The sequence below is a fragment of the Neisseria subflava genome, from assembly GCF_003044645.1.
GTDB lineage: Bacteria > Pseudomonadota > Gammaproteobacteria > Burkholderiales > Neisseriaceae > Neisseria > Neisseria subflava_B.
In genome coordinates, this window is sequence record NZ_POXL01000007.1 from 57672 (window position 1) to 147831 (window position 90160).

General features: G+C 48.9%; 76 protein-coding genes and 1 pseudogene. 35 read left to right on the forward strand and 42 right to left on the reverse strand.

Going from position 1 to position 90160, the window contains the following annotated elements; all coding sequences use genetic code 11:
* Window positions 1-120 precede the first annotated feature (120 nt).
* The 10 genes from xerD to hisS form a co-directional block, all read right to left on the reverse strand.
* A complete protein-coding gene (xerD, locus tag DBY97_RS08645; RefSeq protein WP_107858084.1) occupies window positions 121-999 on the reverse strand; it encodes a site-specific tyrosine recombinase XerD in 879 nt (292 codons plus the stop codon).
* Window positions 1000-1076: 77 nt separating this feature from the next.
* Window positions 1077-1520, reverse strand: a complete 444-nt coding sequence (locus tag DBY97_RS08650; RefSeq protein ID WP_107858085.1) for a peroxiredoxin — start codon at window positions 1518-1520, stop codon at window positions 1077-1079.
* Window positions 1521-1556: 36 nt separating this feature from the next.
* Window positions 1557-2192 (reverse strand): deoxynucleoside kinase, encoded by a 636-nt coding sequence (locus tag DBY97_RS08655; protein WP_070590983.1) that lies wholly within the window; start codon window positions 2190-2192, stop codon window positions 1557-1559.
* 97 nt (window positions 2193-2289) lie between these two features.
* Entirely contained in the window at window positions 2290-2778 is a 489-nt protein-coding gene (gene folK / locus DBY97_RS08660; protein ID WP_107858086.1) for a 2-amino-4-hydroxy-6-hydroxymethyldihydropteridine diphosphokinase, read from the reverse strand.
* Window positions 2779-2793: 15 nt separating this feature from the next.
* Window positions 2794-3168 (reverse strand): SirB2 family protein, encoded by a 375-nt coding sequence (locus DBY97_RS08665; protein WP_036491806.1) that lies wholly within the window; start codon window positions 3166-3168, stop codon window positions 2794-2796.
* A gap of 52 nt (window positions 3169-3220) precedes the next feature.
* Complete coding sequence (locus DBY97_RS08670; protein WP_107858087.1) at window positions 3221-3790, reverse strand: class I SAM-dependent methyltransferase; 570 nt, start codon at window positions 3788-3790, stop codon at window positions 3221-3223.
* A gap of 78 nt (window positions 3791-3868) precedes the next feature.
* Window positions 3869-4165, reverse strand: coding sequence for an RNA chaperone Hfq (gene hfq / locus DBY97_RS08675; RefSeq protein ID WP_036493792.1), 297 nt, complete (start codon window positions 4163-4165; stop codon window positions 3869-3871).
* Window positions 4166-4459: 294 nt separating this feature from the next.
* On the reverse strand, window positions 4460-5917 hold the full coding sequence (der, locus tag DBY97_RS08680; RefSeq protein ID WP_107858088.1) for a ribosome biogenesis GTPase Der: 1458 nt from the start codon (window positions 5915-5917) through the stop codon (window positions 4460-4462).
* A gap of 141 nt (window positions 5918-6058) precedes the next feature.
* Entirely contained in the window at window positions 6059-6688 is a 630-nt protein-coding gene (locus DBY97_RS08685) for a YfgM family protein (protein ID WP_049322720.1), read from the reverse strand.
* On the reverse strand, window positions 6689-7984 hold the full coding sequence (hisS, locus tag DBY97_RS08690) for a histidine--tRNA ligase (RefSeq protein ID WP_107858089.1): 1296 nt from the start codon (window positions 7982-7984) through the stop codon (window positions 6689-6691).
* A 257-nt stretch (window positions 7985-8241) separates the two neighbouring features.
* Here hisS and DBY97_RS08695 point away from each other — a divergent pair, with 257 nt between their 5' ends.
* Window positions 8242-8748, forward strand: coding sequence for a hypothetical protein (locus tag DBY97_RS08695; RefSeq protein ID WP_234394549.1), 507 nt, complete (start codon window positions 8242-8244; stop codon window positions 8746-8748).
* A gap of 55 nt (window positions 8749-8803) precedes the next feature.
* Here the strand turns inward: DBY97_RS08695 and DBY97_RS08700 are convergent, their stop codons facing one another.
* Window positions 8804-9106: a hypothetical protein gene (locus DBY97_RS08700; protein WP_107858091.1), complete on the reverse strand. Its 303-nt coding sequence runs from the start codon at window positions 9104-9106 to the stop codon at window positions 8804-8806.
* A gap of 209 nt (window positions 9107-9315) precedes the next feature.
* On the opposite strand from DBY97_RS08700, the gene DBY97_RS08705 reads away from it, so the two are divergent.
* On the forward strand, window positions 9316-10239 hold the full coding sequence (locus DBY97_RS08705; protein ID WP_107858092.1) for an RluA family pseudouridine synthase: 924 nt from the start codon (window positions 9316-9318) through the stop codon (window positions 10237-10239).
* Between the two features lie 68 nt (window positions 10240-10307).
* Here DBY97_RS08705 and adhP read toward each other — a convergent pair whose 3' ends face one another.
* A complete protein-coding gene (adhP, locus tag DBY97_RS08710) occupies window positions 10308-11351 on the reverse strand; it encodes an alcohol dehydrogenase AdhP (protein ID WP_079453675.1) in 1044 nt (347 codons plus the stop codon).
* A 340-nt stretch (window positions 11352-11691) separates the two neighbouring features.
* On the opposite strand from adhP, the gene DBY97_RS08715 reads away from it, so the two are divergent.
* Window positions 11692-13173, forward strand: a complete 1482-nt coding sequence (locus DBY97_RS08715; protein WP_107858093.1) for an aldehyde dehydrogenase family protein — start codon at window positions 11692-11694, stop codon at window positions 13171-13173.
* A gap of 95 nt (window positions 13174-13268) precedes the next feature.
* Here DBY97_RS08715 and DBY97_RS08720 read toward each other — a convergent pair whose 3' ends face one another.
* The 4 genes from DBY97_RS08720 to yjgA all read right to left on the reverse strand — a co-directional run bounded on the left by DBY97_RS08720 (window position 13269) and on the right by yjgA (window position 17341).
* A complete protein-coding gene (locus DBY97_RS08720) occupies window positions 13269-14204 on the reverse strand; it encodes a DMT family transporter (protein WP_107858094.1) in 936 nt (311 codons plus the stop codon).
* A gap of 18 nt (window positions 14205-14222) precedes the next feature.
* Window positions 14223-15923 (reverse strand): single-stranded-DNA-specific exonuclease RecJ, encoded by a 1701-nt coding sequence (gene recJ, locus DBY97_RS08725; RefSeq protein ID WP_107858095.1) that lies wholly within the window; start codon window positions 15921-15923, stop codon window positions 14223-14225.
* A gap of 102 nt (window positions 15924-16025) precedes the next feature.
* Window positions 16026-16736, reverse strand: coding sequence for a hypothetical protein (locus DBY97_RS08730; RefSeq protein WP_107858096.1), 711 nt, complete (start codon window positions 16734-16736; stop codon window positions 16026-16028).
* Window positions 16737-16807: 71 nt separating this feature from the next.
* A complete protein-coding gene (yjgA, locus tag DBY97_RS08735; protein ID WP_107858097.1) occupies window positions 16808-17341 on the reverse strand; it encodes a ribosome biogenesis factor YjgA in 534 nt (177 codons plus the stop codon).
* Between the two features lie 124 nt (window positions 17342-17465).
* Here yjgA and pmbA point away from each other — a divergent pair, with 124 nt between their 5' ends.
* The 5 genes from pmbA to DBY97_RS08765 all read left to right on the forward strand — a co-directional run bounded on the left by pmbA (window position 17466) and on the right by DBY97_RS08765 (window position 24057).
* Window positions 17466-18797 (forward strand): metalloprotease PmbA, encoded by a 1332-nt coding sequence (pmbA, locus tag DBY97_RS08740; protein WP_107858098.1) that lies wholly within the window; start codon window positions 17466-17468, stop codon window positions 18795-18797.
* Between the two features lie 87 nt (window positions 18798-18884).
* Window positions 18885-20054 (forward strand): glycosyltransferase, encoded by a 1170-nt coding sequence (locus DBY97_RS08745; RefSeq protein WP_107858099.1) that lies wholly within the window; start codon window positions 18885-18887, stop codon window positions 20052-20054.
* Window positions 20055-20208: 154 nt separating this feature from the next.
* Entirely contained in the window at window positions 20209-20718 is a 510-nt protein-coding gene (locus tag DBY97_RS08750; protein ID WP_107858100.1) for a cold-shock protein, read from the forward strand.
* Window positions 20719-21446: 728 nt separating this feature from the next.
* A complete protein-coding gene (locus tag DBY97_RS11395) occupies window positions 21447-22544 on the forward strand; it encodes a transferrin-binding protein-like solute binding protein (RefSeq protein WP_159069488.1) in 1098 nt (365 codons plus the stop codon).
* Window positions 22545-22650: 106 nt separating this feature from the next.
* Window positions 22651-24057 (forward strand): surface lipoprotein assembly modifier, encoded by a 1407-nt coding sequence (locus DBY97_RS08765; RefSeq protein WP_107858103.1) that lies wholly within the window; start codon window positions 22651-22653, stop codon window positions 24055-24057.
* 158 nt (window positions 24058-24215) lie between these two features.
* On the opposite strand, the gene smc is transcribed toward DBY97_RS08765, so the two are convergent.
* Window positions 24216-27701: a chromosome segregation protein SMC gene (smc, locus tag DBY97_RS08770; protein WP_107858104.1), complete on the reverse strand. Its 3486-nt coding sequence runs from the start codon at window positions 27699-27701 to the stop codon at window positions 24216-24218.
* Window positions 27702-28063: 362 nt separating this feature from the next.
* On the opposite strand from smc, the gene DBY97_RS08775 reads away from it, so the two are divergent.
* Window positions 28064-29503 carry a transferrin-binding protein-like solute binding protein gene (locus DBY97_RS08775; RefSeq protein ID WP_107858105.1) on the forward strand — a complete coding sequence of 480 codons (1440 nt, stop codon included), beginning with the start codon at window positions 28064-28066 and terminating at the stop codon, window positions 29501-29503.
* 59 nt (window positions 29504-29562) lie between these two features.
* On the opposite strand, the gene DBY97_RS08780 is transcribed toward DBY97_RS08775, so the two are convergent.
* The gene (locus tag DBY97_RS08780) at window positions 29563-30357 is read right to left on the reverse strand and encodes a thymidylate synthase (protein WP_039861983.1); all 795 of its coding nucleotides are present in this window, start codon (window positions 30355-30357) and stop codon (window positions 29563-29565) included.
* A gap of 412 nt (window positions 30358-30769) precedes the next feature.
* Here DBY97_RS08780 and gdhA point away from each other — a divergent pair, with 412 nt between their 5' ends.
* A complete protein-coding gene (gdhA, locus tag DBY97_RS08785) occupies window positions 30770-32104 on the forward strand; it encodes an NADP-specific glutamate dehydrogenase (protein ID WP_003745850.1) in 1335 nt (444 codons plus the stop codon).
* A 66-nt stretch (window positions 32105-32170) separates the two neighbouring features.
* On the opposite strand, the gene recG is transcribed toward gdhA, so the two are convergent.
* The 4 genes from recG to grxC all read right to left on the reverse strand — a co-directional run bounded on the left by recG (window position 32171) and on the right by grxC (window position 38476).
* Complete coding sequence (gene recG / locus DBY97_RS08790) at window positions 32171-34210, reverse strand: ATP-dependent DNA helicase RecG (protein ID WP_107858140.1); 2040 nt, start codon at window positions 34208-34210, stop codon at window positions 32171-32173.
* Window positions 34211-34458: 248 nt separating this feature from the next.
* The gene (locus DBY97_RS08795; RefSeq protein WP_107858141.1) at window positions 34459-37503 is read right to left on the reverse strand and encodes a TonB-dependent siderophore receptor; all 3045 of its coding nucleotides are present in this window, start codon (window positions 37501-37503) and stop codon (window positions 34459-34461) included.
* 259 nt (window positions 37504-37762) lie between these two features.
* Complete coding sequence (gene secB, locus DBY97_RS08800) at window positions 37763-38197, reverse strand: protein-export chaperone SecB (protein WP_003682271.1); 435 nt, start codon at window positions 38195-38197, stop codon at window positions 37763-37765.
* Window positions 38198-38218: 21 nt separating this feature from the next.
* Entirely contained in the window at window positions 38219-38476 is a 258-nt protein-coding gene (gene grxC / locus DBY97_RS08805) for a glutaredoxin 3 (RefSeq protein ID WP_003684090.1), read from the reverse strand.
* A 237-nt stretch (window positions 38477-38713) separates the two neighbouring features.
* Here grxC and DBY97_RS08810 point away from each other — a divergent pair, with 237 nt between their 5' ends.
* Window positions 38714-40207, forward strand: coding sequence for an Rne/Rng family ribonuclease (locus DBY97_RS08810; RefSeq protein ID WP_107858142.1), 1494 nt, complete (start codon window positions 38714-38716; stop codon window positions 40205-40207).
* A gap of 57 nt (window positions 40208-40264) precedes the next feature.
* Here DBY97_RS08810 and DBY97_RS08815 read toward each other — a convergent pair whose 3' ends face one another.
* The 4 genes from DBY97_RS08815 to DBY97_RS08830 form a co-directional block, all read right to left on the reverse strand.
* On the reverse strand, window positions 40265-40933 hold the full coding sequence (locus DBY97_RS08815; protein ID WP_070584289.1) for a DUF3108 domain-containing protein: 669 nt from the start codon (window positions 40931-40933) through the stop codon (window positions 40265-40267).
* A gap of 30 nt (window positions 40934-40963) precedes the next feature.
* On the reverse strand, window positions 40964-41590 hold the full coding sequence (gene purN, locus DBY97_RS08820) for a phosphoribosylglycinamide formyltransferase (protein WP_070749076.1): 627 nt from the start codon (window positions 41588-41590) through the stop codon (window positions 40964-40966).
* Between the two features lie 97 nt (window positions 41591-41687).
* Window positions 41688-42503: an FKBP-type peptidyl-prolyl cis-trans isomerase gene (locus DBY97_RS08825; RefSeq protein WP_070607922.1), complete on the reverse strand. Its 816-nt coding sequence runs from the start codon at window positions 42501-42503 to the stop codon at window positions 41688-41690.
* Window positions 42504-42663: 160 nt separating this feature from the next.
* Window positions 42664-43929: a Glu/Leu/Phe/Val family dehydrogenase gene (locus DBY97_RS08830; protein ID WP_070584284.1), complete on the reverse strand. Its 1266-nt coding sequence runs from the start codon at window positions 43927-43929 to the stop codon at window positions 42664-42666.
* Between the two features lie 421 nt (window positions 43930-44350).
* Here DBY97_RS08830 and DBY97_RS08835 point away from each other — a divergent pair, with 421 nt between their 5' ends.
* From DBY97_RS08835 to DBY97_RS08845, 3 genes are all read left to right on the forward strand, one after another.
* Window positions 44351-45064 carry a phosphoglycolate phosphatase gene (locus tag DBY97_RS08835; RefSeq protein WP_107858106.1) on the forward strand — a complete coding sequence of 238 codons (714 nt, stop codon included), beginning with the start codon at window positions 44351-44353 and terminating at the stop codon, window positions 45062-45064.
* 100 nt (window positions 45065-45164) lie between these two features.
* A complete protein-coding gene (recX, locus tag DBY97_RS08840) occupies window positions 45165-45626 on the forward strand; it encodes a recombination regulator RecX (protein ID WP_049329865.1) in 462 nt (153 codons plus the stop codon).
* A 75-nt stretch (window positions 45627-45701) separates the two neighbouring features.
* The gene (locus tag DBY97_RS08845; protein WP_107858107.1) at window positions 45702-45863 is read left to right on the forward strand and encodes a hypothetical protein; all 162 of its coding nucleotides are present in this window, start codon (window positions 45702-45704) and stop codon (window positions 45861-45863) included.
* Window positions 45864-45980: 117 nt separating this feature from the next.
* On the opposite strand, the gene DBY97_RS08850 is transcribed toward DBY97_RS08845, so the two are convergent.
* The 3 genes from DBY97_RS08850 to gmk form a co-directional block, all read right to left on the reverse strand.
* Window positions 45981-48137: a RelA/SpoT family protein gene (locus tag DBY97_RS08850; RefSeq protein WP_107858108.1), complete on the reverse strand. Its 2157-nt coding sequence runs from the start codon at window positions 48135-48137 to the stop codon at window positions 45981-45983.
* Window positions 48138-48243: 106 nt separating this feature from the next.
* Window positions 48244-48450, reverse strand: a complete 207-nt coding sequence (gene rpoZ, locus DBY97_RS08855) for a DNA-directed RNA polymerase subunit omega (protein WP_003682294.1) — start codon at window positions 48448-48450, stop codon at window positions 48244-48246.
* Between the two features lie 52 nt (window positions 48451-48502).
* Window positions 48503-49120 carry a guanylate kinase gene (gmk, locus tag DBY97_RS08860; RefSeq protein WP_107858109.1) on the reverse strand — a complete coding sequence of 206 codons (618 nt, stop codon included), beginning with the start codon at window positions 49118-49120 and terminating at the stop codon, window positions 48503-48505.
* Between the two features lie 168 nt (window positions 49121-49288).
* Between gmk and DBY97_RS08865 the strand changes: the two genes are divergently transcribed.
* Window positions 49289-49849 (forward strand): adenine phosphoribosyltransferase, encoded by a 561-nt coding sequence (locus tag DBY97_RS08865; RefSeq protein WP_003682296.1) that lies wholly within the window; start codon window positions 49289-49291, stop codon window positions 49847-49849.
* Window positions 49850-49894: 45 nt separating this feature from the next.
* Here the strand turns inward: DBY97_RS08865 and DBY97_RS08870 are convergent, their stop codons facing one another.
* From DBY97_RS08870 to DBY97_RS08880, 3 genes are all read right to left on the reverse strand, one after another.
* Window positions 49895-50584 (reverse strand): toxin-antitoxin system YwqK family antitoxin, encoded by a 690-nt coding sequence (locus tag DBY97_RS08870; protein ID WP_432760705.1) that lies wholly within the window; start codon window positions 50582-50584, stop codon window positions 49895-49897.
* 273 nt (window positions 50585-50857) lie between these two features.
* Entirely contained in the window at window positions 50858-51757 is a 900-nt protein-coding gene (gene prmB, locus DBY97_RS08875; RefSeq protein ID WP_107858111.1) for a 50S ribosomal protein L3 N(5)-glutamine methyltransferase, read from the reverse strand.
* Between the two features lie 95 nt (window positions 51758-51852).
* Window positions 51853-54108, reverse strand: a complete 2256-nt coding sequence (locus tag DBY97_RS08880) for a nitric-oxide reductase large subunit (RefSeq protein WP_107858112.1) — start codon at window positions 54106-54108, stop codon at window positions 51853-51855.
* Between the two features lie 399 nt (window positions 54109-54507).
* On the opposite strand from DBY97_RS08880, the gene nirK reads away from it, so the two are divergent.
* From nirK to DBY97_RS08900, 4 genes are all read left to right on the forward strand, one after another.
* Window positions 54508-55677, forward strand: coding sequence for a copper-containing nitrite reductase (gene nirK, locus DBY97_RS08885; protein WP_036491729.1), 1170 nt, complete (start codon window positions 54508-54510; stop codon window positions 55675-55677).
* 173 nt (window positions 55678-55850) lie between these two features.
* Complete coding sequence (locus DBY97_RS08890) at window positions 55851-56606, forward strand: formylglycine-generating enzyme family protein (RefSeq protein WP_003745813.1); 756 nt, start codon at window positions 55851-55853, stop codon at window positions 56604-56606.
* Window positions 56607-56815: 209 nt separating this feature from the next.
* Entirely contained in the window at window positions 56816-57085 is a 270-nt protein-coding gene (gene rpsO / locus DBY97_RS08895; protein ID WP_003679932.1) for a 30S ribosomal protein S15, read from the forward strand.
* 178 nt (window positions 57086-57263) lie between these two features.
* Window positions 57264-59357, forward strand: a complete 2094-nt coding sequence (locus DBY97_RS08900; protein ID WP_107858113.1) for an AsmA family protein — start codon at window positions 57264-57266, stop codon at window positions 59355-59357.
* 267 nt (window positions 59358-59624) lie between these two features.
* On the opposite strand, the gene ubiD is transcribed toward DBY97_RS08900, so the two are convergent.
* The gene (gene ubiD / locus DBY97_RS08910; protein WP_107858115.1) at window positions 59625-61103 is read right to left on the reverse strand and encodes a 4-hydroxy-3-polyprenylbenzoate decarboxylase; all 1479 of its coding nucleotides are present in this window, start codon (window positions 61101-61103) and stop codon (window positions 59625-59627) included.
* Window positions 61104-61352: 249 nt separating this feature from the next.
* Between ubiD and DBY97_RS08915 the strand changes: the two genes are divergently transcribed.
* The 7 genes from DBY97_RS08915 (at window position 61353) to trmA (ending at window position 69500) form a co-directional block, all read left to right on the forward strand.
* On the forward strand, window positions 61353-62015 hold the full coding sequence (locus DBY97_RS08915) for a DedA family protein (protein ID WP_107858116.1): 663 nt from the start codon (window positions 61353-61355) through the stop codon (window positions 62013-62015).
* A gap of 66 nt (window positions 62016-62081) precedes the next feature.
* Window positions 62082-63065, forward strand: a complete 984-nt coding sequence (locus DBY97_RS08920; RefSeq protein ID WP_107858117.1) for an asparaginase — start codon at window positions 62082-62084, stop codon at window positions 63063-63065.
* Between the two features lie 12 nt (window positions 63066-63077).
* The gene (locus DBY97_RS08925; RefSeq protein WP_107858118.1) at window positions 63078-63845 is read left to right on the forward strand and encodes a TatD family hydrolase; all 768 of its coding nucleotides are present in this window, start codon (window positions 63078-63080) and stop codon (window positions 63843-63845) included.
* A 287-nt stretch (window positions 63846-64132) separates the two neighbouring features.
* Window positions 64133-65401: an NRAMP family divalent metal transporter gene (locus tag DBY97_RS08930; RefSeq protein WP_107858119.1), complete on the forward strand. Its 1269-nt coding sequence runs from the start codon at window positions 64133-64135 to the stop codon at window positions 65399-65401.
* A gap of 155 nt (window positions 65402-65556) precedes the next feature.
* A complete protein-coding gene (gene prfA / locus DBY97_RS08935) occupies window positions 65557-66633 on the forward strand; it encodes a peptide chain release factor 1 (protein WP_107858120.1) in 1077 nt (358 codons plus the stop codon).
* A 161-nt stretch (window positions 66634-66794) separates the two neighbouring features.
* Window positions 66795-68297, forward strand: coding sequence for a phosphate acetyltransferase (pta, locus tag DBY97_RS08940; RefSeq protein ID WP_107858121.1), 1503 nt, complete (start codon window positions 66795-66797; stop codon window positions 68295-68297).
* A 117-nt stretch (window positions 68298-68414) separates the two neighbouring features.
* Entirely contained in the window at window positions 68415-69500 is a 1086-nt protein-coding gene (trmA, locus tag DBY97_RS08945; protein ID WP_107858122.1) for a tRNA (uridine(54)-C5)-methyltransferase TrmA, read from the forward strand.
* A 69-nt stretch (window positions 69501-69569) separates the two neighbouring features.
* Here the strand turns inward: trmA and DBY97_RS08950 are convergent, their stop codons facing one another.
* On the reverse strand, window positions 69570-70610 hold the full coding sequence (locus tag DBY97_RS08950; protein WP_107858123.1) for a zinc-dependent alcohol dehydrogenase family protein: 1041 nt from the start codon (window positions 70608-70610) through the stop codon (window positions 69570-69572).
* 162 nt (window positions 70611-70772) lie between these two features.
* Here DBY97_RS08950 and mutY point away from each other — a divergent pair, with 162 nt between their 5' ends.
* The gene (gene mutY, locus DBY97_RS08955) at window positions 70773-71807 is read left to right on the forward strand and encodes an A/G-specific adenine glycosylase (protein WP_107858124.1); all 1035 of its coding nucleotides are present in this window, start codon (window positions 70773-70775) and stop codon (window positions 71805-71807) included.
* A gap of 6 nt (window positions 71808-71813) precedes the next feature.
* Here mutY and DBY97_RS08960 read toward each other — a convergent pair whose 3' ends face one another.
* Window positions 71814-72170, reverse strand: a complete 357-nt coding sequence (locus DBY97_RS08960) for a hypothetical protein (RefSeq protein ID WP_107858125.1) — start codon at window positions 72168-72170, stop codon at window positions 71814-71816.
* 3 nt (window positions 72171-72173) lie between these two features.
* A complete protein-coding gene (locus tag DBY97_RS08965) occupies window positions 72174-72371 on the reverse strand; it encodes a zinc-finger domain-containing protein (protein ID WP_003745781.1) in 198 nt (65 codons plus the stop codon).
* A 112-nt stretch (window positions 72372-72483) separates the two neighbouring features.
* Between DBY97_RS08965 and DBY97_RS08970 the strand changes: the two genes are divergently transcribed.
* Window positions 72484-72978 carry a DMP19 family protein gene (locus DBY97_RS08970; RefSeq protein ID WP_199900762.1) on the forward strand — a complete coding sequence of 165 codons (495 nt, stop codon included), beginning with the start codon at window positions 72484-72486 and terminating at the stop codon, window positions 72976-72978.
* A gap of 63 nt (window positions 72979-73041) precedes the next feature.
* Here the strand turns inward: DBY97_RS08970 and DBY97_RS08975 are convergent, their stop codons facing one another.
* Together DBY97_RS08975 and DBY97_RS08980 are read right to left on the reverse strand one after the other, a co-directional pair.
* Window positions 73042-73815: a M48 family metallopeptidase gene (locus tag DBY97_RS08975; protein WP_049348957.1), complete on the reverse strand. Its 774-nt coding sequence runs from the start codon at window positions 73813-73815 to the stop codon at window positions 73042-73044.
* A gap of 108 nt (window positions 73816-73923) precedes the next feature.
* The gene (locus DBY97_RS08980) at window positions 73924-74832 is read right to left on the reverse strand and encodes a serine hydrolase (RefSeq protein WP_371440889.1); all 909 of its coding nucleotides are present in this window, start codon (window positions 74830-74832) and stop codon (window positions 73924-73926) included.
* 314 nt (window positions 74833-75146) lie between these two features.
* Between DBY97_RS08980 and clpX the strand changes: the two genes are divergently transcribed.
* Complete coding sequence (gene clpX / locus DBY97_RS08985; protein ID WP_107858127.1) at window positions 75147-76409, forward strand: ATP-dependent Clp protease ATP-binding subunit ClpX; 1263 nt, start codon at window positions 75147-75149, stop codon at window positions 76407-76409.
* Between the two features lie 211 nt (window positions 76410-76620).
* Here clpX and DBY97_RS08990 read toward each other — a convergent pair whose 3' ends face one another.
* Entirely contained in the window at window positions 76621-76956 is a 336-nt protein-coding gene (locus DBY97_RS08990) for a hypothetical protein (protein ID WP_036491675.1), read from the reverse strand.
* Window positions 76957-77386: 430 nt separating this feature from the next.
* Here DBY97_RS08990 and DBY97_RS08995 point away from each other — a divergent pair, with 430 nt between their 5' ends.
* Complete coding sequence (locus DBY97_RS08995; protein WP_107858128.1) at window positions 77387-78781, forward strand: DEAD/DEAH box helicase; 1395 nt, start codon at window positions 77387-77389, stop codon at window positions 78779-78781.
* Between the two features lie 180 nt (window positions 78782-78961).
* Here the strand turns inward: DBY97_RS08995 and acnB are convergent, their stop codons facing one another.
* Both acnB and DBY97_RS09005 read right to left on the reverse strand, forming a co-directional pair.
* Entirely contained in the window at window positions 78962-81547 is a 2586-nt protein-coding gene (gene acnB / locus DBY97_RS09000; protein WP_107858129.1) for a bifunctional aconitate hydratase 2/2-methylisocitrate dehydratase, read from the reverse strand.
* 200 nt (window positions 81548-81747) lie between these two features.
* Window positions 81748-82785, reverse strand: a complete 1038-nt coding sequence (locus DBY97_RS09005) for a sensor histidine kinase (RefSeq protein WP_107858130.1) — start codon at window positions 82783-82785, stop codon at window positions 81748-81750.
* Window positions 82786-82878: 93 nt separating this feature from the next.
* Between DBY97_RS09005 and argH the strand changes: the two genes are divergently transcribed.
* Window positions 82879-84258 (forward strand): argininosuccinate lyase, encoded by a 1380-nt coding sequence (gene argH, locus DBY97_RS09010; RefSeq protein WP_107858131.1) that lies wholly within the window; start codon window positions 82879-82881, stop codon window positions 84256-84258.
* A gap of 169 nt (window positions 84259-84427) precedes the next feature.
* Complete coding sequence (locus tag DBY97_RS09015) at window positions 84428-84952, forward strand: hypothetical protein (RefSeq protein WP_107858132.1); 525 nt, start codon at window positions 84428-84430, stop codon at window positions 84950-84952.
* A gap of 50 nt (window positions 84953-85002) precedes the next feature.
* Here the strand turns inward: DBY97_RS09015 and fumC are convergent, their stop codons facing one another.
* The gene (gene fumC, locus DBY97_RS09020; RefSeq protein ID WP_107858133.1) at window positions 85003-86391 is read right to left on the reverse strand and encodes a class II fumarate hydratase; all 1389 of its coding nucleotides are present in this window, start codon (window positions 86389-86391) and stop codon (window positions 85003-85005) included.
* Between the two features lie 309 nt (window positions 86392-86700).
* Between fumC and DBY97_RS09025 the strand changes: the two genes are divergently transcribed.
* The 3 genes and pseudogenes from DBY97_RS09025 to DBY97_RS09035 form a co-directional block, all read left to right on the forward strand.
* Window positions 86701-88620, forward strand: coding sequence for a TonB-dependent receptor (locus DBY97_RS09025; RefSeq protein ID WP_107858134.1), 1920 nt, complete (start codon window positions 86701-86703; stop codon window positions 88618-88620).
* A 57-nt stretch (window positions 88621-88677) separates the two neighbouring features.
* A complete protein-coding gene (locus DBY97_RS09030) occupies window positions 88678-89655 on the forward strand; it encodes an ABC transporter substrate-binding protein (RefSeq protein ID WP_107858135.1) in 978 nt (325 codons plus the stop codon).
* A 236-nt stretch (window positions 89656-89891) separates the two neighbouring features.
* A pseudogene (locus tag DBY97_RS09035) lies at window positions 89892-90160 on the forward strand (ABC transporter permease); the annotation flags it as partial.

Sequence of the window (90160 nt, forward strand, 5' to 3'; positions counted from 1 at the left end):
TGTTTTGAAATTTTTCTATGTAAATTTGTATTTTGATTGTTATTTTATAAATAATAAACTTTATAACCGTTCAGACGGCCTCGATAACAAAAGGCGGTATCTTCGAGATGCCGCCTTTATTTATGAGCGAGAATGGTGTTCATCAACCATGTTTTTCAAACGGATATTGGCAACATGGGTATAAATCTGCGTGGTATTGATGTCGGAATGTCCCAACATCATCTGGACCGAACGCAAATCGACGCCGTGATTGACCAAATGCGTGGCAAAAGCATGGCGCAAACCGTGCGGGCTGAGCGAAGCAATACCGGCCGCTTCGGCATATTCTTTGACTATCATCCATGCAAGCTGACGGCTGATGCCGCTGCGTTTCTGACTGACAAATACTTCGTCGCAAATTTTGTTTTTCAGCAACAACGGGCGCGATTCGTTGCAATAGCGTTCCACCCAATACGCTGCCTCCTGCCCCAGCGGAACCAGACGCACTTTGTCGCCCTTGCCTATGGTACGGATACAGCCGCGATGTAAATCGATATCGCTGAGCGTCAATTTGACGGCCTCGGTCACGCGCAAACCTGTTGCATACATGACTTCGAGCAAGGCTTTGTCGCGCAGGCCGTGCGGCGTTTCCACATCCGGCGCAGCCAGCAGCGCGTCGATTTGGGCTTCTGTAATCAGCGTGGGCAGTTTGCGTTCAGATTTCGGCGCCTTGAGAAAACGGGTGGGATTGTCTGCTCTTTGGCCCGTTTCTTCCAACCAGCCGTACATACGCTTGCAAGCCGACAAGGCCCGCGCTTGGGACGTGTTTTTTTCCTCTTCCGCATACACGGCATCAGACAGGGAAAATTCATCAGCACTCAACCAATCCTGCCCGCCCTTAGCCAACCGCGCGGCGACTTTGACCAAATCACGGCGGTAACTTTGCAACGTATTATGGCTGAGTCTGTCTTGCAGCCAAAGGGATTCAAGCAACTTGTCTATTAAATCGTCCATATTCATCAAACTGTATTGAAAGGCCGTCTGAACGGCATGACTTTACATCCGTTCAGACGGCCTTTAGGTTTTCAAAGCCCTATTTAAGAGGTTTGAGAGATTGTATCCAAAACTTCCTGCGCGTGTCCGGCCACTTTGACTTTGCGCCACTCATGGGCGATTTCGCCGTTTTCATCCAACACAAACGTGCTGCGCTCAATGCCGAGGGATTCTTTGCCGTAAAGCTTTTTCAGCTTGATCACGTCAAACAGTTTGCAAACGGTTTCTTCTTTATCGCTCAACAATTCAAACTGGAAGCCTTGTTTAGTGCAAAAATTTTGATGCGATTTCACGCCGTCGCGCGAAATGCCGACAACGGTATAGCCCAATGCTTTGAATTGTTCCAATCGGGCATTGAAATCCAAGCCTTCGGTGGTACAGCCGGGCGTGCTGTCTTTAGGATAAAAATAGACAACCAACGGCAAATGTTCGGCGGAGTTAAAATCGCTGCCGGAAGAAGATGGGAGTGTGAATTGATATTTTGACATATTATTCCTTTCAGACGGCCTAAATCTAGCCTGTATTTATTTTTCGCTTAAATTCAAATAACTGCGCGTACCTTGAAAATCTTCCAGTGCGCGCAACAAAAGCTGGAAGTGGTCGTCATTGCCGGCCAAATCCAACTCATCGGCATTGACGGTCAGCAAAGGCGCACTTTGATATAAATGGAAGAAATGACTGTATTCGTCATGCACCCGTCCCAAATAGCCTTCGGGGAACAAGCTGATAATGCCTTCGTGACGTTTTTGCAGACGTTTGCGGTTGTTTTCGACGGCGGTTTGCAGATAAATCACCACATCGGGTTCCGCGTATTGCGGCAGAATGCGTTGCTTCATATCGGCAAAAAGCTGCTGCTCGTCATCATTCAAAACGATAGGCGTAAAAATACGGTCTTTTTCCGGCAAAAAATCAGCCACAACCATTCCGCCTTGCGCGCATTGGTCTTCAATAATATTTACGCTTTCAGCACGGCGCGTCAGGAAAAAAAGTTCGGCAGCCAAGCCATTATTGGAAACATTGCTGTAAAACTTCATGAGAAACGGATTGTGATCCGGATTCTCCGACAACAGCAACGCGCTGAAATGCTCTGCCAAGCGGCGGCTCAAAGCGGTCTTACCGCTACCGATGGCACCTTCGACAACAATATAACGAGGATTCATAGTAACTCTTTGTAATGTGTTTCCCAACAATATTTTATAGTAAAAAAGGCGTGTCCAACACGCCCTTTCTTGTTTTAGTCCGTTTTTCAGACGGCCTTTATTCTTTCAACAGGCGAATACCCTGCCCGCCCAAAGCCTGAGCCAAATCAGCCGCACGGCCATGCTCGCCCAACTCGAAATCCGGAAGGATTTCTGCCAGCGGCAACATCACAAAACTGCGCTCATGCGCACGCGGATGCGGCAAGGTCAGATGCGGGTCATCGCTGCGGAGACCGTCAAAATCGATGATGTCCAAATCCAAAGTGCGCGGCGCATTACGGAAGCTACGCTCGCGCCCAAATTCGGCCTCGATGCGGTTTAACTCCGCCAACAGCGCTACGCCGTCCAATGAAGTTTTCACGGCACACACGGCGTTCACAAAATCAGGCTGATCGTCATAGCCGACCGGCGCAGTCAGATACAGGGAAGAAGCCTTTTCGAGCCAGATATGCGGATGCGCGTCCAATTCGGCCAAAGCGGCGCGAACCTGTTCGGCAGGATTGGCAAGATTGCTGCCCAAAGCGACAACAGCAAAATGCGGATACATTTCAGACGGCCTCTTTTAAAACGGCAGCGTTTTGGTTTTGGCAAGAAAAACAATCGTAGCAACACACGACATGGCCAAAATGTAGACGATATAGAATTTCGGCGAACGCGGACGCGAACGCATCATAATCATGCCCAACACAATATAAACCAGCAACAGCAGGATTTTCATGCCGAGCCACGGCGCATTGAACGGCGAAAAATGGGTAATCTTCATCAGCCACAAGCCGGTAAACAGCAACATGGTGTCGTTTAAATGCGGCATGGCCTTCCAAATGCCTGCCAACGGTTTTTCAGGATGACGCCAAAGCATGAAAAAGCGGATGTTAAACAGCAAAATGGTAATGGTTACAAAAATCTGGTGGCTGTATTTGACGAACAGGTATTGCATAACAGTTTCTTGTCGGTAGAGGGAATGAAAGCGGTTATTTTACCGCAAACATCTATTTCTGACGCAACTTTTCAACCGCCAGCAGATAGGGCGGCGCATTGCGGCGGTTGACAAAGCCATAGCGCAACACGGCAAAGGCTTCCTGCGGCAAAGCCTCCGCCCATTGCACAATCGCCTCAGCTTCTATTCGGCCGGCTTCATGCCCCGGATACAATACCGCCACGGCAAGCCCGCCCTCTTTCAGCAAACCCAAAGTATCCGTCAGCGCGCAGATACTGCTTGCCGCCTCAGTCGTACAGCTTTTATCGCCGCCCGGCAGCCAACCGAAATTAAATACTGCGGCATCTAAAGGTTCGTCGATATAAGATAAAAGGTTTTCATGGCCGTCATGTATCAGGGCTACCCGGCCATCTACGCCGTTTTCTTTCAGACAGCCTTGAGTCTGCGCCAGTGCTTTAGATTGCACATCAAAAGCCCACACCTTACCCGTTTCGCCAACCAATTGCGCCAACAGCAAAGTATCATGCCCGTTTCCGGCCGTCGCATCCAAAGCGCGGCCGCCTGCTTTTAAGGCTTGTCGTAACAGGGAATGTGCAAAGGGAAGAATGTCTTCAAGCAGCATGATAAAGGTCGTCTGAAAATAAAAATACCCTACCGCAAAAGCGGTAAGGTATTGAAAAACAGGAATGCGTTACATCATTTATTCGGCAGGTTGTTGCACAGTCTCAACTTGAACCGGAGCAGCTGCGGCAGCAGCTTGAGGTTGTTTGTTTTCGTGTTGCAGGCTGACTGCGCGTGCAGGAACGATTGTTGAGATAGCGTGTTTGTAAACCATTTGAGTGACGGAAGTATTACGCAGCAGAACAACGTACTGGTCGAATGATTCCACTTGGCCTTGCAGCTTGATGCCGTTTACCAAGTAGATCGAAACCGGAACGTGCTCTTTACGCAACGCATTCAAAAAAGGATCTTGTAACATTTGTCCTTTAGCTGTCATATTCTTGAGCTCCATTATTATGATTGTAAAGACGCCAAAATCGGCGTTTGATTGGATTGTAGCCCCGAATAGAATAAATTACCAACTATTTTTTTCTATCACACCGTTTAGGAATCCAGCAATAAGGGAAATTCCCGACAAACCGACTGTTTCATTTTCATCTTCACACCCCTTCCCAATCCCGATTTTATGTATTTTGATTCCAGCAAATCTAATCGATAAATATCATGAAACATGAATAACTTACATTCCATCATAAAAGGCCGTCTGAAATCGTTCAGACGGCCTTTATGCTTATTTGCTGAATTGTTTTTTCACGCTGACTTTGGTTTTTTTCTTGAAGCGGTTTTTCTCTTCCTTGCGGCCTTCGCGTTTCTCAATGCGGTTGCTCAGGCTGACACGGCGCAACGGTTTTTTCTTCGGTTTATCTTCCGCATTTTCATACGGGTTTTCCGAAACATTGTATTGAATTCTGAGCGGCGTACCTTGCAGATTGAAGGCTTTGCGGAACGTTTGGGTCAGATAGCGCGTGTAGCTGTCTGAAATCGCGTGCAGCGAATTGCCGTGAACCACAATCACCGGCGGATTCATGCCGCCTTGGTGGGCATAACGCATTTTCGGACGCACCAAACCTGCGCGCGGCGGCTGTTGACGCTCGATAGCGCTTTGCAATACGCGCGTGATTTTCGGCGTCGGCATCTTAATCATTGCCGCATTGTAGGCAGCCTGAATGCTTTCAAACAAACCGCCTATACCGCGCTCTTTCAATGCAGAAATAAAGTGGAACTTAGCAAAATCAAGGAAATACAGTTTGCGGTTGATATCGCGTTTCACTTGCTCGCGACGCTCTTCGCTGATGCCGTCCCATTTATTGACCGCCACCACCAAGGCACGGCCTGCCTCTAAAGCAAAACCTGCAATCGTCGCATCTTGGTCGGCAATATCTTGTTGCGCGTCCAATACCAAGACAGCAACGTTTGCTGCCTCAACCGCCTGCATGGCTTTGATAACGGAGAACTTTTCCACCGCTTCATCCACTTTACCGCGACGGCGCACGCCTGCTGTATCAATGATGGTAAACGGCTTGCCTTCACGTTCAAAATCAATATGGATACTGTCGCGCGTCGTGCCTGCCATATCAAAAGCAATCACGCGCTCTTCTCCGAGAATAGCGTTTACCAAGGTCGATTTACCGACATTTGGACGGCCGATTACAGCAAAAACAGGATGTTTCGCTTCTTCCTCTTCCTTTTCAGGCTCAGGGAAGGTTTCCAAAATATCCTCAATCAGATAATACACGCCATCGCCGTGCGCACCTGAAATAACATAAGGGTCGCCCAGGGCAAGTTCGTAGAACTCAGCGGCAAGCACGGCCCTATTGCCGCCCTCGCCCTTATTCACGGCCAAATAAACAGGACGTGGGCTTTGGCGCAAACGGTCGGCAATGATTTTGTCTTGCGGCGTCAAACCGGTGCGGCCGTCCACCAAAAACACCACTGCATCGGCTTCATCGACAGCCTGCAAGGTCTGTTTTGCCATTTCGTGCAAAATGCCGCTGTCCACAACCGGCTCAAAACCACCGGTATCGATGACCAAATAAGGTTTGCTGCCGACTTTGCCATGACCGTAATGTCGGTCACGCGTCAGGCCGGGCAAGTCATGCACGAGCGCGTCTTTGGTGCGCGTCAAACGGTTGAATAAGGTAGATTTGCCGACATTGGGGCGGCCGACAAGCGCGATGGTTGGTTTCATGATGGAGTCTTTCTGTGTCAAGTGCCGCCTAAAAACGGGAGCGGAACACAAGCAGGTGTTTTAAAAACACGGTTGATAAGGATAAGTGTAGGCCGTCTGAAAAGTCATGGCAACTTCAGACGGCCTTGATTTCAAACAAACTTATTTCAAGCTGTCGATTTTCATTTGCAGCAATTCGCGGCCTACTGCGGTTTGCGGCAATTTGCTCAAAGCAGCTTCGTAACTTTGTACGGCTTCTTTGGTTTTATTTTGGGCAACGTAAACATCGCCTTTGGTTTCCAGCATCAAAGGCTCGAAGTCAGCCTCAACCTGAGTATTCAGGGCATTGATGGCGGCATCGTATTTTTTCTGCTGCAACAGGACAACGCCCAAACGCTGGGCCGCCAAAGCTTGAACCAGCGGTGCGTTTTGGTTTTTCAGCACCCAATTCAAATGACCTTCCGCTACATCATAACGGCCGGCATCAAACTCGGTCGCCGCTACCATCAACGTAGCTTGGGCTGTCGAAATGGAATCAGGATAGTTTTTTTGCAATTCGGCCAAATCGGCGTTGATGGCTTTGGGGTCGGTTTTTTGCTGCGCCTTTTCCACCATTTGCGCCAATACGGCGGCGGCTTCCTGATCTTTTGAAGCTTTTTGGCCTTGGTAAATGGTGTAACCCAAATATCCCAAAGCCGCTACGATCAGCAAGGCAAAGATCCAACGGCCGGTGCGTTTCCAAAAATATTTAAAGTTGTCTAACTCTTGTTGTTCTTCCAAATGGGCTGCCATTTATGCGTTCTTCCATTGTTGTAAAGTGTCTGTCAAATCAGCGGCGGCAACGGTTTTCTGTTCGTGTTTGCCCTGCATATCTTTCAGGGTAACCGTACCGTTTGCCAGCTCATCCTGAGCCACAATCAGGGCAAAGCGTGCGCCACTGTTGTCTGCTTTTTTCATTTGCGCCTTCAGGCTTTGATAGCCGGAATGCTGCATTACATTAAAACCTTGTGCGCGCAAGGCTTGCGCGTATTTCATCACCTGCAAGTCCGCACCTTCGCCTTGGTGCATTGCATAGACATCAGGCGCAGCGTTCACTTCCAACGAGCCGTATTCGCTCACCAAAAGCAGCAGGCGCTCAATACCCATCGCAAAGCCGATAGACGGCGCAGGTTTGCCGCCAAGCTCTTCAATCAAACCATCGTAACGGCCGCCACCGCACACAGTCGCCTGCGCACCGAGTTTGTCGGTCGTCCACTCAAAAACCGTCTGATTGTAGTAATCCAAACCGCGGACCAAGCGCGGATTTTCAACATATTGAATACCCAAACCGTCCAACATCGCCTTGAAGCGTGCATAGTGGTTTTGCGAAGCCTCGCCCAAGTAATCCACCAAACGCGGCGCCGCATTGCAGATTTCCTGCAAATCAGGATTCTTCGTATCCAAAACGCGCAAAGGATTAGTTTTCAGACGGCGTTTGCTGTCTTCGTCCAGTTGCGCCTCATAGCGGGTCAAATATTCAACCAATGCCGCACGGTGTGCCGCGCGTTCCTCACGGTTGCCCAAGCTGTTGATTTCCAAAGTCAGGTATTCGCGAATGCCCAATTTTTCCCACAAATCGGCAGACATCGCGATGATTTCCGCATCGATATCCGGCCCTTCAAAACCCAAAGCCTCGATACCGACCTGATGGAACTGACGATAACGGCCTTTTTGCGGACGCTCGCGGCGGAACATCGGCCCCATATACCACAGCTTTTGCGGGCTGTTGTACAAAAGGTTGTGTTCGACCACAGCACGCAGACAAGAAGCTGTACCTTCAGGACGCAGGCTCAAACTCAAAGAATCGTTTGAATCGGAGAAGGTGTACATTTCCTTGCCGACCACATCGGTTTCCTCGCCGATGGAGCGGACAAACAAACCGGTTTGCTCGACAATCGGCGTACGGATTTGCTGATAGCCGTAAGCGCGTGTCCAACGACTAACCGTATCTTCAAACGCCTGCCAAAACGCAGCCGTCAGTTTGAAATCTTTTTGCTCGACAGGTAAAAGGTCGTTCATACCTTTTACAGATTGAATTTTTTGTGCCATTTCAATATGGGATAAGCGAAAATCAAATAGTTGGGCATTATAGCTGATTTTTAAGGGTTTGTGAGGTTGGGAACAAATCAAAAGGCCGTCTGAAAATCGGTTTTCGTATTCAGACGGCCTGTAAAGCAGATTACAGAATCATATTCAATGATTTCAATCCTTCCCCTGCTTTTCAACTTAAATTTCTTAAAAATATATTCAATATAGATTCAATGTCGTTATACTTAGATTCTTTTCATCTCATCCCTATGCACATCATGAAAACACTGCGCTCTCTTTTTGTTATCGGCTTGTTGACTACCAGCCTATCTTCCCAAGCGATGGCTGCAAATGACGCCACAAATAATCAAGCCAAAATAGATTTAGTCAAAAAGGTTTATCTGTCTAAAGTGGATTTAGGCTCTGAACACAATCGTGTTACTACGCCTGAACTACAAAAAATCATCCGACAATTCAATAAATTTGACACTAATATCCGTAAGCAACCCGATATGGAGATGGGATGTGACATGCCGATACATTACTACTTGGGCTTTGGTCAGGATCATCCTGACAACTTCCATAAAACCTTGCAAGTCAAGGTCACGTCTCCCCATACCGTCCGGGCGACATTTAAACAATTTGACGGCCATAAAGTCGGTGCAGATTTCACGTTGAAATGTACAGAAAACCGTTGTTTGATAGATGATTTTAAGATGATTGGCGATCAAACCAGCATCAAAACTGATTATAAACTTGTTTTACGCAAACAAAAATGTGAGTGAGCCAACAAAACAAAAGGGCTGTCCAAACAAATGGAGCAGCCCTTTGATTTTGTAATCAAGGTCGTGAAGGATGTGGATTTAAGCGGACAGGCGGCAAATTAGGTTTTCCGTATTGGGAAACGGCTTGTCTGCCTGAAGCTGCTTTTCCTGACTGCATGACGCCGCTATCGTTGCGTATTGGATGTACTGCATACTTGTCTTGATTTAATTGTGAAACTTCTTCATTTACTTCATTCTCTACCACAAGTTCATACTCATTATCGTATGCCTTACTCTTGCCAAGCCGAACTTCCCCTCCCGCCATAGCGGATACGGAAAACGCGGATAACATGATGATTATGCCGATTTTTCTCTGCATAATATTCTCCTTTTCTCAAATATTGCTTCTTTATCATTTCTTTAATTCATGCCATAAAAGCAAGTTCAAACAAAACCAGTTTCTCAGCTCGTTTGAAGAATCTATTTAAACACAAAACCTGCATCAATACATATCTATTATTAGAAACTTATTTTCCATAAAAACAAGGCCGTCTGAAAAAATCCTAAAAACCGAGTACAATCCACCGCATGAAAAAACGTACCAATCCCCTCCCCCTTTTAGACGGTGTCAAACCCAGCTACTTGGTTTTGCCGCATGAAAAGCAGTTTTACGGCTTGCCGCTGCTGCATTTTCTATGCGCTCATTTTCCCTTTGTCGGCGAAGAAAACTGGCGGCGGCGGCTGAACAGCGGTTTTGTGGTGGGTTCGGATGGCGTGCCGTTTGATGAGAATACTTTGTTCGAACCCGGCAAGACGATGTTTTATTACCGTGAAACCAGCCGTAAGAGCGAGCCGCGCATTCCGTTTGACGAAAAAATTTTGCATATTGACGAGCATTTGATTGTGGTGGACAAACCGCATTTTCTGCCCGTTATCCCCAGCGGCAGATTTTTGCGGGAAACCCTGCTCACGCGCCTGCGTTTGCGGCCTGAATTGCAGCATTTGAATGTTGAAGACATTACGCCGATTCATCGCTTGGACAAAGATACGGCAGGCGTTATGCTGCTTTCGCTCAACCCTGCCACGCGTCGCGATTATCAGACCATGTTCCAAGAAAAAACCGTCCAAAAAACTTATGAAGCGGTGGCGCCGACGCGGACGGATTTGGACTATCCGCTGGATATTTCGTCACGAATGGAACGTGGCGAAAAATTCTTCCTCACGCGTGAAACGGAAGGCGAACCCAACGCCCACACGACCATCGAACTTATCGAAAACCGCGGCGCATTCAGCCTCTACCGCCTCACGCCGCATACCGGGAAGAAACACCAGCTCCGCGTGCATATGATGAGTTTGAACATGCCGCTGATGAACGATACGCTTTACCCTACCCCATTGGCGGCCGGCGAGGAAGACTACGACAAACCTTTAAAACTTCTGGCTAAAAGAATAGAGTTCACCGATCCTGTCAGCGGAGAAATCCGCGTATTTGAAAGCGGTTTTGCGCTTTAAGTTATCCAATCCAATAAAAAGGCCGTCTGAAATTTTTCAGACGGCCTTTTTGTCACGGAATCATTTGATTAGTGATGAATGCAGCTGCACTCTTTGTTCATATCAATCACCATACGGCCGGTAATTTTACCTTCGCGCATTTCTTGGAAGATGGCAGGTGCTTCATCCAAAGCACGCAATTCGACTTTAGGTACAACCAAACCTTCTGCACCGAATTGGAATGCTTCTTCCAAATCTTTGCGGGTACCGACCAGAGAGCCGACCACTTCGATGCCGTCCAATACCAAACGTGGGATAGACAAATCCATAGACTCAGGCGGCAAGCCAACTGCAACAACACGGCCGCCTGCGCGAACGCAGTTAACGCCTGAATTGAAGGCAGCAGCGGATACGGCTGTGACAACGGCTGCGTGTGCGCCGCCGGTTTTCTCTTGGATGACTTGAGCCGCATCTTCTTTGGCGGCATTGATTACCAAATCCGCACCGGTTTCTTTGGCAAAAGCCAGTTTTTCATCGTTGACATCAACGGCAACAACGTGCGCGCCAAATACTTTTTTTGCGTATTGAACTGCCAAGTTGCCCAAACCGCCTGCGCCGTAAATCGCAATCCATTGGCCCGGACGAACGCCGGAAACTTTAATCGCTTTATAAGTAGTTACGCCGGCACAAGTGATGCTCGAAGCTTGCGCAGGGTCCAAGCCTTCAGGGACTTTGACTGCGTAATCTGCGCTCACGATACAATGGGTCGCCATACCGCCGTCGGCAGTATAGCCTGCGTTCAATACAGAGCGGCACAAGGTTTCGCGGCCGGTATTACAGTATTCGCAAGAACCGCAGCTTTGGAACAGCCATGCAATGCTGACACGGTCGCCAACTTTCAGATTTTTCACACCGTCGGCAACTTCTTTAACCAAACCAATGCCTTCGTGTCCCAACACGCGACCCGGTTTGTCGCCGTAATCGCCTGCCGCAACGTGCAAGTCGGTGTGGCACACGCCGCAATACTCGACTTCCACCAACGCCTCGCCGTATTCCAGCGGACGCAGTTCGCGTTCAACAACTTCTACATCACCTGCTACATCTTTGTTTACTACCACAGCATGCATTTTCATGGAGCGTCTCCTAGAGTGTCGAAAAAACTGTTTAGCTATAAATGAGAATACTCCCCATGTTCGAAGCCGTCAACCCATAATCTTTTTCAAAACAACAAGTTATGATGTTATACCATAACAAATCTTATTCAGGCCGTCTGAATCTTTAAATATATTAACAAATGCACTTTCATTTCAATCAAATCCTTTATTTTTCAGACGGCCTGCTACATGAAACAACATTGCAAACGTAAATTTTGAGAACATTCTCATTTTTAGTACTTGAACCTAAAAAGAAAAAAGCATAAGCTGTTTTTATGGCGTAGAAACACGCCTTCCCATTCATTAAGGAGACAGCATTATGGCAAAAGATTTAAATGTGTTTGATAAAGAATATGGCCTTTTAATCAACGGCGAATGGACGAAAGGTAGCGAAGGCAAACTTTTATCCTCTTACAACCCTGCCAATGGCGATGAATTGGCCAAGTTCACAGACGCAACCGACGCCGATGTCGATGCTGCCGTGGCCGCTGCGCAAGAAGCGTTCAAAACATGGCGTAAAACCACGACTGCCGAACGCGCGGCCATTTTGAACAAAATCGCCGATGTGATTGACGAAAACGCCGAATTGTTCGCCCTGCAAGAAACCTTGGACAACGGCAAACCCATCCGCGAAACCCGCGCCGCCGACGTACCTTTGGCTTCCGACCATTTCCGCTATTTCGCCAGCGTCATCCGCGGCGAAGAAGGCACGGCAACCCAGCTTGATGCCGAAGACCTGTCCATCGTTTTGCGCGAACCGATCGGCGTTGTCGGCCAAATCATTCCTTGGAACTTCCCATTCTTGATGGCCGCATGGAAAATCGCTCCGGCATTGGCCGCAGGTTGTACCATCGTCATCCACCCTTCTTCCAGCACTTCATTGAGCCTGTTGTCCTTCGCTCAAAAAATCAACCACTTGCTGCCTAAAGGCGTGTTGAACGTGATTACCGGCCGCGGTTCCAAATCCGGCGAATACATGCTGCACCACAAAGGCTTCAACAAACTGGCCTTTACTGGCTCAACCGAAGTCGGCCGCCGCGTCGGCATCGCCGCCGCCGAATTGCTGATTCCGTCCACTTTGGAATTGGGCGGCAAATCTGCCAATATCTTCTTCGACGATATGCCTTTCGACAAAGCGCTCGAAGGCGCGCAAAAAGGTATCTTGTTCAACCAAGGCCAAGTGTGCTGCGCCGGTTCGCGCATTTTTGTACAAGAAGGCATTTACGACAAATTCGTCAATGCTTTGGCTGAAGAATTCAAAAAAATCAAAGTCGGCCTGCCTTGGGAAGACGACACCCAAATGGGTTCGCAAGTCAATGCCGGCCAACTCGAGACTATTTTGAAATACGTCAAAATCGGCGAACAGGAAGGCTGCCGCATCATTACCGGCGGTAAAAAAATCGAAGGCGCATTGGGCAAAGGCGAATTTGTCGAGCCTACTTTGATTGAAGCCAGCAGCAACGAAGCCCGTGTTGCCCAAGAAGAAATCTTCGGCCCGGTTGCCACTGTGATTAAATTCAAAACCGAAGAAGAAGTCATCAAAATGGCCAACGACAGCGAATACGGCTTGGGCGGCGCAGTGTGGAGTACCGACATCAACCGCTGCCTGCGCGTTTCCAACGCATTGGAAACCGGCCGCGTTTGGGTAAACTGCTACAACCGCCTGCCTGCCGGCGCGCCGTTTGGCGGCTACAAAACTTCAGGTATTGGTCGCGAGACCCACAAAATGATGCTCGCCGCCTACACCCAAGTGAAAAACATCTACATCAGCACTCGTGAAGAACGCGAAGGCTTCTATTAATTCGGCGATTCACATTAATCTGATTTAGAAAATATAAAGGCCGTCTGAAACCTGTTTCAGACGGCCTTGTTTTATTCTGTTTCGCAATAAATGCTTTATATCTTTCTCAAAAAAAGCCCCATCACTTTCTCTCCGGCCACAGCCAGCAAGGCTCCGGCCACAACCACCATAGCACCCACATAGCTGACGATATTCATATCCGAAGCGGCAAAATAATCGGGGGCGAGATGATGGCCTATGGTGGAAAATATCATGGTGAACACAGGAATCAACGTGGTAACAATACTGACTTTGGAAGCGTCCCAATGGTTGAGCGCTTCGCCGAATGAACCGTAGCCGATCAGCGTGTTCAAGCAACAATAAATAAAGCAGCCCCATAAAAACGGATTGCCGATATGGGCGATTTGTGATGGTTCGGCAAACGGCAGGAAAACAAAGCTGCTGCAAAAATAAATCATGAGCAGGATTTGTTGCGAATTGAAATGTTTGGACAAAAGTTTTTGCGCCACGCCGTAGCACACCCAAATCATGCTACCCGAAGCCGCCATGATTACCCCGACCGCGTAGCTGCCCAAGCTGAAAAGTTCGCCGAATTTGTCGTTAAAAAACATGACCAAACCCGTTAGCAAAAGCATCAAACCGATTTTTTGCCAGCGCGTAAAGGCTTCTTTAAACACGCCTACGCCGACCAAAATCATGGTAAAGGGCGAGAGTTGCCACAACACCTGCGTGGTTGTCGGCGAAATATAGTGCAAACCCATGGCAACGAGCACGAAGTTGGCGGAAATGCCAATAATGCCCAGCACCAATAAAAACAAGGTTTGCTTGGAAAATTCAGACGGCCTCGGCAGCTTGCCGGTCAGCCCCAACAGCACAAACAATACCAGCGAAGCCACTAAAAAGCGTATCCACACCAGCGTGGGCGCATCGACGGCTTTTAAGGCCTGTTGGGCGATGACCGGCAGCGAGCCCCAAGTCATGGTGGCAAGCAGCGCCAATGAAAAGCCGAGCCAAGGTTTTTGTTTCTTCATTTTTCAGACGGCCTTTGTTTACGCGGCTTCCCAGTAGTCGATATAAAGCTGCAATTCGAGATTGTTCCGCCATTCGTTGGCAACGGGACGGTACACTGTGCGGATGTATTCGGGAATGTCTTCGCTGCAACGCCAAAACATGGCTTCAAATTCGTAGCCGTCTTTCTGCAGCCAGACTTTTTTGTGTTTGCCTTCCGCACCCAACGGCTGCTGGCGGACAACATGAAATTCGTCGGTAAAACTCGGTGGCGCGAAGCCCTGCCCCCAAACGTGTTTGGCAAGGTTTTGCGCCTGTTCCAGCGTAATATCGCGGGCAGGCAGGCTGCCGTCGGTAATATAGGTTTGCGACAAATCGTCTTCGCACACCATTTCGCGCACTGCTTCTTCAAAGGCCGTCTGAAACGCGGGAATATTGTGTTCAAGTATGCTCAAACCCGCCGCCATCGCGTGTCCGCCGAATTTCAAAATCAAATCGGGATGGCGTTTGGACACCAAGTCCAAAGCATCGCGCAGGTGCAGATTGGGAATGGAGCGTCCCGAACCGCGCACTTCGCCGTTGTCGGCAGGCGCAAACACGATGGTCGGACGATAAAAACGATCTTTGAGGCGGCTGGCAACGATGCCGACCACGCCTTGATGAAAATCGTCGCGATACGCCACCAAAGTTGTCTGACCTGGAGGCAGGGTTTCGGGAAAGGCGTTCAGCGCGTCTTGTAGCATGGATTGCTCGATTTCGCGGCGCTCGATATTGAGGTCGTTTAACTGCGCCGCCAGTTCCTGCGCTTCGGCATCATCTTGCGCCAACAGACAGGCAATGCCGACCGACATATCGTCCAGCCGTCCGGCCGCATTGATGCGCGGTCCCAACGCAAAGCCCATATCAAACGGCTGAGCCTTGCGCCAATCCCGTCGCGCCACTTCAAACAAGGCGCGGATACCCGGGCGCATTTTGCCCAAACGCATCCGTTTCAAACCTTGCGACACGAGGATACGGTTGTTGTGGTCTAGAGTGACAACATCGGCGACGGTACCGAGTGCGACCAAATCCAAAAGATCGCCCAGATTCGGCTCTTTCAGGCCGTCTGAAAAATAATGGCGGCGGCGCAGTTCGGCACGCAAAGCCATCAATACATAAAAAATCACGCCCACGCCCGCCAAGCTTTTGCTTTGGAAACCGCAGCCTTTTTGGTTCGGATTGACGATGATGCAGTCGGGCACGGTCTCGGCAGGCAGATGGTGGTCGGTCACAATCACATCCAAACCCAATTCCTGCGCACGCGCCACGCCTGCAATGCTGGCGATACCGTTATCCACCGTCACCAACAAATCCACACCTTGCTCTGCCGCGATTTCAGCCAGCTCGGACGTTAAGCCGTAGCCGTGTTCAAAACGGTTGGGCACAAGGAAATCCACTTTAGCCCCCATCGCCGCCAAACCGCTCATACCGACGGAACACGCCGTCGCGCCGTCGGCATCGTAGTCGGCGACAATCAAGATTTTTTCCTGACGCTCAACCGCATCCGCCAAACGGCCGGCGGCAGCTTCGCAGTTTGTCAACGTTTGATACGGCAAAAGCGCAGCAAGCTTGTCGTCCAACTCAGCCGGACTTTGCACATCACGCGCAGCACACAGCCGTGCAATCAAAGGATCGGTACCGGCAGTGAGCAAGTCGTTAAAAACAGTCGGATTAATGGAACGTGTTTGGATTTTGACGGACATGGTGTGTGGGATTAAATAGAGAAAAATTAATATTTTTGAAGCGTTTATTTTAAGGAGGAGGCCGTCTGAAACCTGCAATCCGTTTTCAGACGGCCTTGGATATTATTTGCGTGAAGCATCGACAATTTCACCAATCACGACAAAGGGGATTGCTATCACTGCGCCGACTGCGTCCAAAGCCAATGTAAATGGCGTTTGCAGGATATTCTCCGTCAACTTCTGAACGTCAGTGCTTTTTTTGGTTTCCGTATAATAAATTCTGACCGGGACGGCAGTATCAAAACGGCGGTCTTCAGCAACATTTTTGGGCGTTGCGTAATAATGACCTTCGGTAGAAATACACCGAGTGTAGACAGTTTTGTCATCGAGTTCGACCGGTTTAAACGCCAGCTGTTTCAACTTGGCAATCTCGGCAGCTTTTTGAGTATCGTAACGCAGGCAGAAATCCGAGCTGAAAGTTTGCGCTTCAGGGGATTTCAATTCGACCGGCAAAGCCTCATACGCATATCTTGGGTTTTGCTGAACCATTTGAAACTGTTTGTCCAATTTAACATCCAAGACTGCCTTCAATTTGGCCGAATCTTTAGGATTAACGACAAACCAATATTTTTTGCCCATCATGACCAAGCTGCCTGTTTTCAATTGCGTATTGTCTTTGGCGACCACGCCAAATGCGTGAATATTATCTTTGGCAACGGTTTTTTCGGTTGTGGTTTTATGGAACGGGTTGTTCTCTCCCCAAAGAAAGGCAGTACATCCATTGAGGGTCAATACACTAATCAGCAAGGCAGTTACAGAGTGGCAAAATTTCATGGTCATCCTCCTTCGATATTACGATACAGGCCGTCTGAAAACCGCAATCGGTTTTCAGACGGCCTTAAGGTTTATTCTTCCCAATCCTGCTCTTCTTCTGAAGCATCGGATTGACCGGCCTCCATCACTGCTTTAATTTCTTGGAACAGCGCACGGAAGTTTTTAGGCGGCTTGTTTTGTTCCTGCTCTTTTTTGGTGTTGCGGATCAAGGTGCGCAATTTGCCGGCGTCGGCTTGCGGAAAATCGGCCATAAATTGGGTAATCGCGCCATCGTCTGCCAACATTCGGGTACGCGCCTGCTCGACGCGTTGCAAAAAGGCATTGTGCGCCGTATTGTCGCCGCGCAGTTTGGCCAAATAGGCTTCGATGGGCGCAGGGTCGGTATCGCGCATCAGGCGGCCGATAAATTGTGCTTGGCGTTTGAGCGCGCTGTTGGACGTGATTTTTTTATAGGTAACGATGGCTTCGAACAGCTCTTCATCCAAGCCGATTTTTTTCAGCGTATCGCTGGAGAGCTTGGTCAATTCCATACCCAAAGCCTGCAAATCGTTCATTTGCTTTTTCATTTGGGTTTTGCTGACCCATTCGTCTTCTTGTTCAAACATTGTGTTTCCCTGATTTTCTGAATCTGCCTATTTTATCAGTTTTCAGACGGCCTTTCCGTGCGATTTTTGCAGAGGCCGTCTGAAACGGTTAAAATGCCGCAAAACCCTGTCAGGAAACCTTTTTATGCTGTTTAACCACACACCGGACGAGCTGTTGCGCTTGTGCGGACACACGCTGGATTTGGCCAAACAATCCGGCGCCACCTCGGCCGAAGCCGATTTCAGCGAGTCGCTCGGCCAAAGCGTCAGCGTGCGCTTGGGCGAAATCGAACAAATCGAGTTCCAACAAGACAAATCTTTAGACATTACGGTCTATGTCGGCCAACGCAAAGGTCGCGCCAGTACGGCCGACTTCTCCGAACGCGCCCTGCAAGATACGGTCAAAGCCGCCATCGATATTGCACGCTATACCGCCGAAGACGATTGCGCCGGCCTTGCCGACGCTGCCTTGATGGCAACCCATATCGGCGACCTCGACCGCTACCACGAATGGGATTTGAGTACCGAATCCGCCATCGATTTGGCCAAGCAATGCGAACAGGCTGCGCTGTCAACGGACAAACGCATTGAAAATTCCGAAGGCGCATCGGTTCATACCGGCCATTACCAATACGTCTACGGCAACACCCACGGCTTTGTGGCACATCAGCAAAGCACGCACCACAGCATTTCTTGCAGCGTGGTCGCCAGCGACGAACACGGTATGCAGCGCGACTATTGGTATGATTCTTCCTGCCGTCACGAAGACATGGACGCGCCCGAACTCATCGGTAAAACCGCAGCCGAACGGACTTTACGCCGTCTGAACAGCCGCAGCGTACCGACCGGCAGCTATCCCATACTGTTTGACACCACTGTCTCAGTCGGCTTAATCGGCCACCTTATCGGCGCACTCAGCGGCGGCGCGCTCTACCGTCAAAGCAGCTTCCTGATTGACAGCATCGGCAAACAAGTGCTGCCTGAGTTTCTCAGCCTGCGCGAAGAACCGCATATCCTGCGTTCGTTCCGCAGCACTTATTTCGATGCCGAAGGCGTCGCCACGCAGCCGCGTTTTGTGGTGAAAGACGGCGTCGTCGAAGGCTATTTCCTCAGCAGTTACAGCGCGAAAAAACTTGGCATGCAGACAACGGGCAACGCCGGCGGCGCGCACAATCTGTATCTGAACCACACCCATGCCACGCAGGCCGACCTGTTGAAAGAAATGGGAACGGGTTTGCTGGTTACCGAATTGATGGGGCAAGGCGTCAACGGGATTACCGGCGACTACTCGCGCGGCGCGGCCGGTTTTTGGGTGGAAAACGGCGTCATTGCCTATCCGGTTCAGGAAATCACCATTGCCGGACGTTTGCAGGATATGTACCGCGACATCATCGGCGTGGCAGACGACGCATTACGCCGTTCGTCCAACCAAATCGGCTCCATCTTGGTTTCCAAAATGACGGTTGCCGGCAACTGATTGAACTAAATAGACAAAAGGCCGTCTGAAAGATATCTTTTCTTTTCAGACGGCCTCGCCGTTATCTACTTCCATAAAAAACACATCATGCATATTGTCGTTATCCCCTCTTGGTATCCTTCTTCCGAAACCGATGTGGACGGAATCTTTTTCCGCCTCCAAGCCCAAGCCCTGCAACGCGAAGGCATGAAAATCGGCATGGTCGTACCCATGTTCCGCTACTTGAGAAGTCAGCCGAAAACCATCTTCTCGCGCTTCTACGGCCTGCGCCGCCATCAGCAAGGCGGACTCAACACTTACGCCTACGACAGCATGTATTTCTTCCCGCGCTGCCCGGTTGCCGATATCGACCGCATCCGCTGGGTCAACGCAGGCATGAAAGCTTTTGAAGCCTATATCGCCGACAACGGTAAACCCGACGTAATTCACGCCCATTGCGTCAACTACGCCGCCATTTTGGCCTGTGCCATCTTCAAAAAATACGGCATTCCCTATGTGATTACAGAACACAGCAGCGCCATTTCGCGCGGCCTTGTCCGCAAAAACCAATGGCCGTCCATGCACGAAGCCGTGCGCCACAGCGCCGCCCGGTTCGCCGTCAGCCGTGATTTCTGCCGCATTCTCGAAAAAACCTACGCCGGTACAGACTGGCAATACCTGCCCAATATGCTGGGCGGTAATTTTGAACAGGATTTCGAGTTCCCCGAAAAAAACAATCAAGACTTTACCTTCTGCAGCGTCTCCCACCTGCGCCACCTCAAAGGCCACGACCTGCTCCTGCCTGCCTTTGCCGAAGCACTCAAAACCTATCCGCAGCTCAAACTCAAAATCGGCGGCGGCGGCGTAGAAGAAGGCCGTCTGAAACAACTGGCAAGCGACTTGGGTATCAACCACGCCGTTACCTTTACCGGCGCATTGACCACCGACCAAACCTTAGACCTCATGCGCCACAGCAACGCATTCGTCCTCGCCAGCCGTACCGAGACCTTCGGCGTCGTCTATATCGAAGCACTGTCGCAAGGTTTACCCGTTATCGCAACACGCTGCGGCGGCCCCGAGTCCATCGTCACATCCGACAACGGCCTGCTGGTACCAATCGAAAACATACCGGAGCTGACCAAAGCATTGCTCACCCTCTACGAAAATCATGCACAATACGATCCCGTCCGCTTGCGCCAAGATTGCCTGCAACAATTCGGCAGCCGTGCCATTGCGCAACACCTGATCGATACCTTCCAAAAAGTGCTTAATAAGTAGGCATAAACCATACAGGCCGTCTGAAATCCTTCAGACGGCCTGCCTGCTTCCAATAAGACAAATCTAGTGTAAAATTAAGACAATAACTAAACTTTTTGATTTAAAATCAGTCCAAGGAAAAACTGTTACCTATAATAATATCCCCACATACATTATGCGCTATTACGGAACGATTACTCGCTGGAACAGCAAGCGCGGCTTCGGAGCCGCTACCATAGAAGACACAGGCCAAGAAATCTTTCTTGCCCTTGCCGCCTTCACCACCCTTACCCGCCTTCCGGCCGAAGGGCAACACATCTCCTTCAACATCACAGAAGGCCGGCGCGGCCGCAAAGAAGCCGAAAACGTCTGCTTCGCCCTTGATTGCGCCGACTGCTTTGATGTCCTCGTCCCTCCCCCCGAAAAACCCCTCGCAGGCAAACAGGCCATCATCGGCCTGATTGCCGTTATCTTCGTCTGCAGCATTTTCGCCGCCTTGTGGTACGGCCTCCACTTTTCCGACAACACACCGGAAGAGCCGGCCGTTAAAAAACAAGAAACCATGGTTCACGAAGTAGCCGCCAAAATCGAAGCCGAACGCAAAGCATGGCGCGATGCCGTCAACGGCAGCAACCAACGCTCGGGGCAGCCTCAACGCACCAAAGATGATGCGTCGAAACAATAATAATATTTATATCAGATTAAAATCCTTTTATATCAAAACCTTTTTATCAAAATTTCAAATATAGCAAGCCAACGTTAAAAAACTGCCTTCTGCATATTTAATGCACGAAGGCAGTTTTTCATTGAAAATAAAAACACTTCAATTTGCCATGTTCAAAATATGCTTCTCTGACGCTATCCATCCAGATAGAAATAAGCACCATGTATAAAACAAATCCAAACTACTCAAATACTCCATATTTTAATCGTCAATAAAATAGATTTATTGATGCAATCAAATATACCCAATTTGAATCTGATTAAAATATAGCCCTTTCAAATTTAACAGAATATTTTCAAAGACTTAATTTATCTCTGAAAAAATATAAACAAACTTGAGGCACACTCTAAACAGTTTGTTAACAGTTTATTAAATAAAAGCATTTGACACGCTATTACGTAAGACTATACATATTACCCTGACTTAATTCCTCTTAATTTTTGATAACATTTTGTTTTATATATTGTATCTTTCCTACAACATCAAAAAAATATTCAAAAATATCAAAATACATAATATCTTGATTTCATAAAAGAAATATTTAAATTTCATTATTACCCTAATAGTTTCCTCCTACACTTTCTATCTTATCTGTTTGTTTATGTATGTATTTGTTGTAGAATTTTTTTTGACCGTAAAAGTCATTAACCAGATTTAACCGATATTCAAATACTTAAGGATTCAAACTTATGAATACAAAAATCAAAACGACAGCTTTGGTTTGCGCCGCTTTGTTCGCGGTAACTGCATGTAGTAGCAATGGTGAGAGCGGTCCAGATATCAACCCTTCTAATACGATTACTCCTTCTAAACCTACAACTCCAGCTAAACCAACTACTCCTGAAACTCCGGCTAAACCGACCACTCCTGAAACTCCGGCTAAACCGACCACTCCTGAGACTCCGGCTAAACCGACCACTCCTGTAACTCCAGCTAAACCGACCACTCCTGTAACTCCAGCTAAACCGACCACTCCTGTAACTCCAGCTAAACCGACCACTCCTGTAACTCCGGCTAAACCGACCACTCCTGTGACTCCGGCTAAACCGACCACTCCTGTGACTCCGACTAAACCGACTACTCCGACTAAACCAGCTAATCCTGTAACTCCGGCTAAACCGACTACTCCATCTCAACCAACACCTAGTGCAGCTGTTGGCGGTAATGCAATGACTTCAACAAATGCATCCTATAACACTGCAAAATACGTTACTCCTCAAGGCGAGATGAATGCTAGTGTTACCATTGACGGTCGTAAAATTGATTTATCCAAAGCCAATGCAGCATTTCTCTTCTACAGAGAAATTGGCCCTACCAAAGATAATATGTCGACCCGTATGACTGTTTTGAGCGGACGCAAATACAGCCATGTTCAATTCGGTGCACAAACTGTCGGCATTATTAGCCCTACTTATCAAACAACACTTCATCATGACTCTTTTGCCATTGGTAGTATTACGCCAACTAGTGGTGCAGGTGCTATGCCAACTTCTGGCAAAGCATCTTATGTTGGTGATGCTATTTTGCTTCAGGGTGGAGCTTATACAACAGGCGCATCTAAATTTGATGTTGATTTCGGCCGTAAAACCATCTCAGGCCTGATTGACCATGTATATGATATTCCTGTTTCCGGTAAAATTTCCGGTTCATCCTTCAGCGGCGAGCAAGATGGTATCCGTATGAAGGGTAATTTCTTCGGTCCTAAAGCTGCAGAATTAGGCGGTGTCTTTAGTGCTGAGCATGAGAATAATGTTTACCAAGGCTCTTTCGGCGCGAAAAAACAATAATCTGCCGCTTTCAACCGTCCGGCATCTGCCGGGCGGTTTGTTTTACCAATATGCCGTCTGAAAGAATTTTTACCATGCTCAAACGCCCCAAAACGAAATAAAAAATATGCGCTATCCAACTTTGGCTTTAATTTTATGCGCTGCGGTACACTATGCCTCAGCTGCACCAACACCACACGATGAAATTCAGCCCGACCTAAACCATAATCAAATCCGCCAGGCTGAAAAACAAACTCTGCAAGAAGACAATCAGGTTGAGCAACAACAGTTTTCTATGTCATCAGAAGAATTGCTCCAACAACCTGAAATCTTAACCGATGCAATGGATACTGCCCTTGCACACCAAAATATTGACAACATCCGTTTCCTATTGCCACTCTACCGTCGCATGACCGGACACGACGAAACAATGGCTTCCTATGCAGGTGCTATTCTTTCCCGTGCAGATGGAAAGTACAAAGTAGCAGAACAGGATTTTCGGAATATCCTTGCCAATCATCCTGACTACTCTCCTGTACGCCTACAATTGGCATTAACCCTTTCACAAGACGGAAAAATGCGTGATGCAGCAAAAGAGTTACAAGAAGTCCGAAAAACTCCCGACCTACCTGAACCAACACTGCAATATTTGAATGAATTTGATAAATTTCTAAAGAAAGATAAATCTTGGAACTTTGACGGTAATATTTCCTACGTTCGAGATAATAATATTGCCCGAACGCCGCGCGAACGTGTGTACGGAGGTTTTGAGTTTGAAGCGCCTCGTACAGCAAACGGTATTGCCTACGATGTTTCTGCGCAAAAAAATACTCCTCTCAATGGGCATTGGGTCTGGAAAAAAAACCTTTCTGCCGGTGGCAAATTTTATTGGGATGCGCACGATTATGATGATTTGACTGTGCGTGCTGAAACCGGTGCCGGCTGGCGTAATCATACTCAGGAAGTCTCCTTATCGCCATTTTATGAAAAACGCTGGTATGGTACAGAGCCCTACTCCAATACATCAGGCGGTATTTTGCGCTATTCACGTGTGTTATCGCCCAAATGGCAAGTATTCGGCGCATGGCAGTCCGGCTACCGTAAACATAAAGAAAGAAAATTCTTAAACGGTGTGAACCATATTGCCTCTATATCAACCCTCTATTATCGTAAGAGTGGTGAATATTTCGTATTTGGCGTAGGCAAAGGCTACAACAGTGCGCGTGACCGTTCTGATGCCTATAAATATGAAAATCTGCGTGCAGGCTGGACAAAAGCATGGGGCAAGTCAGGCAAGCTTGTTACTTCACTCAATACCACTGTACAGTACCGCCGCTATCAGGCAGAAGATATTTTCAATATCAAACGAAATGACCGTGAAACCTACGTCCATTTGTCAGCGGGTCATAAAAAGTTGTCCTGGAAAGGCTTTACTCCGCGCCTGAACTGGGGTTGGACACATGTCCACAGCAATCATTTTTATTACCGTCAAAACCAGCATCGCTTGTTTATTGATATTTCCAAACAATTTTAGAGTGAAGATAAATAAAAAGGTCGTCTGAAAACCATATCCAAAGTTTTCAGACGACCTTTTTCTTGCTTTAAGGAAAAATTAAAGTTCTCCCCATTCAGGCTCACTTAATTATGTAACTGGCTATCAGAATTTCTTAATCGTCAGCCTTTGTTCTTACCTCAATTCGGCTCCGCCATTTCCAATGCCTGCTTGATGTCTACGGCAACGACGCGCGATACGCCTTTTTCCTGCATGGTTACGCCGACGAGCTGTTCTGCCATTTCCATGGTCAGGCGGTTGTGGGAGATGTAGAGGAACTGGGTTTGCGCCGACATTTCTTTGACCAGGTTGCAGAAACGCGAGGTATTGGCGTCGTCCAGCGGGGCGTCGACTTCGTCCAGAAGGCAGAAGGGGGCGGGGTTGAGGCTGAACAGGGCGAACACGAGGCTCATGGCGGTGAGGGCTTTTTCGCCGCCGGAGAGGAGGTGGATGGTGCTGTTTTTCTTGCCGGGCGGGCGCGCCATGATGGACACGCCGGCGGTCAGGAGGTCGTCGCCTATCATTTTGAGGGTGGCTTCGCCGCCGCCGAACAGGGTGGGGAAGAAGGTTTGGACTTTGCCGTTGACGGCGTCGAAGGTTTCTTTGAAACGCTCTTTGGTTTTGTCGTCGATTTGGGCGATGGCTTCTTCCAAAAGGGTGATGGCGGCCTGCACGTCTTCGCTCTGGCTGCGGTAGTAGCCGTCGCGTTCGCGCGCTTCTTCGAGTTCTTGCAGGGCGGCGAGGTTGACGGCGCCGAGGGCTTCGATTTGCTGGGTGAGGCTGCCGATGCTGCTGTTCAATACTTTCGGCGATTCTTTTGCCAACGCTTCGAGCGCGTCCAAATCGGCGGCGCGTTCGGTCAGGTTTTGATGGTAGCGTTTGGCGTTAATCAGGGCTTCCTGCTGCTGCAACAGGGCGGTTTGGGTAGCGGCCTGAAGCTGTGGCAACTGGGTTTGCAGAGTTTGCACTTTAGCGTATTGCTCCCTGCCCTGCTCCTGAATCTGCGCGAGTTTGTCCTGCACGGCGATATACTCTTCGTCCAAAGTCTGTACGGCTTCGGTCAACTCTTCAAGCTTGATGTGCTGCTCGTCGTTTTGGAACTCGGTCTCATAGGCAAGTGCAAGCTCTTGTTGGCGTTCCTGCCAATCGAAGGTTTGTTGTTCAAGCTGGACAATTTGCTGTTGGTAGTTTTGTTTTTGCTGATTGAGCTTGTGAACGGCGACTTCGGCCAGTCCGTATTGGCGGTTGGCTTCCAACAGGGCAAGCTGCGCCTGTTTCAGACGGCCTTGCTGCTCTTGGCGGCTGTGCGCGGTGGTCTGCTGTTGGTGTTCGAGTTCGGCGGCGGCCTCTTGCAAGGTAGCGATGTCGTCTGCAAGGCCGTCTGAAGTATGTTGCAACACAGTCTGCTCTTCCGCCAACTGCGCCAGTTCGCGCTCGATGTGTTCGCGGCGAATTTGCCCTTGGTTGGTGCGCGCCAGAAGTTCGGCGGCGCGTTGCTGCGCCTGGCTGTACTGGCGCGTGTGCTGCTGTTGTTGCTGCATCAGGTTTTTATGTTGCACTTCGGACGAGCGTACGGTTGCCTCCGCCTGTTTGAACGCGGCTTCGGCGGTGGAGAGTTCGGGGGCGAGGTTTTCCAGTTCGGACGCGATGCCGTCGAGACGGGCTTTTTGGGCAATCAGACTTTCCTGCGCGGGTTTGGCATAGAGCAGGACGCTGACTTTATCGACCTGATGGCCTTCGGGCGTGAGCCAGATTTGGTGTGCGCCCAAATCGCTTTGATGCTCGAGGGCGTAGCTTAAATCGGGCGCGCACAATACGCCGTCGAGCCAGTGGTGCAATGCCGTCTGAAACGGCGGCTGCGCTTGGATTTGGTTCAGCAATGCCTGTACGGGCAGGGATTTTTTGATGCCGCCGGAGAGGTCGTCTGAAAGCCATGCCGCCTGCCCCTGCGGCAACGGCATGGGCGGAACGAAGCCGTGCGGCACGGCGCGGGCGTGCAGGCGTTCGGCAAGGAGGACGGACAAGGCGTGCTGCCACTCGGCGGGCGCGGTGATGTGTTGCCACAGTTGCGGCGCGGCAGCGTGGTCGGTTGCCTGCCAGAAGTCGGCGGCTTCCTGCTGTTGCGACAGAATTTGCGACAAGGCCTGCTGCTGCGCCTGCAAGGTGATGTGTTGCTGCTTCAGGCTTTGGAAGCGGTTTGAGGCCGTCTGAAACTCCTCGCGGGCGGCGTGTAAGGCTTCTTCGGCGGCGATGATTTGTTCTTCATAATGCTCTTGCTGGCTTTGCAACAAGGCGGCGGCTTCTTGCGCGGCAGTGGTTTCGGCTTCGTCGGGCAGGTTCAGGGCTTGGTTTTCCTGTTTCAGACGATCTTTGCGCTCTTTGTGTTTGGCAACGGTTTGTTCGGCATGGGCAAGCTGCTGCTGTTTCAACGCCAGTTCGCGGCGAATGCGGTTTGCCTCGTCCTGCTGGGTTTGGAAGGCGGCGTTGAGCGTGGCTTGGGCTTCTTCCAATTCGGGCAGACGCTCTTCGTGTTCAGCAACCTGCATCGCCCACCCTGCCAACTTGGTTTGTTTTTCTTCGACCTGTAACTCGTTTTCTTCCAGCTTGACGCGGATTTGCTGCTGCTCTTGATGAATGCGTTGCAACTGCGCCTGCGCCGCCTGCTTGTCGCGTTCGATGCGTTGGTGCAGGTTTTGCTGATGGCGGATTTGTTCTTCCAAACGGGCAATCTGCTCGCGCAACACGCCGCGTTTGTTGCTCAATTCGTGCACCGCCTGCTGCTGCGACTGCTCGGCGGTCTGCAAGTCGTGTACTTCGTCGTTTAACGCCTGAACCTGCGCGGCGGTTTCGTCCTGCTGCGCCTGCAAAGACTGATGCTGCGCGGTCGCCTTGTCGGCGGCGGCAAGCGATTGCTGCCATTGGGCGTAATCGAGCAAATCCTGTTGCTGGTTCAACTGCGCGGTCAGGGATTTGTAGCGTTCGGCGGTTTCCGCCTGTTTCTCCAGCTTTTCCACCTGACGCGCCAACTCGTTCTGCAAATCGCCCAAACGCTGCAAATGCTCGCGCGTGTCTTTCAGACGGCCTTCCGTCTCCTTGCGGCGTTCCTTATATTTGGACACGCCCGCCGCCTCTTCTATATAGGTGCGCAACTCCTCCGGCCGCGCTTCGATGATGCGCGAAATCATCCCCTGCTCGATAACGGCATAACCGCGCGCACCCACGCCCGTACCCAAGAACAAATCGGTAATGTCACGGCGGCGCACGGTCTGATTGTTGATGAAATAAGTCGATTCGCCCTGACGCGTCAGCTGCCGCTTGATGCTTACCTCGGCATACTGCCCCCACGCCCCCTGCAAACTGTGGTCACTGTTGTCAAACACCAGCTCCACCGAAGCCCTCGGCGCAGGACGGCGCGTCGCCGCACCGTTAAAAATCACGTCCTGCATACTCTCGCCGCGAAGCTGCTTCGCCGAAGCCTCGCCCAACACCCAGCGCACCGCGTCAATCACATTCGACTTGCCGCAGCCGTTCGGCCCGATGACCGCAACAAGCTGCCCCGGCACATGAATCGTGGTCGGGTCGGTAAAAGATTTGAAGCCGGAGAGTTTGATGTGGGTAAGGCGCATGGCAATGTTTCGAATCGGAAAAGAAGGCGTATTTTAACGGAAATACACTGATCCGTTGAGAGAAAAGGATCCATAAAGTCCGACTGCTTTTTTATCTTCAAAAGGCCGTCTGAAAAGTTTGTTAAAAAGAAACAGACCAGCTATCGAACTCACTAAAATATTCAAAATAAATCCATATAAAACAATTAACTAAAAAAATACCCACCCAACCACCTTCCCTTTGATTAATTTTTGTACAGAAATGAAAACAAACTGTTTATTTTTTTATGATTTATGGTTATTATCGGGCATTAAAGGTTTAAAAATCAGATAAACGATCTCTCCGACCTTTTCATCAAGCGAATAACTATACAGGGAATCTCATGTCAAACATCCAAACCAAACTTAAAACCATCGTTTTTACAGCCACCAGCGCAGCCATCTTGTCCGCATGCGGTGGTGGCGGAGGCGGCGGTTCATCTGCTTTAAGCACCGGCTCGACCCCTACCAATAATACCGGCAACTCTGCTAGCAACAATGGTAATCCTACCAACAATAACAGCAATGCCAACACTCCGAAAGCGCCGTCTACTACGCTTACTAACAGTGCCGACAACCTTGCCGAACTGACCGATGAAGCTCCAATCGATCCAGCCAACGTTACCCAGCCTTTGCACACACATTTCATATCTTCCAAAGGTGCACAACAATCCAACCCTAACGTACAAATCCGCAAAGATGCCGCAGGCAAAATGTTCCAAACAGACAATCAAGACCGCAACCAAAATGGCCTGATCAGCTCTATTGACTTTAACAACAATGATGAAGTCAAAATGGACGGCGTTGTGTTATTTAATAAGACCTCTGATGGCAGCGCAACCCAACCTACATGGACAAGTTCCGCTTCTGTTATTGCCAAAGTATATTCAAAAGGAAATACTCAAACTGATGTCAGCGAACAAACGGGCAAAGAGAAAAATACCAAATTTGCATACGGTAAATCAACTTTGGATGACAATATTGTTGAAATTTCTAAAAAGTTAAAAGCTGAACAAGAAAAACTTGAAAAAGAAGAAAATCCAGAAGCCGGTCCAGTTAACAATAAAAAAGTAACTGAGATCAAAGCAAAGATTGAAGAATTAAATACTTTATACGCTAAAAATCTCGAAGTTCGGGCTAAACTAGCAGAAATGAATGAAAAAGCCAGCAATAATCTAGCCTATTTCCGTCCAGACCAAGATGGCTTAGTTTTCGACAAACAATTCGACGGTGTCTATGTCATCAATTTTGGCGATGGCACCCAGATTGTGTTGCATGATCCTTCCGCAGCCGGCTGGACATATCAAACCTTCGCGCATTACACCGACCCTAAAGGACATGTATACCAAGGCTACCAAAGCCTGGGCGATGAGACTGTCTTCACTACCCTGCCTGCTAAAGGTACAGCCACCTACAAAGGTATTTCCACTGCCTATGTGGTTACCGACAAGAACAATCGTCAGTTGACTTCCAATGTCATGGCTATCGTTGATTTCGGCCTCAAAGGTGTCCGTTTTGAAACATCAAACTCACACTTCCATACTTTGGAAAATGGTAAGCGCGTATCCAAAGCAGATAAAAACTACGATTTCAAAGGTACGGCAAGCTGGAAAGATGGCAACCTCTTCTCCGGTAAAGTCAGCACGGACGATGACAAGTTAAGCGGCAACCTGAACGGCAAATTCTACGGCCCCAATGCTGCAGAAATCGGCGGCACTTACGGCTTAAAAAACAAAGATGCAACCGAACACTTAATCGGTGGCTATGGCGCGAAACGTCAATAACCCTGCCTAAACAAAAGGCCGTCTGAAGTTTCAGACGGCCTTTTGTTTTTTAACTTGGTTTACACCGATACGGCTGCTTTGATATGTGGATGTGGATCGTAGCCTTCCAATTCGAAGTCTTCAAATTTGAAGGCAAACAAGTCTTTGACTTCAGGGTTGATTTTCATGGTCGGCAGTTTTCGGAAATCGCGGCTTAATTGCAGCTGGGCCTGCTCGATATGGTTGCTGTACAAATGCGCATCGCCAAACGTATGGATAAACTCACCGGCTTCCAGTCCGCACACTTGCGCCATCATCATGGTTAACAATGCGTAGCTGGCGATGTTGAACGGTACGCCAAGGAAAATATCGGCGCTGCGTTGGTAAAGCTGGCAGGACAGTTTGCCATTGGCAACGTAAAACTGAAACAGCGCGTGGCAAGGCGGCAAGGCCATTTCATCGACCAAAGCCGGATTCCATGCGGACACAATCAGGCGGCGCGAGTCGGGATTTTTTTTGATTTGTTCAACCACATTGGCAATTTGGTCGATATGGCGACCGTCGGGTGCGGGCCAGCTGCGCCATTGGTAGCCGTAAACCGGGCCCAAATCGCCGTTTTCATCCGCCCATTCGTCCCAAATAGACACATTGTTGTCTTTCAGGTATTTGATGTTGGTATCGCCTTTGAGAAACCAAAGCAGCTCATGAATAATCGAGCGCAGATGCAGTTTCTTGGTGGTCAATAGCGGAAAGCCTTCACTCAAATCAAAACGCATTTGGTAACCGAACACAGAACGCGTGCCGGTGCCGGTACGGTCGGATTTGTCGATGCCATTGTCGAGAACATGGCGCATAAGGTCGTGATAGGCTTTCATGGGTTTCCTTAATGTATGTGTTGTGGGAATTTGGTGTGTATTGTACCGAATTTTCAGACGGCCTGCCTCTCTGTCTTCAATGGGCAACCTTCCCCATATTCGCGTAGTACACTCATTAACAATGTTGACAATTCAGCGCTAATTTACACAAATTTATGAGCTGAATTAAATTTTTACAAAAAAATTTTCAACATTTTCTAGTTTAATTACTCAGCATTTTATTTTTATTTAAATCTATTTAATGAAATATTTTTATATATTTTTAATTAAATTTAAAATATAATTCCATTTTTACAAATTGGTAAAAAAATAATGTCAACAATCTAGGAAAATTTTTCTTGGCAAGTAAAATTTTTACAGCTATATTTCAAAACATAAATATTGAAATATCTCACTCAATAGGAGTAGAAAAATGACCGACCTGAACACCCTGTTTACCAATCTTAAACAACGCAACCCCAACCAAGAACCCTTCCACCAAGCTGTTGAAGAAGTGTTCATGAGCCTCGACCCGTTTTTGGCGAAAAACCCGAAATACACCCAACAAAGCCTGCTTGAGCGTATTGTTGAACCGGAGCGCGTGATTATGTTCCGCGTCACTTGGATGGACGACAAAGGCCAAGTTCAAGTCAACCGCGGCTACCGCATTCAAATGAGTTCCGCCATCGGCCCTTACAAAGGCGGTTTACGTTTCCACCCGACCGTCGATTTGGGCGTGTTGAAATTCCTCGCCTTTGAACAAGTCTTCAAAAATGCGTTGACCACCCTGCCTATGGGCGGCGGCAAGGGCGGTTCCGACTTTGATCCTAAAGGCAAATCAGATGCCGAAGTAATGCGTTTCTGCCAAGCCTTTATGACCGAACTCTACCGCCACATCGGTGCTGATACCGACGTTCCTGCCGGCGACATCGGCGTAGGCGGCCGCGAAATTGGCTATCTGTTCGGCCAATACAAAAAAATCCGCAACGAATTTGCTTCCGTCCTGACCGGCAAAGGCCTCGAATGGGGCGGCAGCCTGATTCGCCCTGAAGCCACCGGCTACGGTTGCGTGTATTTTGCCCAAGCTATGTTGGAAACCCGCAACGACAGCATCGAAGGCAAACGCGTGTTGATTTCCGGCTCCGGCAACGTGGCGCAATACGCTGCCGAAAAAGCCATCCAACTGGGTGCAAAAGTATTGACCGTTTCCGACTCCAACGGCTTTGTCCTCTTCCCTGACAGCGGTATGACCGAAGCGCAACTGGCCGCTTTGATCGAGCTGAAAGAAGTACGCCGCGAACGCGTCGCCACTTACGCCAAAGAACAAGGCCTGCAATACTTTGAAAACCAAAAACCGTGGAACATCGCAGCCGAAGTCGCCCTGCCTTGCGCCACCCAAAACGAATTGGACGCAGACGCTGCCAAAATCCTGCTGGCAAACGGTTGCTATGTGGTTGCCGAAGGTGCGAACATGCCGTCAACTTTGGGCGCAGTCGAACAATTTATCAAAGCCGGCATCCTCTACGCTCCGGGCAAAGCCTCCAACGCCGGCGGCGTAGCGACTTCAGGTTTGGAAATGAGTCAAAACGCCATCCGCCTGTCTTGGACACGTGAAGAAGTCGACCAACGCCTGTTCGACATCATGCACAACATCCACGAATCCTGCCTGAAATACGGCAAAGTCGGCGACAAAGTGAACTACGTCAATGGTGCGAACATTGCCGGTTTCGTCAAAGTTGCCGATGCCATGTTGGCGCAAGGTTTCTAAAGGCTACATCAACGCAAATCATAAGGCCGTCTGTTTTCAGACGGCCTTTTTCTTTTCCTGCAAATTTTATACGCCCAAATAACCTTCCCTGCTGGAAAGCCATCTTGCCAAATGCGCTTCGACGATTTCAGGGTTTTGTTCAATCAGCAAAGGGGCGATTTCGCGCGCCTGTTCCATGAGATGCAGGTCTTCTTCAAGGTTGGCGAAGCGCAGCATGGGGACGCCGCTTTGGCGCGCGCCGAGAAATTCGCCGGGGCCGCGGATGTTGAGGTCTTGGCGGGCGATTTCGAAGCCGTCGGTGTGTTCGTAGATGACTTTCAGCCGCGCTTTGGCGAGTTCGCTCAAGGGCTCGGCAAACAGGAGGACGCACACGCTTTCTGCCGCGCCGCGCCCTACCCGCCCGCGTAATTGGTGAAGCTGCGCCAAGCCCATGCGCTCGGCGTGTTCGATAACCATCAGGGCGGCGTTGGGCACATCTACGCCGACTTCGATGACGGTGGTGGCAACCAAGACGTTCAGACGGCCTGCGGCAAATTCCGCCATGACTTCGGCTTTTTCGGCGGCTTTCATACGCCCGTGTACCAAGCCGATGTTGAGTTCGGGCAATGCCGCCTGAAGCTGCTCGAGGGTTTCGGTCGCGGTTTGCAGTTGCAGGGTTTCGCTTTCTTCAATCAACGGGCAGACCCAGTATGCCTGCTGCCCTTTGCGGCAGATGTTGAGAACGAAGCCTTCGACTTCGGCGCGGCGGACGTTGTTGACGAGGCGGGTTTTAATCGGGGTGCGCCCGGGCGGCAATTCGTCGATGACGGACACGTCCAAATCGGCGAAGAAACTCATGGCAAGCGTGCGCGGGATGGGCGTGGCGGACATCATCAATTGATGGACGTCGCGCCCTTTGTTTTTGAGGGCGAGGCGTTGGGCGACGCCGAAGCGGTGTTGTTCGTCCACAATCACCAAGCCCAGATTTTGAAACTCGACGTCGTCTGAAAACAGAGCGTGCGTGCCGACGGCGATTTTGACAGAGCCGTCAGCAAGTTTGGCTTTGGCCTCATCTTTGGCTTTTTTGCGCTGGCTGCCGGAAAGCCAGACGACTTCAAGACCTAAAGGCTCAAGCCATTGTTTGAACTTGATAAAATGCTGTTCGGCAAGGATTTCGGTCGGCGCCATTACAGCCACCTGCGCACCGGATTCGATAGCTGTCAAAGCAGACAAAGCAGCAACAATGGTTTTGCCGCTGCCGACATCGCCTTGCAGCAGGCGGTGCATGGGGTGGGTTTGCGCCATATCGTGGCGGATTTCGGAAACAACTTTTTCTTGTGCATCGGTCAGGGCAAACGGCAATGCATGGCGCAGAGCTTGAGTCAATGTACCGTCGCCGCCCAATGCCGCCGCCGTGCCGCTGACGCGCTTCTGCCGCGCCAGCCGCATGGAAAGCTGTTGTGCCAAAAGTTCGTCAAATTTGAGCCGTTGCCATGCAGGCAGCGTGCCGTCTGAAAGTTGATGAATAGTGAAACTCGGCGGCGGCGAGTGCAAAAGGCGCAGGCTTTCGGCGAGGTACGGCAGTTTCAGACGGCCTAATAAAGCATCAGGCAAGGTATCGTGCAACGGCGTAACGTCTAAGGCCGTCTGAATGATGCGGCGCAAAGTGGGCTGGTTCAAACCGTTTACGGTCGGATAAATCGGCGTGAGGCTTTCCGCCAAACCACTGCCCTCGGCATCACGGATTTTAGGGTGAATCATCTCGTCGCCATGAAACCCGTGTTTGATTTCGCCCACAGCGCGGATACGCTTACCGACCGCCATCTGTTTCTGGTTGCTGGCGTAAAAGTGGATGAAGCGCAGAAAAAGAACGCTGCCGGAACCGTCGGCAATTTGGATAATCAGCTGCTTGCGCGGTTTAAAAGTGACTTCCTGATAGATGACTTCGCCCTCGACCTGACACGGCACGCCAATCGGCGCATCCTTAATCGGCATGATGTGCGTCTCATCCTCATAACGCAACGGCAGGTGCAACACCAAATCCCATGCGGTATGGAGGTTGAGTTTTTCGAGCTTCTTGGCGGAAACATCGGTGATTTTGAGCTGTTTTTGGGTTTCGGGCGTCATCTTAAAAGGCAGCTGATTTAAAGTTTGCTGTATTTTATCCGAAAACAAAAAGGCCGTCTGAACACAATGTTTCAGACGGCCTTCAAAGCTGAATACTTGAAACAAATTAATATTTGAAAATACGCCGGCTATCGAATCAACTTCAGCCATTGTTAGTAAACAGCTTTCAAAAAAGAAGGATATTCAACCCATACCTTTATCAGGAATTTAGCCAATAATGTTTACATACCCAATCATTATCCATTCTCCTAAAAATGCCAATCCAATTTCAATTTGACTGTCCGCGGTTCGCCATAGAAATTGTTTTGACCTCGCGTACGGTTGTAGTTATTTTCAAAATACGTCCTGTCAGCCAGGTTCGTTCCTATCAGGCTGATTCTGCCGTGCTTGTGGAAGTCATATTGAACAAAGCCATCTATAAGTCCGTAGCCTCCTTGGCGAATATTGTAAAGGCTACTTGTGCGACTTTGCGCGGATATTCCGCCACCCAAGGTCAACTTAGTTTGAGGCAAGCGGTAGCTTGTACCGAGACGGAACATATGTACCGGCGTGAAGTTACTGAAGTTATACGGGTCGGCAGTCGTGTTTTTCTCCAACCGCTCCGCATTAACTTCTGCAGCATTTTTATACTTACTTTTGTTATATGTGTAGCCAACAAAAATACGCCAGTTTTCCGACAATTCGCCAGCCAATTCAAGTTCTGCACCGCTGCTCTTAACCTTACCCACAGGTTTAGCGATGGTTTGGAATGAACCTCCGTTACGACTAGTATCGGGAACAAATCCGAAATCGACAACGGTACGGTTTTTCTGCTGTAAGACAAACAAGGCAAGCGAAGCATTCAGACGGCCTTGCAAGAACGACCCTTTCCAACCTATTTCATAGTTAGTCCCGATGAGTGGTGGAAGAACGGATTTGCTGGTTACATCAACGTTATCCTGTTGTTTAAAAATCTTAGTATAGCTGGCATACAAGCTTTGTTGCGGTGTCAGGTCGTAGGTAATGCCTGCATATGGCGTAAACCGATGACTTTGCATTTTTGAGGTGTAATGCTCTTTGTCGATTTTGTTACTGCTCTCAGTTTGGAATGCCGTAGCAGGCTGGCCGTAGCGTACAGGCATTTCTTTGGCTTGTGTGGTTTCATAGCGCGTATAGTGCATACCGCCCAAGAGATGCAGACGGTTGGTCGCATTAAAGCGGGTACTGACAGTCAAAGAATGTGTTTTATTCGTGTTAAGGTATTTCGAATAATTGTATAACGCCGGAACATGATCATCTGCAACCTGAACAGTTTTCCACAGCGGCGTTTTCAGATATTGGTTTGCCCATTTCAAATTTCCCTCTTCATCCCGCTCCTGTATTTTGTTTCCATTTGCATCCAATTCGTAAACAGGATCTTGCACCATTACGCGCTCACCATTGTCGTTGACTGTCCAGACAGGCTTGCCCTCAGCATCCAAACGGGGAGTATATTTTGTAACATGCGCGCCACTGCATTCCGGTACATAGATTTTGTTATTACCTTTTTCGTTATAAATATGCCAATCTGGTTCGACAATGCCTTTTTCTAAAGGATTACGCTCCGGACCATCGGGATGAATGCCGCAACTGCCTGCACCTGCATAACCTTGAGGACGGACAAAATAACGGTTTTGATATATTTCCGTATAGGCAGAACGGATTTTTTCATTGTTATACGCATAACCGACAAAGAAATCATGTTCACGCCCAAGCAGGCGGTAGTTACCTGTCAGATCCAGCTTAAAGCCCCATTGCACATCGTGTTTGGTATAGTGCAACGGCATGAAGTTGTAACGGCGGTTGTATGTGTGGCGAAGATTGTATGCTGAGTCGTATAGACGGTTGGGAAACAGGCCTTCTGCATTGTTAATAATGCCTTGCTTTGCAAGCTCCTTATCAACAAACTCTTTTTTATCTACTTCTACACCAGGATCCTGCCAGTCGTTGCACAGGAAATCCAAACCAATGTCCTGCATACATTGATCAAAACCTGCCCGACGTGCTGCCGCCCTTTGGGAGCGATATTGTTCAAAAGCAGATGAATCGAAATGATGGGCAACGTAATCTGCTTTTTTCTCTTCATATGTTTTAGTGACGCCATCACGATATTCTTTTAATTTTGCCAACGCCTTGTCTTTAGGCTCAAAAGGGATAACCTCTCCCTTTTCAGTTAGGAAACCCGTTGCCGCAGATGCTGAAATACCTGCCGCGTGTTCGTTTTTCAGAAAAAATTGTCCGACTTTGGCATCTGAATCATTACGCGTATAAGAAATTTCGGCATTGAGTTGCCATCCATTGTCAAAGACATGTTTGAAACCGGAAAAAATATTGTATTTATCAGCATTCAGGCGTGACCATGAGGTTTCACCCAAATAAGTATTACGTGGCAATTTCAAAGGATTGTTACAGGCAGGACTGGAGCTGAAGGCCGCAGTTTTTTGATCCTCACAAGGTAAAATCACGCCGGCAAAATCGGGAATATCTTTATTTTTCTGATAAGTGCCACCCAAAGTCAGCATACTGTTATCACTCAAATCCGCATCAATCACACCATAAACCATGTCTTTCTTGTTCCATACACCCTCTTTAAAAGAGCGGTGGTCCTCATGAACACCAACCAGCCTACCGCGTACCGTATGTTCATTATTCAAGCTTCCAGATACATCCAAAGCCAAACGCTTGCTGCCCCTATGGTCAGTGCTGATTTCACCTGTATGCTTAAACAGGGCTGTTGGCCGCTTACGGATTAAATTAATGGTTCCACCCGGTTCGGAATTGGACTGAGTAAGACCAGTCGCACCTCTGACAACCTCAATGTGATCATAAACAGCAAGGTCTGTACTGGGTGAGACATCGATTTTTGCCGTATAGCCCGAACGTCCAGACACATTAGTGGTAATACCGTCTTCACCAATCTGATCAACATAGAAACCACGAGACAAAAAACGAGTTTGTAGGCCCGAATCGCGAACCACGTTGATTCCCGTGGTGTTTTTCATTGCATCTTCTAAAGAATATATTGCTTTATCATCTAGCTGCCGACGCGTCATTACACTCACCGACTGCGGCGTATCCTTGCCTGAAATACGCAACCCGGTCGCCGTTGCCATTGTTCCGATTGTATAAGACTGACTGCGCTCGGTATTCCTTTGTGCCTGCCGTTTGCCACTGACCTTGACCGTATCCATGTCTACATGTTCCACTTCTTGATATCCCGTATCTGCAAAAACAGTTTGGCAAGGCAGCACCAATAACAAACAAATTGTTTTCATTTGAAAATCAGGTTTCACAACTATTTCCTTAATTAATAGAATCTACTTACTGGATAAAATTCTAATTCATTGATTTTAAATGGTATATAAACCTATAAAATTAAAAACATTATCGTAATGATAAACGGTATCATTATATACTTATTACATTAATATATGAACTTTTTTTATTATAGATTTTTCTTATGTCCTAATTTTCAAATAAAAAAGACCGTCTGAACGCAATGTTTCAGACGGCCTTAATTTAGGTATAACGCGATTAAGCGTTAGCTCCCTGTTGCTCTTGGTAGATTGCTTCGAAGTTGATCGGAGCAAGCAGTACAGGTGGGAAGCCGGCGCGGGTTACGCTGTTGGAAATGGCTTCGCGTGCGTAAGGGAACAGGATGTTCGGACAAGCAACGCCCAGCAGCAGTTGTACGTCTTCTTCAGGAATGTTTTCCAGACGGAAGATGCCGCTTTGGGTAACTTCGTTCAAGAACATGGTGCGCTCTTCGTTCAGTTTGGCAGTCACGGTCACGGTAACGTCAACGCTGTAGAAGCCGTCTTCCAGTTTGGTGTTGCCGGTAGAAACGCGCATATCGACTTCAGGCTCGCCTTGTTCCAAGAAGATTTGTGGCGCATGAGGCACTTCCAAAGACAAGTCTTTTACATACAGACGCTCAACGCTGAATACGGGTTGCAATTCTTCGCTCATTTTATTTTCCTAAGTTAAGGGTTAAGGATTCAGTAATTCGTCCAACTTGCCTTCCTGCTGCAAGCGGTACAAATCAGTAAAGCCACCGACATGGGTATCGCCGATAAAAATCTGCGGCACGCTGCGCTGGCCGGAAAGCTGCTGCATTTCGGCAAAAACTTCCGGATTGCCGTCGATGCGGATTTCGTTGATTTCTTTCACACCCACCGCCTGCAACAGCCTTTTCGCCATGGTGCAGTACGGGCAATATGGACCGGTATAAACAGTAACGGTTTGCATGATTTCTTCCAAAATACCAATGTTCATGACTATATGGGCATAAGCGTTATTTTACAAGTGTTCCCGCCGTACGGTTGTAAAAAACATTTAGACGGCCTCTTGACCATAAACATTTGTGCAGATGCGGAAAAACCATAATTAAAGTATGATAAGCGCTTTCGCAGAATGACTTTTGCCATTTGTTTTTTGGAGAAGAACACATCGCAAAATTTTTTCTATTCAAAATCAGGTATCCCTATGCTTTCAGGAATCCCCATCCCCAAGGACGCCGTGCGTCCGTCTGAAACCGTCCTCGTCAACATTACGCCGCAAGAAACGCGTGTGGCCGTTTTGGAAGAGAACAATATCTGCGAGCTGCACATCGAGCGCAACAGCGGCCACAGCTTGGTCGGCAATATTTATTTGGGCGTCGTCAAACGCGTCCTTCCCGGCATGCAAAGCGCGTTTATCGATATCGGCTTGGAACGCGCCGCGTTTCTGCATATCGTCGATGTCCTCGAACAACGCCGCAATCCGGACGAAACCCAACGCATCGAACATATGCTCTTTGAAGGCCAGTCCGTCTTGGTTCAGGTCATTAAAGACCCCATCAACACCAAAGGCGCGCGCCTGTCCACCCAAATCTCACTGGCCGGCCGTTTCCTCGTCCATCTTCCGCAAGAAGACCACATCGGCATTTCCCAACGCATTGAAGACGATGCTGAGCGCAGCAGCCTGAGGGAGCGCCTCAACAACCTGCTGCCCGAAAATGCCTGCCACGGCTACATCATCCGCACCAATGCTGAAAACGCCTCCGATGACCAACTGCAATCAGACATCAACTATCTGACCAAAGTGTGGGAACACATTCAAAAACAAGCAAAAATCCAGCCGCCCGAAACCCTGCTCTATCAAGATTTGCCTTTGAGCCTGCGCGTTTTGCGCGATATGTTCAGCCTCGATACGCACAAAATCCTGGTCGATTCCACTGAAAACCACCGCCGCATGACCCAGTTTGCCGAACAATACGTTCAAGGTGCATTGGGCAGGATCGAGCTATTCAAAGGTGAACGCCCTCTATTTGAAACCCACAACATCGAGCAAGAAATCGCCCGCGCCCTGCAACCGCGCGTCAACCTCAACTTCGGCAGCTACCTCATCATCGAGTCCACCGAAGCCATGACCACCATCGATGTCAACACCGGCGGCTTTGTAGGCGCGCGCAATTTTGATGAAACCATCTTCCGCACTAACCTCGAAGCCTGCCACACCATTGCCCGCGAACTTCGCCTGCGCAATCTCGGCGGCATCATCATCATCGACTTCATCGATATGGCGCAGGAAGTCCACCGCGAAGCCGTCCTGCAAGAGCTTGCCAAAGCCCTCAGTTTCGACCGCACCCGCGTCACCCTCAACGGCTTTACCAGTCTGGGCCTTGTCGAACTGACCCGTAAACGCTCGCGTGAAAACTTAAGCCAAATCCTCTGCGAACCCTGCCCTTCCTGCCAAGGCCGGGGCCGTCTGAAAACGCCGCAAACCGTGTGCTACGAAATCCAACGCGAAATCGTCCGCGAAGCGCGCCGCTATGATGTCCAAGCCTTCCGCATTTTGGCCGCTCCGAATGTCATCGACTTGTTCCTAGACGAAGAATCACAATCGCTGGCGATGTTGATAGACTTTATCGGCAAGCCGATTTCACTGGCAGTCGAAACCGCCTACACGCAGGAACAATACGATATTGTGTTGCTGTAAAAATAAAAGGCCGTCTGAAAACTTTTCAGACGGCCTTCTTGTTTGAGCAAATAAAGATTACGGTTTCACTACTTTACCGTTGATTTTGACGGAAGTCAGTTTCAAGTTGTAGGTTTTGCCGTCATCGGTATAACTGATTTGCGCAGGGATATTGTCGATATCGGAAGCAAACGAGTAAGTCACGGTATCGTCGCCGCGGCGGACGCGATATTTACTCACAGGCGTTGTACCGCCGTTCAGCTTATAGCTTTCGCTGCCGATTTTGTTCATGCTGCCAACGGTGTACAGTTTTTTACCGTTGGTAATTTTCAAACCTGACGGCAGGCGCACGTCATTGGCGGCCAGTTGCCATGCCAAAGTAAACAAGTCCATGGCCGGGCCGGATTTTTCGGTTTTCAAATCACCTGCTTTGCCGTAAGTGATGTTGCCGCCGGAGAATTTGGCCTCGGCATACAATTTACCGCCGCGTACATCTTTGTAGTAAGACGGATGCAGGGTCGTGCCGTTGATGCTGCCACCTGATTCAAAGCGGATATTGTAAAGCGGTACTTTGATGGTAGAAACGATTTTGTATTGGCTGCCGCTGCGTGTGAAAGTCATGGTCGCAGGAATACCGTAGCTGCCTGAGTATTGTAAAACGGCAGATTGCGGCAATTCAGCGGCTTGTGCGCCGATGGAGGCAGTGAGCAGGGAAAGTGTCAGCAGGGTTGTTTTAATCGGATTCATGATGTTTTCCTTGTGTGTATCGTGTTTTAATTAAGCCAACAGGCTTTGACCGGCGGCATTGCGTTGTGCATTCAAAACGCGATTGCCTTCGATTTTCAGACGGCCTGCAACAAAGTCGGCAACGGCTTGTGGGAAAAGCTGGTGTTCAACCGTCAGCACGCGTGCGGCAACGTCGTCAGCGGTATCGCCGTCCAAAATAGGAACAATACCTTGAGAAATAATCGGGCCGCAATCCAGCTCTGGGGTCACGAAATGGATGGTGCAGCCTGCCACTCGGCAACCTGCTTCCAATGCGCGTTCGTGGGTGTGCAGACCGGTGAAAGAAGGCAGGATGGACGGATGGATATTGATCAGGCGGTTTTCATAATGTGCGCAGAACTCCGGAGTCAAAATGCGCATGAAGCCCGCCAATACGACCAAATCCGGCTGATAGGCATCAATTTTCTCCATCATGGCCTGATCAAATGCCAGACGCGAGTCGAAGTTTTTATGGTTCAAACTATCAGTGGCAATACCGCGCTCTGCCGCCCATGCCAATCCGGCTGCGGTCTCGCTGTTGCTCAATACGGCTGCAATGTTGGCATCGGGAATATTAGCATTCACAATCGCCTGCATATTGCTGCCGCGTCCGGAAATAAGGATGACGATATTTTTCATCATAATTCCTTGTTGGTTTGGAACAAAGGCCGTCTGAAACGGAATTTTTTCAGACGGCCTTTTATCCGTTGTTTAAGGGCGTAAGCCTTGATTCGGATTATTGAACTTTTTGTACGTCAACTTGTACAGGTTGTTGTGCGGCAGCATCAGGCGCGCCGACTTTAACCAGTTTTACGTCGAATACCAAAGTGGCGTTCGGGCCGATTTTATCGCCGGCGCCAACTTCACGGTAAGCCAATTTGGCAGGGATGTAGAATGTTGCTTCGCCGCCTTCTTTCAAGAGTTGGATACCTTCAGTCCAACCTGGAATCACTTGGCTTACAGGGAAGCTTACTGGGCCGCCGTTGGCTTTACTGCTGTCAAATACGGTACCATCAATCAGACGGCCTTCATATTCAACGGTAACCATATCGTCTTTAGTCGGTTTTTTGCCTTCGCCTTCTTTGGTAATTTTGTATTGCAGACCGGAAGCGCTGGTTTTCACGCCTTCTTTAGTCGCGTTTTCTTTCAAGAACGCTTCGCCTTTTTCCAAGTTTACTTTGGCATCTTCAGCACGTTTGGCAGTAGCTTTTTCTTGTTGCTCTTGCAGGAATTTCATCATCACTTCCTGAGCTTGAGCTTCAGTCATTTTAACTTCTTTACCTTCAAACATGGCTTCCATGGCTTCGGTGAAGACTTTCAAATCGATTTCCGTACCTTGGTCCTTCATTTGTTTCAATGAACGTCCGATGTCCACACCCATTGCGTAGCTGGCTTGTTGGGCAGTAGAACCGATGGCAGAAGCATCTGCAGTCGCATTTGAAGCTGCGGAAGCAGCAGGAGCGTCTTTAGCGGCAGTGTCTTTTTGGTTGCAAGCAGTTAGTGCTAACAAAGCAGACAAAGCCAATGCGCTGAATTTGAAAGTTTTGTTCATGATTATGTCTTTTCCGGAAAGGTCAAAAAAGGGGATTATAGCTGAGTTTGATTGAAATGGAATCAAGGTGGATTAAAATTTGTAAAGGCTCTTATCAAAAACATTAAGGCCGTCTGAAAAGAGGTTTCAGACGGCCTACTCTTAGCTATCGCTCAACCGATTAATACCAGCCGCGCAGTTTCATTGCTTTTTCAACACGACGGATACTCATCATGTAAGAAGCGGTACGCAGGTCGACATCGTATTCTTGAGCCAAGTTCCAAATATCGCGGAACGCACGGCGCAGGACAACGGTTTCTTTCTCTTGAACTTCGTCAAACTCCCAGTAGTAGCCTTGCAGGTTTTGTACCCATTCAAAATAAGATACAACCACGCCGCCGCAGTTTGCCAAAATATCAGGAACAACCAATACGCCGTTTTGACGCAGGATAACGTCTGCTTCAGGAGTAGTCGGACCGTTTGCACCTTCAACCACGATTTTCGCGCGGACTTTACCGGCGTTTTCAGAAGTCAGTTGGTTTTCCAGCGCGCAAGGGGCGAGTACGTCCACTTCCAGAGCCAAAAGTTCGGCATTGCTGATTTCTTTGCCGTAGCCGGCTTCGTTGGTGATGAAACCTTTGGTTTGGAATTCTTTGATGATTGCTTCCATATCCAAGCCGTTTTCGTTGTAAATGGCAACGTCAACAGTAGATACGGCAACGATTTTCGCACCGGCTTTGTGTGCATAATAACCGGTGTGGTAGCCCACGTTACCGAAACCTTGAATAGCGTAAGTGGCACCCTTCACGTCTTTACCCAGTTTTTCCAAAGCTTGAACGGCGGCGAAGTTTACGCCATAACCGGTGGCTTCAGTACGCGCCAAGGAGCCGCCAAACTCAACCGGTTTACCGGTGAACACGCCCGGTGCAGAATGTTTCACCACATTTTCATAGGCATCAACCATCCAAGACATGATTTTGCCGTTGGTGTTCACATCAGGGGCGGGAATATCGATTTTTTCGCCAATCAGCGGAGAAATGGCTTCAGAATAAGCGCGGGCGATGCGTTCCAATTCCGCTTCGGAATAGTTACGCGGATCCAAAGTAATACCGCCTTTACCACCGCCGTAAGGAATACCGGCCACGCAGCATTTGATGGTCATCCAGATAGACAGGGCTTTAACCTCGTCCATATTCACATGAGGATGGAAACGCACGCCGCCTTTGTAAGGGCCGACGGCATTATTGTGTTGTGAACGGTAGCCGGTGAAGTTTTCTACTGTACCGTTGTCGAGTTTGACAGGGAAGTTCACTTCCAAAACACGTTGCGGCTTTTTCAAGATTTCAAATACTGCCGGGTCGGCATTCAGGCGATCGCAGGCAATTTTCACTTGTTTTTGTGCAATTTCAAACGGATTCAGTGTTTCTTTAACAGCAGATGCGGACATGTATTTTTCCTTTTCATACACATGATTAGACGAGAGCCATACTTGTTACTATATACAAAAACAGGAAAAAATGTAATAGCATGTAGTCGATAAAAAGCAAATCCATTCATTTATATATGAATTTAGTTTGAGGCCGTCTGAAAATATCGGCATGCCGACCAAAAAATTTTCAGACGGCCTAGTATAAATGCTCATCAAACCATTCAAAAAAACACACAAACCCTTTGTTTTTTAATGCCTACCAAACCACCCTTTTTGTTGACAAAATCCCTTCCATATTCCAAATAGGCTAACAGCCTTACACCAGCAAAAATTGTTAACAATTTAAACAAATATCCCTTTAAAGAATCAGCAAAACATCGGCAAATCAGGCAAATAATGTTAGAATAACCGCTTAAATAATATGACAGGAAGCTACTCAATGACCACTGCTGCTTTAGAACACGTTCAAGCCGTTGCTTTTGATTTGGACGGTACCTTATGTGATTCCGTTCCCGATTTGGCCGCAGCAGCCCAAGCCATGTGTGCGCACTTGGGTTTACCTGTTTTGCCTACCCAAACGGTTGAAAGTTATGTCGGCGACGGCATCGGCAAATTGGTTCATCGCGTCATTACCAATGATCGTGAAAAAGAAGCCGATCCTGAAATCTGGGAAAAAGGTTTTGTGTTCTTTATGAAATATTATCGCGAGCACTTGAGTGACTTTACCCGCCCCTACCCTGAAACTGAAGCCGGTCTCGGCCTGCTGAAGTCCTTGGGTATTCCATTGGTTGTCATTACTAACAAAAATGAAATTCTGGCTGCTGAGTTGCTGAAACAGCTCAATCTCGACGACTATTTCAGCCTGGTTCTCGGCGGCGACAGCCTGACTGAGAAAAAACCCAGCCCATTGCCGCTTCAACATGCAGCCGAAGTTCTGGGCATCGACGTTGCCAATATGCTGATGGTGGGCGACTCCAAAAATGACATTATTGCTGCCAAAGCGGCCGGTTGCTTCAGCGTCGGCGTAACATTCGGCTACGGCGACATGACCTTGCTCTCTCAAGACAAAGCAACCAAACCTGATTTGTTGATTCGCGCCCTGCCTGAAATCTACGAAAATCTGCAACCGCAAAAAAACAAAGACGAAGAATAATTCGGCTTTATTTTCAGACGGCCTTTTCGGTGCTTTTACCTAATCAGGCCGTCTGAAAATGTAATTCAATGTAGTTAAATCCCTCCCCTTCCATATCCCCATGAAACCTCCCAAAACCTTACGCGCCCGCGCCTTGGATATTCTTTCCCGTCAGGAAGTCAGCCGTGTCGGCTTGAAACGCAAACTGGCTCCGCACGCTGAAAGCGAAGAAGAATTGGAAAAGGTTTTGGACGAATTCGCCGAACGAAATTGGCAATCCGACCAGCGTTATGCAGAAGCCTATATTCACAGCAAAAGCAACCGTTACGGCACGCTCCGCCTCAAGCAAGCCTTGGCACAACAAGGTATCGATGCAGACGACTGTCGGGAGTTCCTACCCGATAGGGAGGACGAGCTGCAAACCGCCATTTCCGTCTTGCGTAAAAAATTCAAGCAAGAAGCCCAAGATTTGAAAGAAAAACAAAAACAAGCGCGTTTCCTTGCCTATCGCGGCTTTGGTGCCGACACCATTCAGACGGCCTTAAAAACCGCGTGGAATGAAGACGAAGACTTCTATCAATAATCATTCCCACTTGAATCTTTGCTTCTATCGGCGTAACCTTACACTTTTATTCAATAATTCAATCAGAGCTTCATTATGTCCGACAAACCACACGATACATCCAATCCCCTACTCGAAGACGAACGCAAAAATCCTGTTTACCGCTTGGGTCAGGCAGTAGCCGGATTCATGTTGCTGGTTTGGGCCGGCGTTTTGGCCTTGGTTTTCTTCTTGGTTTTCCGTTTTTGGTTAAGTTAAATCCAACCTGAAGCATTATTTTTCTTCAAAACAAACTAACAGAGTTTGTTTGTACATACTCAAAAGGCCGTCTGAACACACTTTCAGACGGCCTTTTCTTATCATGCTGATCACAGATTATCCTCGGATTACTTTGCGGATATTCGGATTGGCATGCATTGCATGAATAATCTGATTAACCTGATCCAAATCTTTGACTTTAATCGTGAATTTAAATTCTACAAAACCTTCCGTTCCTGCTTGCGCTTTGGTCGGCGTATCAACAGATTCGATATCCGCACCGGAATTGGAAATCGCTTGCGCCATTGAGGCCAACAAACCATGCGCATCTTCGGATTTGACATTGAGGATGGTGCGATACGTTTGATTGCGCAAACTGTCCCAGCCCGCATCGAGTTGCTCTTCCGGATCAGCTTTGACCAAAGTTTGGCAGGTATCTCGGTGGATAATCATACCCTTGTCTTTGACCAATAAGGCGCGGATTGCATCGCCGGGAATCGGATGGCAACATTCGGCAAAATGAATCCGGCCGGTTTCCTGATCGTTGACTTTGATCGGGCTGAGTTTGACCGCGCTGCCAAAATGTTGGCCTGCCAACTCGGCAATGTGCATGGCAACGTGTACCGGCAAAGTATGCCCCATACCGACATTGTAGAGGACCTCTTCAAACGAGGTTTGTTTGGTATTCAAATCGGCAAGGTATTTTTCTTTGAGGTCGTCTGAAAGCAGGATATCTTTAGGCAACAGGCTGGATAAAGCTTTTTGCAGCAAGTTCTCACCCAAAACAACGGCATCGTGACGATTCAGATTTTTAATGTATTGGCGGATGGCGCTGCGCGCACGGCTGGAAACGGCAAAATTCAACCATGCCACATTAGGCTTGGCGTGTTCGGAAGTAATGATTTCTACCGTATCACCGGTTTTCAGCTTGGTGCGCAACGGCATCATGACGTTATTGATACGCGCGGCAACGGTTTTATGACCGATATTGGTGTGAACTGCATAGGCAAAGTCAATCGGCGTTGCACCCTTAGGCAAGGTAAGGATATCGCCTTTCGGGGTAACGATATAGACTTCGTTGGGGAACAAATCGACTTTGACATGCTCCAGAAACTCGATGGCATTTGAGCTGCTGGCCTGCAGGTCAAGAATATTTTTCATCCATCGGTTCATATGGAGGACGGCTTGGTCCGGAGTGTTTTCACCGGATTTATAAATCCAATGACCGGCAATACCGCCCTCAGCCACTGCATCCATTTCACGCGTACGGATTTGCACTTCGATCGGCAAACCGTAAGGGCCGACCAAAGTCGTGTGCAAACTTTGGTAGCCGTTACTTTTCGGAATGGCGATATAGTCTTTGAAACGGCCGGGCTTGGGGTGGTATAAATTATGCAATGCACCCAACGCGGCATAACAGGCAGGAATATTGTTTACAATGACCCGAAAGCCGTAGATATCCATTACTTCGGCAAAACGCAGCTTTTTAGCCAGCATTTTTTGATGGATGCTGTATAAGTTTTTCTCGCGGCCTTTGATTTTGGCTTCAATATTGACACCGACCAAACGCTGACCGAATGCACGCAACACTTTGCCGACAACATCGCGGCGATTTTTGCGGCTGTTGTTCATGGCTTTTTTCAGGGTTTCGTAGCGTCTTGGGTGGAGGTTTTGGAACGATAAGTCTTGAAGCTCTTGATACGCATTGTTCAGGCCAATGCGGTTGGCGATTTGAGCATAGATTTCGAGGGTTTCTTTGGCGATGCGGCGGCGTTTTTCCGGACGCATAGAGCCAAGGGTGCGCATATTGTGCAATCGGTCGGCAAGTTTGACGACGATGACGCGCACGTCTTTAGTCATGGCGAGGATAAGCTTGCGGAAACTTTCCGCCTGATGCTCGGCATGATCTTCAAATTTGAGTTTTTCCAGCTTGGAGAGGCCGTCTACCATTTCGGCAATAGTATCGCCGAATTCTGCCGCCATTTCGACTTTGGTTACGCCCGTATCTTCCAATACATCATGCATAACGCCTGCGCAAAGCCCTTGAACATCCATGTGCCAAATCGCAAGCTGCGTGGCAACGGCGAGAGGATGGGTGATGTAGGGTTCGCCGCTTTTACGGGTTTGTCCGTCATGGGCATGGAAAGCGTAGGCAACGGCTCTTTCAAGCTCGGCCTGCTCATTGGTATTGAGATAGAATGCGGTACGAAACAGAAGCTCGCGCGCTTCTGCTGTCAACGGATCATAGGGGGCGGTAGGCTGTGGGGCTGGCATTTTCAGACGGCCTTTTATGGCTATTTTTTTAAGCCGTCAGACTGTATCGGTTGTGATATCGCACCGATACAGTCCGCGCGGCGGTTTTATCGGTTTGCCGGTTGGTTTATTTATTGCGGGTCAGCAGCTCGGTTCCGATTTGTCCGGCAGCGATTTCGCGCAGGGCGGTTACGGTTGGTTTGTTGTTGCGGATGTCGTCAACCAATGGCGTATTGCCGTTTTCGAGCTGGCGTGCGCGACGGGCGGCAACGAGGGTAAGGTCAAAGTGGTTAGGGATTTTACCTGTGCAGTCTTCAGTAGTAATACGAGCCATGTTTGCTTGCTTTCTTTCTATGTTTCAAATAAACGGTTATTTTCGCTGTTTTTTACGAATTTTCCAACAGGTTTGAAATAAATCCCTGTTGAGAGGATTTTTTCAGACGGCCTGCTTTAATAATGTGGAACAAATCGGCTTCAGCACGATCTAAATCGTCATTCACGACGACGTAATCGAACAAAACGGATTGCTCAATCTCATGACGGGCTTTTGAAAGGCGTGTTTGAATAACTTCTTCGCTGTCTGTACCACGGCCGATCAAACGTTGTGCCAATACTTCAAAGGAAGGCGGCAGGATAAAAATGCTGCTGGCTTCAGGCAACGATTTACGTACTTGCGCTGCACCTTGCACATCAATTTCCAAAATCACGTCATAGCCCTCTTCGCTCAACGAATTCACGCCGGCAATGCTGGTGCCGTAATAGTTGCCGAACACATTGGCGTGTTCCAAAAAGGCCCTTTGATCAATCAGTAATTCAAATTCTTCTTTGGGAACAAAGTGGTAATGCACACCATGTTCCTCACCCTCACGCGGCTGACGCGTGGTATGAGAAATAGAAACACGGATGTCGTCATGATTTTTCAATAGGCGCGACACCAAGGTCGTTTTACCTGTGCCGGAAGCGGCAGAAATGATGTAAATATTGCCTTTTTTATGATTTTGCATGGTGGTTCAGCCGATGGTATGTACCTGTAAATTATAACACAACACAATGTTTCTCGGAATTTCAGACGGCATGTTGCAAAATTTGGCTATTGTATCGATTAATTTGGCAAGTCCGCATATGACCGCTACAATAGCGTGTTAAAAACTTTTTGATTTCGGAATGTCAAGATGTTGATTCATCCTGAAGTAATGGGCGTAGAAGCTTTGGCGGACAAAATCCGTAAAATTGAAAACTGGCCGCAAAAAGGGATTTTGTTTCATGACATTACTCCCGTTTTGCAAAGCGCAGAATATTTCCGCCTGCTGGTCGATTTACTGGTTTACCGCTATATGGGGCAGAAAGTTGATGTCGTTGCGGGCTTGGATGCGCGCGGCTTCATCATTGGTGCGGCTTTGGCCTATCAGCTAAATGTCGGCTTCGTTCCCATTCGTAAAAAAGGCAAGCTGCCGTTTGATACGGTTTCTCAAAGTTATGCTTTGGAATATGGCGAAGCAACGGTAGAAATCCATACCGACGCCATCAAGCCGGGCGCACGCGTTTTGTTGGTAGATGATTTAGTAGCAACCGGCGGCACAATGCTGGCAGGTGTCGAACTGATCCGCAAACTGGGCGGCGAAGTAATCGAAGCGGCTGCCATTTTGGAATTTACCGACTTGGACGGCGGCAAAAAAATCCGTGAAAGCGGCGCGCCGTTATTTACCCTATGCCAAAACAAAGGCTGTATGTAATAAAAAACCGCAAGCTGTTCAGCCTGCGGTTTTTTATTGTTAAAATTATTCGAGAACGTACCCGTCCGTATCCCAGAAAGTTTTTTTCACCAACTGGTCATCTTTATAAACCAGCTCAGATTTCTTCGCACCATCATCATACCAATCCAAAATAATGCCGCTGCGTTTACCGTTGCGAATACTCAATTCAGACACGATGCGGCCATTTTCATCCCAACTGATGATCTCCGTTGGTTTGTCATTGCTCATCATCATTTCAGTTTTCGGGCTGCCGTCTGAATACCATTGTTTCCAATGACCGTTGGCCTTATCGTGCTTGAATTGGATTTCACTTTCTTTGACGCCGTTGCGGTAATAACGAGAGCCTACGCCCTCACTCAGGCCATTTTGATAAGGCATCACCGCAGATTTTTTGCCGTTTGGATACCAGTTGACCCATTCGCCATGCGGTTTGCCATTGCGATAGCTGCCAACCATCTTTTTCTGACCGTTGAAATGCCACAGGGTTAATGTACCGTTATCCAAAGCCGGCACAAAAACCTTAATCTGACTGGCAGGTACTTCATAAGGATCAGAATATTTTTTCATCGATGGATAGTAAAAATCCTGTACCTGAGCCTTGCCTGCCTCAATCTTGTATTGTCGGACATAAGCAACCGAAGGCATGGTCGCCGTCAGTTTACCGTTTTGATTGAAATAAACGGTATGTTGCTGGGCAAAGACGGCAACGGGCATACTGAACAAGGCAGCAGCCAACAGGCCTGATTTTAAATAATTATTCATAATATGGAGTTTGGCAGTATATGTTCTACAAAAAGTCAGTAATAAAAATCCACTGACATTAGAAACTATGACAAATATTATAAGCCATAGTTTCAAAGACTGCTTGGATTTCATATTCGGTATACCATAGCCATTTGTATTTTCTTAAAACATTAAAAATTATACAGAACAAAAGCCGTCTGAAACTTTTTCAGACGGCTTTTGTTTCATTTATATCGAAATAAACTACTCTTCACCCAATAATTGCTCTCGGGTCAACAAGAATACAAACCCATCGCCACCGCTGGTTTCCAACCAAGTAAACGGTAATTCGGGATAAGCCGCTTCCAATACTTCACGGTTGTGACCGATTTCAACCAGCAATATACCTTTCGGATTCAAATATTTCGCCGCTTGCAAAATGATTTGACGTGTAGCGTCCAAACCATCTTCGCCGCTACCCAAAGCCAATTCCGGCTCGTGCAGGTATTCATCAGGCAACGCTTCCACAGATTCTGCATCAACATAAGGCGGATTGGAAACAATTAAGTCGTAGGTGTCATCCAAACCTTCAAACAAATCGGTATGCACCAAGCTGATGCGGTCTTCCAAGCCATAATCTTCGATATTGATGGCGGCCACTTCCAGCGCATCCAAGCTCAAATCAACGGCATCGATTTGTGCATCAGGATAGTGATGCGCCATTTGAATGGCCAAGCAGCCGCTACCGGTACACAAATCCAAAGCTCGATGCACCAATTCATCGTGTTCAATCCAAGGACGGATACCGTCGCCAAGCAATTCATAAATGAAAGAACGAGGTACAATAACGCGCTCATCGACATAAAAATCAAACTCACCCTGCCATGCTTGATGCGTCAGATACGCGGCAGGAATATGCTCCACTGCGCGGCGTTCGATAATCGACAACACTTCCTCCTTCTCACTTTGCAACAATTTGGCATCCAAATAAGGCTCCAACGTATCCAACGGCAGATTTAAAGTGTGCAAAATCAGATAGGCTGCCTCGTCATGGGCATTATCGCTTCCGTGTCCGAAAAACAGTCCGGCATCGTTAAAACGGCTGACGGCGAAACGCAGCAAATCGCGAACAGTGGTCAGCTCTTGAGCAGCTTGGTTGAACATAATGTTTTGTCTTGTCAATTTAAGAATGTTGAAATTATAACAGAAAGGCCGTCTGAAAACTTTTCAGACGGCCTTCGATTTAACTCAGCTTAAGATTATTTATCGCGGCTGAATATGATTTTGGTAGCTTGGATAGCAACGCAGACAGCACCACCGATGAAGATCAAGTCAGCAGCGGTACGAACCCAACGCAGGGTATCCAGAATTTCCATTTGCAGGAATTCTTCGCTACGTGCATACCACAGACCATGAGTGATAGAAGCGTAAGCTTGAATCACGCCGACCGGCAACAGGCTGATAGCAATCATACCCACCAGACCGCCGTTCAACAGCCAGAATGCCCAAGTCATTAGTTTGTCGTCAAATTGAGCATTAGGTTTCAGGTAACGTGCAACCAGCAATACGAAGCCCAGAGCCAAGAAACCGTACACACCGAACAGAGCCGCGTGAGCGTGAACTGCAGTAGTGTTCAGACCTTGGATGTAGAACAGGGAAATCGGTGGGTTAATCAGGAAGCCAAATACGCCGGCACCGATCATGTTCCAGAAGGCAACTGCTACGAAGCACATCAGAGGCCAACGCAGACGTTTCGCCCAGTCGGACAGGTGTTGGTAAGACCAGTGTTCGTAAGCTTCACGGCCCAGCAGAATCAAAGGTACAACTTCCAAAGCGGAGAAACATGCACCGATTGCCATAGAGGCAGAGGTAGAGCCGGAGAAGTACAAGTGGTGCAATGTACCTGGAATACCGCCCAACATGAAGATGGCAGCAGCAGCCAAAGTAGAAGCTGTGGCAGTACTACGGCGGACAAAGCCCATGTTATAGAAGATGAATGCGAAAGCGGCAGTAGCGAACACTTCGAAGAAACCTTCTACCCACAAGTGAACCACCCACCAACGCCAGTATTCCATCACAGCGATTGGAGATTTTTCACCGTAGAACAGACCAGGAGCATAGAACACACCCACACCAACCATAGAAGCTACGAAGATAGCCAACAGGTTTTTGTCTGTACCTTTTTCTTTAAAGGCAGAAATGGTGCAACGCAGCATCAGGAACAGCCACAACAGCAAGCCGACCATCAGCAGAAGTTGCCAGAAGCGACCCAAATCCAAGTATTCGTAACCTTGGTGACCGAACCAGAAGTTCAGCTCAGGCGGAATGATGTGAGTCAAAGCAAAGAAGTTACCTGCATAAGAACCGCCGACTACGATGAACAGGGCGATATACAGGAAGTTCACACCGGCACGTTGGAATTTAGGATCTTTACCGCCGTTCACAATCGGAGCCAAGAACAGACCTGCTGTCAGGAAGCCGGTTGCAATCCAGAAAATAGCGGATTGGATGTGCCAAGTACGGGTCAGCGCATATGGGAACCAGTCGGCCATTTCAAAGCCCAAGGCGGTATCGATACCGTAGAAGCCTTGGCCTTCGACAGTATAGTGAGCGGTCAAACCACCCAACAGTACTTGTACGACAAACAAAGCAACAGTCAGGAATACATATTTGCCCAACGCTTTTTGAGAAGGAGTCAGTTGTACTTTAGAGATAGGATCCTCAGTAGGTACTTCAACCTCTTCGTGTTTAGTCAAGAAAGAGTAACCCCACATCAGCAAGCCGATACCCATCAGCAACAATACCACGCTGGTGAAGGACCACATGTAGTTTTCAGTAGTCGGTACGTTCTTGATCAAAGGCTCGTGCGGCCAGTTGTTGGTGTAAGTGAAGTTCTCATCAGGACGGTTGGCCGAAGCAGACCAAGAAGTCCAGAAGAAGAAGTTGAACAGTTTTTCACGAGCTTCTTGGCTTGGCAATGTGTTGTTTTTCATTGCAAAGTGTTCGCGAGTGGTTTGGAACTTAGGATCGTCGCTGTACACGCCGTGATAGTAAGGCAGAATACTTTCGATCGCTTTCACGCGGGTATCGCTGATAACGACAGAACCGTCTTCCTTAATACGACTTTGGTTGCGGTATTCGTCAGCCAAACGGGTTTTCAGAACAGCTTGTTCCTCAGGAGAAACTTCGTCAAATTTTTTGCCGTAAGTTTCTTGCGCAGTCAGATCCAACCATGCAACCAGCTCGCGGTGCAGCCAGTCGGCAGTCCAGTCCGGAGCTTGGTATGCACCGTGACCCAATACAGAGCCAACTTCCATACCGCCGGTAGTTTGCCATGCAGATTGACCTGCCAAAATATCGTCTTTGGTCATCAGGACTTTGCCGGATGCAGAAACGACTTGTTCAGGGTATGGCGGAGCCTTTTTATAGACCTCGCTACCCATATAACCAAGAATGGTAAAGCATACTGCCAGTACGGCAAACAGCAAGTACCAAAGCTTCTTGTACTGTCCCATTTTGAGTACTCCTTGATTTTGGTAAAAAGTGGTTGGGTATTAATTCATCAAATATGAATGTTAAAGATTGTATCACGGTTTTAAAAGTAAAGAAATATTTTGTCAATAATATTCCTTTAAAACCATTAACTTACATGATATTGATTCCTATTATCCTATATAACTCCTCCTTTGTTATATTTTGTGTTAAGCCTGCACTAACATTTTCACACAAAAATAAACTTTTCGGTTTAGTTTTTTATACTACTAAAGGAGTATTTAGGGATTAAAAGATTCATATTCATTGAACAATTTGATTTATGTCAAAATATACCCAAACAAGCGCCTACATAATCATACAAAATTTCAAACCATCCTATCAGGATACTTAACTTTTCTTACAATAAGGAAACTTTAAACATGAAACGCCAAACCTTAGCTGCACTTATCGCTTCTGTATTTGCACTGGCCGCATGCGGCGAACAAGCTGCTAAACCAGCTGAAACTCCGGCTGCCACCGCTTCTGCCGAAGCTCCTGCTGCTGCTTCTGACTCACAAGCTGCTGCCGAGACTCCTTCTTCAGAATTGCCTGTAGTCGATGCCATCATGACTCACGCTCCGGAAGTTCCACCTGCAATCGATCGCGACCATCCGGCTAAAGTACGCGTTAAAATGGAAACCGTCGAAAAAACCATGACTATGGAAGACGGTGTTGAATACCATTACTGGACATTCAACGGCGACGTTCCGGGCCAAATGATCCGTGTACGCGAAGGCGATACCGTAGAAGTAGAATTCTCTAACAATCCTTCTTCTACCGTTCCTCACAACGTTGACTTCCACGCTGCTACCGGTCAAGGCGGTGGTGCAGAAGCTTCTTTCACTGCCCCAGGCCACACTTCTACTTTCAGCTTTAAAGCTCTGCAAGCCGGTTTGTACATTTACCACTGTGCCGTTGCTCCTGTCGGTATGCACATCGCCAACGGTATGTACGGTTTGATCTTGGTTGAACCTAAAGAAGGTCTGCCTAAAGTGGACAAAGAGTTCTACATCGTACAAGGTGACTTCTATACTAAAGGTAAAAAAGGTGCTCAAGGCCTGCAACCTTTCGATATGGATAAAGCGATTGCTGAACAACCTGAATACGTTGTATTCAACGGCCACGTGGGCTCTATCGCCGGCGACAACGCCCTGAAAGCCAAAGCTGGTGAAACTGTTCGTATGTACGTTGGTAACGGTGGTCCTAACTTAGTATCTTCTTTCCACGTTATCGGCGAAATCTTCGACAAAGTATATGTTGAAGGTGGTAAACTGATTAACGAAAACGTACAAAGCACTGTGATTCCTGCCGGTGGTGCCGCCATGATCGAATTCAAAGTCGATATTCCAGGCAGCTACACTTTGGTTGACCACTCTATCTTCCGTGCGTTCAACAAAGGTGCTTTGGGTCAATTGAAAGTTGAGGGTGACGAAAACCCTGAAATCATGACCAAAAAACTGAGCGACACCGCTTACCAACCTGCCGGTGCTGCCGCTTCTGCCCCAGCCGCTGCGTCTGCCGCACCTGCTGCTTCTGAAGCCGCTAAATAATCCCTCGGTTTAATACGCCAAGCCACTGCTACTCTTCTCTTAGAGTCGCAGTGGCTTCCATCACAATTAATCTTCCCATTCAATCAGACAGATTGATTTTTCAGACGGCCTTGTTATGATTAGGCTATCTTAAAAATAAATTTTCTGTTTTCAAACGATAATAAGGGCGTACCATGAAACTCATACGACTCCTCCTCTTAGGCAGTGCCTTAATCTGCGGCAATACATTTGCAGCCGAAATGGTAAAAATCGAAGGAGGCAGCTATCGCCCTCTCTATCTCAAAAAAGAGACTTCCCTTATTAAAGTCAAGCCCTTCCAACTTGACAAATATCCTGTAACCAATGCCGAATTTGCCGAATTTTTGAAAACACATCCACAATGGCAAAAAGACAAAATCAGCTCTAAACAAGCTGAAAAAGCTTACCTGAAACATTGGGTAAAAAACGGTAGCAACAGTTATGCGCCTAAAGCCAGCGAACTCAAACATCCGGTAACCAATGTTTCATGGTTTGCCGCCAATGCCTACTGCGTTTCTAAAGGCAAACGCCTGCCGACTATTGACGAGTGGGAATTTGCAGGCTTGGCTTCTGCCACTCAAAAAGACGGCTCTGCCGAACCCGGCTACAACCGTACCATCTTGGATTGGTATGCAGACGGCGGCCGCAACGGCCTGCACGACATCGGTAAAAACAAACCCAACTACTGGGGCGTATACGATATGCACGGCCTGATTTGGGAATGGACCGAAGACTTCAACAGCAGCCAACTCTCTGCAGGCTCGTCCAACACACAAATGTTCTGTAGCGGCGCATCCGTAGGCTCAAGCGACCCATCCAACTATGCGGCTTTCTTGCGCTACGGCATCCGTACCAGCCTGCAATCCAAATATGTTTTAAATAACTTAGGCTTCCGCTGCGCAAGCAAATAAAGTTTAGTTTTATCACCAAAGCAGCTTTGGCGGTACTGGAAGGTATCGCCGCTTTTTTTGGCCGTCTGAAAAGATGTGGCACACAAAGACAAATTGTGGCATAATCCGCCCGTCTTTATAAAAAGACACTTAGGAGTTTGCTTAGGTCATTTGGCTTGGCAAACTTGTCCGAACCTGAAAAGGTTCTTTTATTTTCGGAGTTATCCATCATGGCATTGACCGTAGAACAAAAAGCACAAATTGTTAAAGATTTCCAACGCAAAGAAGGCGATACCGGTTCTTCTGAAGTACAAGTCGCTCTGTTGACTTTCCGTATCAACGACCTGACTCCTCACTTCAAAGCCAACCCTAAAGACCACCACAGCCGTCGCGGCCTGTTGAAAATGGTTAGCCAACGTCGTCGCCTGCTGTCTTACCTGCGCCGTACTCAGCCTGATACTTACCGTACACTGATTACCCGCTTGGGTCTGCGTAAATAATTTATGCTTAAATCAACACCGCCTTCGGGCGGTGTTTTTTATTAACATACCGATGCCGTCTGAAACACAGGCCCACGCTCTGTGTTATACTTCCACACGCTTAAGCAGCAAGGCTTAAACTTCCAATCACTCCTTAAAGCTCCCATCAAAGCGAGAATCTGAATTGTCTGTTCATTCCATGTTGCACTCAGGAAAATTTTGGCTGAAAACCCTGGTTTTCAGCATTGCCGTGCTTTTATGCCTAGCGGCGGTATTGAGTGCCTTAATGTTCCGCATATTCAACACAGAAAACATCGACGCATTCATACAAAAAAACTTTTCCGCCCATGGCTGCCAAATCAAATACAACGCCACTATCGGCAGAAAATGGCTGCCGCGCCCTACGCTTATTTTAAAAGACCTCAGCCTTTCATCTTCCGAACCCGATACGCCGACTCTGAACATTGCCGAATCCAAAATGGGCTTTGGCTGGAGCAGCCTATGGTCAGACGCCCCCATTCTTGAAAAATGGATTCTTTCCAATCCGTCTCTGACGCTGGGTCCCAAAAACCACCTGCCTGCCTGCCTGCAACAAAACCATGCATCAAAAGAAAGCTTCCAGCTCAACCGCGTCATCATCAATAGCGGCAGCATCCGCTATCACAATAAAGAACAAGATATTGCCTTAAACGATCTGCAATTTTCCCTACGCAGAGCCGATTCAGACGGCCGTCCCTTCGACATCAGCGGCACACTGCAAAATATCGGTAACCCCATCAGTTGGCAGGGCGCAGGCTATCTGGTACCCAACAATGCCGGTTGGAGTGTTCCCGCCCTTAAGCTGAACCTACAAACCGTATTACTCAAAAACAAGCTGGATGCCCAAATCGCAGGCAGCCTTAATTGGCAAAACCAAACCGCCCTACTCCGCGACTTCAATCTGCAAGCCGAAAGCGACTATCAAAACTTGCATATCAACGCACGTTCTCCCCTCTTGCAATTCAAAAACGGCTATTTGCACCTCAACACACTCAACGGCGCATTGACCGCCGGCAGCGAAAACAATCAATGGGACGGTTCATTCAAACTGGACAAAACCAACCTCTATCCAACCGTTTTGACCGCCACCAATTTTGAACTCAAAGGCAGCTATAAAAACGACCGCCTCCAAACCAACTTTACCTTTTCCAGCCCATTGGTTTGGCAAAAAGGCAAAGGCATCGAAGCGTCCAAACTGCACCTCAGCACCCTGCAAGACACCATCAACCGCCTTCCCCGCCCCCGATTCATCAGCACCCTTGAAGGACAGGCCAATTTCAGCCTCAATACATGGGAAGGCCGTCTGAAAGGCGCATTTGACAGACAAGCCCTTGCCGTGGCCTTTAAATACCAACGCGATGCCCAACCGCGTCCGCACCTTGACGCCGGTATCGCCTTACAAAAACTCAATCTGACTCCTTACTTGGAAGATCTGAAAACCCAGCCATCACTGAACCTTCCTTCCCTGCTGGCCAAATCCTGGTTGCCCGACATTGAGGCCAACCTCCAAATTGGCAGCATTCAAACTGCCGGCCTGCAATTAGAAAACGTCGAATCCCTGCTCACCGCCGATAAAGAACATATCGCCCTGCACCGTTTCAAAGCCGGGCTTTATGGTGGCAAAACCGAGGGCGGCCTGAGTATTGCGGCCACCCAACCCGCTTCCTACCACCTCCAACAAAACGCAAAAGGCATACAAATTCAGCCGCTGCTACAAGACTTATTCGGCTTCCACAGCTTCAGCGGCAGCGGCGACGCCGTTATCGACATTCAAACTTCCGGTAACGACCGCGCTCAAATGATACAAGTCCTAAACGGCAGCCTGCTCCTCGATATTACCAACGGCGCATGGCACGGTATCGATATGGACAGCATTCTGAAAAACGGCATCTCTTCGGAGAAAATAGACAACAGCAACCTTAAAACCCCTTTCCATCATTTCATTCTTAATAGTGAAATTGAGAAAGGCATCAGCCATCATATCAACACCGAACTGTTTTCCGACAGCCTGCACGTTGTCAGCAGCGGCTATACCGATTTGAATACCCAAAAGCTGTCCGAAAACCTGCTTATCAGCAATGTACTGCAACCTAAAAACAAACCGATTCCCCTCAAAATCGGCGGAACCGTACAAAACCCTTCCATTACCCTTGATTACAGCCGCTTGACCAATGGCATGAACACGCCGGCAGAAAAACAAAAAGCCCTGCAAGAAACCATACAAGAACAATGGAAGTGGCTCAAACCACGCTAGGTTTTCAAATCAAAGGCCGTCTGAAACCCAAAAAGTTTCAGACGGCCTTTTAACAGATACATTGTCAGAATAAGATGTTTACTTAGGAATGACTATATACGCAATCAGTGCAACAATGATGACAAACCATATGGCCAACATTATCAAGCCTTTTTTGGAGAGTTTTCTTTTTCTCCAATCGAGCCTCAATATTTCTATCGTACCCTCAAACATAGACCCAATTATTTCCATCAATATTTGAAGTAGAAATTCCAATAAATCCGACATCTACAAACCCAAATGCTCCCAAATCTCATCGATTTTGGCCGTAACGGCAGGGTCTTTTTTGATCACACGCCCCCATTCGCGGTCGGTTTCACCCGGCCATTTGTTGGTCGCATCCAAACCCATTTTGCCACCGAGTCCGCTGAAGGGGCTAGCGAAGTCGAGGTAGTCAATAGGTGTATTTTCCATCAAAACAGTGTCGCGTACTGGGTCCATGCGCGTGGTTACCGCCCAGATGACTTCTTTCCAGTCGCGCACGTTTACATCGTCATCGACCACGATGATGAATTTGGTGTACATAAACTGGCGCAGGAACGACCAGCAACCCATCATCACGCGCTTGGCGTGTCCGGCGTACTGTTTTTTCATGCTGACCACCGCCATGCGGTAGGAACAACCTTCGGGCGGCAGGTAGAAATCGGTAATTTCGGGGAACTGCTTTTGCAAAAGCGGTACGAACACTTCGTTCAACGCCACGCCCAAAACGGCTGGTTCATCGGGCGGTTTGCCTGTGTAGGTGGAGTGGTAAATCGGGTTTTCGCGCATGGTGATGCGTTCGACCGTGAATACGGGGAAATGGTCCTGCTCGTTGTAATAGCCGGTGTGGTCGCCGTACGGGCCTTCCAGCGCGGTTTCGTTCGGATGAATAACGCCTTCCAGTACGATTTCGGCACGTGCGGGCACTTGCAAATCGTTGCCGATACATTTCACCAGTTCCGTCCGCGAACCGCGCAGCAGTCCGGCAAACTGGTATTCGCTCAAGGTATCGGGAACGGGCGTTACCGCGCCCAAAATGGTGGCAGGGTCGCAGCCGAGCACGACGGCGACGGGATACGGCGTATCGGGATTGAGTTTGCGGAATTCCTGATAATCCAACGCGCCGCCGCGATGCGACAACCAGCGCATAACCAGCTTGTTTTTGCCGATTAATTGCTGGCGGTAAATACCTAAATTCTGGCGTTTTTTGTGCGGTCCACGCGTGACGGTCAAGCCCCACGTTACCAGCGGCGCAACGTCTTCCGGCCAACAATGCTGAATCGGAAGTTTATACAAATCAACGTCTTCACCTTCCCACACGATTTCCTGACACGGCGCGTTTTTCACCACGTTCGGCGCCATGCTCCAAATATCTTTCAGCAACGGCAGTTTGGAAAACGCGTCTTTAATGCCTTTGGGCGGTTCGGGTTCTTTCAGATACGCCAACGTCTGCCCGATTTCACGCAGCTTGGACACACTGTCCGCACCCATGCCCAGCGCCACACGTTCGGGCGTACCGAACAGATTCGCCAAGACAGGATAATCATAACGCGTACCATCAGGCTTAATCGGGTTTTCAAACAACAACGCCGGCCCTTCGGCACGCAGCACGCGGTCGGCGATTTCGGTCATTTCCAAATGCGGCGACACCGAATGCTGAATGCGCTTGAGTTTGCCATCAGCTTCCAATCCGGCTATAAATTCTCGCAAATCTCTGTATTTCATGATTTCATTTTCCTGAACAGGCCGTCTGAAAACAGACTGCCATTTCGGGTTTGAAAGATAAACCAGCGGCTATTGTACCTGCCAAATCTGTTCAAATCCCAACTTTCCACGTCCGAATTTTGAGATTTTTTGCAAACTACCGTCAAATTTAAACAATATCTGCTTGTGATTGCTTTCAGACGGCCTTATCTTTGGTAAAATTCCGACTTAATCCAGTCATCAATCAATATTTATCGTGGGACAGCGGCCATGTTTGCAATTTTAGAATCTTTTTTCGTTGAATACGGCTATGCAGCCGTGTTTTTCGTTTTGGTTATTTGCGGCTTCGGCGTGCCGATTCCTGAAGATTTGACGCTGGTAACCGGCGGCGTGATTTCCGGCCTGGGTTATACCAACTCTCATATTATGTTTCTTGTCGGCATGCTCGGCGTATTGGCCGGTGACGGCTTTATGTTTGCGGCCGGCCGGATTTGGGGGCAAAAAATCCTTAAATTCAAACCGATTGCACGTGTGATGACGCCCAAACGCTATGCCCAAGTACAGGAAAAATTCGACAAATACGGCAACTGGGTTTTATTCGTCGCCCGTTTCCTGCCCGGCCTGCGTACCGCTGTTTTCGTGACCGCCGGCATCAGCCGTAAGGTTTCCTACCTGCGCTTTATCCTGATGGATGGCTTGGCCGCGCTGATTTCTGTTCCGGTTTGGATTTATCTGGGCGAATACGGCGCACGCAATACCGACTGGCTAATGAAAAAAATGCACAGCCTGCAATCCGGTATCTTTACCGTACTGGGCATTGGTGCAGTTATTGTCGGCTGGATTTGGTGGAGAAAACACCGCCGCCACACCTTCTTCCGTGAAAAACTGCACGAAAAACGCGCTGCAAAAGCCAAAAAACAAGCCAATCAATAAACCATTCCAGGCCGTCTGAAACACTTTCCCGCTTTCAGACGGCCTCAATCATTCATCAGAAACACCATGAAACAAAAAATCTTCGTCCTCTACACCGGCGGCACCATCGGCATGACCCAAAGCAGCGCCGGCCTGCGTCCCGATACCGCACTCGTCGATAAAGCCCTTGCTCCCTTTTCAGACAGCCTTGATTTCGAATGGCACGTTTGTCAGCCGCTCATCGATTCTTCCGCGGTAACGCTGCAAAACCAACGCAACTGGCTGGAGCTTATTATCGCCAAACTGCCTGACTATGACGGCATTTTGGTGCTACACGGCACGGATACCATGGCATACACTGCCAATCTCTTCGCCCTAGCGCTGCAAAGTTTGGACAAACCTATTATCCTGACCGGCTCACAATGGCCTTACGATGCCGCAAACAGCGATGCGCCGCACAACCTTGCTACCGCCGTTTCCGCTTTCTCACTCAAACTCAAACAAGTGGCGATTGCCTTTGACGGCAAGCTCTTCCCAGCCGTCGGCAGCAGCAAAGTCAGCACGGAAACCGCCGCAGGTTTTGACAACCTACATTTTGGCGCGCTCGCCGAATGGGAGGAAAACAAAGGTTGGCACAATATCCGTACCGCCCCGACCGACCATTCAGACGGCCTCAAGCCGCGTCTTCCAAATCCTGAAGCCAAAGTTTCCGTCCGCACGCTGATTCCCGGTTATGCCGCGCAAGAACTTTCAGACGGCCTGCCCCATCTTCCCGCCAAAGCCCTGATTCTGCAAAGCTACGGCCACGGCAATGCGCCGAGCAACGATGCGTTTGTCCGAGCCGTCCAAGCCTTTACGCAACAAGGCAAATTGCTGCTCAACATCAGCCAAGTGCCGCAAGGTTGTGCCGCCGCCGTCTATGCCCAAGGCGATGCTTTGCGTCAGGCAGGTATCATCAACGGCGGCAAATGCAATCTCGAAACCGCCACTGCGCTGATGACCCTCGCCGTATCTCATGACTGGAATGCAGATAAGGTGCAACAGGAATTGCGACAATTAAATCTGCTGTAACCGCCATTAAACATGACTTTCACCGACACCCACTGCCATCTTGCCGATCCCAAACTTGCCGACATGCTGCCTGCCGTGCTTGCCGAAGCGCAAGCCGCCGGCGTGGCGCGTTTTATCGTACCGGCCACATCCCCCAAAGATTGGCATTCCGTTGCGCAGTTGGAAAGGCCGTCTGAAAACATCCATATCGCTTTGGGCATTCATCCATGGTTTTCAGACGGCCTCAACGAAGCGGCATTCCAAGAGTTAGAGTCCGAATTAATCCGGCATCCGCAAGCATGGGTTGGCGAAATCGGCTTGGATTTTTATGGCAAAGAGCAAACCCAAGCGCAACGCGACACGCAAATCGACATATTTATCCGCCAACTCATCCTCGCCCAACACCTCAACCGCCGCGTCATCATCCATAATCTGAAAGCCACCGCCGCCATTGCCGCCGCTGTTAAAACCGCCGGTTTCACACGAGGCGGTATCGTTCACGCCTTCTCCGGCAGCGTAGAAGAAGCAGAGATTTTGGTGAAACTCGGCTTTAAAATCGGCATAGGCTCGCTGCTGCTCAATCCCAATGCAAAAAAAGTCCGTGCCGCCTTACAAGCTTTAAACGACAGGGATTTCGTTCTCGAAACCGACAGCCCCTTTATGCTCGGCCACGAAACCAATACACCAGCCAACATCCGACGTATCGCCGAAATTGCCGCCGAATTGCGCAGCATACCGCTGACACAACTGGCTGAAATAACCGAGCAAAACGTGGATTCCCTGCTCCATACTTCCCCTTAATATGCCGACCTCAAGGCATCAAAAAGCCTCGCCCAGCCATTTCGTTTCCAAACCGACACACTCTGCCCTCCCTACCCCATATTCATGAATAAAAAGCGATACAAGGCCATCTGAAAAAATGTTTTTGGCACAAAATATCGCTCACTCCGTCATCTCGGCTTTTTAACACCGTATTTTCCCTTTGATTGATAAAAAGTATTACGCATATTATTGGGCAAACTTTTTATTTACGTTAAAATATGCCTTTTTTTGATAATAAGGCCGTCTGAAAAAGGCGGAAACTAATTATGGCTGAACAACATACACACGCTTCCACCTGGAAGAGCAAAATCAATGCTCTCGGCCCGGGTATTATGATGGCTTCGGCAGCTGTCGGCGGCTCGCACCTGATTGCCTCCACGCAGGCAGGCGCACTTTACGGCTGGCAGCTTGCGCTGATCATTATTCTGACCAACCTGTTCAAATACCCTTTTTTCCGCTTCAGCGCACATTACACGCTGGACACGGGCAAAAGCCTGATTGAGGGCTATGCCGAAAAAAGCCGCGTTTATTTGTGGGTATTTTTGATTTTGTGTATTGCATCGGCAACGATTAATGCCGGTGCAGTCGCCATCGTTACCGCCGCCATCGTCAAAATGGCGATCCCGTCGCTGACTCTCGATACTGGCATAGTGTCCGCCATGATTATGGCTTCCTGCCTGCTGATTTTGGCAAGCGGCCGCTATAAAGCATTGGACAACGTTTCCAAAATCATCATCGTCAGCCTGACTATTGCCACCGTCGCCGCGGCAGCCGTGGCCATGTCTCGCGGCATGCAGATGAAACCCGACTTTATCGAGCCTACCCCATGGACGCTGACCGGCTTGGGCTTCTTAATCGCGCTGATGGGCTGGATGCCTGCGCCGATTGAAATTTCCGCCATCAACTCTTTGTGGGTAACTGAAAAACAACGCATCAACCCTTCCAGCTACCGCGACGGTATTTTCGACTTCAACGTCGGCTACATTACCAGCGCGATTTTGGCGGTCGTTTTCCTCGCCTTGGGTGCATATGTACAATACGGCAACGGCGAGGAAGTGCAAATGGCCGGTGGCAAATATGTCGGCCAGCTGATTAATATGTACGCCGTGACCATCGGCGACTGGTCTCGTCCATTAGTGGCATTTATCGCCTTCGCCTGCATGTACGGCACCACCATTACCGTAGTAGACGGCTACGCGCGCGCGATTGCCGAACCGGTACGCCTGTTGCGCGGTAAAGACAAAACCGGCAATGTCGAACTGTTTGCTTGGAACATTTGGGTCGCAGGCTCAGGCTTGGCAGTGATTTTCTGGTTCAACAGCGCAATGGCTGAGTTGCTCAAATTCGCCATGATCACCGCCTTCGTTGCCGCCCCTGTGTTCGCTTGGCTGAACTACCGCCTCGTCAAAGGCGACAAACGCCACAAACTGACCATGGGCATGAATTTCCTCGCCATTATCGGTTTGATTTATTTGACCGGCTTTACCGTTTTGTTCCTGCTGAACCAAACAGGCATCTTGGCTGCTCCTAAATAAGCCCATATGAAAAAGGCCGTCTGAAACTCAAAAACAAGTTTCAGACGGCCTTTCCAATCAATCATATCTTGTTGAATTTTCATTCAAACCCATTATAATGACTCCTTATTTCGCCGTTGCAGACCACTCGACGGCATCCGTATTTTGGAAAATTTATGAAGCCGTCTATCTTAGAAAAACTACAACAACTCAGCGACCGACTGGAAGAAGTCACGCACCTGCTCGGACAGCCTGAAGCCACGTCTGACATGGACAACTACCGCAAACTCACACGCGAACACGCCGAACTGACCCCCGTCGTCGAAGTCTTCCAAAACTATCAGCTGGCGCAAAGCGACTTGGCGGATGCCGAAGAAATGCTGTCCGACCCTGAAATGAAAGACTTTGCCGCCGAAGAAATCGAAGCGGCCAAAGCCAAAATCGACGAACTCGATACCGAATTGCAAAAACTGCTGCTGCCAAAAGATGCCGATGACGACAAAAACATCTTTATCGAAGTGCGCGCCGGTACCGGCGGCGACGAAGCCGCGCTGTTTGCAGGCGATTTGCTGCGTATGTACAGCCGCTACGCCGAGCGCAACCGCTGGCAGGTTGAAATCGTTTCCGCCAACGAAAGCGAATTAGGCGGCTATAAAGAAGTCATCGCCCGCATTATCGGCTTGGGTGCATACAGCCGTCTGAAATTTGAATCCGGCGGCCACCGCGTGCAACGTGTTCCTGCCACCGAAAGCCAAGGCCGTATCCACACTTCAGCCTGTACCGTCGCCGTCATGCCCGAAGCGGACGAACTGGAAGACATCGAGTTGAACCCGGCCGATCTGCGCATCGACACCTTCCGCGCATCCGGTGCCGGCGGTCAGCACATCAACAAAACCGACTCCGCCGTCCGCATTACCCACCTGCCCACCGGCATGGTAGTCGAATGCCAAGACGGCCGCAGCCAACACGCCAACAAGGCACAGGCGATGAAAGTCCTCGCCGCCCGCTTAAATGACGCACAAAAACGCGAAGCCCAAGCCAAAGAAGCCGCCGAACGCAAATCCCTGATCGGCAGCGGCGACCGCAGCGAACGCATCCGCACCTACAACTACCCACAAGGCCGCGTGACCGACCACCGCATCAACCTTACCCTGCACAAGCTGGATTTTGTGATGGACGGCGATTTGGAAGAAATTACCAATGCCCTGATTGCCGAGCATCAAGCCGAGCTTTTGGCGGCAATAGGGGATTGATGGATTTGGTCCATTGCGTTTATACTTTTCAGACGGCCTGATGACATATGTCAATATGACCGTGAATATATTAAAGAAACTTCAATCCTGAAGTGTTAAAATGCAGCACCAGCTGCGCCCCAGCAACACCCTTCTACAATTAACGAAAGAGAGGACACAAAATGGCAAAAATCCTGATCGCACCGGTATCTACCGGCCTGAGCGCCGATGCAGCGGCAAAAGCATTCGCAGCGGCATTGAACGCGCAAGTTTTCCAAGCCGTTGACTCCACTACAGAAGCCCTGTTGGCTCAAGGCAAGAGCGACGACTGGTTTGACGCACTTGTCGGTAAAGTTGCAGCATTGAACGCAGATAACCTCGTTATCGAAGGCATCACTCCTGATGCAGACAAATTGTTCTTGGCAGGCAAAAACGTTGAATTGGCACTGTCTTTGGACGCAGGCGTTGTCTTGGCGCTAAAATCCGACAACACCGACGCAGCCGCCGTCACCCAACAATTAAACCTCGCCAAACAGCTCTACACCAACGCCCCGGGCTTATTGGAAGGCTTTATCATTGACGGCGCAGCCGCTGCTTTAGGCGCACAAGTTGCCGAGCAAACCGGCCTGACTTTCTTCGGCTCCAGCGACAAACTGCAAGACGTATCCGCTTTGGCCAAACGCGAAGCCAAACGCCTGTCTCCAGCCCAATTCCGTTACAACCTGATCGATTTCGCACGCAAAGCTGATATGCGCATCGTCCTGCCTGAAGGCGCAGAACCACGCACCGTCGCCGCTGCCGCTATCTGTCACGAAAAAGGCATCGCCCGTTGCGTACTGTTGGCGACCCGCGAAGAAGTTGAAGCCGTAGCGAAAGAACGCGGCATCTCCCTGCCTGATTCTTTGGAAATCATTGATCCTGCTTCTTTGGTTGAGCAATATGTCGAGCCAATGTGCGAATTGCGCAAATCCAAAGGCCTGACTCCTGAAGATGCACGCAAACAGCTGCAAGACACCGTCGTACTGGGTACCATGATGATGGCTCAAAACGACGTAGACGGTTTGGTTTCCGGTGCAGTCCACACCACTGCCAACACCATCCGTCCTGCCCTGCAACTGATTAAAACCGCTCCGGGTGCAAGCCTCGTATCCAGCGTATTCTTTATGTTGCTGCCTAACCAAGTTTTGGCATTCGGCGACTGCGCGGTTAACCCGAACCCAACGCCTGAACAACTGGCCGATATCGCCATCCAATCTGCCGACAGCGCCAAAGCTTTCGGTATCGATCCAAAAGTAGCCATGATTTCCTACTCTACCATCAACTCAGGCAGCGGCCCTGATGTCGATGCAGTAATCGAAGCAACCAAACTGGCTAATGAAAAACGCCCTGATTTGGCCATCGAAGGTCCGTTGCAATACGATGCAGCTACCGTTCCATCTATCGGCAAATCCAAAGCTCCAGGCAGCGCTGTTGCCGGTCAAGCAACCGTTTTGGTTTTCCCAGACCTCAATACCGGCAACTGTACTTACAAAGCCGTACAACGCAGCGCCAACGTCCTGAGCGTAGGCCCGTTGTTGCAAGGTTTGCGCAAACCGGTTAACGACTTGTCCCGCGGCGCATTGATTGAAGACATCGTCTTCACCATCGCCCTGACTGCCGTTCAAGCCAAACAAATGCAAGGCTGATTGACAAGCTGATGCTTTGAAATCAAAGGCCGTCTGAAACCGATGTTTCAGACGGCCTTTCGTATCTTTGCGCCAACTATATTATAATTCGCCATTATTTTCTGAAAGACTGCCCCAATGACTGCCTACCAGCAACAACTAGCCGACAAAAAGCAATATCTTCAGCAACTTTTCCAAGGACTGGATTTCCCTGAAATCGAAGTATTTGAATCTCCGGAACAGCATTACAGAATGCGCGCCGAGTTCCGTATCTGGCATGAAGGCGGCGAAATGTTTTACGCCATGTTTGAGCGCGGGCAAAAGGCAAGTGGGGCAAGCCTGATTCGTTGCGACCAATTTCCTGCTGCGTCCGAATCCATCAATACCTTGATGCCGAAATTGATTGAAGCAGCGTCCAATCATCCCGAGCTGAAAAACCGCTGGTACGCCGTCGAATTTTTGTCCACTTTAAGCGGCGAAATGCTGGTAACCATGATTTACCACAAGAAGCTGAACGAAGCATGGCAACAAGCCGCGCAAGAGCTGGCGCGCACTTTGGGCATCCACATCATCGGCCGCAGCCGCGGACAAAAAATCGTATTAAGCCAAGATTTTGTGACCGAAGCGTTGGAAGTCAACGGCAAAACCTTCCGCTATCGTCAAATCGAGGGCAGCTTTACCCAACCCAATGCCCAAGTGTGCCAAAAAATGCTGACGTGGGCGTGTAATGCCGCAAAAAACCTAGGCAAAGACCTGCTTGAGTTGTACTGCGGCAACGGCAATTTCACCCTACCGCTTTCACAACATTTCAATCAGGTGCTGGCAACCGAAGTTTCCAAAACTTCCGTCAATGCCGCCCAATGGAATATTGAAGCCAACCAAATTACCAATCTCAAAATCGCCCGCCTGTCTGCGGAAGAATTTACCGAGGCCTACACGCAAAACCGTGAATTCCGCCGCCTGCAAGAACAAGGTATCGACTTAAAAAACTATGATTTTTCAACTATTTTTGTCGATCCTCCACGCGCCGGTGTTGATGATGAGACGCTCAAATTGGTTGCCCGATTCGACAACGTCCTCTATATTTCCTGCAACCCTGAGACCCTGCGCGCCAATCTCGACACGCTCTGTCAAACCCATACCATTGAACGCGCCGCCCTGTTCGACCAATTCCCATTTACCCACCATATCGAAAGCGGCGTTTGGTTGAAGAAGAAAAAATAAAACCATACAAAAAGGCCGTCTGAATGTTCAGACGGCCTTTAATTAACGGCATATTAAGCGATTTTCAAATCAATCCGCTTCCAAAACTACTTTCATGGCTTGATTTTCAGCAGCGTGTTTGAACACATCGTAAGCTTTTTCCAATTCGCTGAATTTGAAATGGTGGGTCATCATTTTGGTGTAATCCACTGAGCTGCTGGAAATGGCTTTCATCAGCATTTCTGTGGTATTGGCGTTAACCAGGCCGGTAGTAATGGCAAGGTTTTTAATCCACAGTTTTTCCAGTTTGAAATCAACGGATTGACCATGTACACCGACCACAGCAATATGGCCGCCGGGTTTCACGATATCTTGGCACATATTCCAAGTCGCAGGGATACCGACCGCTTCGATGGCGCAATCTACGCCATCTTCGCCAACAATGTCGGCAACTTGCTTGCTTACATCGCCGGAAGCAGGGTTGATGGTATGGGTCGCTCCCAATTCTTTCGCCAGTTTCAAACGGTTTTCATCCATATCACAAACGATGATGGCGGCAGGGCTATACAGTTGTGCAGTCAGCAACGCAGACATACCGACAGGGCCGGCACCTGCAATGAATACGGTATCGCCAGGTTTCACATCGCCATATTGCACGCCGATTTCGTGGGCGGTAGGCAGGGCATCGCTCAACAGCAGGGCAACTTCTTCGTTGACGTTGTCAGGCAGCGGAACCAAGCTGTTGTCTGCATAAGGCGTACGGACGTATTCGGCTTGCGTGCCGTCAATCATATAGCCCAAGATCCAACCGCCGTTGCGGCAGTGTGAATAAAGTTGGATTTTACAGTTGTCGCAAGTACAGCATTTGCTGACACATGAAATAATGACTTTATCACCGACTTTGATGTTTTTTACAGCATCGCCGACTTCTTCTACAATACCGATACCCTCATGACCGAGAATGCGACCGTCGGCAACTTCAGGGTTTTTACCCTTCCAAATACCCAAGTCAGTACCGCAAATCGTGGTTTTAACGATTTTGACGACTGCATCGGTCGGATCGATAATTTGAGGGCGGGGTTTTTCTTCGAAACGAATGTCGTTTGCGCCATGATAAACCATTGCTTTCATGTGAATCTCCTTGAGCAGTTAATAAACTTTAACAATACAGCGTAAATCCACGTTAACTATATTTATATACCCCTCTACCAGATAAGTCAATCCTGATTATTATTTCGTATATTATAGTGTAACATGCTGTTTTAAAAATAAATAATTAAAAAGTAAATATTAATGAACACACACACATCCTTTGCACAACGACTCATCGATTGGCAACGGCAGCATGGCCGTCACGACTTGCCTTGGCAGGTCAAAGACCCCTATTCCGTCTGGCTTTCAGAAATCATGCTCCAACAAACGCAGGTTGCTACCGTATTGGACTACTATCCGCGTTTCTTAGCCAAATTCCCAACCGTACAATCGCTTGCCGCCGCGCCGCAAGACGAGGTTTTATCCTTGTGGGCAGGCTTGGGCTATTACAGCCGCGCACGCAATCTGCACAAAGCATCGCAACAAGTCGTCGGACAATTCGGCGGTATCTTTCCATCCGAGCGCAAAGACTTAGAAACACTCTGCGGCGTAGGCAGAAGTACAGCCGCCGCCATTTCTGCCTTTGCTTTCAACCGACGAGAAACCATCTTGGACGGCAACGTCAAACGCGTTCTCTGCCGTGTCTTTGCCCAAGACGGCAATCCGCAAGACAAAAAATTTGAAAACTCGCTCTGGACACTTGCCGAAAGCCTGCTGCCGTCTGAAAACACTGATATGCCTGCCTACACGCAAGGCTTGATGGATTTGGGCGCAACCGTCTGCAAACGGACAAAACCTTTGTGCCATCAATGCCCTATGGCAGACATCTGCGAAGCAAAAAAACAAAAACGCATTGACGAACTGCCCCGTAAAAAAACTGCTCCCGAAGTGCAAACCCTCCCGCTTTATTGGCTGATTATCCATAACACTGACGGCGCATTATTGCTTGAAAAACGCCCTGCCAAAGGCATTTGGGGCGGTCTGTATTGCGTACCCTGTTTTGAAAAATTAGACGATTTGTATGCTTACGCCGAACGCTTCGGCATTATTTCAGACGGCCTCGAAGAACAAACCACGTTTACCCACCGCCTGACCCACCGCTTATTGATGATTACTCCTTTTCAGACGCAACAAAGGCCGTCTGAACATCTTTCAGACGGCCTTTGGGTATCAGCGGAACATTTGGCAGATTATGGTTTGCCCAAACCTTTAATCAAATATTTGGCTAAAGGCTAAACCGCCCTATTCCACAATCTCTTTAAATACAACTTCTTTCCCACCGCGAATCAGTACGGCAAACCCGTCGCCAATTTGCCAACGCGAGCTTAGATTGGCGTACTCGACACCCTGACTGCGCAAGCGGACTTGCACCAGTTTCTCAACCGTATTGCCTTCACGCAGCTCAACCATCATCGGGCTGTGGCTGTTGATATAAATTGCAGTAATCGTCCTACCCTGTGCGGATTGATAACGGACAGAATACGTCTGCGCCTGCGCAATGACTGGTAACGGCGCATCAGGGCGCACGGCCTTATACGAGCCGCACGCAGCGCACAAACTCACGCACAAAGCGCAGATGATTTTGTTCAACATAGGCATAGATCAGTAATGGTGATGCGGAATCTCGCCATCAAGACGGTAATAAGTGCCGCAATACGGGCATTCAATCTCACTGTTGGACTGAATCGGCAGGAACACGCGCGGATGGCCGTTCCATGTTTCATGATTAGGGCCGGAGCAATGCAGCGGCAAATCCTGCGGCTTGATGACTACAACGTTTTTTTCAGACTGTGTACTCATGGTTTGGTTCCTCACTATGTTTTCTTATCTCCCGATATTGTAAAGCAAAACGGCCGCTAGGTTCGACTGAAAACATTATATAATCACTTTTTTCAGACGGCCTTTGATGATTATGACTACCCTGCTCCGCCTTCAAGATTTCGATACTTCCGATTCCGCTTCATTTCTTTATACACTCAGTGCAGCCTATTTGGATCACACCGAACAGACAGGCGATGAAGACATGTCCGGCCTCAACGACGAGCAGCATACATTGACCGCCCTTTGCTATCTCGACAGCCAAGTTCAAGAAGGCGGCTTCGTACAGCTTATCGCTTCAGGATACGGAGAATACATCTTTGGCAATCCGGTTGCCGACAGCCTGCGCCGCTGGCGCATCAAGCCGATACCGAAAATCTTAGACAAAGCCAAAGCCCTGTATGAAAAACACGGCGAAGCCATTGAAAAAATGGCAGACGAACAAAGGGATTTCGATGAAATCCGCAAAGCTTTTTCCGATTTTGAAGAGCTTGACGGCGATTATTATGACGTTGCCGACGAAGACTTGGAAACTGCGGCAGCGTATGTTCAGGCAAATTGGGATAAATTTGCCAAACTGTCAGACTGAAACCATAAAACTTTGCCGGTTTGAATCATCTGTTCAAACCGGCAAAATCATCAATACGTCGAATTAACGTTTGTTTTTCTGATAAATCGGCATCACTTCAGGCAACATTTTGCGGATTGCATTGATACGCGCCTGATTGGTTGGGTGGGTCGACAAAATAGACAATGAGCTGCCACCCTGTACTTTATTCATTTTTTCCCACACGCTTACCGCAGCCTCAGGGTTGTAGCCTGCTTCAGCCATCAAACGCACACCGCCGGCATCCGCTTCGCTTTCCTGATGGCGTGAGAACGGTTTGGTCGCCAACAAATCTGCACCCAAGCCAACCAAATCGCCATCCACACCGGTTGAGCTGGCCAAAATGGAACCGCCCAAGCCAGTCAATACTTGTCCGCCCAAAGCTTTTTTGCTGTGTTCCAACAAAGCATGGGTCATTTCATGGCCGACAACAGCGGCAATTTCAGCATCCGTCAGCTTCAATTTCTCTACTATACCGGTATATACAGCCATTTTACCGCCCGGCATTGCCCATGCGTTCATTTCATCACTGCGAATAACGTTCATCTGCCAGTTGAAAGGCACGCCGGTTTTGTTGGCGCGCTCAGCATGAGGACGCAGACGTGCAAACACGCGTTGAACGCGTTGAGCAGTTGGAGATGAAACATCCAAAGCTTTTTGACCACGCGCGTTTTGAATGACTTGTGAATAACTTTTAGCCGCATCTTCATTCAAAGTCGCAGTATCATAGCCAACCATATCCGCTACAGAAGTACAGCCGGTCAACGCCAAAATCACGCCCATGCCGGCCCAATATTTTTTATTCCATTTTTTCAACATGTTTTCTCTCTGTGTTTTTAAGTTAATGTAACGACATTGTACCCAAATTTAATACACTTTACACAAAAGGCCGTCTGAACGGTTTCAGACGGCCTTTAAGCGTAACATTTAAGAACGGCGCTGCAACATCCAAGACTCAATCTTACGCGCATCATTTACGCGGGTTGTAGAAGATGGAGAGTTGAGCAATACAATGGTAATCGGCTGATTCTGTACATTGGCCTTAACCACCATAGAACGTCCTGCCTCGCGGATATAGCCGGTTTTCTGCAATTCAATATTCCAGCTACCCTCACGCACCAAGGCATTGGAATTTTTGTAGTTTTGACGACCGTTTGCCGTCCAAACCGAGCCGTAATTTGAAGTAGAATTTTTACGGATCAGCGGATATTTGCTGGCTGCCGCAACCATGCGGTTCAAATCGCGTGCAGTGGAAACGTTTTGGAAATTCAAACCGGTAGGCTCATAGAAACGGCTGCTGGTCATACCCAGGCTTTGCGCTTTGGCATTCATTGCCGCAACAAACGCACTCATACCGCCCGGATAAGTACGGCCCAACGCATGAGTAGCACGGTTTTCACTGCTCATCAGGCTCAGGTGCAACAGTTCGCCGCGTGTCAGCGTCGTGCCGATGCTCAAACGGCTGCCCGTACCTTTCAGACGGTCGATTTCAGCCTCGGTAATCGTAATCGGCTCGTTCATATCCAGATGCGCATCCAACACCACCATCGCGCTCATCAATTTGGAAATAGAAGCAATCGGCATGACACGATCAGGGTTTTTCTGATACAGCACTTCACCGGTTTTATTATTGAAAATCAAAGCAGATTGCGAAGAAAGCAGAGGACCTGCCAAAGCGGCTTGAGCTTCGACTTGGTCGGCATGACTCAACGCAAAAGCTTCCATCGGGTCATTTTGCACTGGGAAATTTTGCTCCAAAAATTGTCCCAATACATCCATATCATCGGCAACGGCAGGCGCAGAAGCAAAGGCCAATGCCACACCTGTCCATACCATTCCTAAAGTTTTATAGAATTTCATATCTGCCAATTCAAAAAAAATACATTTAATTCAACATTCTGTTAAATTTTTCGCTAATTGTAAAGCGAGTTGAGAAAACTTTGCGTTTGTTTGCGAGATATTCAAATCCAGCGCCCGCATCTGTTTCTTAGACGATACAGCACAATGCCTGCTCTGATTTGAAAAAACACAAGATAGTCATTATACTTAGGCTCCTTTGTCAGAGGCATTCCCTCAATTCGGCAATACGCCCGAAATATCTGTTCCCCCTTTACAACACAGCCTCTATACAACCATACGAAGAAATTATTATGTCTGAAGAAAAACGCACCTGTTCATTCTGCGGGAAGTCCGAAAACGACGTTAAAAATCTGATCGAAGGCGAACACGCCTTCATCTGCAACGAATGTGTAGAAACTTGCGGCATGATGCTGCAAGACAACGAATCCGGCGAAATTGAAAACGAGCTTGCCAAAGCAAAAGAAGAAAACACCGAGAAAAAACTGCCTACCCCGGCCGAAATCGTTGCCAACCTCAACGACCACGTTATCGGTCAGGAACACGCAAAAAAAGCATTGGCAGTATCGGTTTACAACCACTACAAACGCCTGCGCCATCCAAAAGCAGAGGGCAAGGTTGAATTGTCCAAATCCAACATCCTGCTCATCGGCCCTACCGGCTCAGGTAAAACCCTGTTGGCGCAATCTTTGGCGCGCAAACTGGATGTACCTTTTGTCATGGCGGATGCCACAACTTTGACCGAAGCCGGTTATGTCGGTGAAGACGTCGAACAAATCATTACCAAACTTTTGGGCAAATGTGATTTTGATGTTGAAAAAGCCCAGCGCGGCATCGTTTATATCGATGAAATCGATAAAATTTCACGCAAAAGCGACAATCCGTCCATCACGCGCGACGTATCCGGCGAAGGTGTGCAACAAGCCCTGCTGAAACTGATTGAAGGCACGGTAGCCAGCGTTCCCCCTCAAGGCGGCCGCAAACATCCGAACCAAGAATTCATCAACGTTGATACCACCAACATCCTCTTTATCTGCGGCGGTGCATTTGCCGGCTTGGAAAAAGTCATCCGCCAACGTACTGAAAAAGGCGGTATCGGCTTTGGTGCCGCGGTACACAGCAAAGATGAAAACGCCGATATTTCAGCCCTGTTTGAAACAGTCGAGCCTGAAGATTTGATTAAATTTGGTTTGATCCCTGAGCTTATCGGCCGTCTGCCCGTGATTGCCACATTGGCAGAATTGGACGAAGATGCTTTGGTCAACATTTTGACCGAACCGAAAAATGCCTTGGTCAAACAATACCAAACCTTGTTTGAAATGGAAGATGTCGGCCTTGAGTTTGAAGAAGATGCCTTGCGCAGCATCGCCAAACTGGCTATGGAACGCAAAACCGGTGCGCGCGGCCTGCGCTCTATCGTTGAACGCTGCCTCTTGGACACCATGTATGCCCTGCCTGATTTGAAAGACGTAGCCAAAGTCGTCATCAATAAAGAGGTCGTGGAAAAAGGCGAACAGCCAAAACTTTTCCGTGAAGACGGCAGCGAATATAAGTAATAAGGACATTCTCTAAAAAAGACGTGTACCCGTTACACGTCTTTTTTTTATTTTTTAATAAAACCAAAAGCATATCTTTGATTAATGGTCTTATACATGAAAAAACAAAGGCCGTCTGAAACATATTCAGACGGCCTTTGTTTTCAAGTTGCTCTAAGTCTGTCTTCATCCGGAGTATTGATGAGAGTGACTTCCTTGAATTTTATGAAGCTTATTTTTTTGCTTTTTTAGCAGCTTTTTTTGCAGGAGCAGCTTTAGCAGCAGGCTCGGATGCGGCAGCTTCAGGAGCAACAGCCTCAGGCGCTGCTACCGGTTCAGAGGCAGCAGGCTCGGAAGCAGCTGATTCAGCGGTACGTTGATAGCCTTTGTCTTTCATGCAGGCATCAAACACAGCGCGGTCAGCATTTTCACCAGATGCCTGTTGGCATTGGGTCATTGCTTCTTCAACAGTGACGCGTGGCGCTGCCGCTTCTTCAGCAGGTTTGGAAGAAGAACAAGCTGCCAACATCAGGCTACCGGTTGCAAGAGCAATCAATAAAGTTTTCATAATTGTATATTCCTAAATTTTGATTTTATGGTTTACCGTTAAACGGGAGATACAGGCTACAAAACAAGCTCTGCACCTCAATATTGAGTACGTGAGTACAATTTAGTTTCATTTTAGCCGGTAAGTTTTTGATAAATTAATTCTATTAAAGTTAAGACAAATGCTTAATCTTCAATAAACTCAAAACCTTGCAAGCCAGTAAATTTTTCTGTTTTTGAACTGTAAAAATATCAAAACTTGGTCAATCCTAGCCGCAACCATCATTTGGGGAGTCCCTCTTTTTATGGCATAATGGGCTACTTGACGGATTATTCCGCTCCCCATTTTTTTCAAACCGCAGAATCAAAATCATACTGCGGTTTATCCATTTCAGAATCAGATTTTTCAGACGGCCTCACCATTCAAAAGGCCGTCTGAACAGAAAGCCACCATCATGAATCCTTTCTCTTCACTCGGTTTAGGCAGCGAATTAGTCTCTGCCCTGACCGATCAAGGGTATGAAAACCCGACGCCTATCCAAGCCGCAGCGATTCCTAAAGCCTTGGCAGGACACGACCTTTTGGCCGCAGCACAAACCGGCACAGGTAAAACCGCCGCCTTTATGCTACCCAGCCTCGAACGCCTGAAACGCTACGCCACATCCAGCACCTCCCCTGCCATGCACCCTGTCCGCATGTTGGTATTGACCCCGACCCGCGAACTGGCCGATCAAATCGATCAAAACGTACAGGCATACATTAAAAATCTTCCTTTGCGCCATACCGTCCTCTTCGGCGGCATCAATATGGACAAACAAACTGCCGACTTGCGCGCCGGTTGTGAAATCGTTGTTGCCACGGTTGGCCGACTGCTCGACCACGTCAAACAAAAAAACATCAATTTAAACAAAGTTGAAATCGTTGTACTCGATGAAGCCGACCGTATGCTTGATATGGGTTTCATCGACGATATCCGTAAAATCATGCAGATGTTGCCCAAACAGCGACAAACCCTGCTTTTTTCCGCCACTTTCTCACCGCCTATCCGCAAGCTTGCGCAAGATTTTATGCACACGCCTGAAATGGTCGAGGTGGCCGCGCAAAACGCCACCAACGCCAATGTCGAGCAACACATCATTGCCGTTGATGCGCTCAAAAAACGCAACCTGCTCGAACGTCTGATTGTTGATTTGCATATGAATCAAGTCATTGTATTCTGCAAAACCAAACAAAGCGTCGATCAAGTTACCCGCGACCTCGTCCGCCGCAACATTGCCGCCCAATCCATCCACGGCGACAAATCCCAACAAAGCCGACTGGAAACCCTTAATGCCTTTAAAGAAGGTACATTACGCGTTTTGGTGGCCACCGACGTTGCCGCACGCGGTCTGGATATTACCGAGTTGCCTTTCGTCATCAACTACGAGCTGCCAACCCAACCTGAAGACTACGTCCACCGCATCGGACGCACCGGCCGGGCCGGTGCTGACGGCGTTGCCATTTCCTTGATGGATAAAACCGAACAGAAAATGTTTGAATCCATTAAAGAGCTGACCGGCAGCGATTTGAATGTGGAACGCATCGAAGGCTTTGAGCCGCATTGGTGGGGCAACGACAATCAAGATGAAGCCGAAGCACAACCGGTTCAGCACAACGACAGTCGCTCTCGGCGCGATGATAGAAACAAACGCAACGAATACGCGAGCAAGTCAGACAAAAACTCGAAAAAAGTAGAAGAGAAAAACGATCCGGGTATTGTCTGCGGCAAAATTGCCGGCAGAACACGCCGCAGCCGTCACGAGCGTCAGCCTTGCGCCCTGCTCCAACCTGGTTTTGGCGTAAAGTAAACAACGCTGATTAATCGGTTTTCTGATTATTTATCCTAACAAAGGCCGTCTGAAACTTATCTTTCAGACGGCCTTTTATTAAACTAAAAATAAAAAGGACGTGATGAACACGTCCTTTTTTTCCGTTTCAGACGGCCTTTATTATTTAAGGCCGTCTGAAAATCGGTTTACCTTGCTATATTAAACATTCACTTTCTCGGCTACTTCGTTGTAGCTGTCGATTTCGTTGAAGTTCATGTAACGGTAGATTTGGTCACCCTGCTCGTTGATGATACCGATATTGGCTTGGTATTCTTCAACAGTCGGGATTTTACCCAGTTTGGAGCAGATCGCCGCCAACTCAGCCGAGCCGAGGTAAACGAAGGTGTTTTTACCCAAGCGGTTCGGGAAGTTACGGGTAGAAGTGGACATTACAGTCGCGCCTTCGTGTACTTGTGCTTGGTTACCCATACACAATGAGCAACCCGGCATTTCCATACGCGCGCCTGCACGGCCGAGTACGCCGTAGTGGCCTTCGTCAGACAACTCTTTCGCATCCATTTTGGTTGGAGGCGCTACCCACAGGCGTACGGGGATATCGCTCTTACCTTCCAAGAGTTTGGAAGCAGCGCGGAAGTGACCGATGTTGGTCATACAAGAACCGATGAACACTTCGTCAATTTTGGTGCCGGAGCGTTCAGACATGAAGCACACATCGTCAGGGTCGTTCGGACAAGCAATAATCGGCTCTTTAATGTCGTCCATGTTGATTTCAATCACGGCGGCGTATTCGGCATCTTTATCCGCTTCGAGCAATTCAGGATTTGCCAACCATGCTTCCATGGCTTTGATACGGCGTTCCAAAGTGCGCGAATCTTGATAGCCGTTGGCAATCATGTTTTTCATCAACACAATGTTGGATTTCATGTACTCGATAATCGGCTCTTTATTGAGCTTCACAGTACAGCCAGCAGCGGAGCGTTCGGCAGACGCGTCAGTCAATTCAAAGGCTTGTTCCACTTTCAAATCAGGCAGGCCTTCGATTTCGAGGATGCGGCCGGAGAAGATGTTTTTCTTACCGGCTTTGGCAACAGTAAGCAGACCTTGTTTAATCGCGTAAAGCGGAATGGCGTTTACCAAATCGCGCAGGGTTACGCCCGGTTGCAGCTTGCCGCTGAAGCGTACCAATACGGACTCAGGCATATCGAGCGGCATTACACCAGTAGCTGCTGCGAAAGCAACCAAGCCGGAGCCGGCAGGGAAAGAAATACCGATAGGGAAACGGGTGTGGCTGTCGCCGCCGGTACCGACTGTATCAGGCAACAGCAGACGGTTGAGCCATGAGTGAATCACGCCATCGCCCGGACGCAGGGATACACCACCACGGGTAGAGATGAAGGCAGGCAATTCTTTATGGGTTCTCACATCGACAGGTTTTGGATAAGCAGCGGTGTGACAGAAAGACTGCATCACCATATCTGCTGAGAAGCCCAAGCAAGCCAGGTCTTTCAATTCGTCGCGAGTCATCGGACCGGTAGTATCTTGCGAGCCGACAGTAGTCATGCGTGGTTCGCAGTAAGTACCCGGACGCACGCCTTTGCCTTCCGGCAAACCGCAGGCACGACCAACCATTTTTTGAGCCAATGTGAAACCGGCTTTGCTTTCGGCAGGCGCTTGAGGCAGACGGAACTCGGTAGAAGCAGGCAATTTCAGTGCTTCGCGCGCTTTGGCAGTCAGGCCGCGACCGATAATCAGGTTAATACGGCCACCAGCTTGTACTTCATCCAGCAATACTTGTGATTTCAATTCAAAATCGGCAACAGTTTCGCCGTTTTTCACGATCTTGCCTTCATAAGGCAGGATATCGACGACATCGCCCATTTTCAGCGCGGAAACATCGACTTCAATCGGCAATGCGCCGGAGTCTTCTTGAGTATTGAAGAAAATAGGAGCAATTTTGCCACCCAAGCACACACCGCCGAAACGCTTATTCGGTACGAACGGAATATCTTCGCCTGTATGCCAAATCACAGAGTTGGTAGCAGATTTACGTGAAGAACCGGTACCGACCACGTCGCCAACGTAAGCAACCGGATGGCCTTTAGCTTTGAGTTCTTCCAACAATTTAATTGGACCGACTTCGCCCGGTTTGTCAGGCGTGATGCCATCGCGCGGGTTTTTTAACATCGCCAACGCGTGCAGAGGGATATCAGGACGGCTCCATGCGTCGGGCGCTGGAGAGAGGTCGTCTGTATTGGTTTCACCATCGACTTTGAAGACGGTAACAGTGATTTTTTCTGGAACTTTGGCGCGAGAAGTGAACCATTCGGCATCTGCCCAAGATTGCAATACTTCTTGCGCGTATTTATTGCCTTTTTCGGCTTTTTCTTGAACATCGTGGAAAGAGTCAAACATCAGCAGAGTGTGTTTCAGACCATTTGCAGCGATAGGCGCAAGTTTGTCGTTATCCAAGAGTTCGATAAGTGCATGAATGTTGTAACCGCCAAGCATGGTACCCAACAGCTCGGTAGCATACTCAGGGGAAATCAGCGGACTGGATGCGCTGCCTTCGGCAACGGCTGCCAAAAATGAGGCTTTAACTTTGGCGGCATCGTCCACACCGGGCGGTACGCGGTGAGCCAACAGCTCAACCAAGAACTCACCTTCACCGGCAGGTGGATTTTTCAGCAGCTCAACCAAATCAGCAGTCTGCTGAGCAGTCAGAGGAAGGGGGGGGATACCAAGGGCGGCGCGCTCGGCGGCGGCTTTACGATAGGCTTCTAACATCTCTTTGTTCCTTTTTCTGTTTTTTCTTCTGGGCAGTTGCAAATGATTTGCAATTAAAGATTGTAAACAATCCTTTTAAGCATCATAGACCAGTTTTCAAAAAATGGGAACAGTTATGTTACTGAATGTAATAAATTTAAACTATTTTATTTAATGTGTTAATAGTCTAACCTATCTAAAGCCGCCCTCTTCTATACGTTTTAGCCAAACAGACGGGAAACTTCGGCTGATTTTTTACGATACGGCAATATGATTTCAACGCGGAACAGGCCGTCTGATTGGATGTTTCTGATTTTCGCGTCGGTGTCATACATCAGAGTCAGGCGCTCTTTCAGATTGCGCAGAGCCATAGAATTGCCTTTATGCGGCTTGGTATTTTCGTTAGGCTCCGTTCCGCACGGATTTTCGATACTGATGAAAATAGATGATTTTTCCAATTTTGTTAATACCGTAATTATCCCTGGACGGTGGGTGGATTCGACACCATGAAATACGGCATTTTCCAAAAGCGGTTGCAATAGCAGATGCGGTGTTTCCGCATCATCAGGCGCATGGTGCTGCCACATAACCTGTACGCGCATATGTCCCATGCGGATTTGCTCGATGGCAATATATTCCTGCGCCCACTCGATTTCCTGCCCCAAGGTGCTGTTTTGACTACCGTCGCGCAGTTGTGCGCGGAACAGGTTGGCCAGGTTTTCCAGCAAAGTTTCCGCATCATACGGACGCAGACGGATTAAGCTGATGGCGGCATTCAGGCTGTTAAACAAGAAATGCGGACGGATACGCGCCGTCAACGCGCTCAATCTGGCTTCGGAAATGGAAGGCGCAAGGCTGTTGCGACGGGATGCTTCGATGTACATGAAACTGAAACAAAAAAAGGTCAGCAAGAAGAAGTGTTGAATCAGCGGCCAAATCTCTGTCTTCAAAATCACTAAATCGACAAACAAGAAAATCAGCAGGTTGGAGACGTAGGAAACCACAACGCTGTACTGCGAGCGAAGCAGGGACGGCGCAAATGCCTGTAAGAAATAGACTTTAAGTAAAATTAAAAGGATGACGGGGCAAGCCCATGAAAAATGTTGGAAAATCTGTTCCGGATAAGGCACGCCCGATACCGTCATCAACGGAAAGATAAACAAACTGATTAACAAAACAATGAGCAGGCGCACCAGAGTTGCGGAATTGCGCAAATCCGGCACTGCGAAATTCTGGTTTATTTGACGTATAATAGACATGATTTCAACCGTTTTCTTTCATAATGTATAGACGGGTCTGCTATATTGAAGACGTAGACCCTGTTTTTTTATTTATATTTTAAGGATGCTGATATGAGCAAGGACAAAACCTGGTCAGGCCGTTTTAACGAACCTGTTTCCGAGCTGGTCAAAAAATATACCGGCTCGATTGATTTTGACAAACGACTGGCAGAATGGGACATCCAAGGCTCGCTAGCACACGCGCAAATGCTGACACAGTCGGGCGTTTTGAGCGAAGACGACCTCTCCGCCATCCGTCAGGGCATGGCCGAGATTATAGCAGAAATCAAAGAAGGAACGATTTCCTGGTCGCTGGATTTGGAAGATGTCCACATGAACATCGAACGCCGCCTTACCGACAAAATCGGCGACGCCGGCAAACGCCTGCACACCGGCCGCAGCCGCAACGACCAAGTCGCTACCGACATCCGCCTGTGGCTGCGCGATCAAATTACCGTTATTCAAAGCCTGATTCAAAATCTTCAGACGGCCTTGGTTGATTTGGCGGAACAAAACGCAGAAACCGTTATGCCCGGTTTTACCCATCTGCAAGTTGCCCAGCCGGTCAGCTTCGGGCATCACATGCTCGCCTACGTTGAAATGCTCGGCCGCGATTTCGAGCGCATGGCCGACTGCCGCAAACGCGTCAACCGTATGCCGCTCGGCGCCGCAGCCCTTGCCGGTACCACCTACCCGATTCAACGCGAAATTACCGCCGAGCTGTTGGGCTTTGAACAAATCTGCCAAAACTCGCTCGATGCCGTATCTGACCGCGATTTTGCCATTGAGTTCACGGCTGCCGCTTCTCTGATTATGGTTCACCTGAGCCGCCTTTCCGAAGAATTGATTTTGTGGATGAGCCCGCGTTTCGGCTTCATCGATATTGCCGACCGTTTCTGCACCGGCTCGTCCATCATGCCGCAAAAGAAAAACCCCGACGTACCCGAACTCGTGCGCGGCAAATCCGGTCGCGTGATTGGCCACCTGATCGGCCTGGTTACCCTGATGAAATCGCAGCCTTTGGCATACAACAAAGACAATCAGGAAGACAAAGAGCCTCTGTTTGATACTGCCGACACGCTTATCGACACCCTGCGCATTTACGCCGACATGATGCGCGGCGTGACCGTCAAACCCAACAATATGCGTGCCGCCGTAATGCAGGGTTTTGCAACGGCTACCGACTTGGCGGATTACTTGGTGAAAAAAGGCATGCCTTTCCGCGACAGCCACGAAGTTGTTGCCCAAGCCGTGCGCCATGCCGATGAAACAGGCGTTGATTTGAGCGAATTGCCGCTTGAAGTCCTACAAGGTTTCAGCGGTTTGATTGCCGACGATGTTTACAGCGTGCTGACACCCGAAGGCAGCTTAAACGCGCGCAACCACTTGGGCGGTACTGCGCCTGAACAAGTCCGTTTCCAAGTCAAACGCTGGCGTGAATTGTTGGCTTAAACCCATCTAAACACATAATAAAAGGTCGTCTGAAAATTTTCAGACGGCCTTTTGATTACCCGTGTTACACTCAACCTCACAATAAAAATAGCTAAAACCTAAAACTTACCTTCAAACGAGAAAACACGCCTCCTGACTTTGCCGCCGTCTTCAAACAAAAGGAGCAAGGATGAAAAACATTGTCTTAAAATTGGTCATGATCTGCCTGTGCTGCGGATGCTATGCCGTATTCGTCGCCTGGGAAAATGGCGGATTCAGCCAGCTCCATGATTTTCAAGCAATAGAGAGCAACGGCATGAGCGTATACCTTCATCAAATCTCCTCCGCAGCCATGCAGGCTGAAAAAAACGAGCTGTCGATTTTGCAAAACAACCAAAACAGCTTGGCCTCTTGCGTCGGCATTGAATCTTTATGCGAACACGCCAAGCCAGGCATCTGGGTTGAACATGCCAAATTCTTACAACACAAAGACACGGGCAAATTATTGGTACTTTCGTTGGACTATTTGGAAAACAATGACACCGCAAAAACCCTACACAACCGCTATACTGCATCGCTCCTACCCCAAGCAGACAGAACGGAGGCATGGTATTACGCCTGGCGTACATTTCTGAGCTCAATAATATTTCTAATGGTCGTCAATCTGACGCCAATGATTTTTGCCCTATTCGAAAAAAAGACAACCGCAGCATAAAAACATGCCGTCTGAAAACATTTTCAGACGGCATGTTTCATTATTAAAGCTTAACGCGGATGAACCATATCGGCAGGAACGACCAATTCGTCAAACTCTTCGCCTGTCAGCAAGCCCAATTCGATGGCGGTTTCGCGCAACGATTTGTCGTTTTTATAGGCGGTTTTGGCGACTTTGGCGGCATTTTCATAGCCGATTTTACGGTTTAACGCAGTAACCAACATCAGGGAATGGTGCAGGAAATAGTCGATTTTTTCCGGCACGGGTTCGATGCCGACGGCGCAGTGTTCGTTGAAGCTGTTGCACGCATCGCCCAAGAGGCGGATAGATTGCAAGAGGTTGTAAGCGATAACGGGCATATAGACGTTCAGCTCGAAATTGCCTGACGCGCCCGCCATGCCGATGGTGACGTCGTTGCCGAACACTTGGCAGCACACCATGGTCATCGCTTCGCATTGGGTCGGGTTGACTTTGCCCGGCATGATGGACGAACCCGGCTCGTTTTCGGGGATTTTGATTTCGCCCAGACCGCAGCGCGGACCGCTTGCCAACCAGCGGATATCGTTGGCGATTTTGTTCAGGCTTGCCGCCAGCGTTTTTAGTGCGCCCGAAGCGGCAACGGCGGCATCGCGTCCGCCCAAGGCTTCAAATTTGTTCGGCGCGCTGACAAACGGCAGGCCGGACAATTCGGCGAGTTTGGCGGCGGCTTTTTCGGCGTATTCGGGATGGCTGTTCAAACCCGTGCCGACCGCCGTGCCGCCCAAAGCGAGCTCGTATAAACCTTTGAGCGCGTCGTTCAGACGACCTAAGCCGTGGTCAAGTTGGGAAACGTAGCCTGAAAACTCTTGACCCAAAGTCAACGGCGTCGCGTCTTGCAAGTGGGTGCGGCCGATTTTGACGATAGGGGCGAATTCTTTGGCTTTTTTGTCCAATGTATCGCGCAAGGCTTTTACCGCCGGAATAAGGTGGCGGTTGATTTCAATTGCAGCGGCGACGTGGATGGCGGTCGGGAACGCGTCGTTGGTCGATTGCGCGTGGTTCACATGGTCGTTGGGATGGACGGGCTGATACGCCGCCAAGCCCGTACCGGCAATTTCATTGGCGCGGTTTGCCAACACTTCGTTCATGTTCATATTGGACTGCGTGCCGGAACCGGTCTGCCACACTACCAATGGGAACTGCCCGTCAAGCTTGCCGTTCAACACATCATCCGCCGCCTGCGTAATCAAATCCGCCTGTTCAGGCTTAATCCTGCCAAGGGAAACATTGGTGGCGGCGGCGGCTTTTTTTACCAGCGCCAAAGCGTAAATCAACGGCTGCGGCAGGGTTTCGCCGCCGATTTTGAAATTGTTGCGGCTGCGCTGGGTCTGCGCGCCCCAATAGGCTTCGGACGGGACTTCGACATTGCCCATGGTGTCGTGTTCGGTACGGGTGCTCATGCGTTTCTCCTATATTTAAACAGAAATAATAATGATTCGTAAATTTATTATACCCAGCAAAAGGCCGTCTGAAAAGAGAGAGGTTTTCAGACGGCCTTTTGCTTTATTAACCTGAAATACTAATAGAAGATAAAACCCGATTTCGGAGCAAATACAACCTGCGCCGCCGCTCCCCTCTTCTAAAAATTTTCCTCCTTGCCGATTTGTATTTTGCGCTAGGTATTTATCGACAATAAATACCTTATCGTTTCTTTACTTTGTTTCTCTCTAAGAGCATAATAAATAAAAATGATTATCAGGATATAGATCATGAAACAAAACCATTTGATTTGCTTGTTAATGAGCAGTTTTGCCGCTGCAAACGGCTTTGCCGAAACCTTGGCAGACCCTGACGAAATCCAGCCTGTCAAAACCTTCTCCCCTCCCAAACCGATTGCACCGACCGCTGCACAAGGCTATTTCCCTGAAAACCAATTCGACCGCACCGACCGCAGCGATCATTACTTTGTCACCGAAAACATAGACCAAGCCTTCCGTCCGTTGAAAGCAAACAGCGGCTTTTACGGCAAAAGCTTTTACAACTCCGTTACCGCGCAAGCGCGTGGAGCAAAAGTGTACGGCGTGGCCAACCTCAATCACACCAAGGCCAACGGCTATAAAGACGGCGGCGGCAATCAGACCGATTGGAAATACAGCCGTTTCAATCAGGCTTTGGTACTCGGTTTCGTGCCGTCTGAAAATCAGGAATACCGCCTCACCTACCTACACGACGACATCAACAACGACCGCCAGCCGCAGTTCGTCAACGACGCATTGGATACCGAACGCCACATCGCCAAACTCAACGCGCGTTGGGGCAATGCCGATTTGAGCAATACGGTCAGCGCAGAAGCAGGCATTATCAAACTCAAACGCCACGCCGACAATTACTCCCTGCGTCAAAACAACACGCCGCAGCAAGTATTCGTAGAGCTTGACCGCAAAGTGTACGACTTCTCGCTCAAACACGATGCGGATTTCGGCAAATTCCACAACACCTCCGCCGTCAGCTACCGCAACGACAGCCAAAACGGCGAACGCAACGCCCACACCGCCATGCGCGATTTCCTCAACGGCTACCGTTTCGCCGATGTGCACATCGACCGCTGGCGCATTGCCGATACCCTGTCTTACAAGTTTGACGACCGACACAAACTGGGCTTGGGTTTAAGCTACGAGCTCAACGAAGCGGACGTTCGCAAAAATACGGCGCAACCCGCCCATCCGATGAACCGCAACCTTGCCTTCGCCTCATCACAACAAATCTGGAAAACCCATTACGGCTACGACTTCAACGGCAAAGTGCGCCGTCATGCCTTCTCAGGCGAACTCAAATACGATTTCACTCCGTCTGAAACGCAAAAATACAGCGTTTCCCTTGCTCACTTAGAACGCATCGGCGACAACACCGAACGCTTCAACTCGCTTGCCGCCATCGTGCAAAACCGCATGAACGGCGCGCTGATGAATCAAAATCCAGCCGCCGCCATCGCAGGCAATCCCCTTCTGAAAACCGAAAAACACAACCGCATCAAACTCACCGCCGACAGCCGCAACGACTACTACAACGGCTACATGAACTCGCTGGCAGGCGCGGGCTGGAACGTGGGCGGCACGCTTGTGGCAGATAAAGTCAAAGACCTGATTATTTTCGACCGCGCACGCGGACAAAGCGGCACTGCTTCCAAAGGCGGCGGCATCATCACACGCAATATCGATGCGCGCCTATTCACCGCGCAGGCCTACGCGCGTTACAACTTCAATCCGCATTGGGCGGCTGGCATCAAAGCCGCCTACAACTACGGACACAACGAAACCGACGGCAGGCCGCTCTATCAAATCCGTCCGTTTGAAGCCGCCGTTCAAGCCGACTACAAAAACTACTTTGCCCACGGCAGCTACAACATCGGCGCGGCAACACGCTTTGTCGCCAAACAAACGCGCGGCGATTTTGACGCGGCAAGCGGTCTGGGCATAGATAAACGCGAAGCCGCCAAAGGCTTTACTGTTGCCGACGTGTATGCAGGCGTAAACATCAAAGACAAATACGGCTTGCGCTTGGGCGTGAACAACGTGTTCAACAAAAAATACGCCGAACACATCAGCGGCGACCACGTCCTCGCCCTGTCGCCCAGTGTAGTGTATGCACCGGGCAGGACATATTGGTTGAGTTTGCATGCGGCTTTTTAAAACCAGGCCGTCTGAAAGAATGCCTACACTGGCTTATTAAGAATTAGGAGATAAAAAATGGATATGAAAAGACGCGATTTCTTAAAAATGACCGCCGCGCTGGCAGCCGCAGGCGTTTCGCCTTCATTGTTGGCAGCTGGTAAAGAACAATTTACCGTATACGGCGCACCGGCAATGCCCAGCGTTACCATTGCAGTAGCGGCGTTACAGGGCAAGCTGGCGAAACAGGCAGATGTATCGCTGAAAATCTGGCGTTCGCCCGACCAACTGCGTGCAGGCGTAGCAAGCGGACAATTTAAAGTAATGATGAGCCCGAGCAATGTCGGCGTGAACCTGCGCAACCAAGGGCAGAAAGTCGGCATGGTGAATATTTTGACCAACGGCATCACGCAGCTGATGTGCAAAGGCAGCGCGATTGCCTCGCCGCAGGATTTGGTCGGTAAAAAAATCCTTGTGCCGTTTAAAAACGATATGCCCGACATCGTGCTGCAAGCCTTGTTGAAAAAACTGAAAATCGACGTACACAAAGTCGGCATCACTTACACCGCCACGCCGCCCGAAGCAGTCGGACTGTTTTTAAGCAAGGACTACCACGCCGCCATCCTGCCTGAACCGATGGCAACCGCCAGCCTACTGAAAGGCAAAACCATGGGCGTAAACGTCGTGCGCGGCTTTGATTTGGTGAAAGCATGGGGACAGGCGTTTGACACCAAACCGCTGATTCCGATGGCAGGCATCATCGCCAACGAAGAATATTTCCACGCACACAAAGCGCAGTTCGACCTCTTCCATCAGGATTTGAAAAACGCGCTCAACTGGATACTCGCCAACCGCCAAAGCGCGGCGAAAATCGGTAAAAACTATCTCCCCGCCCCCGAACCCGCCCTAGTCATGGGCTTGGACGGCGCGCGGCTGACGGTAACCAAAGGCAGCGAAGTGAAGAACGAGATTTTGAAGTTTTACGAAATCCTGATGCAGTTCAACCCGAAACTTTTGGGCGGCAAGCTGCCTGATAATGGGTTTTTCTTGGCTTAAAATGGGAGAAAGGCCGTCTGAAAGTGTAGAATAGTTGCAAGTATTCAATCTTCTATTTTCAGACGACCTCAGAGCATTATCCGCTGCGTAGGTTAAATCAATTCCCAGCAGCGTAGGTCGGATTCTTGAATCCGACATTTCGGCTAAACGGGGGCTGTCGGATACGAGTATCCGACCTACTTTTTTTCAGATGGCCTATCCTTGCCAAAACATAACGACAAAACAACACCCAAACCATGATTAAAACCGATAAAATCCGCAAACCGCAGCCTGCGGTGTTTTACATCATCGACTACCTTTGGAGCGGCTTTGCCGGTTTGAGCGTGGCAATGGTGGTGGTGGCGTTGTGGGCATGGGGCAGCGCCGTATTTGGCGAGTTTATGCTGCCTGCTCCGGTGGAAGTGTTTCAAAAGTCATTAGATTTATTGAAACATTTTCAGGAAAACGAAATCGGGATTTCGCTGTGGCGGTCGGTGGTGGGGATTTCGGTTGCTTTGGTAGCGGG

Bases quoted from the DNA above. Each gene is read 5' to 3' on its own strand.
- yjgA (WP_107858097.1), bottom strand. From the start codon at position 17,341: ATGTTTGAACAAGAAGACGAATGGGTCAGCAAAACCCAAATGAAAAAG.
- grxC (WP_003684090.1), bottom strand. From the start codon at position 38,476: ATGCAAACCGTTACTGTTTATACCGGTCCATATTGCCCGTACTGCACC.
- ubiD (WP_107858115.1), bottom strand. From the start codon at position 61,103: ATGAAATACAGAGATTTGCGAGAATTTATAGCCGGATTGGAAGCTGAT.
- DBY97_RS09015 (WP_107858132.1), top strand. From the start codon at position 84,428: ATGAAAAACATTGTCTTAAAATTGGTCATGATCTGCCTGTGCTGCGGA.
- DBY97_RS08850 (WP_107858108.1), bottom strand. From the start codon at position 48,137: ATGCCAGCCCCACAGCCTACCGCCCCCTATGATCCGTTGACAGCAGAA.
- recJ (WP_107858095.1), bottom strand. From the start codon at position 15,923: ATGTCCGTCAAAATCCAAACACGTTCCATTAATCCGACTGTTTTTAAC.
- adhP (WP_079453675.1), bottom strand. From the start codon at position 11,351: ATGAAAATGCATGCTGTGGTAGTAAACAAAGATGTAGCAGGTGATGTA.
- DBY97_RS08835 (WP_107858106.1), top strand. From the start codon at position 44,351: ATGACCACTGCTGCTTTAGAACACGTTCAAGCCGTTGCTTTTGATTTG.
- argH (WP_107858131.1), top strand. From the start codon at position 82,879: ATGAGCAAGGACAAAACCTGGTCAGGCCGTTTTAACGAACCTGTTTCC.
- recG (WP_107858140.1), bottom strand. From the start codon at position 34,210: ATGACGCCCGAAACCCAAAAACAGCTCAAAATCACCGATGTTTCCGCC.
- smc (WP_107858104.1), bottom strand. From the start codon at position 27,701: ATGCGCCTTACCCACATCAAACTCTCCGGCTTCAAATCTTTTACCGAC.
- acnB (WP_107858129.1), bottom strand. From the start codon at position 81,547: ATGTTAGAAGCCTATCGTAAAGCCGCCGCCGAGCGCGCCGCCCTTGGT.
- mutY (WP_107858124.1), top strand. From the start codon at position 70,773: ATGAACACACACACATCCTTTGCACAACGACTCATCGATTGGCAACGG.
- gdhA (WP_003745850.1), top strand. From the start codon at position 30,770: ATGACCGACCTGAACACCCTGTTTACCAATCTTAAACAACGCAACCCC.
- clpX (WP_107858127.1), top strand. From the start codon at position 75,147: ATGTCTGAAGAAAAACGCACCTGTTCATTCTGCGGGAAGTCCGAAAAC.
- DBY97_RS08990 (WP_036491675.1), bottom strand. From the start codon at position 76,956: ATGAAAACTTTATTGATTGCTCTTGCAACCGGTAGCCTGATGTTGGCA.
- DBY97_RS08715 (WP_107858093.1), top strand. From the start codon at position 11,692: ATGGCAAAAGATTTAAATGTGTTTGATAAAGAATATGGCCTTTTAATC.
- nirK (WP_036491729.1), top strand. From the start codon at position 54,508: ATGAAACGCCAAACCTTAGCTGCACTTATCGCTTCTGTATTTGCACTG.
- recX (WP_049329865.1), top strand. From the start codon at position 45,165: ATGAAACCTCCCAAAACCTTACGCGCCCGCGCCTTGGATATTCTTTCC.
- rpsO (WP_003679932.1), top strand. From the start codon at position 56,816: ATGGCATTGACCGTAGAACAAAAAGCACAAATTGTTAAAGATTTCCAA.
- fumC (WP_107858133.1), bottom strand. From the start codon at position 86,391: ATGAGCACCCGTACCGAACACGACACCATGGGCAATGTCGAAGTCCCG.
- DBY97_RS08900 (WP_107858113.1), top strand. From the start codon at position 57,264: ATGTTGCACTCAGGAAAATTTTGGCTGAAAACCCTGGTTTTCAGCATT.
- DBY97_RS08670 (WP_107858087.1), bottom strand. From the start codon at position 3,790: ATGCTGCTTGAAGACATTCTTCCCTTTGCACATTCCCTGTTACGACAA.
- DBY97_RS08750 (WP_107858100.1), top strand. From the start codon at position 20,209: ATGCGCTATTACGGAACGATTACTCGCTGGAACAGCAAGCGCGGCTTC.
- DBY97_RS09025 (WP_107858134.1), top strand. From the start codon at position 86,701: ATGAAACAAAACCATTTGATTTGCTTGTTAATGAGCAGTTTTGCCGCT.
- DBY97_RS08970 (WP_199900762.1), top strand. From the start codon at position 72,484: ATGACTACCCTGCTCCGCCTTCAAGATTTCGATACTTCCGATTCCGCT.
- DBY97_RS08925 (WP_107858118.1), top strand. From the start codon at position 63,078: ATGACTTTCACCGACACCCACTGCCATCTTGCCGATCCCAAACTTGCC.
- DBY97_RS08845 (WP_107858107.1), top strand. From the start codon at position 45,702: ATGTCCGACAAACCACACGATACATCCAATCCCCTACTCGAAGACGAA.
- DBY97_RS08765 (WP_107858103.1), top strand. From the start codon at position 22,651: ATGCGCTATCCAACTTTGGCTTTAATTTTATGCGCTGCGGTACACTAT.
- secB (WP_003682271.1), bottom strand. From the start codon at position 38,197: ATGAGCGAAGAATTGCAACCCGTATTCAGCGTTGAGCGTCTGTATGTA.
- DBY97_RS08780 (WP_039861983.1), bottom strand. From the start codon at position 30,357: ATGAAAGCCTATCACGACCTTATGCGCCATGTTCTCGACAATGGCATC.
- rpoZ (WP_003682294.1), bottom strand. From the start codon at position 48,450: ATGGCTCGTATTACTACTGAAGACTGCACAGGTAAAATCCCTAACCAC.
- der (WP_107858088.1), bottom strand. From the start codon at position 5,917: ATGAAACCAACCATCGCGCTTGTCGGCCGCCCCAATGTCGGCAAATCT.
- DBY97_RS08810 (WP_107858142.1), top strand. From the start codon at position 38,714: ATGCTTTCAGGAATCCCCATCCCCAAGGACGCCGTGCGTCCGTCTGAA.
- pmbA (WP_107858098.1), top strand. From the start codon at position 17,466: ATGCTGTTTAACCACACACCGGACGAGCTGTTGCGCTTGTGCGGACAC.
- prmB (WP_107858111.1), bottom strand. From the start codon at position 51,757: ATGTTCAACCAAGCTGCTCAAGAGCTGACCACTGTTCGCGATTTGCTG.
- DBY97_RS09005 (WP_107858130.1), bottom strand. From the start codon at position 82,785: ATGTCTATTATACGTCAAATAAACCAGAATTTCGCAGTGCCGGATTTG.
- DBY97_RS08695 (WP_234394549.1), top strand. From the start codon at position 8,242: ATGAAAACACTGCGCTCTCTTTTTGTTATCGGCTTGTTGACTACCAGC.
- DBY97_RS08870 (WP_432760705.1), bottom strand. From the start codon at position 50,584: ATGCCCGTTGCCGTCTTTGCCCAGCAACATACCGTTTATTTCAATCAA.
- DBY97_RS08665 (WP_036491806.1), bottom strand. From the start codon at position 3,168: ATGCAATACCTGTTCGTCAAATACAGCCACCAGATTTTTGTAACCATT.
- DBY97_RS08965 (WP_003745781.1), bottom strand. From the start codon at position 72,371: ATGAGTACACAGTCTGAAAAAAACGTTGTAGTCATCAAGCCGCAGGAT.
- hfq (WP_036493792.1), bottom strand. From the start codon at position 4,165: ATGACAGCTAAAGGACAAATGTTACAAGATCCTTTTTTGAATGCGTTG.
- DBY97_RS11395 (WP_159069488.1), top strand. From the start codon at position 21,447: ATGAATACAAAAATCAAAACGACAGCTTTGGTTTGCGCCGCTTTGTTC.
- DBY97_RS09030 (WP_107858135.1), top strand. From the start codon at position 88,678: ATGGATATGAAAAGACGCGATTTCTTAAAAATGACCGCCGCGCTGGCA.
- DBY97_RS08705 (WP_107858092.1), top strand. From the start codon at position 9,316: ATGAAAAAACGTACCAATCCCCTCCCCCTTTTAGACGGTGTCAAACCC.
- pta (WP_107858121.1), top strand. From the start codon at position 66,795: ATGGCAAAAATCCTGATCGCACCGGTATCTACCGGCCTGAGCGCCGAT.
- DBY97_RS08915 (WP_107858116.1), top strand. From the start codon at position 61,353: ATGTTTGCAATTTTAGAATCTTTTTTCGTTGAATACGGCTATGCAGCC.
- DBY97_RS08685 (WP_049322720.1), bottom strand. From the start codon at position 6,688: ATGGCAGCCCATTTGGAAGAACAACAAGAGTTAGACAACTTTAAATAT.
- DBY97_RS08920 (WP_107858117.1), top strand. From the start codon at position 62,082: ATGAAACAAAAAATCTTCGTCCTCTACACCGGCGGCACCATCGGCATG.
- DBY97_RS08655 (WP_070590983.1), bottom strand. From the start codon at position 2,192: ATGAATCCTCGTTATATTGTTGTCGAAGGTGCCATCGGTAGCGGTAAG.
- gmk (WP_107858109.1), bottom strand. From the start codon at position 49,120: ATGCAAAATCATAAAAAAGGCAATATTTACATCATTTCTGCCGCTTCC.
- DBY97_RS08960 (WP_107858125.1), bottom strand. From the start codon at position 72,170: ATGCCTATGTTGAACAAAATCATCTGCGCTTTGTGCGTGAGTTTGTGC.
- DBY97_RS08775 (WP_107858105.1), top strand. From the start codon at position 28,064: ATGTCAAACATCCAAACCAAACTTAAAACCATCGTTTTTACAGCCACC.
- folK (WP_107858086.1), bottom strand. From the start codon at position 2,778: ATGTATCCGCATTTTGCTGTTGTCGCTTTGGGCAGCAATCTTGCCAAT.
- DBY97_RS08880 (WP_107858112.1), bottom strand. From the start codon at position 54,108: ATGGGACAGTACAAGAAGCTTTGGTACTTGCTGTTTGCCGTACTGGCA.
- DBY97_RS08745 (WP_107858099.1), top strand. From the start codon at position 18,885: ATGCATATTGTCGTTATCCCCTCTTGGTATCCTTCTTCCGAAACCGAT.
- DBY97_RS08980 (WP_371440889.1), bottom strand. From the start codon at position 74,832: ATGGTATGGACAGGTGTGGCATTGGCCTTTGCTTCTGCGCCTGCCGTT.
- DBY97_RS08730 (WP_107858096.1), bottom strand. From the start codon at position 16,736: ATGAAATTTTGCCACTCTGTAACTGCCTTGCTGATTAGTGTATTGACC.
- DBY97_RS08700 (WP_107858091.1), bottom strand. From the start codon at position 9,106: ATGCAGAGAAAAATCGGCATAATCATCATGTTATCCGCGTTTTCCGTA.
- DBY97_RS08815 (WP_070584289.1), bottom strand. From the start codon at position 40,933: ATGAATCCGATTAAAACAACCCTGCTGACACTTTCCCTGCTCACTGCC.
- DBY97_RS08720 (WP_107858094.1), bottom strand. From the start codon at position 14,204: ATGAAGAAACAAAAACCTTGGCTCGGCTTTTCATTGGCGCTGCTTGCC.
- DBY97_RS08930 (WP_107858119.1), top strand. From the start codon at position 64,133: ATGGCTGAACAACATACACACGCTTCCACCTGGAAGAGCAAAATCAAT.
- DBY97_RS08950 (WP_107858123.1), bottom strand. From the start codon at position 70,610: ATGAAAGCAATGGTTTATCATGGCGCAAACGACATTCGTTTCGAAGAA.
- DBY97_RS08795 (WP_107858141.1), bottom strand. From the start codon at position 37,503: ATGAAAACAATTTGTTTGTTATTGGTGCTGCCTTGCCAAACTGTTTTT.
- DBY97_RS08825 (WP_070607922.1), bottom strand. From the start codon at position 42,503: ATGAACAAAACTTTCAAATTCAGCGCATTGGCTTTGTCTGCTTTGTTA.
- DBY97_RS08865 (WP_003682296.1), top strand. From the start codon at position 49,289: ATGTTGATTCATCCTGAAGTAATGGGCGTAGAAGCTTTGGCGGACAAA.
- DBY97_RS08890 (WP_003745813.1), top strand. From the start codon at position 55,851: ATGAAACTCATACGACTCCTCCTCTTAGGCAGTGCCTTAATCTGCGGC.
- purN (WP_070749076.1), bottom strand. From the start codon at position 41,590: ATGAAAAATATCGTCATCCTTATTTCCGGACGCGGCAGCAATATGCAG.
- xerD (WP_107858084.1), bottom strand. From the start codon at position 999: ATGAATATGGACGATTTAATAGACAAGTTGCTTGAATCCCTTTGGCTG.
- DBY97_RS08650 (WP_107858085.1), bottom strand. From the start codon at position 1,520: ATGTCAAAATATCAATTCACACTCCCATCTTCTTCCGGCAGCGATTTT.
- DBY97_RS08975 (WP_049348957.1), bottom strand. From the start codon at position 73,815: ATGTTGAAAAAATGGAATAAAAAATATTGGGCCGGCATGGGCGTGATT.
- prfA (WP_107858120.1), top strand. From the start codon at position 65,557: ATGAAGCCGTCTATCTTAGAAAAACTACAACAACTCAGCGACCGACTG.
- hisS (WP_107858089.1), bottom strand. From the start codon at position 7,984: ATGGCACAAAAAATTCAATCTGTAAAAGGTATGAACGACCTTTTACCT.
- DBY97_RS08830 (WP_070584284.1), bottom strand. From the start codon at position 43,929: ATGTCCGCATCTGCTGTTAAAGAAACACTGAATCCGTTTGAAATTGCA.
- trmA (WP_107858122.1), top strand. From the start codon at position 68,415: ATGACTGCCTACCAGCAACAACTAGCCGACAAAAAGCAATATCTTCAG.